Annotated in this window: 82 protein-coding genes (2 of these 82 running past the window's edge); 48 read left to right on the forward strand and 34 right to left on the reverse strand. The window is 69.3% G+C overall.

From position 1 onward, the window contains the following. Window positions 1-338, forward strand: partial view of a TPM domain-containing protein gene (locus OEB96_RS32225; RefSeq protein WP_266220662.1) — the 3' portion only. The gene continues 322 nt to the left of window position 1, outside the view; 338 of the gene's 660 nt are visible here — the last part of the coding sequence; the start codon falls outside the window, past its left edge; it ends in the stop codon at window positions 336-338. 28 nt (window positions 339-366) lie between these two features. On the opposite strand, the gene OEB96_RS32230 is transcribed toward OEB96_RS32225, so the two are convergent. Beyond that, on the reverse strand, window positions 367-540 hold the full coding sequence (locus OEB96_RS32230) for a hypothetical protein (protein WP_266220663.1): 174 nt from the start codon (window positions 538-540) through the stop codon (window positions 367-369). Between the two features lie 213 nt (window positions 541-753). Here OEB96_RS32230 and OEB96_RS32235 point away from each other — a divergent pair, with 213 nt between their 5' ends. Then, window positions 754-1,914, forward strand: a complete 1,161-nt coding sequence (locus OEB96_RS32235) for a formylglycine-generating enzyme family protein (protein ID WP_266220664.1) — start codon at window positions 754-756, stop codon at window positions 1,912-1,914. A gap of 24 nt (window positions 1,915-1,938) precedes the next feature. Here OEB96_RS32235 and OEB96_RS32240 read toward each other — a convergent pair whose 3' ends face one another. The 3 genes from OEB96_RS32240 to OEB96_RS32250 all read right to left on the reverse strand — a co-directional run bounded on the left by OEB96_RS32240 (window position 1,939) and on the right by OEB96_RS32250 (window position 6,283). Further along, a complete protein-coding gene (locus tag OEB96_RS32240) occupies window positions 1,939-2,253 on the reverse strand; it encodes a hypothetical protein (protein ID WP_266220665.1) in 315 nt (104 codons plus the stop codon). Between the two features lie 113 nt (window positions 2,254-2,366). After that, window positions 2,367-4,496 carry a neutral/alkaline non-lysosomal ceramidase N-terminal domain-containing protein gene (locus tag OEB96_RS32245; RefSeq protein WP_266220666.1) on the reverse strand — a complete coding sequence of 710 codons (2,130 nt, stop codon included), beginning with the start codon at window positions 4,494-4,496 and terminating at the stop codon, window positions 2,367-2,369. 89 nt (window positions 4,497-4,585) lie between these two features. After that, window positions 4,586-6,283 carry an ABC1 kinase family protein gene (locus OEB96_RS32250; protein ID WP_266220667.1) on the reverse strand — a complete coding sequence of 566 codons (1,698 nt, stop codon included), beginning with the start codon at window positions 6,281-6,283 and terminating at the stop codon, window positions 4,586-4,588. A gap of 176 nt (window positions 6,284-6,459) precedes the next feature. Here OEB96_RS32250 and OEB96_RS32255 point away from each other — a divergent pair, with 176 nt between their 5' ends. The 6 genes from OEB96_RS32255 (at window position 6,460) to OEB96_RS32280 (ending at window position 15,430) form a co-directional block, all read left to right on the forward strand. Further along, entirely contained in the window at window positions 6,460-7,659 is a 1,200-nt protein-coding gene (locus OEB96_RS32255) for a DUF2891 domain-containing protein (protein ID WP_266220668.1), read from the forward strand. Between the two features lie 122 nt (window positions 7,660-7,781). Beyond that, on the forward strand, window positions 7,782-9,449 hold the full coding sequence (locus tag OEB96_RS32260; RefSeq protein ID WP_266220669.1) for an OmpP1/FadL family transporter: 1,668 nt from the start codon (window positions 7,782-7,784) through the stop codon (window positions 9,447-9,449). A 701-nt stretch (window positions 9,450-10,150) separates the two neighbouring features. Continuing rightward, window positions 10,151-12,004 carry a hypothetical protein gene (locus tag OEB96_RS32265; protein WP_266220670.1) on the forward strand — a complete coding sequence of 618 codons (1,854 nt, stop codon included), beginning with the start codon at window positions 10,151-10,153 and terminating at the stop codon, window positions 12,002-12,004. Between the two features lie 74 nt (window positions 12,005-12,078). Further along, window positions 12,079-13,779 (forward strand): acetyltransferase, encoded by a 1,701-nt coding sequence (locus OEB96_RS32270; RefSeq protein WP_266220671.1) that lies wholly within the window; start codon window positions 12,079-12,081, stop codon window positions 13,777-13,779. Window positions 13,780-13,895: 116 nt separating this feature from the next. Next, a complete protein-coding gene (locus tag OEB96_RS32275) occupies window positions 13,896-14,174 on the forward strand; it encodes a hypothetical protein (protein ID WP_266220672.1) in 279 nt (92 codons plus the stop codon). Then, window positions 14,171-15,430, forward strand: coding sequence for a hypothetical protein (locus OEB96_RS32280; protein WP_266220673.1), 1,260 nt, complete (start codon window positions 14,171-14,173; stop codon window positions 15,428-15,430). Before OEB96_RS32275 ends, OEB96_RS32280 begins: the two co-directional genes overlap by 4 nt. Before the next feature lie 96 nt (window positions 15,431-15,526). Here OEB96_RS32280 and OEB96_RS32285 read toward each other — a convergent pair whose 3' ends face one another. The 3 genes from OEB96_RS32285 to OEB96_RS32295 form a co-directional block, all read right to left on the reverse strand. Next, window positions 15,527-17,485, reverse strand: a complete 1,959-nt coding sequence (locus tag OEB96_RS32285; protein WP_266220674.1) for a class II glutamine amidotransferase — start codon at window positions 17,483-17,485, stop codon at window positions 15,527-15,529. Between the two features lie 85 nt (window positions 17,486-17,570). Continuing rightward, complete coding sequence (locus OEB96_RS32290) at window positions 17,571-18,638, reverse strand: alpha-E domain-containing protein (RefSeq protein ID WP_266220675.1); 1,068 nt, start codon at window positions 18,636-18,638, stop codon at window positions 17,571-17,573. Beyond that, the gene (locus OEB96_RS32295) at window positions 18,638-20,110 is read right to left on the reverse strand and encodes a circularly permuted type 2 ATP-grasp protein (RefSeq protein WP_323137457.1); all 1,473 of its coding nucleotides are present in this window, start codon (window positions 20,108-20,110) and stop codon (window positions 18,638-18,640) included. Before OEB96_RS32295 ends, OEB96_RS32290 begins: the two co-directional genes overlap by 1 nt. 69 nt (window positions 20,111-20,179) lie before the next feature. Here OEB96_RS32295 and OEB96_RS32300 point away from each other — a divergent pair, with 69 nt between their 5' ends. After that, on the forward strand, window positions 20,180-23,494 hold the full coding sequence (locus tag OEB96_RS32300) for a transglutaminase family protein (protein WP_266220676.1): 3,315 nt from the start codon (window positions 20,180-20,182) through the stop codon (window positions 23,492-23,494). 71 nt (window positions 23,495-23,565) lie between these two features. Beyond that, a complete protein-coding gene (locus tag OEB96_RS32305; RefSeq protein ID WP_266220677.1) occupies window positions 23,566-24,528 on the forward strand; it encodes a hypothetical protein in 963 nt (320 codons plus the stop codon). A 10-nt stretch (window positions 24,529-24,538) separates the two neighbouring features. On the opposite strand, the gene OEB96_RS32310 is transcribed toward OEB96_RS32305, so the two are convergent. The 3 genes from OEB96_RS32310 to cas6 all read right to left on the reverse strand — a co-directional run bounded on the left by OEB96_RS32310 (window position 24,539) and on the right by cas6 (window position 29,603). Continuing rightward, window positions 24,539-26,284 (reverse strand): hypothetical protein, encoded by a 1,746-nt coding sequence (locus OEB96_RS32310; protein WP_266220678.1) that lies wholly within the window; start codon window positions 26,282-26,284, stop codon window positions 24,539-24,541. A 67-nt stretch (window positions 26,285-26,351) separates the two neighbouring features. After that, window positions 26,352-28,667 carry a PhoX family protein gene (locus OEB96_RS32315; protein WP_266220679.1) on the reverse strand — a complete coding sequence of 772 codons (2,316 nt, stop codon included), beginning with the start codon at window positions 28,665-28,667 and terminating at the stop codon, window positions 26,352-26,354. Between the two features lie 321 nt (window positions 28,668-28,988). Further along, window positions 28,989-29,603, reverse strand: a complete 615-nt coding sequence (gene cas6, locus OEB96_RS32320) for a type I-MYXAN CRISPR-associated protein Cas6/Cmx6 (RefSeq protein WP_266220680.1) — start codon at window positions 29,601-29,603, stop codon at window positions 28,989-28,991. Window positions 29,604-29,874: 271 nt separating this feature from the next. On the opposite strand from cas6, the gene OEB96_RS32325 reads away from it, so the two are divergent. Then, window positions 29,875-30,624 carry a PP2C family protein-serine/threonine phosphatase gene (locus OEB96_RS32325; protein WP_266220681.1) on the forward strand — a complete coding sequence of 250 codons (750 nt, stop codon included), beginning with the start codon at window positions 29,875-29,877 and terminating at the stop codon, window positions 30,622-30,624. Window positions 30,625-30,657: 33 nt separating this feature from the next. Here the strand turns inward: OEB96_RS32325 and OEB96_RS32330 are convergent, their stop codons facing one another. Then, the gene (locus OEB96_RS32330; protein ID WP_266220682.1) at window positions 30,658-31,989 is read right to left on the reverse strand and encodes a sigma 54-interacting transcriptional regulator; all 1,332 of its coding nucleotides are present in this window, start codon (window positions 31,987-31,989) and stop codon (window positions 30,658-30,660) included. A 58-nt stretch (window positions 31,990-32,047) separates the two neighbouring features. Between OEB96_RS32330 and OEB96_RS32335 the strand changes: the two genes are divergently transcribed. Further along, window positions 32,048-33,016, forward strand: coding sequence for a serine/threonine-protein kinase (locus tag OEB96_RS32335; protein ID WP_266220683.1), 969 nt, complete (start codon window positions 32,048-32,050; stop codon window positions 33,014-33,016). A gap of 61 nt (window positions 33,017-33,077) precedes the next feature. Continuing rightward, window positions 33,078-34,811, forward strand: coding sequence for a response regulator (locus OEB96_RS32340; protein WP_266220684.1), 1,734 nt, complete (start codon window positions 33,078-33,080; stop codon window positions 34,809-34,811). Window positions 34,812-34,854: 43 nt separating this feature from the next. Here the strand turns inward: OEB96_RS32340 and OEB96_RS32345 are convergent, their stop codons facing one another. From OEB96_RS32345 to OEB96_RS32370, 6 genes are all read right to left on the reverse strand, one after another. Beyond that, complete coding sequence (locus OEB96_RS32345; RefSeq protein WP_266220685.1) at window positions 34,855-37,692, reverse strand: tetratricopeptide repeat protein; 2,838 nt, start codon at window positions 37,690-37,692, stop codon at window positions 34,855-34,857. Between the two features lie 45 nt (window positions 37,693-37,737). Continuing rightward, window positions 37,738-38,706: a helix-turn-helix transcriptional regulator gene (locus tag OEB96_RS32350; protein WP_266220686.1), complete on the reverse strand. Its 969-nt coding sequence runs from the start codon at window positions 38,704-38,706 to the stop codon at window positions 37,738-37,740. Between the two features lie 15 nt (window positions 38,707-38,721). Then, complete coding sequence (locus OEB96_RS32355) at window positions 38,722-39,606, reverse strand: serine/threonine-protein kinase (protein ID WP_266220687.1); 885 nt, start codon at window positions 39,604-39,606, stop codon at window positions 38,722-38,724. Window positions 39,607-39,691: 85 nt separating this feature from the next. Further along, the gene (locus tag OEB96_RS32360; protein ID WP_266220688.1) at window positions 39,692-40,720 is read right to left on the reverse strand and encodes an alpha/beta hydrolase; all 1,029 of its coding nucleotides are present in this window, start codon (window positions 40,718-40,720) and stop codon (window positions 39,692-39,694) included. A gap of 19 nt (window positions 40,721-40,739) precedes the next feature. Next, window positions 40,740-41,960: a TolB family protein gene (locus OEB96_RS32365; RefSeq protein WP_266220689.1), complete on the reverse strand. Its 1,221-nt coding sequence runs from the start codon at window positions 41,958-41,960 to the stop codon at window positions 40,740-40,742. A 91-nt stretch (window positions 41,961-42,051) separates the two neighbouring features. Continuing rightward, window positions 42,052-42,501 carry a PTS sugar transporter subunit IIA gene (locus OEB96_RS32370; RefSeq protein ID WP_266220690.1) on the reverse strand — a complete coding sequence of 150 codons (450 nt, stop codon included), beginning with the start codon at window positions 42,499-42,501 and terminating at the stop codon, window positions 42,052-42,054. 274 nt (window positions 42,502-42,775) lie between these two features. On the opposite strand from OEB96_RS32370, the gene OEB96_RS32375 reads away from it, so the two are divergent. From OEB96_RS32375 to OEB96_RS32395, 5 genes are all read left to right on the forward strand, one after another. Beyond that, a complete protein-coding gene (locus OEB96_RS32375) occupies window positions 42,776-44,995 on the forward strand; it encodes a M3 family metallopeptidase (protein ID WP_266220691.1) in 2,220 nt (739 codons plus the stop codon). Window positions 44,996-45,004: 9 nt separating this feature from the next. Beyond that, window positions 45,005-45,292 carry a hypothetical protein gene (locus tag OEB96_RS32380; protein ID WP_266220692.1) on the forward strand — a complete coding sequence of 96 codons (288 nt, stop codon included), beginning with the start codon at window positions 45,005-45,007 and terminating at the stop codon, window positions 45,290-45,292. Further along, window positions 45,289-46,848 carry a sodium:solute symporter family protein gene (locus OEB96_RS32385; RefSeq protein ID WP_266220693.1) on the forward strand — a complete coding sequence of 520 codons (1,560 nt, stop codon included), beginning with the start codon at window positions 45,289-45,291 and terminating at the stop codon, window positions 46,846-46,848. The genes OEB96_RS32380 and OEB96_RS32385 overlap by 4 nt, the downstream gene beginning before the upstream one ends. A 182-nt stretch (window positions 46,849-47,030) precedes the next feature. Beyond that, on the forward strand, window positions 47,031-47,837 hold the full coding sequence (locus tag OEB96_RS32390) for a hypothetical protein (RefSeq protein WP_266220694.1): 807 nt from the start codon (window positions 47,031-47,033) through the stop codon (window positions 47,835-47,837). Between the two features lies 1 nt (window position 47,838). Further along, the gene (locus OEB96_RS32395; RefSeq protein WP_266220695.1) at window positions 47,839-50,304 is read left to right on the forward strand and encodes a serine/threonine-protein kinase; all 2,466 of its coding nucleotides are present in this window, start codon (window positions 47,839-47,841) and stop codon (window positions 50,302-50,304) included. A gap of 29 nt (window positions 50,305-50,333) precedes the next feature. Here the strand turns inward: OEB96_RS32395 and OEB96_RS32400 are convergent, their stop codons facing one another. After that, window positions 50,334-50,876, reverse strand: coding sequence for a GNAT family N-acetyltransferase (locus tag OEB96_RS32400; protein WP_266220696.1), 543 nt, complete (start codon window positions 50,874-50,876; stop codon window positions 50,334-50,336). 24 nt (window positions 50,877-50,900) lie between these two features. Here OEB96_RS32400 and OEB96_RS32405 point away from each other — a divergent pair, with 24 nt between their 5' ends. Further along, window positions 50,901-51,446, forward strand: coding sequence for an NUDIX hydrolase (locus OEB96_RS32405; protein WP_266220697.1), 546 nt, complete (start codon window positions 50,901-50,903; stop codon window positions 51,444-51,446). 55 nt (window positions 51,447-51,501) lie between these two features. Here the strand turns inward: OEB96_RS32405 and OEB96_RS32410 are convergent, their stop codons facing one another. Next, complete coding sequence (locus OEB96_RS32410; RefSeq protein WP_266220698.1) at window positions 51,502-52,218, reverse strand: hypothetical protein; 717 nt, start codon at window positions 52,216-52,218, stop codon at window positions 51,502-51,504. Between the two features lie 651 nt (window positions 52,219-52,869). Here OEB96_RS32410 and OEB96_RS32415 point away from each other — a divergent pair. Beyond that, entirely contained in the window at window positions 52,870-53,442 is a 573-nt protein-coding gene (locus tag OEB96_RS32415; protein ID WP_266220699.1) for an RNA polymerase sigma factor, read from the forward strand. Continuing rightward, a complete protein-coding gene (locus OEB96_RS32420; RefSeq protein ID WP_266220700.1) occupies window positions 53,435-54,118 on the forward strand; it encodes a hypothetical protein in 684 nt (227 codons plus the stop codon). The genes OEB96_RS32415 and OEB96_RS32420 overlap by 8 nt, the downstream gene beginning before the upstream one ends. Window positions 54,119-54,142: 24 nt before the next feature. On the opposite strand, the gene OEB96_RS32425 is transcribed toward OEB96_RS32420, so the two are convergent. Beyond that, window positions 54,143-54,901 (reverse strand): carbon-nitrogen family hydrolase, encoded by a 759-nt coding sequence (locus tag OEB96_RS32425; protein WP_266220701.1) that lies wholly within the window; start codon window positions 54,899-54,901, stop codon window positions 54,143-54,145. 764 nt (window positions 54,902-55,665) lie between these two features. Between OEB96_RS32425 and OEB96_RS32430 the strand changes: the two genes are divergently transcribed. Then, entirely contained in the window at window positions 55,666-56,460 is a 795-nt protein-coding gene (locus tag OEB96_RS32430; protein ID WP_266220702.1) for a hypothetical protein, read from the forward strand. Between the two features lie 193 nt (window positions 56,461-56,653). Next, window positions 56,654-58,294 carry a WD40 repeat domain-containing protein gene (locus tag OEB96_RS32435; RefSeq protein WP_266220703.1) on the forward strand — a complete coding sequence of 547 codons (1,641 nt, stop codon included), beginning with the start codon at window positions 56,654-56,656 and terminating at the stop codon, window positions 58,292-58,294. A gap of 34 nt (window positions 58,295-58,328) precedes the next feature. Here OEB96_RS32435 and OEB96_RS32440 read toward each other — a convergent pair whose 3' ends face one another. The 5 genes from OEB96_RS32440 to ribF form a co-directional block, all read right to left on the reverse strand. Continuing rightward, window positions 58,329-58,877 (reverse strand): hypothetical protein, encoded by a 549-nt coding sequence (locus tag OEB96_RS32440; protein ID WP_266220704.1) that lies wholly within the window; start codon window positions 58,875-58,877, stop codon window positions 58,329-58,331. Between the two features lie 70 nt (window positions 58,878-58,947). Continuing rightward, a complete protein-coding gene (locus OEB96_RS32445; RefSeq protein WP_266220705.1) occupies window positions 58,948-59,571 on the reverse strand; it encodes a cupin domain-containing protein in 624 nt (207 codons plus the stop codon). Between the two features lie 137 nt (window positions 59,572-59,708). Next, entirely contained in the window at window positions 59,709-62,627 is a 2,919-nt protein-coding gene (locus tag OEB96_RS32450; protein WP_266220706.1) for a serine/threonine-protein kinase, read from the reverse strand. 37 nt (window positions 62,628-62,664) lie between these two features. Further along, a complete protein-coding gene (locus OEB96_RS32455; RefSeq protein WP_266220707.1) occupies window positions 62,665-63,117 on the reverse strand; it encodes a tetratricopeptide repeat protein in 453 nt (150 codons plus the stop codon). Continuing rightward, entirely contained in the window at window positions 63,114-64,181 is a 1,068-nt protein-coding gene (gene ribF, locus OEB96_RS32460) for a riboflavin biosynthesis protein RibF (RefSeq protein WP_266220708.1), read from the reverse strand. The genes OEB96_RS32455 and ribF overlap by 4 nt, the downstream gene beginning before the upstream one ends. Before the next feature lie 106 nt (window positions 64,182-64,287). Between ribF and OEB96_RS32465 the strand changes: the two genes are divergently transcribed. The 5 genes from OEB96_RS32465 to OEB96_RS32485 all read left to right on the forward strand — a co-directional run bounded on the left by OEB96_RS32465 (window position 64,288) and on the right by OEB96_RS32485 (window position 71,538). After that, window positions 64,288-66,288: a protein O-mannosyl-transferase family gene (locus tag OEB96_RS32465; RefSeq protein ID WP_266220709.1), complete on the forward strand. Its 2,001-nt coding sequence runs from the start codon at window positions 64,288-64,290 to the stop codon at window positions 66,286-66,288. 29 nt (window positions 66,289-66,317) lie between these two features. Next, complete coding sequence (locus tag OEB96_RS32470; RefSeq protein ID WP_266220710.1) at window positions 66,318-66,707, forward strand: hypothetical protein; 390 nt, start codon at window positions 66,318-66,320, stop codon at window positions 66,705-66,707. A 325-nt stretch (window positions 66,708-67,032) separates the two neighbouring features. Then, window positions 67,033-68,676 (forward strand): vWA domain-containing protein, encoded by a 1,644-nt coding sequence (locus OEB96_RS32475; RefSeq protein ID WP_266220711.1) that lies wholly within the window; start codon window positions 67,033-67,035, stop codon window positions 68,674-68,676. Window positions 68,677-68,816: 140 nt separating this feature from the next. Further along, a complete protein-coding gene (locus OEB96_RS32480; protein ID WP_266220712.1) occupies window positions 68,817-69,974 on the forward strand; it encodes a vWA domain-containing protein in 1,158 nt (385 codons plus the stop codon). Then, window positions 69,964-71,538 (forward strand): OmpA family protein, encoded by a 1,575-nt coding sequence (locus OEB96_RS32485; RefSeq protein WP_266220713.1) that lies wholly within the window; start codon window positions 69,964-69,966, stop codon window positions 71,536-71,538. The genes OEB96_RS32480 and OEB96_RS32485 overlap by 11 nt, the downstream gene beginning before the upstream one ends. A gap of 46 nt (window positions 71,539-71,584) precedes the next feature. On the opposite strand, the gene OEB96_RS32490 is transcribed toward OEB96_RS32485, so the two are convergent. Then, entirely contained in the window at window positions 71,585-72,508 is a 924-nt protein-coding gene (locus OEB96_RS32490; protein ID WP_266220714.1) for a hypothetical protein, read from the reverse strand. Window positions 72,509-72,750: 242 nt separating this feature from the next. On the opposite strand from OEB96_RS32490, the gene OEB96_RS32495 reads away from it, so the two are divergent. From OEB96_RS32495 to OEB96_RS32505, 3 genes are read left to right on the forward strand one after another with little or no spacing between them, the layout of a single operon-like run. After that, on the forward strand, window positions 72,751-73,227 hold the full coding sequence (locus tag OEB96_RS32495; protein WP_266220715.1) for a DUF4398 domain-containing protein: 477 nt from the start codon (window positions 72,751-72,753) through the stop codon (window positions 73,225-73,227). 53 nt (window positions 73,228-73,280) lie between these two features. Continuing rightward, window positions 73,281-74,444, forward strand: coding sequence for an OmpA family protein (locus OEB96_RS32500; protein ID WP_266220716.1), 1,164 nt, complete (start codon window positions 73,281-73,283; stop codon window positions 74,442-74,444). Window positions 74,445-74,473: 29 nt separating this feature from the next. Further along, window positions 74,474-76,321, forward strand: coding sequence for a hypothetical protein (locus OEB96_RS32505; protein ID WP_266220717.1), 1,848 nt, complete (start codon window positions 74,474-74,476; stop codon window positions 76,319-76,321). 327 nt (window positions 76,322-76,648) lie between these two features. Here OEB96_RS32505 and OEB96_RS32510 read toward each other — a convergent pair whose 3' ends face one another. Then, window positions 76,649-77,605, reverse strand: a complete 957-nt coding sequence (locus tag OEB96_RS32510) for a YihY/virulence factor BrkB family protein (protein WP_266220718.1) — start codon at window positions 77,603-77,605, stop codon at window positions 76,649-76,651. Between the two features lie 109 nt (window positions 77,606-77,714). Between OEB96_RS32510 and OEB96_RS32515 the strand changes: the two genes are divergently transcribed. Together OEB96_RS32515 and OEB96_RS32520 are read left to right on the forward strand one after the other, a co-directional pair. Then, a complete protein-coding gene (locus tag OEB96_RS32515) occupies window positions 77,715-79,739 on the forward strand; it encodes a BamA/OMP85 family outer membrane protein (RefSeq protein ID WP_266220719.1) in 2,025 nt (674 codons plus the stop codon). Continuing rightward, the gene (locus tag OEB96_RS32520; RefSeq protein ID WP_266220720.1) at window positions 79,739-84,319 is read left to right on the forward strand and encodes a translocation/assembly module TamB domain-containing protein; all 4,581 of its coding nucleotides are present in this window, start codon (window positions 79,739-79,741) and stop codon (window positions 84,317-84,319) included. Before OEB96_RS32515 ends, OEB96_RS32520 begins: the two co-directional genes overlap by 1 nt. A gap of 7 nt (window positions 84,320-84,326) precedes the next feature. Here OEB96_RS32520 and OEB96_RS32525 read toward each other — a convergent pair whose 3' ends face one another. The 6 genes from OEB96_RS32525 to pilB all read right to left on the reverse strand — a co-directional run bounded on the left by OEB96_RS32525 (window position 84,327) and on the right by pilB (window position 91,019). Further along, window positions 84,327-84,584: a hypothetical protein gene (locus tag OEB96_RS32525; protein ID WP_266220721.1), complete on the reverse strand. Its 258-nt coding sequence runs from the start codon at window positions 84,582-84,584 to the stop codon at window positions 84,327-84,329. A 1-nt stretch (window position 84,585) separates the two neighbouring features. Beyond that, window positions 84,586-85,023: a phage holin family protein gene (locus tag OEB96_RS32530; RefSeq protein ID WP_266220722.1), complete on the reverse strand. Its 438-nt coding sequence runs from the start codon at window positions 85,021-85,023 to the stop codon at window positions 84,586-84,588. Window positions 85,024-85,077: 54 nt separating this feature from the next. Beyond that, window positions 85,078-86,868 (reverse strand): two-component system sensor histidine kinase NtrB, encoded by a 1,791-nt coding sequence (locus tag OEB96_RS32535; protein ID WP_266220723.1) that lies wholly within the window; start codon window positions 86,866-86,868, stop codon window positions 85,078-85,080. Between the two features lies 1 nt (window position 86,869). Next, entirely contained in the window at window positions 86,870-88,075 is a 1,206-nt protein-coding gene (locus OEB96_RS32540) for a type II secretion system F family protein (RefSeq protein ID WP_266220724.1), read from the reverse strand. A 19-nt stretch (window positions 88,076-88,094) separates the two neighbouring features. Beyond that, the gene (locus OEB96_RS32545) at window positions 88,095-89,192 is read right to left on the reverse strand and encodes a type IV pilus twitching motility protein PilT (RefSeq protein WP_266220725.1); all 1,098 of its coding nucleotides are present in this window, start codon (window positions 89,190-89,192) and stop codon (window positions 88,095-88,097) included. A gap of 114 nt (window positions 89,193-89,306) precedes the next feature. Further along, entirely contained in the window at window positions 89,307-91,019 is a 1,713-nt protein-coding gene (gene pilB, locus OEB96_RS32550; protein WP_266220726.1) for a type IV-A pilus assembly ATPase PilB, read from the reverse strand. Between the two features lie 282 nt (window positions 91,020-91,301). Here pilB and OEB96_RS32555 point away from each other — a divergent pair, with 282 nt between their 5' ends. The 11 genes from OEB96_RS32555 (at window position 91,302) to OEB96_RS32605 (ending at window position 110,691) form a co-directional block, all read left to right on the forward strand. Beyond that, window positions 91,302-92,495 (forward strand): class I SAM-dependent rRNA methyltransferase, encoded by a 1,194-nt coding sequence (locus OEB96_RS32555; RefSeq protein ID WP_266220727.1) that lies wholly within the window; start codon window positions 91,302-91,304, stop codon window positions 92,493-92,495. 27 nt (window positions 92,496-92,522) lie between these two features. Next, a complete protein-coding gene (locus tag OEB96_RS32560; protein WP_266220728.1) occupies window positions 92,523-93,383 on the forward strand; it encodes a Uma2 family endonuclease in 861 nt (286 codons plus the stop codon). A 103-nt stretch (window positions 93,384-93,486) separates the two neighbouring features. Further along, window positions 93,487-94,506: an SDR family NAD(P)-dependent oxidoreductase gene (locus OEB96_RS32565; protein ID WP_266220729.1), complete on the forward strand. Its 1,020-nt coding sequence runs from the start codon at window positions 93,487-93,489 to the stop codon at window positions 94,504-94,506. A gap of 278 nt (window positions 94,507-94,784) precedes the next feature. Continuing rightward, a complete protein-coding gene (locus OEB96_RS32570) occupies window positions 94,785-95,993 on the forward strand; it encodes an FG-GAP repeat domain-containing protein (RefSeq protein ID WP_266220730.1) in 1,209 nt (402 codons plus the stop codon). Between the two features lie 417 nt (window positions 95,994-96,410). After that, a complete protein-coding gene (locus OEB96_RS32575) occupies window positions 96,411-99,443 on the forward strand; it encodes an alpha/beta hydrolase (protein WP_266220731.1) in 3,033 nt (1,010 codons plus the stop codon). A gap of 94 nt (window positions 99,444-99,537) precedes the next feature. Beyond that, window positions 99,538-100,923 (forward strand): M14 family metallopeptidase, encoded by a 1,386-nt coding sequence (locus OEB96_RS32580; RefSeq protein WP_266220732.1) that lies wholly within the window; start codon window positions 99,538-99,540, stop codon window positions 100,921-100,923. A 313-nt stretch (window positions 100,924-101,236) separates the two neighbouring features. Beyond that, a complete protein-coding gene (locus OEB96_RS32585; RefSeq protein ID WP_266220733.1) occupies window positions 101,237-101,494 on the forward strand; it encodes a hypothetical protein in 258 nt (85 codons plus the stop codon). 136 nt (window positions 101,495-101,630) lie between these two features. Beyond that, window positions 101,631-102,749: a type IV pilus twitching motility protein PilT gene (locus OEB96_RS32590; protein ID WP_266220734.1), complete on the forward strand. Its 1,119-nt coding sequence runs from the start codon at window positions 101,631-101,633 to the stop codon at window positions 102,747-102,749. Continuing rightward, window positions 102,742-105,468 (forward strand): alanine--tRNA ligase, encoded by a 2,727-nt coding sequence (gene alaS, locus OEB96_RS32595; protein ID WP_266220735.1) that lies wholly within the window; start codon window positions 102,742-102,744, stop codon window positions 105,466-105,468. Before OEB96_RS32590 ends, alaS begins: the two co-directional genes overlap by 8 nt. A gap of 99 nt (window positions 105,469-105,567) precedes the next feature. After that, the gene (locus OEB96_RS32600; protein WP_266220736.1) at window positions 105,568-106,854 is read left to right on the forward strand and encodes a hypothetical protein; all 1,287 of its coding nucleotides are present in this window, start codon (window positions 105,568-105,570) and stop codon (window positions 106,852-106,854) included. 21 nt (window positions 106,855-106,875) lie between these two features. Beyond that, the gene (locus OEB96_RS32605) at window positions 106,876-110,691 is read left to right on the forward strand and encodes a serine/threonine-protein kinase (protein ID WP_266220737.1); all 3,816 of its coding nucleotides are present in this window, start codon (window positions 106,876-106,878) and stop codon (window positions 110,689-110,691) included. On the opposite strand, the gene OEB96_RS32610 is transcribed toward OEB96_RS32605, so the two are convergent. After that, window positions 110,688-112,091 (reverse strand): glutamate--cysteine ligase, encoded by a 1,404-nt coding sequence (locus tag OEB96_RS32610; protein ID WP_266220738.1) that lies wholly within the window; start codon window positions 112,089-112,091, stop codon window positions 110,688-110,690. The two genes, OEB96_RS32605 and OEB96_RS32610, sit on opposite strands and share 4 nt — an antisense overlap. A gap of 357 nt (window positions 112,092-112,448) precedes the next feature. On the opposite strand from OEB96_RS32610, the gene OEB96_RS32615 reads away from it, so the two are divergent. The 4 genes from OEB96_RS32615 to OEB96_RS32630 form a co-directional block, all read left to right on the forward strand. Beyond that, window positions 112,449-112,820: a bactofilin family protein gene (locus OEB96_RS32615; RefSeq protein WP_266220739.1), complete on the forward strand. Its 372-nt coding sequence runs from the start codon at window positions 112,449-112,451 to the stop codon at window positions 112,818-112,820. 129 nt (window positions 112,821-112,949) lie between these two features. Continuing rightward, window positions 112,950-113,264, forward strand: a complete 315-nt coding sequence (locus tag OEB96_RS32620; RefSeq protein ID WP_266220740.1) for a bactofilin family protein — start codon at window positions 112,950-112,952, stop codon at window positions 113,262-113,264. Between the two features lie 66 nt (window positions 113,265-113,330). Then, window positions 113,331-114,026 carry a bactofilin family protein gene (locus OEB96_RS32625; protein WP_266220741.1) on the forward strand — a complete coding sequence of 232 codons (696 nt, stop codon included), beginning with the start codon at window positions 113,331-113,333 and terminating at the stop codon, window positions 114,024-114,026. 136 nt (window positions 114,027-114,162) lie between these two features. Continuing rightward, window positions 114,163-115,343 carry the 5' portion of a HEAT repeat domain-containing protein gene (locus OEB96_RS32630; RefSeq protein WP_266220742.1) on the forward strand. 568 nt of this gene lie beyond the right edge of the window, so only the first 1,181 of its 1,749 coding nucleotides appear in the window; it begins with the start codon at window positions 114,163-114,165; the stop codon falls past the right edge of the window.

Here is a 115,343-nt window from a genome sequence, read left to right on the forward strand (position 1 = left end):
CCGACGCGCGGATGGCCGATGCCGTGCAGCGGAGGGCCAAGCAGGCGTTCTTCGATCAGCGCATCAGTCATACGCGCGATCGCAGCGGGGTGCTCTTGATGCTGTCGGAGCAGGAGCACTGCGTGGTGATCTTGGCCGACCGGGGGATCGACGAGCTGCTGGGCCCGCAGCCGTTCGAAGGCTGGGTCGCGGAGGTGAGCGAGGGGATGCGGGCCGGTGAGGGGACGGCGGCGCTGTGCCGGGTCATCGGGAAGATCGGCGACGCGCTGGCCGAGCGCTTTCCCCCGCGCGAGGACGACGTGGACGAGCTGTCGGATCGTGTGACGCGACGGGAGTAGGTGTTCGCCGCCTCGAACGTGGCGAGAATCAGCGGGCGATGGGCTCGCGGAGCCGCCCGATCGAGTAGCGAGCCATGAGCACCGACAGCTGGTACTCCTTGGGCGGGCGGCTGTCGCGTTCCTGCTCGAGGCGGTCGCTGAGCCACACGGCGCACCGAGGGCACCGTGCCCCCTGCATCACGTGGGCGGACAGCCAGGCCATTCGATACCATCGACACCATGCGAATGAGCGGTGGCTTGGGTGTGCTTGCGTGGCTTTGCGTGCTTGCGCTCGGTTGTGGTGACGACGTGACCCCTGGTGGCGGTGGCTCGGGAAGCTCGGGGACCACCGCTGGCAGCGCGACCGGGACGGTGTGCCCGGTGGGGCGCGGAGGGCTGTCCGTGTACCGACGGTGGATTCTGCGACGGAGGTCTGGTGTGCCTGTCGAACGTGTGCGTGGACCCGGGAAGCGGCAACACGGACACGGCGACCGGCGGGGGCTCGGCCACCGGTACGGGTACGACGGCCGCCGATACGACGGCCGGAGACTCGAGCAGCGGTTCGACCAGCGACGACACCACCGGCGGCAACTGGGATCAGGACCATCCGTCGTGCATGGGCATGGCGCCCGACGAGTGTGGCGGCGACCACTGCTGCGCGACCGATGCCGTGCCCGGTGGATGGTTCGCGATGGGTCGCGGCGAGACGAACTCGTGCCCGGGGGCGCCGGCGGCCGGCGATGCGTGCGGTCAGACCACGGCGACCTGCCAGGCGGGCACCGTCACCTGGGGATGCCCACAGGGCACATGGATCGATCTCGGAGGGCTCGACGCGGGGATGGGCGGTGGCGATGACGAGCTGCCCGAGCATGCCGCGTACGTCGGATCGTACGGGCTCGATCGCTACGAGGTGACCGTGGGCCGGATGCGGCGGTTCATCGAGGCCTACGACAAGGCCGGGCTGCTGGCCGTGCTCGATGGTGGCGCCGGGGCCCATCCGGTGATCGCCGGGACTCAGTGGCAAGCGAGCTGGGACATCCGGCTGCCGGACACGCCGGGCGAGCTCGAGACCGCACTCGACTGCGACCCGACGGCCACGTGGACCGCGATGCCCGCGAGCAACGAGACCTACCCGCTCACGTGCGCGAGCTGGTATCTGGCCTATGCATTCTGCGCCTGGGACGAAGGCCGGCTGCCCACCGAGGCCGAGTGGGAGCGAGCGGCGATCGGCGGCGACGACAATCGGCTCTACCCGTGGGGTGACGATGCACCGTCGGCCATGCTGGCCAACTACGATGCCACGGACGGCACGACCATGGTCGACGTGTTCGCCAAGCCGGCCGGGGCGGGACGCCATGGCCAGCAGGGGCTGGCGGGCTCGGCATGGGAGTGGGTGCTCGATCTGAGTGATCCGGGCTGGTACGCGGGCGCGGGCAACGATTGCCAGGACTGCGCCAACGTGAGCGGCGATGCGGCCCGCCTGATGCGAGGGGGCAACTGGGAGTACGGTGCGTCCAGCCTGCGAGGGGCGGAGCGATTCCCGGGAACCGCGGCTGCGTACTGGCGAGGCTCGGGGCTGCGCTGCGCCCGAGACTGAGGGACTTGGTCGAAGCCGCGGGGCTCAGCTCGCGTCGGGCTCGGCGACGTCGTCGGCCTCTTCCGGGGCTGCGGTGTCCTCGACGGGCTCCAGCGGCTCCTCGGGAGCTTCGAGGGTGGTCTCGACCTCGGTCGGCTGGGGCTCGGGCGGGGGCGGCCCACCGTACTTGGTCGCGGCACGAGGGCAGGCGGTCAGCGTCGAGATCGCGGCGGCACCGATCAGCAGTGCGCCCACGCGAGCACGGGCGGTGGGCACCGGCAGCGGATGATCGCAAAAGGGGCAGACCCCGGCGTCGACGCGGACGTGCCGGGCACATTCGGGGCAGGGGCTCAGGCGCACGAACTCACGGTATCAGGTTGGCAGGCCGAACGGGGAGCATGGCCAGTCGTGGTTGCCACTGCGGCTCGGTGGGGCTGCCGGTCTCGCCCTTGGGAGATGCCCCCGCTGAGCGATCACTCGAGTCCCGCCGCACACGCGCGCGGCTCCAGCCAGCCCGGCCCCTGCGGGCGGAACCAGTCTCCCAGCGCAAAGACCTCCGAGCACTCGGGGCCGCCGCCCACGGTCTCCACGCGAAAGCGCAGCGGTTGCCCCAGTGGAGCGCCGGGATCGAGCCACCATACGCCCCAGCGCCAGCGCTCGCCGTCGACGTGGGTGAGCATGGCGGCCAGCCCTCCGCTGCGATCGTCGACCGGCACGTCGCCGATCCTCAGCGGTTGCCAGCCCTGGCCGTGCACGAACGCCTCGATCCGTACCCGTGGGATCATGCGGGCGCGCGGGTCCTCGGTAGGCCACTCGGGCGCGCGATCCCACAAATAGAAGCGAGGCATTCCGGCTACGGGCCCCGTTTCCAGCTCACCCGACAGGCGAGGCTCGAGCTCCTCGAGCAAGCGCAGGCGTGCTGGATCCACGTGTTCTGGCCCCATGCGCCAGCGCCGAGGCCGACCGGCATGGTAGCGATACGCCTGCCGGCGCTCCACCGTACCCGTACGGGCGAGCTGCACCAGGTGGTGCTCGATCAATGCGCCCGCCTGCTCGCCGAACAGCATCGAGGCGCCCTCGTAGTGCTGCAGCGCATACTCCTCCGGGGTGGTGAGGTAGCCGAGGTAGCCCTCGGCGAGCCCCACTCGCAGCACGTCGGGATGGTCGGGAAGCGCGGCCGAGATGCTCGCGGAGATCCGCCGGCCGAGGATGGTGGTGTGCTCGCCGGGCAGCGTCGCGAGCACCACGCTGCCCAGCCGTATCACGGCCAGCGGGACCTCGCGCGGCGCCATGCCCGGGGGAGGAGTGAAGCGCGACGCCGGCCATGGGAGCGCTGATCGCTTGACGCCTTGCCCGTTCGACCGCGGACGTCGGCGCGCGATGCCCTCGGCGAAGCCGCGCTCGTGGTAGCGCGTGCGGCCGTCCTCGGCCCCGCCGAGCTGCGCCTTGCCCGACAGCGCGCGCCTCGAGGTACGCTGCTGCTCGCCGTGTGCGTCGGCGAAGCGTTGCCCGGCGATGGGGCGCCAGCCGAACGCGATCTCGATCTCCCCGCGGATCTCCTGGCCCGGCTCGTCGAGCGCGAGCACGATGGCGTCGCCGAGGGCCTGGCCCAGGCTCACCGTGGACACGCGCCCCTGCGGAGCCCAGTTGGGCGACACGTCCCCCTCGGCGCCGTTGAACAGCGCGACCACGGGCCCACGATCGTCCGCGGCGCGGGCATCGAGCAGGGCCTGGGCGCGGGCGGTGGCCACTCCGAACACGTCGGCGTGGTAGAGCTCGGTGCGGTTGGGCATCGCGGTGGGGTGCATGGCAAAGAACCCCGCGATCGCAATGGTGTGTGCGTCGGCCTCGGCGCCCGAGGGCGTTGGCTCGAGCACGTGCAGCACCTCGAGGACGGGGCTCACCGCGTGGCATGGATCGACCCCGGGTGCGGGGGCGAGGTCGGCCGGCAATCCGGGGCAGCCCGGCAGGCCGGCGTTGGCAGACAGCAGCTCGCTTGCCTCGGGGTTGCGCAGGAACGGCTCGATGCTGCGATTGCGGGCGAGGGCGGGCACGGCCACCGTGTGTCGAACGAGGCGTGCGGGGCGGCGCGAGGCCGCCGCGTCGGCGATCGCGGTGGCGATCCGAGCCGCGAGTGCTTCGAACAGGTCGTGGTCGTGGCCGCCTTCGGGGGCTGCGAACGCGCTGTAGAGGCGCGACGTGCCGTGGTTGCCCGGGCCGTGGTGGGTGTGGGTGGCCGCGATCACCAGGTGCTCGCGACCGAGGTGCGAGAGCCCCGGGTGCTCGTGCAGGCGCTGGGCCACGCGGTCGAGCAGGCCTGGCTCCACCGCCCACAGATCGCCCACCACCAGCACCAGCGGCACCCCTCGCGCATCCTCGAAGTAGAGCGCCCGGGCGTACAGCCGCGTCCATGCACCGAGGGCCACCACTCCTTCGATCGAGTGACCACCCATCGCATGGCCGGGTGGGGGAGTGATGTCGATCTCCGCTGCACCCGCGAGCCAGCCGCGCTCGGGCATGGCTCGATCGGGAGCGCGCGGCACCGGCACCGGGAGCGTGCCGTCGATGGTCGCGCAGGCCCCGGTCGCGAACGCAAGACACAACGCGGCCAAGTACCGGCGGAGCCGCCCCGCTTGGGGGGCACCCGGAGGCTTGCGCTCCGCTCGTTGACCGCGGCGGGGAATGGATGGCCTCACCGCCAAAGCGAGAACGCCCCGACCCCCGCCGCGAAGAAGAAGGCGGCCGAGAGGGCGGGGATGCCCACCAGCCCCCAGACGGGCAGGCCCAGGCCCAGCGAGTAGGTTCCGCATGCCAAGCAGGCGATGGTCAGGGCGGCTCGCACGGCGCGGCGCGAGCGAGCGTCGGTGGCCTCCTGCCAGGCTCGAAGGGTCTTGGGGGCCACGCCCAGGGCCACCTTGCCCGCGCGGATCTCCTCGATGAGGTCGGGCAGCGAGTTGGGCAGCGAGCGGAACATCCGCGAGAACACGCCGAAGTCGGTCATCAGCTGCTGCTTGAGCCGCTCGGGCGTGTAGCGCTGCGTGACCATCTGCTCGATGTAGGGGCGCGCGAGCTCCACCGGGTCGAGGTCGGGCGCGATCGCCTTGGCCATGCCCTCGGTGGTGATGATGGCCTTGAACATCATCGTGAAGTCCGTGGGCATGCGGACCTGGTGCTTGGTGGCGCCGGCGACGATCTCGCCGAACAGGGTGCCGATCTGGATCTCGGACAGGGGGAGCCCCACGATGTAGCGCTCGGCGATCTCGATCACGTCGGCCTCGAACGCCTGGTAGTCGACGTGGCCGTGGCGGATGGAGAGCGCCCAGAACGAGCGCGCCACCGCCTCGAGGTCCTCGTTGAGCACCGCCCACAGGATGTCGATGAGCTTGTCGCGCATGGCGGGCGACAAGCGGCCCACCATGCCGCAGTCGAGCACCCCCAGGCGCCCGTCGGGCAGCATCAGCACGTTGCCCGGGTGCAGATCGCCGTGGAAGAAGCCGTCGTGGAACAGCATCTTGTAGGCGGCGTCGAAGTAGACCTTGACGACCTCGTCGGTGCTCTCGCCGGCCGCGATCACCTCGCTGAACTTGCGGCCCGGCAGGAACTCCATGCACAGCACCTCGGTGCTCGACAGCTCGCTCCACACCTTGGGGAACACCACGTGCGGCAGCTCCGAGAAGTTCCGCTCGAAGCGCTCGAGGTTGCGAGCCTCGATCTTGAAGTCGAGCTCCTGCGAGATCGACTTGGTGAAGTCGGTGATGATGCCGCGCAGGTCCATCGCCTGCGCCTCGTCGATGGCCTCCTCCACCCAGCCCGCGATCGCGTAGAGGATGCCCAGGTCGCTCTCGATCTTGGGGCGAACGCCGGGGCGCTGGATCTTGAGCGCGACCATGGGGCCGTCCTCACCCTCGGCGGCTCCCTCGAGGGTCGCCCGGTGAACCTGAGCGATGCTGGCCGACGCCAGCGGTTCCTCCTCGAAAGTGGCGAAGAGCTCGCGGTAGTCCTTGCCGAGGGTCTTGATGAGCTGGCCCTCGATCTCGGAGAACGGCAGCGGCTCGACGTTGCTCTGCAGGGTGGTGAGCTCGGCGATGATGCTCTCGGGCAGCAGATCGGTACGCGTGGAGAGGATCTGCCCCAGCTTGACGAACGTGGGCCCGAGCTCGGTGAGCGCGGCCACCAGGCGCTTGCCGGTGTCGGGGCTGGCCAGCGCGGCCCGGGTGAGGTCGACGCCCTCGAGATCGGGCTGCAGCTCGCGCCGCAGCTTGAGCTGCGCGAACACCCAGCCAAAGCCATGCCGCACGAACACGCGGGCGATCTCGCGAAAGCGCGCGACCTCCTTGGCCCCGGTGATGAGGGCACGCGAAGAGCTGACCAGGGTCCTCAGGACCGACACGGCGGGGAGGATATACCGTCGCGGGCAGCGGTGGTGCCCGGGATCGTGTTCGGGCGCTGCCTCCCGTATGCTGGCGGCGTCATGAACTCATGGGTCGAGGCGTGTGCCCTGTCGTCGGTGCAGCGGCAGCGTGGCGGTGCTCGAGTGGTCTGGCACGAGACCTGGACCGAGCCGTCATGACCCGTCCGATCGCGTCGTTGCTCGCGCTGGTCGCGGCATGTGCTTCGCCCGCCGCGTCACCCGAGGCCGGCTCGGCGCAGGCTCGCATCGAGGCCGAGGCGCACGACCCTCCCCCCTCCGCGCGCCCCAGTGTGCCGCCGCATGTGCCCGCCTTCGGCCCCTCGCTCGACGAAGCCCAGGCCGAGCGCTTTGCGGCCATGGCTCTGGCCTGCGTGCACCGGGAGTACCCCAACAAGCTCGCCCACGTGCTCGCGGGTCCCGACGACGTGGGGACGCCGCGGCAGCTGACCCCGGTGTTCTACGGCTGTTTCGACTGGCACTCGGCGGTGCACGGACACTGGCTGCTCGTCCGCCTCGCCCGCCGGTTTCCCACGACACCGCTTGCGGCCAAGGCCCGGGACGCGCTCGGCCGCAGCTTTGCTCCCGAGGCGATCGCAGCCGAGGTCCGCTACCTCGATCGGGCCGATCACACCGGCTTCGAGCGCCCCTATGGCCTGGCGTGGTTGCTCCAGCTCGCCGCCGAGCTGCGAGGGTGGGACGATCCCGACGCGCGCCGCTGGTCGCAATCGCTCGCCCCGCTCGAGCGCGTGGCGGCCGAGCGCTTGCGGGCGTGGGTGCCCAAGCTCGGCCAGCCGATTCGCAGCGGCGAGCACGGCCAGACCGGCTTTGGCCTGGGCCTGGCCCTCGACTGGGCGGACCAGACGGGAAACGAGGGCATGGCAGAGCTGCTGCGTACTCACGCCCGACGCTTCCACGCCACCGATCGCGACTGTGCGCTGCATCTCGAGCCCTCGGGCCATGACTTCCTCTCGCCATGCCTCGGCGCGGCCGATCTGATGCGCCGGGTGCTGCCACCCGACGAACTGGCGCGCTGGCTCGACCAGGCATTGCCCCAGATCCCCACCGACGGCTCGGCGGACTGGCTGCCGGTGGCGGGCGCGACCGACCGGACCGATGGCAAGCTGGTGCACCTCGATGGCCTGAGCCTCTCACGGGCCTGGATGCTCGATGGTCTGGAGCACGGGCTGCCGCCTGAAGACCTCCGCCGGGCCTCGCTGCGCGCTGCGGCCCAGCGGCACGCCGAGGCGGGGCTGGCCGCGGTGAGCGACGAGCACTACGAGGGTGGGCACTGGCTGGCGAGCTTCGCCGTGTACCTGACCACCCGCCGTGGACGACCGGAAGGGGGCCAGTTCTGAATCCAGCACGGCCGATGTGGTGTCCAGCCGATGGGCGCTCTGGGTAGCGGTCGAGCCGGCCGAGGACCGTTCCGGGGATGGGGACCGCCCCTGTCGTGGGCCGTGTTATACGATGCGCAACCGTGACGAAGGCCTTTCGCGGACTCGACCTCCTCGCCACAGCCGTCCTGCTCGCGGCCGTCGCCCATGCGAGCCCAGCCGCGGCCTCGGGCTTCGACGCGCCCGCGCTCAGTCACGGTCAGTCGTCACCGGTCGTGCGCGATGCTGCCGCGGTGCACTACAACCCCGGCCAGCTCGGCTACATCGATCGCACCGAGCTCGACCTGGGCCTGGGCCTCATCTTCGGCTCGATCGGCTACCAGCGCGATCGCCGAGGGCAGTACCAGTACGCCGACAATTTCGCCTTCGCCGAGCCGATCGATCCAGCCGACATCGATCCCTCGCGCACGGGCGTGACTCAGCCGGTGCGGGCCACCCCGGTGGGCCCGATCCTCGACGGGTTCCTGGCGCTGCCGGTGGCCGATCGCGTCACCCTCGGCGCGGGCTTCTACATCCCCTACGCCGCGATCCTGAGCCTGCCGCACGACGGTGATCAGCGCTTCCAGGCGCAGTCGGTCACGCTGATCTCCACGCACACCACGATCTCGGCCGGGTTCCGGCTCCACGACGTGATCTCGATCGGTGGTGGCGTCAGCTACGTGCTGTCGATCCTGCAGCTGTCGAAGGTGCAAGACTTCGCGGCGGTGCAGTCGTTCGCCGATGGGTTGGCGTCGCCGCCGATCAGTCAGGCCAACGACCTCGGGCCCAGTGCGCCGTCCACCGTGCGCGAGCTCGATCTGCTCGCGCGTCAGGCCGACATCGGGCCTGCGCTCTCGCACGGGGTGTCGTTCAACGCCGGTATTGCCCTGCGACCCACCAAGAAGCTCGATGTGGCGCTGGTCTACCAGCATGGCTCGCGCATGCGACTGAACGGCGACTTCACCCTGAACATGGACGACGACTTCTTCACGCAGGACCTGGCCGCGCAGGGCCTGCAGTTCCCGCCCGTGGTCCAGGGCAAGGCCCACATCGAGCTGTCGCTGCCCAAGCGCCTCACCCTGGGCCTGGGATATCAGGTCGCGCCCAGGGTCTCGCTCGATGGCTCGGTGTCCTATGTGTTCTACTCGGACTTCGACGTCATCGACATCACGCTCAGCTCGCCCGATCTGGCCCAGCCTGCGCTGGGGATCGGGGAGAGCGTGCCGCAGGATCTGGTGCGGAACTGGAAGAACACGGTGCACGGGGATCTCAACGTTCGCGTGCAGGCGACCGACAAGCTGCGCCTGTCTGGAAGCTTCGGCTACCAGTCGGGGGCCTCACCCGACAGCACCGTCGACATGGCCTCACCCGATGGACATCGCCTGTTGGGCGGAGTGGGCATGGAGTACGCGCTGCGCGAGCGGGTGAGCCTGCTGGGGGACATCAGGGCGCAGGGCATCATCCCCCGGACGGTCACCGAGTCGGACTTCGACCTCGGCAACGGCACCTACAAGATGTTCCTCGGGGTGGCGGCGATCCACGCCAAGATCAAGTTCGGTGCCGGGCCCGGCAAGCGCAAGCGCAAGGTCTCCGTGGGAGGCGAGGGCGATGCGGAGGCGACGGAGACCGAGACGGCGGAGGCCGAGGGAACGACCGAGGAGCCGCCGGCCTCGACCGACGAGGTGGGCCCGGAACCTCTCGAGCCGCCGGCTCCCGAAGGTGCGGACGCAGAACCTCCCAGGCCGCCCGTTCCGCCACCTCCTCCCGCGTGAGCGGAGCCAACCCAGCCCTGCCAGTGGTTTCGCCGCATGGTGGAGGCTCGAGAGCGAAAGGTTCGCTTCAGCACTCGGAATCGAAGCGTCGAAGGCGAACGATCCGCCCTGAACCTTGGCAATCGGGGAGTGCAGAGCGAAAGGTCCGCCCCGTGGGCCTCGATGTGAGGGGTGCAGAGCGAAGGATTCGCCCCGTGGGCCTCGAAGTGAGGGGTGCAGAGCGAAAGGTTCGCCCCGTGGGCCTCGATGTGAGGGGTGCAGAGCGAAAGGTTCGCCCCGTGGGTCTCGATGTGAGGGCTGCAGAGCGAAGGATTCGCCCCGTGGGCCTCGACGTGAGGGAGTGCAGTGCGAAGGATTTCGCCCGTGGGCCTCGATGGGAGGAGTGCAGAGCGAAAGGTTCGCCCCCGCGAGCCTCGATCTGAGGGTGGAAGAGCGAAGGCTCGCCCCATGGCCGTCGATGAGGTTGGGGAAGAGCAAGGGTTCGCCCGGTGGGCTTCGAGTCGTCCTCTCATAGGTCGGGGGGCGGGACGGACGGAACGTAGTTCCGTGGGATCGAGCGTCGCGAGTCCAACGAGATCTCCACTTTGCGGGCGACACGGCGAGGAGCGCGCGCCGTCCGGTGGCGGCGGATGGCGCGGCCCGTAGGCCCGGCCCCCCACCAACCTCGACCTTCCCCGCGAATTCGCCGATGATCCTTCGTCATGCACCGGTGGATCGCGTTGGGAATGCTCGCCGTGCTCGGCTGCGGCTGTGGGCCGGGGTCGGGCCGTGGCAACAGCGATGGCGGGACCGACGGGATGTCCGACGGCACCGTTGGTGATTCCACCGATGGCGTCGACGAGACCGGTGGCCCCCCCGTGGGGCCCGAGGCGATGTTCGAGCTGCGTCTTTCCGAGACGACCCCGGCCCCGCTGACGCTGCAGATGAACAAGGAGGAGGTCGCCGAGTTGTTCGGCGATCGGGCCGACGAGATCCTGCTGCTCGAGCTCGACTCGACCCCGCTGCTGACCAACACCCTGACCGCGGTGCGCGACGCATGCGGCCTGGCGTGGCAATTCGACGACTCCGATCCCAACCATGATTGTTCGCTGACTCCGCTGGGGCAGACGTTCATGGGCCCCGATGGCACGTGGCAGAGCAGTGCCGAGTACGCGATGGTCCGGCTGCTCACCATGACGCCGGCCAATCTCGACGTCTCGGGCACCAGCAGCGAGGGCCTGCAGGAACTCGCCGATGTGCTGTCGGTCTTGACGTTCGGTCTCGTCGACGACTACAGCGACATCCTGGCGGACGCGCTGGCGATTCCTCGCACCCAGACCGTGATCACCACGGCGTCGCTGGTGGCGGCGTTCCGCGACAACTTCGTGGCCTCCCACCCGGCAGTGGGGCCGAGCGGGGCGCTGGGCTTCACGCTCGGCGACGCGCTGTCCAACCTCACCAGCCTCACCGATCGCTATGGGCCCCAGGACGGCCACCCCGGCATCGTCGATCCCAGCTTTCCCGTGCAGGGCGAGGTGTTCGGTCCCGACTTCAAGATGATCGCCGAGGCCGACTCCAACCTGCGGTTGGTGGAAGGCGTGGACGCCGACGGCGGCAGCGACGGCCCGGGCAAGGGCTATGCCTCGATCGTCGTCGACCAGACAGGACCCACCTACGAGGACGAACTCGAGTTCCACTTCGACGACCCCGAGAGGTTCCGGGTGGAGGGGCTCATCGAGGACCTCCTCATCGACATGCGGTTCAAGCTCGGCGAGTACCCGCAGTTCGTGCCCTCGTGTACGGGCACTACGGTGTGCCACGACAACCTGCCCGGGGCGCCCACTTCGCCTCAGTCGGTCTGGTCGCGCAACCGGTGGGACTTCGAGTACCTGGTGACCTATGCGGCCTACCTCGACTACCAGAGCCTCACCGCATCGATCGCCTACCTGCTGGGCTCGGCCGAGGTCAATATCGGGCAGGGCGGCAACCCGCCGGGCTGGGTGGAGTACTACGTGCTCCTCGACCTGGGCAACCCGCCCGAGGACCAGTACATCTGGGAGACGATCCTCGAGGTCGCCCAGGTGCGCCTGCACGACAGCGGCTTCTCCACCTTCCCCGAGGGCGTCGAGCTGGCCTTCACGGTCGAGGACATCCCCTGCGGCCTGACGGGCTCCGAGGCCGCCGAGGCGGTGCGTCCCTACCTGCAAGAGCAGGCGTCCGTCATCTCGGACTTCTTGCTGGGCAACTACAAGGAAGACAACGATCCGGTCGACTTCTACTACCGCCGGGCCGAGGATGGCGTGGCCTACGTGTACTTCACGGCGACCAACGATCGCGCCGAGGGCGTGCCCTACGCCTACGCCACGCCGGGCTTCTTCCACGACGCTTCTCTGACCGACAAGGCCTCGAGCACCTCGATCGCCGGGGTCGACGACGAGGACCACGAGAAGCTCGCGCTGCCCGCGGGAGAGAGCCACTTCTACTTCGAGGACGACCAGGGGGAACGCTACCGCGCCCGCTTCATGATGGGCAATGACGACTCCACCATCGAGGTGGCCGTGGCCCCCGTGCTCTAGGGCATCCCACTCCCGCAACCCCTGCGAACATCATGCGACGCTTCGCTTCCTTCCATTCGCTTCGCCTTCTCGTCTTGCTCGCTCTGGGTACCTCGCTCGTGGCCTGTAGCGACGACACGGTGCCGCTGCCCGACGACACCCCGCCTGCCGACATCGCGGTGGGGGAGAGCCGCGAGCTCAGGCTGCGCTATCTCGCGCTCGACGTGGAGGGCTTCGACAACCAGCTCTCACTCGAAGATCTTCAGGCGATGCCGCGCTCGATCCTGGCCGACGTGTGGCTGGCCGATCTCGACATCACCCCGCTGATGGTCAACTCGCTCCAGCAGCTGCGCATGCTGTCCGCCGAGGACGTGGACACGCTCGGCCCCGCAGCCCAGAACATGCGCCGGCTGCTGCTGATGACCCCCGACAACGCCAACCTCGAGGGCACCAACATGGAGGAGCTGATCGCGCTGGCGGCCACCGTGGGCATCCCGCCCGCCCGGCCCCTGGCGAACCTCCTGGGGGTGGGGGTCACCGACGACTTCATCCCGCCCGACATCGTGGCCGACGTGATGCTCGAGTACGTGGTCGGCTCGCACCCCAACGCCACGTATCGGCGCGGACCCGTCGACGACGAACATCCCGACGGGCTCTATCCGGTGGCCGAGAACTCGCTGCCGCTGACCCTCGTCGACGTGGTCACCAACTTCGAGGACATGGCCGAGCGCTTCGGGCCCGTGGGTGAACATCCGGGGTTCGTGTCCAAGGCACAGGGCCTGACCGTGGTCGCGGAAGACTTCGTGATGAGCACCAAGGTCAACGCCAACGCGCTGCCCTACAAGGGGGCCGATCTCGGCAACGTGAGCGTGGCCAGCGTCAACAGCATCGGCGGCCAGATCGAGACCGCGTTCGACTACTCCGATCCCAACTGGATGACGATCGAAGGCCTGGTGCCCGATCCACGGGTGGAGGAGCTGACCTTCACGGTGTTCGAAAACGACGCGTTCCTGCCCGGGGGCACCTCGATGGAGCCGCTGGGCATGGGCACTTCGCCCGCGTGGGACCTGCCCGACTGGGAGTTCGAGCGCTTGATCGTGGAGATGGCCCGGCGGGTCGCCGAGCAGGTGCCCGCCCACTGCGATTCCTACGAGCTCGGTACGGGGGCCGAGGCGTTCAGCGCTTGCGTGGACGAGAACGGCTGGGTGGTCATGGAGACGTTCAACGACCTGGGCAATCCGCCGCCGCCTGCCTATCTCAGTGACCTCATCCTCGAGATCGCCCAAGTGCGCCTGCACGACGGGGGCCTGGCCGAGGGCGAGGCCGACGTGGCGTTGTCGCTGCGCGACGTCGAGGTCGGCGTGGACACCGAGGAACTCATCGCCCAGACGCGCGAGAACCTGCGCCAGAATCCCGAGGCGATCCGCGAGTTCGCCGGGCTCATCACCGACAGCACCCGGGGCGACGCCGACTTCTACTACGTGCGGGTGGGAGCCGGTGACGACGAGGGGGACTGGCTGTTCTTCGTGACCGAGGAAGACCTGCGCCTCGACGAGCAGGGCAGCCCCGTGCGCGACTACGGCTACGCCAACCCCGGTTTCTATGCCGACCGGGAGCTCTCGATGAAGGTCTCGAGCGCGGAGTCGGTCGCTGGCGATGCCGACCACGAGAAGGTGCGGATCTCGACCGGCGACGTCCTGTACGTGCTCGACGACGACGATCAGCTCTATGAGGTGCGTGTGGGCGACAAGCCCAGCCGCTCGTGGATCTCGATCGAGGTCACGCGGCTGCAGTAGTCGCCTCCGCGGGCGATCGCGCGCTCGTTCACCCCGAGGCACGGACCAAGCGTCCCCGGGTCGCGACGTCCCGAGTCGATGTCGTATACTCCATGCCACCCAGGAGGATCGCCCCCATGGCACGCTCGTTGACCCTCAAGCTGGCGCCGATCGACGGAACGATCGAGCGCTTCTATGCCTTCGTCGACTGCAAGAAGCGCATCGCCCACGACGGCAACGAGGAACGCTGGTGGTCTGGCTCGATCGACGAGTCCGGCACGCGCGTCAAGGTGCGCGTGTTCGGGATTGGCAACGCCAAGTATCGCCTGACCATCGACCTCCCGGGGACCGCCGACGATCAGACCCTCGAGCTGCGTCTCGATGGTGGCTATGGCGAGCTGGAGCTGACCCTATGAGCGCGTGGTTGGCCTTCCTCATGGCCGGCACGCTGGTCGGCGCGGCGCCCGACCCCAACAATCCCAATCCCGATCCCGATCCGACGGATCCCGATCCGCCCGATCCCGATCCGACGGATCCCGATCCGTCCGATCCCGATCCGCCCGATCCCGATCCGACGGATCCCGATCCGCCGCCCGAGCCGACCGATCCCGACCCTCCGCCGGATCCAGAGCCCGAACCGGAGCCCGGCGATGGTGATGGCGATGGCGATGGCGATGGCGACGTGGAGCCTGGTGAGGAGGACGACGACGGCGGTCTGGCCCTCGAGGGCGGACCGCGACCCGGCGTTACGCCTTCGCCCTTTGCTCGGTTCGAGGTGGCCGACCGTGCCTCCGAGCTCGAACTCGGAGGCGATCTCACCGTAGGACCGGTGTGCAAGGACGACGAGTCGGCCGTGTGCAACAACTACCGGTTGGGTTTGCGAGCGCGGCTTCCCGTGACGCAGTCGAGCAGCAGCGGCAGCGGCCGCGCCGCGATCGACTCGCTGAACGGTGCCTCGGGGTCGTGGCGGGTGGGTGGAGTATTCGACTGGATCCGCGACTCCACTCCCGAGGACTCGGATGGCGCCGCGAGCTTCACCATGCTCTCGCTGGAGGCCGCGTGGGGGGTGCAGACGTTTCGGTACTCGCCCGACGGCGGGGTGATGGAGCCCAGCAAGGAGACTCGTCACAGTGTGCACACGTTGATGCGGTTCCTCTACTACCGCTATCCGCCCCGCGGAACGCGTGTGGCTCCGCAGGTGCTCATCCGCTACGATCGCCAGTGGTACGACTCCGATGCAGTGGGGATCCTGTTCGATGACGGTGATCCCTCGACGCCGGCCTTTACGGTGCCCACCATCATCGACGCGCCGGGCACCACTCCGGTGTTCGCGGTCACCGTGCCCGTGCTGGTGAGCATCCAGAGCGGCAAGGGACGGGCAGGCAAGGTGCTCTCCCAGCTGGGCCTGGGGCCCGCGCTCAGCTACGCCGCCGCCGGCACCAGCCGCGGCGCCAATCCGTTCGACGATGTGCACGTGATGCGCTTCGAGTCGTGGCTCTATTGGTATCCGGTGGGCAAGGCGGGGCAGCTCGCCACCAGCAAGCCCAACGTGCGCGTGGGGGTCTCCCCGTTCGTGGACGTGTTCCTTACCGGTCGCCAGCCCGGCGAGCCCACCACCGATTTCGGCGTACTCGCCGAGGTGAAGGTAGGCGTGCGCGGCTACGAGTACTGATCGGGTGGGCCGCGGAGCGGCCCGCCCGGGTGGTGCCGACGGCCTTGCTCGATGGGGCTCGACGAAGACGCCGTGGCTCGAGAGCACGCTCGGGCTTCAGGGCTTGGTCGGGTCGGATTCGCTGACCGACTGGGCTGCCTGCTGGGCCTGCTGCTCGGGCTTGAGGCCGCTCTCGAGGGGGGTCGCAATGCTCGCCTCTGCGGGGCCCGAGGCGGCCTTGGGGTCGAGGTCCGACGAGGACGCGCGGCTGCCGAGCACGATGATCGTCTTGCTGCAGCGCTCGTCCTCGAGCTCGGCCTCCTCGAGGCCGGGGAGCGGCTCGACCCTGACCTCGGCGTGGAGGGTCTCACCTCCACCGCCGACGTAGATGGTGCCCGACGTGGGCGTCGCATCGATGTAGTTGCGGCCAACGGCCACGCGCACGTGATCGGTCTGAGTGAGGATCCCGTTGGTGGGATCGAAGCCCTTCCAGCCCACCTCGGGCAGATAGACCTGTACCCACGCGTGCGAGGCCTCGGACTGGGGGTGCTCCTCGCCCTTGGGGCCCGTATACACGTAGCCGCACACGTAGCGCGCTGGCACGCCGAGCAATCGGGCCAGGCAGATGAACAGGTTGGAGAAGTCCTGGCAGACCCCACGGCGGCGCTCGTAGACCTCCCACGCGGTCGTCGACAGGCTGGTGGTGCCCTGCAAGTACTCGTAGTCGGAGAAGATCGTCGCGTTGATGTCGAGCAGGGTGTCGAGCAGGTCGTCGTCGTTGCGGCGCGCGAACCCGCGTGCGTACTCGATGAGCTCGAGCAGCTGGGTCTCGGGCAGCTCGGGCGGCAGCAGGTAGGGCATGAGCATGTGGCGCTGCCATGGCATCCAGTCGAGCGGGATGGTGGTGCGGGCATGCAGCGGGCGGTAGCTCAGTGGGTCGGTGTCGAGCACCCGTACCGTGGAGCGGGCGGTGATCCGCATCTCCGCGAACGGCGTCTCGACGAGCAGCTTGCGGACCGAGTTGCCGAATACGTCCTCGAACACCCGCTCGCGGCACTCGGTGGTGATCGCGATGCGGTGATCGAGCAGCCGCTGCAGTCGATCGTGGCAGGGCGTCAGCCGCAGCATGTGGGTGCTGTGCTCGACGGGACGCTCGTAGCGGTAGATGGTCTCGTGGAGCACCTCGAACGTGCGGACGGGGGCCTTGCGTGGCCGGTCCATCAGGCGGCCGCGCACCACGACCGTGGGGGCCGCGATCTCACCCTTGGTGGAGGGGGGGGCGGGGGCGGGCGTCACCTGATGGCGAATGGCACCCTCGCGGATCACCAGCAGCGTGCCCGGCTCGACCCGGGTGGCCTGGGCGGTGCAGTCCTCGCCCACCTCGAGCGGATCGGAGGCGATGATGATGCCTCTTTGCGCCTTGACCCCGCGCGCGGCGAGGTCGACCTCGAGGTGCCGTCCGCGGAATGACAGGGCTCCGTGCGGCGGAGCCAGGGTCCACATGGGCAGCGGGTTGTGGCGGTCGGCGTAGACCACCAGGTCGCGCCCGTCGCTGAGCACCGCGCTGAGCGTGCCGTAGTCGTTGAAGCCCGAGAACCACTGGTGCATCAGCGCGAAGTCGGCATAGCCGAGGTTGCGCCAGCGTCGCTCCGCAACGTGGTTCAGCAGCTCGCAGAACAGCAGCTCGCTGTCGGTCGAGCCCACCGGCTCGAACAAGCGCTCACCGGCCACCTCGATGCGATGCTCGAGGCTGCCCGCATGGGCGAACAGCCAGTCGCGGCCCCTGAAGCTGCGCAGGAACGGCTGGGTGTTGGCCAGGCGATCGGCGCTGCCCCAGCGGGCGCGTCGGACCTGCACCATGAACTGCGACGAGGCCAGCTGCTCCACCCCGGGGGCATAGACCGGTCGCCGCTCACCGTGCGGAGGCGTGGTCTCCTTGAAGACCGTGGCCGACTCCTCGCCGTGACCGTAGTACCCCACGCCCCAACCATCGGGTCGCCCCTCGGCATCGGTCTGGTAGAGAGTGAACGAGGGCGACAGCAGGCCCTCGAAGGACATCACGAGGAGGTTCGGCACGGCCGGTCGGGCCGCCTGCGGGGCGGCATCGGGCGAGTATCGCGTGAACCGATGTGTCGGTCCAAGCCGCTGGGCGGCGCCGAGCCTACCCCTGCGTCTGATGGTGGGCGTCGCCGGGCGCGGGGGGCGGTGCGTAGCCCAGCAGCTCGACGCCGATCTGGCTGGCGATGGTGTGGACCTCGTCGACGACGTGGGTGAGGACGTCGTGGATCGAGCTTCCGGCCAGCTGCTGGGGTGAGCGGGCATCGAGCCATGCGCCGAGCGTGGCAAGGCGCTGCTGTGAGCTTCCTCCAGCGGGCTCTGGGCCCTCCGTACGTCGATCGTTGGCGCGGATCGCTTCGAGGCGACCCTGCGCAGACTGGAGCGCGAAGCCAATCGATCGGGGAAAGCGAGGGTCCTGGATCAAGAACGCGGCGACCGCCGTACCCGAGACCCGGCCTCGATGCCGGCGCATGAACGGCTCGTAGCCGGCGCACGCTCGTAGCAACGCCAGCCACAGCGCCGTGTCGACGATTACGTGGGCCCGTGAGAGCTCGAGCGCGTGGTGCTGCACGTCGAGGACGCGCGCGGTCTGGCTGGCGCGCTCGATCATGGTGCCCAGGATGATGAAGTCGAAGGGGCCGTCGCGCAGCATCGTGGTGCGCAGCAGGCCGGCCGTGAGCGCGCTGGACTCGGCGATGTGCGCGTAGAAGGCATGACGATCGTCGAGCCAGACCTGGCGTGCGCAGTCGCTGCGGCCGTGGGGCACGGGCCCGGTGGCGCCGCCGCCGGCCAGGGGACGCTCGATCCACCAGTGGAGCTCGTTGATCTGTGACCAGACCTCGAGGCTCAGGTGGTCGCGGATCGAGCGGGCGTTGGCCCGCACCGCCGCGATGGAGGCGCGCAGACTGCTGGGATTGCGATCGTCCCAGACCATGTACTCCTGCACCCGCTCGCCGTCGTGCACCACGTTGGGGTCGGCGCGGACGAAGTGCTCCTCGAAGCGCTCCTGCTCGCCGCCGGCGATGACGATGGGCAGCCAGCTCTGGCGCTCCTCGAGGTCGGCACCCATCAGTGCCTCGCGCGTGGAGCCGAGCGAGCGCGCGGTGGCCTCGGCGCGCTCGAGGTAGCGGCCGAACCAAAAGCAGTGATCGGCGACGCGCGAGATCAACATCAGCTGCGCTCCTCGAGCACCCAGGTGTCCTTGGAGCCGCCTCCTTGGCTGGAGTTGACCACGTAGGAGCCCTCGACCAGGGCGGTGCGGGTGAGCCCGCCACGTAGCACCCAGGGGCCGTCCGGCGAGGTGATGACGTAGGGACGGAGGTCGACGCGGCGCGGCTCCAAGCGGTGCTTCTCCGGGATCCAGGTGGGGGTGGTCGACAGCTCGACGAGGGGCTGGGCGATGTAGCGTCGCGGCTCGGCCAGGATGCGGGCACGGAATTGGTCGCGCTCGTCTGCGGTGGACTGCGGGCCCATCAGCATGCCGTAGCCGCCGGCACCATCGACCAGCTTGACCACCAGCTCGTGGAGGTGCTCGAGCACGTAGGCGCGATCGTCCTGCCGTGCGCACATGTACGTGGGCACCTGCGCGAGCAGTGGCTCCTCGCCGAGGAAGTGGCGGATGATCTCGGGCACCAGCGGGTAGATGCCCTTGTCGTCGGCGATGCCGTTGCCCGGAGCATTGGCGAGGACGACGTTGCCGGCCGCGTAGGCGCGAATGATCCCGGGCACTCCCAGCAGACTGTCGGGGCGAAACACCTCGGGGTCGAGGAAGGTCTCGTCGGTGCGGCGATAGATCGAGTGCACTCTCTGCGGCCCTGCGGTGGTGCGCGCATAGACCCTGTCATCATCGACCAACAGATCGCTGGCCTCGACCAGCTCGATGCCCATGGTGCGGGCGAGGAACGTGTGCTCGAAGTAGGCCGAGTTGTACGAGCCGGGGGTCAGCACCACGGAGCAGCAATCCTCCTCGGCGCACGGAGCCACCGCGGTCAGGGCGGCGGCGAGGCGGGCGGGGTAGGTGTCGACCCTTCGGACGCGTGCGCGGCGAAACATCTCCGGGAACACGCGCTTGCTGACCACGCGGTTCTGCAGCACGTACGACACGCCCGAGGGGCAGCGCAGGTTGTCCTCGAGCACGGCGAAGCCGCCGTCGGCCCCGCGGATGAGGTCGATGCCGCCCACGTGTACTCGCACCCCGCCCGCGGGCTTGATGCCGTGTAGCTTGGCCATGTAGGCCGAGGACTCGAGCACCATGCCCGGGTCGATGCGGGGGTTGGTGAGGAAGGTCTGCGCGCCATAGACGTCGTCGAGGAACAGCTCGAGCGCTCGCAAGCGCTGCACGAGGCCGCGCTCGAGCCTGGCCCACGCGTCGTGGCGGAGCATGCGAGGCACGGGACAGAACGGAAACACCTTCTCGCTGCCGGCCGAGTCGGAGTAGACCGAGAACGTCACGCCTTGATTGATGAGCGACAGCGCGGCCAGATCGGCACGATGTGCGAGCTGGTCGGGATCCATGCGGACCAACGGCTCGAGCATCGTCCCCAGGTCGCCGCGCACGCGGTCATCGGGTCCCACGATTTCATCGTAGGCCCCCGGGATTCGCTGGTAGCTCGCAAACAGATCGGCCGAGGATGCCGCCTCCACTGGCTGATGATAGCGCATCACCACCGTTGCGATCACTCCGAGGTCGTGACAAGGTGCGAGCCAGCTACCGTGCGCCTGCTGATTCAGCATCGAAGCCGCTATCGCTACCCCAGGCCCGCTGGGCTCGACACACACACGTTACGGCTACATCCCGCTGCACATGCCAAGGCGCGGATCGAAACCTACCGCCTCTCGTGCGAGCAGGCCGAGCGGATCCGTTGGATCCTCGATCCCTTCGGCAATCGCGTGGCTCAGGTGACGTTTCCGGCGAAGACGAGGCTGTCCGAGCTGGAGGTGCTCGTGGAGATGGCGGTCGAGATCCGTCCCGTCAACCCCTTCGACTTCTTCGTCGATCCCCGGGTGGAGGCGCTGGGATTCTCGTATCCCGTCGAGTACCGCGGCGAGCTGGCGCCGTTCTTGGATCTACGGGAGCCGGCGCTGGCCACGGGGCCGCGCTTCGAGGCGTTGCTGGCCACGCTGCCCACCACTGGGCGCACGGTCGATGCACTGGTGGAAGCCAACCAGCGCGTCACCGCCGGGATCGAGTACGTCATTCGCGACGAGCCCGGGGTGTGGACGCCCGAGCAGACCCTCGAGCACGGGCGTGGGAGCTGTCGCGACTCGGCGATGCTGCTGGTGGCGCTGCTGCGTCGGCGTGGCATCGCCGCGCGCTTCGCCAGCGGCTACCTGGTGCAGGTGGCCGACGAGGGCATGCTACCCGACCTGCCGCGGGGACTCGACCACGACGTGGTCGATCTGCATGCGTGGGCCGAGGCCTTCGTGCCGGGCGCGGGATGGATCGGCCTCGATGCGACGTCGGGGTTGCTCGCGTCGGAGGGCCACATTCCGCTCGCGACCGGTGCGACACCAACCCTGGCGGCTCCTTTGCACGGCATGGCCGACGTGCAGGCCGATCGCGTGACGTTCGAGATCACGGTCGCCCGCCTCGGTCACGAGCCGCGCCCCACGGCGCCCTACACCGACGAGGTCTGGGCCGCGCTGATGGACGCCGGGCGGCGCACCGACGTCGCGCTCGACGAGCGCGGCCTGGTGTTGACCATGGGGGGCGAGCCCACCTTCACCTCGCGCGACGATGGGGCCGAGCCAGAGTGGAACGGGGCCGCGCTCGGGCCCAGCAAGTGGCGTGCGGGGCTACGCATGGCGCACGAGCTGCGCAGGCGGCTCTGCCCCGGCGGGGTGGTGATGACGCGCATGGGCAAGCTCTATCCGGGCGAGCCGCTGCCGCGATGGGCCTTGGATGCGATCGGCCGATGCGATGGCTTGGCGCTGTGGCGGTCGTCCGCGGTCGAGCACGAGCCCGCGTCCGAGCGACCTACGGCCGAGCGCTTGGCCCGAGAGCTCGTCGACGCGCTGGATCTATCGGATGGACCGCAGCCGGCCTACGAGGACCCGTGGCACTACGTGGCGCAGGAAGCTCGGGTCCCGCTCGATCGCGATCCACTGACCCTCACGCTGGAGGATGGCGCACAGCGGGCTCGACTGGCACGCGTGCTCGATCAGGGCCTGCGAGCGCCGAGCGCCTGGGTGATTCCGCTGGCGCGCGAGCTGGACACCGGCCGTTGGTGCACACAGGCGTGGAGCTTTCGCCGTGAGCACCTGTTCTTGATCCCGGGCGACAGCCCGGCGGGCCTGCGCTTGCCGCTCGACTCGCTCGAGGGGGCGCCCATGACCTGGGAGCCCGTGGAAGAGGCGTTCGAGCCGGCCGATCCACGTCGTATGGACCGTGTGGCCGACGACGAGGACGAAGGGGTGCACCAGCGCTCGACGGCGCAGGGGCGTCCCACCGCCTCACGGCCTGCCGCGGCGGTCCATACGGCGCTGTGCGTGGAGCAGCGGCTCGATGTCGATGGCCGGCCCGCGCTGTTCGTGTTCCTGCCGCCGCTGCGCACCCAGGCCGACTTCGTCGAGCTGATCGAGGTCGTCGACCGCGTCTGTGGCGAGCTCGGACTCTCGGTGATGCTCGAGGGCTACCCGCCGCCGTCGGGCTCGCTGCTGTCGCGCGTCACGGTGACGCCCGATCCGGGGGTGCTCGAGGTCAACATCCCGCCGTCCCGAACCTTCGAGGACTACGCGACGCTGCTGCAGACGATCTACGACGCGGGTCTGCACGCGGGCCTGCACACCGAGAAGTACCTGCTCGACGGGCGGCTCTCCGGCTCCGGAGGAGGGCACCACCTCACGCTGGGCGGTCCCACGCCGCTTCGGAGCCCGTTCCTGCGCCGGCCCGAGCTGCTCGCCAGCCTCATCACCTTCTTCCAGCACCATCCGTCGCTCAGCTACATGTTCACCGGGTTGTTCGTGGGCCCCACGTCGCAGGCGCCGCGCGTGGACGAGGCGCGCCACGATCAGCTCTACGAGCTGGAGATCGCGCTCGAGCACGCGCACGAGCAGGTGGGCAGGGATCCGCCGCCATGGCTACCCGATCTCTTGTTTCGCAACCTGCTGGTCGACGTGACCGGCAATGCGCACCGCGCCGAGATCTCGATCGACAAGCTGTTCGACCCTCGCTCGCCCGCGGGTCGTCAGGGGCTGGTGGAGCTGCGAGCGTTCGAGATGCCTCCGCACCCGCGGATGGCGGTGGCGCAGATGCTGCTGGCGCGGACGGTGGTCGCCGCACTGGCGAAGGCGCCGCTCCGCGCCGAGCTGGTGCGCTGGGGGCAGTCGCTGCACGATCGATTCTTGCTGCCCTACCATCTCTGGCGCGATTTCGAGGACGTGCTCGCGTTCCTCGATGGCCGTGGATTGCCGCTGGAGCCGGACGGCTACCGCCCGTTCGTCGATCTGCGGTGCCCGCTCGTGGGGCACCTCGACACGCGCGACGTGCGGATCGAGCTCCGCAACGCGATCGAGCCGTGGCACGTCCTGGGCGAGGAGCAGATCGCCGGGGGCACCGCACGCTACGTGGACTCTTCGATGGAACGCATCGAGATCCGAGCCGACGGGCTCGTGCCCGAGCGCCACGCGGTGATCGTCAATGGTCGCGCCCTCCCGCTGCGCGCGACCGATCGCGCGGGGTTGTTCGTCGGTGGGGTGCGGTTTCGGGCCTGGGCGCCGCCCCACAGCCTGCACGCGCACCTCGGCATCCATCACCCGCTGCACATCGACGTGCTCGATCGCTGGGCGAAGCGGTCGCTGGGCGCGTGTACGTACCATGTGTGGCATCCCGAGGGGCGGGCGTTCGACCGGCCACCGCTGACCCGCTTCGAGGCCGCAGCGCGTCGCAGCCAGCGCTTCACCCGGGGCGATCAGATGGCGCACCCCATTGCGTGGGATCGGCTCGAGCGACATCGCGAGGGGCCGTATACCGTCGATCTGCGCCGAACCGACCTCGACGTGCCCATGCCCGAGCCGGCGGAGGAGTGAGCGTGGCTCTCGAGACGTGTGCTCGCGGTGGGTGCTTGCCAAGCGGGCTCGTGTGAGACACCGTCGAGGCGGTGCTCCTCGACCTCGTCTACCTGTTCGTGGGCCTTGGCCTGGGGATGACCTTCGCCTGGAGCCTGGGTCGGCAGCGGCTCAAGGCGCTGCAGGCGGCCGAGCACCGCCTCTCGCTCGCGCACGCACGAGCCAATGCCGAAGCCCGTGGGATCGAGCGGCGGCTGAAGGTCCGGACCGAGCAGCTCGAGCGCGTCACTGCGCAGCGCGACGACTACGCCAAGATCGCCAGCACCCACGAGGTGCGGCCATTTCGATGGAAGGCACCGCAGTGGGTGCGCAAGGTGTGGAAGGATCGTCGCTACGCCGGGCACCCCTCGAGCAATCTCGAGGGACTGCGTCGCGACTTCGCCGACTTTCGCGACGAGCACGTGCTGGTCAGGCTCGACATCGAGCTCTTCGGGGGCTGGAAGAAGCTGTTCGGCGGCGAGCACGAGGCCGCTGCCGGTGACATCACGCGGCCGCTCTCCGCGGGCGATGGCCTGGTGTTCGAGGGACCGGCCGATCGGGTGCTCGAGCAGATCGTCACGTTCTTGCAGGACGACGACACCGGGTTCGTGGTGCCTCGCGAGGGCGAGGGCGAGGGCGAGGGAACCGAGGAAGCGACGACGGACAGGACCTGGCGCGATCCCGACTCGCCCATGACGTGGCGCCTGAACGTCGATGTCCTCGAAGGACGGGCCTCACCACCCGAGATCCAGTACGTCGAGGTGCTACGGGTGCAGCACGAGCTGGTGGAGCGGGTGGTGGAGCAGCCGGTGGTGCATCCCATGACGCCCGAGACGGCGGCCGTGCTGGGTGAGCGCGAGCCGGCCAAGGTGGTGGCGGTGGTCGACGTACGCAAGCTCGACCGCGAGCAGCGGTTGCACGTGGAGTCGGCGGCGATCGTGACGGCGCTCGAAGGTACGGCCACGGCCGAGGCGGAGCAACCGCAGGAGCGGGTGGCGGAGCTCGAAGGCGGATAGCCTCGCAGGGTCAAGAGGACGGGCCCGGACTCCACGCCTCCGTTGACGACCAGTCCAGTCGCACCGTGCCGTCCCGGTACACTCGCTCTGCCTCGCGTAGACCGGTCTGGTCGACGTCGATGCGGCGGTGCACGTTGGTCGGAGGCGAGACGATCGCGTCTCGTCCGCGCTCGAAGGCCTGCTCGCGGACCAACACCAGGTAGGCCTTGTCGAGCGCGAGCGCGCGCTCTGGACTGGGAATGATCAGATCGCCGAGGTCGCGATCCCCTCCGGGCGCGGCGCGAAGTAGCGCCGCGTCGTCGAGCACGCCGTCGGGCATGAAGCGGGTCAGGATCTCGTCGTTCGCCCGGAGCTCGTCACCGCCGCCCGCCCTTCGCAGGTAGGTGAGCACCTCGGGCTCGTCGTGTCCGAGCTGGGGAACGTCGGGGAGGCGGTCGATGCTCTGGTAACCCCACCCCGCGGCACCAGGCACCTTGCGGGGGAACGAGAACGTGCCGTCGGCGGTGACTCCGAGCCCGGAGTGACATCCCATGCACGCGAGGTGCTCCTCCTGCGTCTGCAGCCGCAGGCGGCCCCGTGCGTCCTCGATGTAGCCCTGCACGCGCCAGCCGAACGGGGTCAGCAAGCCGGTCTCGGCGTCGCCGTGGTAGCGGGGCAGCACGCCTTCCTCTCGCTCGTTGGCCTCTTGCTCGTAGAGCGAGAAGATCCGCCGTCGAGGTTCCTCGCGCTCCTTGTGGAGGTAGCGCAGCTCCTTCATGCGGGTGGCGATCATCCCCGGGGCGTCGGGGTCGAGGTAGCGCACCGAGTGCAGGAACTCGGTGCCCTCCGGGTAGAGCCCACGGTGCAGCGAGTGCTCGGCCGCGTCACCGAGGTAGTGGTCGGGTAGGCCGTGGAGCCACGTGACCGAGGACTCGAGCATGCCGTCGGCGTCGAGGTCCACCCCCAGCACTTGCTCGTCCAGTGGCTCGATGGGCCATCGCACGTCGGTGTCGTCCACCCGCGGATCGCTGGCCAGACTTGCTTCGAGCAGGGCGAGGTTCGCCTTGTAGACCGCGATCGAGGGCTGGCCCTCCCGCTGCCGAAACGCAGCGGGGAGGCGAATGAACACGTCATCGGTGCTGCCATTGGTGGGCCAGAAGGTGCCCACGAACGGCTTGTAGCGAAACGCCCGCCAGTGGCTCCCGTCGCGCGCAAAGCCCTCGTCGTCGAAGCCGCCGTGCACGTCGAGATCGAGCGGATAGGCCCACGGGGTCACGTGCCCCTGGAGGAGCTCGCGCAGGCGCGAGTAGTTGTCGTGTCGTACCCACTCGAGCATGGTCTCGTCATCGATGGCCGTGATGGCCTCGCGCCGATCGACGAACGCGTTGGTCCAGCGGTTCTCTCGCCCATGGTCGGAGAACGCATAGGCCTCCTGCAGATCGGTGTCCGAGCGCAGGTTGGGATAGGTGCTCTCGGTATGGCACGCCCAGCACGGGTTGTGCTGGCCGTCGGTCCGTGTGTAGCAGGGCAGGGGGATCGGCGCCTCGCGGTTGTCGACCCGGCCGTGGCGGCGTCGCGCGTGCTCGAGCGGGAAGTACCCGTCGGCGCCAGGCCCTGGGCCCTTCTGCGCGAGGCGGGTGGGGCTCGCGGGCTTGGGCTCCGTCACCGCGGCGACCGGGCCGGGTGCGGGCTCGGTGCTGGACACCGGCGCTTCGGCGGGCCGACAGCTCGATACGAGCAGCAGCAGGGGCATCGACGTGGACGGGATGCGCAGCATGGGTACGACGAGCGAAGTGGGCCTGGGCCCGCGACGGAGGGTGGTCGCGGGCCCAGGCACGGGATGGCTAGCGGGGCACGAGGGTGAGCGCGACCTGGCCCGAGCGAGGGCCGAGCGTCCCGAACACCGCGAAGTCCGAGTCGGGGGCGCCGGCGAAGTCTTCGCGGGGGTGCTGGACGCCGATGAACAGGGTCAGCTCGTCGGCGGCGAACATCGGGCCGGTGGCCTCGGCGTCCGATGGCACGCTGGCCACGCGCCAGGCGCGGCTCTGGGATGGATCATCGGCCTGCTCGAGGTAGTAGATCGCGTCCTGGGTGTCGGCCGAGTAGTTGCCGTCGGTTCCAAACCACATCCCACCCTCGCTGTCGATGACCAGGTTGTCGGGGTTGGCGGCGTCGAAGGTGCCGTTGCCGGCGGTGCCACGCCACGCGGTGTAGAACGTGAACTCCTGCGAGCTACCCGGGTCGTCGGGGTTGGCCTCGGTGAGCACGAAGATCGAGCCGGTCGTGTCGCTGCGTGCAAAGTCGTCGTGCTCGTTGGTCGGTGTACCGGGATCGTCGAGGTTGAGCGTGCCATCGTCGCGCAGGGCGTTGGGGCGGTTGTGGTTGGTGAACGCGATCCACAGCGTGCCGGTGGCTGCGTTCCACTCGAGATCCTCGGGGCGGTTGAGCTCGCGGATGCCCACCTTGTTGGAGGCGGTGTAGAGCCCCACCCGCACGGTCTGGTCGTCGGGGAAGCCGCCCAGGCCGTTCCAGGTCGGGCTCTGCAGTGCCTCGCCCACCGTGGTCATGCCGCCTGCGCCTCCGCCCGCGTTGGGGGCCACCTGGGCGTTGTTGTCGGGGGACATGCGGATCCACTGGCCACCGCCGGGGGCCGCGGCCGAGGCCAAGGTGCCGCCCACGGTCACGCCGCCGAGCTCACCGCCGTTGCCATCGGAGTTGTCGAGGTCGGCGAAGTGGGCCGCGTACACGGAGCCGTCGGCGAGCAGGTTGCGGATCTCGGCCTTGCTCATGCCGGCGGTGTAGTTGGCAGCCGACACCCACTTGTAGATTCGCCCGCCGCGCGTGTCGTCGGCGGCGTAGAACACGATCGGCTGATCGGGCACGAGGTTGGCGTCAGGGCCCACGTGAAAGGTGGCGTTCTCCCAGCGGGCGCGCCCCATCGAGCCGAGCTTTTGGTGGCCGTCGCCCGTGCCCGCGTCATACGGCGCGCTGGGTGGCGCCTCGGGGTCGATCTCGACGAGGTAGCCATAGTAGTCCGGCCGGGTGTTGGTCGCGGTGCCGCGATTGAAGTCCGAGCTCGGGCTCGGACTCACGTCCCACACGATGTCCGCGCCCGGATCGCACGGGCCGCCGCCGATGAGCGCATTGGAGCTGCTCCAGCACGACTCGACGTTGCCATAGGCGAACTGGGTGTTCTCCTCGGCGCTGATGATCGTGCCCCACGGTGTGATCCCGCCCGAGCAGTTGCTCGAGGTTCCGGGGACCACGTTCGGGGGAAGATCGCGTCCAGCATCGTCCTGGGCCACGCCCACGTCGATCGGCCCCGTGATCCGAATCAGGGTGTTGCTGGTCGCATCGAAGCGCACGTTGGCGGCGTCCGGGTCGATCGCCCAGCCGCCCGCACCTCGCTCGGCGCGGTAGAGCGCCCCCCCGAGCATGCGCTTGTGCCACAGGATGTAGGCGTCCACGGCCGCGGCATCCCACTGCGCCGAGTCGGTGACGTCGAACTGGAACTCGGCCACGCCCTGGTCGTGCAGCCACGTGGCCATCTGCAGGCCGACTCCGGTGGGGGCCGCGCCGACCGACGCGCGGTCGTTGCTGATGTATTCGAAGTTCGTCCACATCCATCCGGCGTCGCCCGAGCCCGAGAAGTACGGGGAGCCCACGTCGTCCTGCCAGCCGTCGCCGAGGTACGCGATGAAGTCGTTGTTGGAGCCCCAGGTGGGTGCGGTACGAGCGGTGTCGGTGGTGATGGAGTCGAGGAACGCCGCCATCAACACCGACTCGAGCTGTGGGATCACGCTCAGCGAGCTCGATCCAGGGCTGTACTCGAGCGGGAAGTCGGGAACGTCGGTGCCGTCGTGCTCGAGCGCCACGAGCTCCTTGACCGTGGAGGGGATCGTGGCCACCGGCTCGGGCTCGCCGGTGGTGCCCGACGAGCCGTCGCTTCCGGTGGCATCGGTGGTCGAGCCGGCGGTGGTGCCCTCGGTGGTGTCGGCCACCGTGGTCGGGTTGGTGGTGGGGCCGGCGCTGGGATCGGCACCAGTGCTCTCGCCCGTCGAACCCTCGGCCACCGGCGGGGTGGTGTCGTCGCCGCAGGCGAGCAGGGGAGCGAGGGCGAGCGAGGCCAGGGAGTGGATGATCCTGACGGGGAAGCGCATGTGTCGACTCCAGGCGGGGGCATGGGCCAGCCCTCCGCCGCGCGGAGTCTAGGTGCGTGATGCAACGAGATCTTCACGAGCGCGCAACGGGATCGCCGCGGTTGCGCGTCGAGTTGGACGCAGATCGAAAGAACGCCCCCACGCGGTGCCCGTGGCCACGCACCCGTACTGTCACGGGTCGACGTCGCGACGGTCGCGATGGCTGGAGTCACCCTCTCCGTGACCGCGACCCAGTCGGGGGTCGCCACGTCGTCGGGCGTTGGCGGCATCGAGCGCCGCGCGGGGGCGAGGTAGAGAATCGGCAACTACGACAAGGTCAAGCTAGGGGTCGGGAGCATCGGATAGGGGAAGGAACACGCCGGCGCCCATGTGCCGGCGGCCACCGAGGCCGTGGGCCTGGATGCACAGTGACGCGCGCGGGCGCAGGCCGGACAGCTCGACCTCGTGACCGACGACCGTCCGCACGCGGGCTCGCAAAAACCGCTGCTCGCCCACGCGAACGTCCATGGTGGCGGGATCTTGCCCGAGCGGCAGCGCCGCGAGCTCGCGCCGAAGGGCGGCGAGGAAGGCAGGCCCCGTGGCGCCCTGGATGGTCACCGCGGCCGAGCGCAGGCGGGGCGAGGAACTCAGGGGTCGCACGCGGGCCATGCCCAGGTGGACGCGCTCGGCACCGACGGCGAGGTCGCGGCCGGTCAGGGTCAACGCCTCGCCCAGCTCGCGCGCGGGCAGGCGAAGCTGCACCATCGATCGTGGACCCAGGAGGATGCGACGCCCGCCTTCGACCGTGCCGTCGACGGGGAGCAGCGCCCAGCCCGGCTCGTGGCTCAGGCGCGGGATCGCGTCGCACAGGGCCGAGAACAGCAGGTAGCCGTGATCGGCGGGGAGCTTGCCTCCCCGCACCGGGAACCCGACGTCGACCAGTTCGTGCGCCTCCATGGTACGCGAACAAGATACGGGGGGTGCGTCTCACCAGCATGAGACATGAAGGCGCCCGAAATCGATCATGACCCGGGGCGCTCGAGACGAGCGGGATCGAGCCCGGGCGGGCACGGCCTGCGCCGCGACCGGTCGGGCGGTGGAGGCGGCGGTGGGGTGCCGGCTCCCCACCGAGTCGAGCGATGGAGGGGTGGGTGGGGAGTCCAGTCCCCACTCGATCATGGGATGTCGCGGGGTTGAGGGCGGCACGGCGCTCGCTTGTCGAGGGAGCATGCAGATCCGTTGCAGTGCCATCACCCATGTTGGTCGTCGTCGCAACAACGAGGACTCCCACTCCGTTCGCCCCGATCTCGGGCTGGCCGTGGTCGCCGACGGCATGGGGGGGTACGAAGGGGGCGAGGTCGCGAGCCGCCTGGTGGTGGAGAGCCTGGTCGAGCTGTTCGATCGCACGTGTCGCGATGCCGACTCGACCTTGCCCCTCGCCCCGAGGCCGACGCGCGAGCCGCTGGCCGACCTGGTTGGCGTGGGCCTCGAGCACGCGCATCGAGTCGTGCAGTCACGCCGCGAGGGCGTGCTGGCGCGGATGGGCTCGACCGCGGCCGTGGTGGCGTGGAGCGGCGCTCGCCTGGTGGTCGGTCATGTGGGTGACAGTCGCGTGTATCGACTGCGTGATGGCGTGCTGCAAGGACTGACGGTCGACCACTCGGTGGCCGAGGAAGCTCGTCGCGCCGGCATGGAAGGCGAAGCGGTCGACATGGCGGGCTTTCGTCACATGCTCACGCGTGCGGTGGGCATGCCCGGCGAGCTGGGGGCCGACGTGGCGATGGGTTGGCTGCGTCCAGGCGACGTGCTCATGCTGTGCTCCGATGGTGTGTGGGAGCCACTGACGGAGCCGACGATCGCAGGCGAGCTGATGCGGACGTGTCCGGAGGAGGCCGCGCAGGCGCTGGTGGCCGCTGCCTACGAGGCCGGCAGTACCGACAACTTGACCGCGGTGGTGGTGCAGGTGCGCGGGGACTGAGCGTTCATGGGCCGCGGCAGCGGCACCCTCGGCTCAAGGATCGCCGGGGATCAGACCATGTCGGCGCAGCAGCGTGCGAAGGTGCTTGCGATCGAGACCGGCCTGGCGGGCGGCCGCCGAGAGGTTGCCGTCGTGCTGGGCCCACAGCTCGCCGAGGTAGCGCCGCTCGAATTCCTCGATCACCGCCGCCTTGGCCGCTGCGAACGGGACGTCGGTGTGAATTGCCAGCGAGGACGGCTCGGGCTCGCGCGCAGGTAGCCACAGCCGCAGGCCCTCGAAGCCCGTGACACCCGGCGACAGGGCCACTGCGCGATCGATCGCGTTGCGCAGCTCCCTGACGTTGCCGGGCCAGTCGTGGGCGCACAGCCGCTGCAGTCCCGGGCCTTCCACCCCCCCTGGCTCGAGCCCGCGGCGACGCAGCAGCTCGGCCACGATCGGGCCCACGTCCTCTCGACGCTCGCGTAGCGGAGGTAGCCGCAGGTGCAGCACGGCGATGCGATAGAATAGATCGGCCCGAAAGCGTCCCTCGGCCACACGGGCCGGCAGCGGGGTCTGGGTTGCCACCACCAGACGAACGTCGAGCGGGAGCTCGCGGTCCGAGCCGACCGGTCGGATCACCCGCTCCTCGAGCGCGCGTAGCAAGCGAGCCTGCACGGTCGCCGAGATCCCGTCGAGCTCGTCGAGGAACAGCGTGCCCCCGCTCGCACGCGCGAACGCTCCCTTGCGATCCGAGGTTGCGCCGGTGAACGCCCCGCGCACGTGGCCAAACAGCTCCGAGTCCACCAGCGTCTCGGGCAGCGCCCCGCAGTCGACGGCCACGAATGGTCCGCGCCGCCGCGCGCTGGCCTCGTGGAGCGCTCGCGCGGCCAACTCCTTGCCCGTGCCGGTCTCGCCCTCGAGCAGCACCGTCACGTCGGAGCGTGCGGCCAGCTCGAGCACCGCGAACGCCTGACGCAGCGCGAGGCTCTCACCGACCAGCTCGCCGAACCTTCGCGAGCGGCTGGGTGGTAGATCGAGCGCGGCCGCCTGTGGCTGCAGGCGCAGCACCGTGCGCCCGATCTTGAGCACGGCCCCCGCGGGGAGCCGGGCAGCATCGATGCGCGAGCCCTGGTAGTGCGTGCCATTGGTGCTGCCCTCGTCGTGGACGTGGAAGCCATCTCCGTCCGGGCGCACGCGCAGGTGGTGGCCGGAGACGCGCTCGTCGGTCAGCACCAGGTCGCAGTCACTCGCGGTGCCCACCCGCGTGTCGCGGCCCTCGACCAGGGCCACGGCGCGGCCGAGGTCGCGGCCCTCCACCACCTCGAGCTGGGACCGTCGCGGCCCGCCTTCCAGCGGCTCGCCGTAGAGGGTGGCGACGGTGGACACCCCAGCAGCCTAGCGCAGGCCGTCGCTGCGTGGGGCGTGCTACCGTTCGATGGATCCCGTGGCCGACGATCTCCCCGCTGCCATCGGTCCCTACCCGGTGCTTCGCCGCCTGGGCCACGGAGGCATGGCCGAGGTCCTCCTCGCTCGCTCGCTCGGAGCCAGCGGGTTCGAGCGCCTGGTGGCGATCAAGCGCCCGCTGCCGGCGTTCGCGGGCGATGGCGAGCTCGAGCGCTTGCTCATCGCCGAGGCGCGGGTGGGAGCCCGCATCGCGCACCGCAACCTCGTGGCCGTCCACGGGCTGGGGCTGCACGAGGGCACCTACTACGTGGTGATGGACTACGTGGAGGGCGCCGATCTCGATACCCTGCGCCGACGCCACGCCGCCGTGCCGGCGCTGGTCGTGCACCTGGTGGCCGAGGTGCTCCTGGGGCTGCACCACCTGCACGCGCTGCCCGACGATGCGGGGCGACCGCTGGGACTGGTGCACCGCGATGTGAGTCCCTCCAACGTGCTCGTGTCCCGCGGGGGCGAGGTCAAGCTGGCCGACTATGGGATCGCCAAGGCCACCTACCTCGCGGGTGACACCCAGGCCAACGTGCGGCGGGGCAAGTACGCATACATGTCTCCCGAGCAGGTCGCGGGACGGCCTCTCGATGGGCGCAGCGATCAATTCGGCGTCGGCGTGATGTTGGTCGAGTTGCTCACCGGACGGCGGCCCTTCGACGGCCAGGGGGACGGGCCCGCGGCCGTGCTCGACCGCATCCGTCGCGCCGAACCTCCGGATCTGAGCGCGTTGCCGCCCGCGCTGATTCCCGTGGCCGAGCGTTGCCTCCGCGCCCAACCCGAAGAGCGCCATCCCGATGCGTTGGCCATGCGAGAGGCGCTGCTCGATGCAATGCCGGCGGCGGCACGACTGGGGCCCCCCGAGGTGGCCGCGTGGGAGGCCGTGGCCATCGAGCCCGAAGGTGATGCCTCCGGTCGTCCGCGGACCTCGACCGTGCGGACGACGGCCGACGAGCCCGACTGACCGTGGTGCGTTGAGCCGATGATGGTGGTTTGCTACCGTGCTCGCGGATGATGCGAGCCTGATGGAGGCGCCCAATTCCGAGCACTTGCAGCTCGAGCGGCGAGCCTCCACCGCGGGCGCCGAAGCGTGGTCGACCTCGTCATGGGAGCGCGCGGCTCACGTACGGGTCCGGAGGGTTCTGTACACCGTGATCTTGGTCGCGGGGCTCGTCGCCACTCCAGTCGAGCTCATCGGTGGCTCATGGCTCTCGAGCTCGATCTGCTTCGCCACCGTCGTTCTGCTGGCCGTGGCGTTGCGGCTCGCCGATTCATCCCGCGGCAATGGCGTGGCGCTCTTGGTGCTCGTGTTCCTCAACGTGATGACGCTGGCGCTGAGCTTCGTGTTTCGCAACGCCATGGTGCCGCACCACCAGTTGGCGCTGGGGCTGGCGTTCGTGCTGCTCGAGCGCAATCAAAGGACCAAGCAGTGGGTCGCGGGCTTGCTCGCGCTCTCGTGCATCGTGATCGAGTCGGTGGCCTGGCCCCGCAACGGCGTCTCGGAGTGGTCGGCCGCGATCAACAGCGGTGTGTTCGGGCTGATGGCGGGGATGGGGACGCTGGCGATCATGGTGTGGTTGACGCGTACCCGCGACTCGATCGTCGAGATGGCCAATCGGGCCAATGCGACCAAGAGCGAGTTCCTGACCAACGTGAGCCACGAGATCCGCACCCCGATGAACGGCATCATGGGCATGCTGGGGCTCTTGCGGGACACGCCGATGACCAATGAGCAGCGCGACTACGTCGAGACCGCGGCCGTGTCGTCGCACGCGCTGCTGGGGCTCATCAACGACATCCTCGATCTCTCGCGGGTGGAACAGGGACGGCTGACGTTCGTGGTTGCGCCACTGGACCTTCGGGCGGTGCTCCAGAACGTGATCGATGCCGCGAGGCCCGCGGCGAGCCGCAAGGGCGTGGCGCTGCAGCTCCACTACTCCGAGCAAGCCCCGCGTCGGGTGCTGGGCGACGCGCGGCGCGTCATCCAGGTGTTCACCAACCTGGTGGGCAACGCGGTCAAGTTCACCGAGCGGGGACACGTACGAGTCCGTGTGAGGCACGACTCGACCCGTACCCCGGCGTGCTTCGTGATCGAGGTGGAGGACACGGGACCCGGAATTCCCGCCGAGCATAGGGCTGCCGTGTTTCGAAAGTTCCATCAAGTCGACGGATCATCGACGCGCGCGCACGAGGGGGCGGGGCTGGGGCTGGCGATCACGGCCGAGCTCGTCGAGGCGATGCACGGTGAGGTGGGCCTCGAGAGCACGGTGGGGGTCGGGAGCGTGTTCACCGTGCGCTTGCCGCTTCCGCTCGCGACACCCGAGCCCGAGTCCTCCACGGCCTCGCAGGTGGCGTTCGGTGCGTCGACCGAAGGGCGTCGGCGAGTGCTGGTGGTGGACGACAACCCCATCAACATGCGGGTTGCCGCTCGCAACCTCGAGAAGCTGGGCTGCGAGGTTCATACCGCCGTGGACGGGAGCGAGGCGGTGGCATTCGTCGCGGCGCACGAGGTCGACATGGTGTTCATGGACATCCAGATGCCGGTCATGGACGGATTCGAGGCCACGCGCATCATTCGGGAGCGTGAGCACGGGACCGGCGCTCGAGTGCCCATCGTTGCGGTCACGGCCCATGCCATGACGGGGTACCGCGAGCAGTGCCTGAGCGCTGGCATGGACGACTACCTGACCAAGCCGGTGCGCATGGGCGAGCTGGCGCGGATGCTGGGCTCGATGGGTGAGCCATCCAAAGCGACCTGAGCCGTCCGCATTTGCGCTCGGATGGGGCGGGCCTTGCCGCGTCTCACTCGGGATCCTCGAGCCATGCGGCGATGGTCGCGATCTCCTTGGGAGAGGGCCGCTCGGAGGCTTCGTAGCCCACCTTGGATTGCTTGGCGAACTCCATGGCTTCACGGCGGTCGCCGCCCGAGCGCCACACCGCACGCGCGGCCACGAACCGGGCCTTGGCGATTTCGACGGGATCGATCTCCCCCACCTCGGCCAGCTCGAGGGCGTGCAGGACGTGCTCGGCGGCCTCGGCGGGCTGGTTCAGGGCGAGGTAGGCCTCGCTCAAGCTCACCAGCCCGTAGATGGAGTTGGGGCTCTGCTCGCCCTGTGTACTGGTCCAGATCCGCAGCGCGTTCTCGAGGTAGGGGAGGGCCTCCTCGGGACGCCCGAGCTTGATGAGGGTGTCGCCGACGTTGTTGGACGAGAACGCCACGCTCATGTGGTCCGGACCGAGGCCGCGGCTCTTGATGTCGAGCGCCTTCTTGTAGCTCTCGTACGCGCTCTGGATCTCGCCGATGGCGGCCTGCACCACCCCCAGGTTGTGATGGCCGCGCCCGACCTCCGGATGATCGGGGCCCAGGCTCCTGGTGTAGACCTCGAGGGCGCGCTTGGAGTGGAAGATTGCCTTGTCGTAGTCCTCGAGGCGCGAGTAGGTCACGCCCAGGTTGTTGTGGTTGGTCCCAACGGTGGGATGCCATGGTCCCAGCCGGGCCTCGGTCAGCTCGAGCGAGCGGACGAGCGTCTGTGCCGCTTCGCGGTAGTGACCCTGCTGGCCATGGGTGGCGGCGAGGTTGTTGAGCGACGCGAGGTGAATCCGCTCGGTTGCAGGGCTGCCCCTGGATAGCTCCACGGCCAGCGTGAGCTGCTCGATCGCCAACTCGAACTTGTTGGCCGCCATGTAGGCGTTGCCGCGGTAGAGCGCGATCGTGGCCTGCATCTCGGGAGGCGTGTCGAGGCGTCGGACCATCGCCTCGGCTTGCTTGCCATAGCGCAGGGCGGTGTCGAGGTCGCTGAGGTGCATGCCCCATACCGAGAGCAGGCCGATGAGGGCGAGCGCCTCCACCCGCTCGTGTCCCGAGGCCTGCGCGGCGTAGAGCGCCTCCTCGTAGGCCGCGCGGGATTCCGGGGCCAGCATCTTGCGCTCGTGCAGCTCGCCCAGCCCGACCAACACCTCCGCGAGCGCGGGCTCGTAGCCGGCCTCGCGGGCGGCGGCGAGCGCCTCCTTGGCCGTGGCCCCCGCGTCGTCGTACTTGCCGGCGAGGCCCAGGGCCTTGGCCTGGGCCGACTGCTCCCGCACGTGCTCCACGGCGCTCGCCAGCGTGGGGTCGCTCGGCTGCAAGCGCTCCGACGCCTCGCGGTCGAGCTCGAGGCACTCATCGGGGCCGGGCAGGGCCCCGGTGGCCGTTGCGGCATTCTTGACCACGTCGGCGTCGGCATCGATGAGCACGGACGTCAGCGCCGTAAGGTCGCGGAGCTTGCCATCGAGGCAGCCGATCCTCAGGTCCATGAGCGCCTCGCTCTGATCGCCGCGCACCCGGGTGGCCTCGCAGACCTGCGTGCGCAGCTTCACCCAGTGCTCGGCGTAGTCGTCGAGCCGCTCGGTGGCGGCCAGGCGCGCGTCGGCGGCGTAGGCGACCCCGGTGTCCTCGAACGCGGCGCTGAGGGCCGAGCGCACGTCGTCGTCCCATACCCCGGCCAGCTTGCCCTCGGCGCCTCGACACGGGGGCTCGGCGTCGCCGGATGCCATCGTGATCGCACCCAGCCACGCCACGATCGCGACGCCACCGGCGATGCCCGCCACCGTCCGGAGCCGTCGTCGGCCCGCTCCCATGGCCCGCTCGAGCTCGTCGAGCAGCGCGTCCATGCTGGGGTGGCGAGCTTCGCGACCGACCGAGAGCCCACGCAGCAGGGCCTGCCGCACGCCACGCGGCACCGGGCTGGACTTGGGGATCTCGCGTAGCTCGCCCCGGGCGACGGCGCGGCCGAGCTCCGAGAACGTCTCGCCCACGAACGGTCGGATGCCGAACAGCACCCGGTAGAGCACGATGCAGAACGCGAACTGATCGGTACGCGCGTCGATGCTCCCGCCGAAGAACTGCTCGGGGGCCATGTAGGCCGGCGTACCCATGACCGTGCCCGCCTGGGTCAGCTCCATGCGCAGGGAGCTCCGCGAGCTGAGCGAGTGGGGGTCGCTGTCGAGCGAGTCCACCAGCGAGTCGCGGGGCGAGGAGTTGCTGACGTCGGCATCCTCGTCGCCGTAGCGTCGCGCGAGGCCGAAGTCGAGCACGCGAACGCGACCATCCTCGGCGTTGAACATGATGTTGGCCGGCTTGAAGTCGCGATGAACCAGTCCCTCGGCGTGTGCGGCCGCCAGGCCGCGCCCGGCCTGCATCATCAGCGCCAGCCCCTCCTGCCAGCGCTTGGCCGTCTCCTCCCTGGGCGCCTCGTCGATCCAGTCGCGGATCGTCTTGCCCTCCACGTACTCCATCGCGATGAACACCCGATCGGCGTGGGTTCCCACGTCGTAGACCGCAACCACATTGGGGTGCGAGAGCTTGGCCAGCGCCTGTGCCTCGCGCTCGAGGCGACCGATGGCCTGGGCGGTCTTCTCCTTTTGCTCGAGCTTGACCAGCTTGAGCGCGATTCGGCGGTCGAGCTTGGGATCGTACGCCGAGAACACCTCGCCCATGCCACCCGCACCGAGGGCTTCGAGGATGACGTAGCGGCCCACCACTGCGCCCCGGGTCAGCGACGGACCCCGCGAGGGGGTGACCGCTGGTGTCGACGGGTCATCACCGGGCTCGACCCGGGTCACGTCGACATCGGTGTCGGTCGGCTCACGAGTGTCGGTCACCGCCTCCATTGGAGCACGCCCAGCCGGTCGTTTTCCACTCTACCGTCAATGCGGGTCTTCGTCTTCGTACGGGGCGAGCGCCTCACGAAGCTCCTCGCGAAGCTCCTCGCGCAGCGACGGGGGGGCGAGCACCTCGGCGTGGACCCCCCAGTGCAGCACCCAGCGCAGCACCTCCTTGGTGCCCGCGACGCGAGCTCGCAGGATTGCGCCTCCGTCGGGCTGCGGCACTACCTCTTGCTCCCGTGACAGCGGGTACTCGGGCAGCAGGCGTGCGGCGTACGGGGACAGCCGGATCGCCACCTCCACCGGGGGACCGCTCCAGATCTTCACGGCGCCTCGGAACAGCTCGTCCTCGTCCACGTCGTGGACGGCGGCGTCCTGATCGAGGCGCTCGGTGTGGCTCATGCGGGCGACCTTGAAGGTGCGGTAGCCCACCTTGGGCTCGAACGCGATCAGGTAGACGTGCTCGTCGACCAGGCGCCACATCAGCGGATCGACCGTACGGGTCTTGTACTCCGTGTCACCCGCCGAGCGGTAGCGGAAGCGCACCTTCTTGCGCTGGGCGATGGCCGCGTCGAGCACCCGCAACGAGCGGGCGTGACGGGAGTCGGAGGTGTCGGTGCTCGACTGGGTCTCGGGCGCCTCGGCGACGGTCCCGGGCTTGCGGGGTCGGTTGCGCTCGAGCAGCGCATCGAGCTCGTCGAGCAGCGACGTCCCCTCGAGCGGGCCGAGGTAGCTCCGAGCCAGGCGCAGCGCGTCCCACTGCAACGGCGTGGCGGTGAGCTCGGGGAGCTTGTCGCCCAGCAGGTTGATGCGGGCCTCGCCGTTGATCGTCTCGCGCAGCAGCGGAACCCCGGCCTGCTCGAGCATGTCGAGGTCGCGGTAGAGCGTGGCCCGGCTGCTGCCGGTCTCTTCGAGCAGTCGCTTGGGCGAGAGCCCACGCCGACGCCCGTGCAGCAGCTGTAGGATCTGCCACTGTCGGATGAGCATGTTGCGGGCGCTGCGACTCGACATGGTGACCGACCCCTCTCAGGCCTGGGGCCACACGGCCTGCAGACGCTGGGCGAACGTGCGAGCGTCGGCGGGCCGGGCTCGAGGATCCTTGGCCAGGCCCTGCATCACCAGCTCGATCAGCCCGGGGTCGACGCGATCGCCCACGTGGCGGTTGAGCGGGATCGGCGGGGTGCGGGCGTGGGCTTGGAGCCACTGCATGGGGTTGTGCTGCCACTGCTCGACCACCACGCTCGACGGACGGTCGGGCACGAACGGCACGCATCCCGACACCAGCTCGTACATCAGCATGGCGAGGCTGTAGACGTCGGCCGCCGGGGTGAGCGCGGTGGTGACCAGTTGTTCCGGTTGAGCGTAGTGCGGGGTTCCGACCAGCATGTGCCCCACGGTCGCGCTGCGCCCGATGATCGAGTCGCCGCCCCACGAGCGCGCGAGCCCGAAGTCGAGCAGCCGCACGGTCACGTCGCCCGTGATGAAGATGTTGGCGGGCTTGAGATCGCGGTGGACGATCCCACGGTCGTGCGCCTCGCACAGCCCCAGACAACACTGATGGACGATGTGTGCGGCCCAGGCCGGTGACAGCGGGCGATCGAAGTCGTGCCACTCGTCGAGGGGTCGACCCGACAGCAGCTCCATCAGCACGTAGATGTGCCCGTCACGGCGCAGCCCTGCGTCGTAGACCCGCACCACATGGGGACTTTGCAGGGTGCGGAGCACGGCGACCTCGCGCAGCGCCCGTTGAGCCGTCTCGGGGGCGGTGATCGGCTCGCGCGAGAGCTTGAGCGCCATCGGGACGCCGAAGCGGGGATCGAGGACCCGATAGACACGCCCGAACCCTCCCTCGCCGAGCTCCTCGAGGATCTGGAAGGGACCATAGCGGTCTCCCGGTTGCAAGGCGGTCATGGGGCTCCCGATGATAGCAGTCCCGTGACGGCCGTCGATGCCCGTCGGGCATCCCCCCTCATCACGGCCGTCATCACGGCCGTCATCATGACAGCATGGCGCGATGGAGGAACGGCAGCGACACGTCGAGCCGGTGCTCGGTGCCCGAGTGGGTGCCGTCGAACTCCTCGTAGGTGTGGTCGATCCCGTGGTGCTGTAGCGCCTGCGAGAGCCGGCGGGCCCCGTAGTGGAGGAAGTACTGGTCGCGGCGTCCGCAGTCGAGGTAGAGGCCGCGCAGGCTGGCCAGTGATCGCTGGACCGGTGGATCCTCGACGAGGATCACCGGATCGTGGCGCAGCCACGCCTGCCAGCGCTCGGGCAGCAGCGCGCACGTGTGGGGGTCGACCGGCAGCCGCGCACCCGCCGGAGCTTCGGGATCGGGATCGTACGAGGCCCCCATGGCCAGGATCATCAGCGTGTGGAAGTCGTGGCCGGCCAGCGTGGGTACGGCGCGCACGCGCTCGAGGAACGCCGCGATGCCGCCGTGACGAGCGAGCGTGTCGAGCACGGCCGGGAACTCGCGCAGGTAGAGCAGGTCGAACCCCATGTCGCCCGAGTGGCAGGCCACCGCCGCCCACTGCTCGGCGTGGCGCATGCCCTGGACGAGGGCTCCGTAGCCCCCGCTGCTCTTGCCGTAGACGGCGCGGTGGGCCGGCCCGGGCAGCAGTCGAAAGTCGTGCTCGAGCCGGGGCAGCAGGTCCTCGATCAGGAATCGCTCCCAGTGCCCCATGGCGACCGAGTCGACGTATTGGTTGCCTCCCAGCGAGGTGAACGCATCGGGGAACGCCACCACCACCGGGCCCATGCGGCCCTCGGCGCGAAGCCGGTCGAGGCGCTGCGGTACGGCCTCGCCAAAGGCGGTCCACGCGAGGCGCTTGAGTCCGCTGCCGGTGAACGAGGCCAGATCCACCAGCAGCGGATAGCGAGTGGAGAGGTCGTCGTCGTAGCCCTCGGGCAGATAGACCGCCACCGTGCGGGTGGTGGGGTCGGACAGGAGGTTGCCGCGGAGGGCGGCGGAGTCGATGGTGAGCTCGACGATGCGGCCGCGGGGGCGGGTGAACGTGTGCAGGGGCATGGAAGATCGTTCACCAATTCTAGTCACGCCACTGTGCCACGAACACGTTGGTGTCCCCCTCCTTGGCGCTGTTGCGGTTGGAGGCGAACACCAGCTGCTGGCCGTCGCCGGTGAACATCGGGAAACCGTCGAATTGGTCGTGGACGGTCACCTGCTCGAGGCCGCTGCCATCGGCGTTGACGAGATAGAGGTCGAAGTCTCGACCGGTGTCCGAGTTGACGTTGGACGAGAAGATGATCCGACGGCCATCGGGGTGGAAGAACGGCGCGAAGTTGGCCTTGCCGTTCTTGGTGATCTGGGTCTGCTCGCTGCCGTCGGCGTTCATCACGAACAGCTCGAGCCGTGTGGGTCGGACCAGGCCCTCGTCGATGAGCTCCTTGTACTTGGCCTCTTCGTCGGGACCCTCGGGGTGGTTGGCGCGATAGACGATCTTGGTGCCATCGGGCGAGAAGAACGGACCTCCATCGTATCCGGGGGTGTTGGTCAGCCGAGTGACGCCGCTGCCGTCGAGGTTGGCGGTGTAGATCTCGGGGTCACCATCGCGAGTGGAGGTGAACACGATCTTGTCGCCCTGGGGCGAGACGGTGGCTTCCGCGTCATAGCCCGGACCGGCGAGCAGCGGCGTGGGCTCGCCTCCAGCCGCATCGACCAGGTAGATGTCGAACTCGTCGTAGAGCTTCCACACGTAGCCGTGGCTGCGATCGGGAGGGGGCAGGCACCCTGGGTCGGCCGCATGTGTCGAGGCGTAGAGGATCTTCTGGTCCCCGGTGAGGTAGTAGGCGCAGGTGGTGCGCCCCTTGCCCGTGCTCACCCGGGTGACGCTGCCTCCGTCCAGGCCCATGGTGAAGATCTGGTCGCACTCCATGCCGTCGCGGGTCGACTGGAACACCAGCTTGGTCTCGTCCTGGCTGAGGTAGGCCTCGGCGTTCTCTCCCCCAAAGGTCAACTGCCGCAGCGAGGTGAAGTGATTCTCGCCGGGGAGCGGCTCGAGCGTGGCCTTGGGGTCGCCAGCGGCGTCGGGGGCCTTGGCGTCGCCAGCGGCATCGGGGGCCTTGGCATCGGGGGCCTTGGCGTCGGGGGCCTTGGCGTCGGGGGCCTTGGCGTCGTTCGTTTGGCCAGCAATCGGCTTGGTTTGCGGCTTGGTCTCGGCCGGCTGGGCCGGCTTGCCCGGCTTGGGAGGATCCCCACCGCAGGCAAGGGTCAGCGGGAGTACGAGCAGGAGCGGGCGCAGGCGAGCCATTTGCGGCGCAATCTAGCAAGCTCGGCCCGGGCCGGGCCAGGCGCCAGACCGGGGGGCTGATGACGGCCTTCCGTGGCTCGTTCCTGGCCCCTCAGGGGATCACGAACACGGTGTCGCCCACGGTCACGCGGCCGGATCGCTTGACCGACTCGAGCGTGAACTCGTCGCAATCGAGCGCGACCACGATGACCATCGGGTTGACGCCCTTGGCCTCGAGCTCCGCCGGATCGTAGGTGACGACCGGATCGCCCGCATCGACCCGGTCGCCCTGCTCGACGTGGAGCTCGTAGCCCTCGCCGCGCAGACCGTCGGCCTCGATGCCGACCTGCACCATCACGCAGCCCCGCGGAAAGGCGATCGAGAACACGTGCGGCTCGAGGCGCTCGATCGTGCCGTCGACCGGTGCGATCACCGAGATGCGCTCGCGCGGCGGATCCAGGGCAACCCCCCACCCGAGGGTGCCCATCGAGAAGATCGGGTCGGGTGCGTGCTCCAGGTTGGATGCCTCACCGGAGACGGGGGCCATGGCACTGATGGGCATGGCAGCACCCTAGCCACCGACCAATCGAGCCGTCAACGGAGGACGAGAGGGCTGGCGCCGCTGACTTTGCGCAGGACCACGACGAGTGTTCAGTCTGGGCCACGAGTACCTTGGTCTACACGGGGATTCCTCGAGGACACCCACACCCGCACTCTGCTTCGGTGCCCGCCACGTCGCAGGGCAACCACTGCGTTGCCCAGGACTCGAGCATCACCGGCTCGGCGCGCCGGAAGCCGCTTTTTCCTCGGCGGGGATGCGAGCTAGAGTGCCGCCAATGCGGGCGATGAAGATCTTGCGACCACTCCTGCTGCTGTCGTTGGCCCTGGCCTCGTGCACCAAGACCTCCAAGGCGAGCGCCGAGCCGCCCGTGGTGATGGATCCGGTCTCCGCTCCGGCGGGCTCCGCCCAGTCCGAGCCCGAGCCCAATGCGTTGCTCGAGGAGTGGAAGGGTCCCTACGGCGGGGTGCCGGGGTTCGATCACATGGACCTCGATGATCTGGAGCCCGCGATGAAGCGGGCCATGGAGCTGCACCTGCGCGAGCTCGAAGACATCGCGAGCAACCCCGAGCCCGCCACGTTCGAGAACACCATCGTCGCCATCGAGCGGACGGGGGAGGTGATCGACCGTGTGGAGACCTACTACGGGATCTGGCGCAGCAACCTCTCGACCCCCGAGCTGCGGGAGATCGAGGGCCGGCTCGCGCCGCTGCAGTCGGAGTACTACTCGGCGATCGTGGGCAACCAGGCGCTGTTTCGGCGCGTCGAGGCGGTCCATCGCGCCACGCAGACCGAGTCGCGCACGCCCGCCGAGCAGCGGCTGGTGAAGCTCGTCTACGATCGCTTCGCCCGGCAAGGGGCCATGCTGCAAGGGGCGGAGCGCGAGCGCTACGTGGAGATCCAGCGGCGCCTGGCCGAGCTGCACACCCAGTTCGGCAACAACGTGCTGGCCGACGAGGAGGGCTACGTGCTCTACCTGAAGGAGGACCAGACGGCTGGCCTGCCCGACTCGTTCAAGGCCGCGGCGGCGGCAGCGGCCAAGGCCCGCGGGCACGAGGGTGAGTACGCCATCACCAACACGCGCTCGTCGATGGACCCGTTCCTCACCTACTGCCCGGAGCGGGGGCTTCGCGAGCAAGTGTGGCGCAGGTACTACGATCGGGGCGACAACGGCGACGAGCACGACAACAACGCCATCATCGCCGAGATCCTGAAGCTCCGGGACGAGCGCGTGGCGCTGCTGGGCTACGAGGACTATGCGTCGTGGCGGCTCGAGGATCGCATGGCCAAGTCCCCGGCGCGGGCCAGGGAGCTGATGATGGCCGTGTGGCCGGCCGCCCTGGCCCGGGCCAAGCAAGAGGTGGCCGACATGCAGGCCGTCGCGCGCAAGCAGGGGGCCAAGATCACCATCGCCCCCTGGGACTACCGCTTCTACGCCGACGTGGTCCGCAAGCAGAAGTACGCGCTCGACTCCGACGAGGTCAAGCAGTACCTGCAGCTCGATCGCCTGCGAGAGGCCATGTTCATGGTAGCTGGCGAGCTGTTCGAGTTCGGGTTCGAGCCGGTGCCCGAGGGCACGGTGCCCGTGTTCCATCCCGACGTGAAGGTGTGGGAGGTCAAGCGAAGGGATACCGGCGAGCTGGTGGGGCTTTGGTACCTCGACCCGTTCGCGCGTCCGGGCAAGCGCTCGGGGGCGTGGGCCAACACCTATCGCAGCCATGCCCATGCCGGGGGGACGGGCCTGGTGCTCGCGTCGAACAACTCCAACTTCATCAAGGGCGCACCGGGCCAGCCGGTGCTCGTGTCGTGGGACGACGCCGAGACCTTCTTTCACGAGTTCGGCCACGCCCTGCACTCGTTGTCGTCGAACGTGGAGTACTCCACGCTGGAGGGCGGCGTGCGCGACTACACCGAATTCCAGTCGCAGTTGCTCGAGCGCTGGCTGCTCACCGACGCGGTGGTCTCCAAGTACCTCGTGCACCACCAGACCGGAAAGCCGATGCCACCGGCGCTCGTGGCCAAGATCCGCAAGGCCGCGACCTTCAACCAGGGCTTCGCCACGGCGGAGTACCTGGCCTCGGCGATCATCGATCTCGAGCTGCACACGCTCGATCCGGAGGGACTCGATCCCGATGCGTTCGAACGCGAGACCCTCGCGCGGCTGGGCCTGCCTCCACAGATCGTGATGCGCCATCGCACGCCCCACTTCGGCCATGTGTTCTCGGGCGAGGGGTACGCTGCCGGGTACTACGGCTATCTCTGGGCCGACGTGCTCACGGCCGACGCCGCCGAGGCGTTCGAGGCAGCGCCGGGGGGCATGTATGATCGCGAGCTCGCGACCAAGCTCGTCGAGCGCCTGTTCGCCCCGCGCAACGCCGTCGATCCAGAGCAGGCCTACCGGGCCTTTCGGGGGCGCGACGCGACGATCGATGCCCTCATGCGCGATCGCGGGTTCCCGACGCCAAAGGCCAAGGCCAAGACCGCGCCCGGTCGGTAGGAGCGCGGCGTGTCGGGATCGTCGTCGAGCCCTCGCCGGTCGCTCGGCCCACGGCTCGCGGTGCTGTGGTTCCTGCTGACCACGGCCCTGCTGGTGTGGCCGATCTTTCCCTGGCTGGGCAACCACGTGCATCCGCGCGTGCTGGGCTTGCCGTGGTCGCTCGTGTGGGTGCTCGGAGTGATCGCGCTGAACTTCGGGGCGCTGCTCTTGCTCTACCGTCTTCGCGTGATCGATGACCGCGAGCACGACGAGGTCGCCGAGGCCGCCGATGTGCCACCACCGGGAGAGCCGCCGTGAGTCATCCGCTCGCGCTCGTCGTGGTGCTCGTCTACCTCGTGCTCACGGTGGTCATGGGAGTGGTCGCGGGGCGACGCGGACGCGGTGACGCCCAAGACTACGTGGCGGGGGAACGGGCCTTTGGTCCGGTCGTCATGTACTTCGTCGTCGGCGCCACCATCTTCTCGGCCTATGCCTTGCTGGGCACCCCCCAGCGCGTGGTCGCCAAGGGCTCCGATGCGTTCTACGTGCTGGCCTACGGCGCGGTGGGGTTGGTTCCTCTGTTCTTCTTTGGGGCCCGAGTGCGGCGGATCGGTGCGCGCGAGGGCTACCTGACCCAAGCCGAGCTGGTCGCGGCGCGCTACGAGAGCCCCCGCATGGCGGTGACCATGGGGCTGGCCTCGGTGGTGGCGTTCATTCCGTACCTGGTCATCCAGCTCAAGGGAGCGGGCCTGGTGATGGCGGCGGTCACGGGCTGGCCGCCGCTCGTGGGGGCCGCCGTCGTCTACGCAGCGGTGCTGATCTATGTGATCGCCGGGGGGGTCCGTGGCGTCGGCTGGACCAACGTCGTGCAGGGAATCGCGATGTTGGTGGTGGTCTGGATCCTCGGCCTGTGGATTCCGATCGCGACCTACGGGTCGATTCCCGCGATGTTCGATCGCGTGCTGGCCGAGCGGCCCGAGCTGCTGACCTTGCCCGGTCCCGGGGCCCAGACCTCGATGGCGCGCTATAGCTCGGAGATCCTGGTCTCGATCCTGGGGATGTCGATGTGGCCCCACGTGTTCATGAAGTGCTTCACCGCCCGTAGCGCGCGGCTGGTCCAGCAGTCGGTGGTCTGGTACCCGACGTTCTTGTTCTTCCTGGTGCCGCTGCTCTTGCTGGGCTACGTGGCGGCGCTTGGCGGCGGTCCCACCGACGATTCCGTGCTCCTGTGGCTCGTCGATCGGTTGGCCGGTCACGCGCTGCATCCCTTGCTGTTCGCGTTCGTGGCATTCGCGATCCTCGCCGCGTCGATGTCGACCGGTGATGCGCTGCTGCACGCGGGGGGCTCGATCCTCGTGCGCGACGTGATCTTGCCGATCGAGCGCAAGAGGTGGGTGCTCGCTTCGATCGGGCGGTTGCGCGCCTGGGGTGCACTGCCCCCTGTGTCTCGTCCGGATGTTCCGCTGCGTGAGGACGAGGCCGGCCAGACGCGTGCGATAAAGCTGCTGGTGGTGGGGCTCTTGGGACTGTGCCTTTGGATGCTGGAGGGGACCGGGGGCACGTCGATCGTCGACCTGCTGCTGCTGGCCTATGCGGTGCCCCTTCAATTCCTGCCGGCCGTGTTGCTGGGCCTCTACTGGCGTCGACCCGGCCGGGCTGCAGGCGAGTGGGGACTATGGGCCGGCCTGGGGACGATCGCGATCGTCTTCGGGCTTCAGTGGCTCGCGCCCGAGCTCGCGGCGACCGTCAATCCGTGGCAGCTCGAGCTCGGGGTGTTGGGGCTCGTGGCGAACCTCGTGGCGATGGTGCTGGGCTCGTGGATCGGCGCGCGACCCTGCGCTCGTACCCTCGCTCGGTTCGAACTCGCGACGTAGCCCTACGGCGTCGGATGCGGGGAGGTTGCTGCGGTGAAAACGGACCGCTGCGTTTCGGAACTCATTGCCGATTAACTCGCCAGGTGATGCTTGCGTCGTAAGGGTTTCACTTCAGACCGACTAGTGTAGTGGGCGGTTGGGGGACGCTCGGTGGGTGGAAATGCAGCGAGGAGGGCAGAGTCATGCGGCGACGAATCATCATGGTGGGGTTGGTGCTGGGGTTGGGTGACCTCGGTGCTTGCGATCTGGAGCGGGAAGACGACGAGCGCGAAGGATTCCGTGTGGGGTACGGAGGAACGCTTGCGTACGCCGAGCCGGGAACCGGGGGGACCTGGCTTGGCAATGGGCTTCAAAAGCCCGATGTCAGCGGGCTCGATCCATCTCACGGTCTCAATGCGGGCAACGGTCTGAAGGCCGACGGAGGCTTGCTCTCCACGCCCGAGGGACGCGACGTGGCACGCTATCTGGTGGAGTGTGCGCTACCGCTTGGGGACTCGATCTCCAAGAAGGTCGGCGAGGAGAAGCTGACCTTCCACGGGTTCTTGGGCCTGGCGCCCCAGTGGAAGGACGAGGGCTGCGACCAGAGCTGCCAGGAGTGGGTGAGCGCCTGTCTGCTCGCGCGAACCAACGCCTCGGGGCAGTCGGTCGACCTGTGGGTGAGCGCCGCTCACCCGAGCATCGGGCTGGGGCCATCGGACGACTACCCTCACTACGAGGCGACGTTCTACGGCAACCTGTTCGCCGACCCGCCCACGATGTTCTTCTGCCGCGGCACCGAGGAAGGCGAAGTGGCGGCGATGGCCAACGGGCGTACCTGCACCGGTCAGACCCCGGAGGACTGCGGGTTCACCACCCTCGGGAGCTGTTTCGAGCCCGATCGTTGCGAGCTCGTCGATGGCACGTATGCCGTTGAGTGCGCCGATGGCGATCCCGCGACTGGGGCGCGCCATCACTCCCTCTCCACGTATGTGAGCGCTCCGGAGCAATGACATGGCCAGCGATCGAAGCACCATCCAGCAAGTTCCGCCGACCCCGAGCGGCCGCTCCGACGAGGTCCTGCACGCGGCGTTTGCGCGGCATGGACTCGGCGACGAAGACCTTCCCGAGCCGGCCACCGGGGACGAGGTCGGCCGCTATACGGTGCTCGGGCACCTCGGGGAGGGGGGGATGGGAGTGGTCTACAAGGCCTACGACCCCCAGCTCGATCGCAACGTCGCGCTCAAGCTCCTGCGTCGCCTGATCGACGAGAACGACTCGGGCTCGGAGCTCCGGCTGCTCCGCGAGGCGCAGATGCTGGCCAAGCTCCAGCACCCCAACGTGGTCACGATCCACGATGCGGGTCTGACTCGCTACGGGATGTTCATCGCGATGGATCTGCTGTACGGCTGCACCCTTCGGGAGTGGCTCGGCCGGCGTCCGCGCAGCGTGAGCGAGGTGCTCGAGGTGTTCCGGGCGGCGGGGGAGGGCCTTGCGGCGGCGCACGATGCCGGCTTCGTACATCGCGACTTCAAGCCCTCCAACGTGATCGTGGGTGACGACGGCATGGTGCGAGTGCTCGACTTCGGAGTTGCGGCGCTCACGGACGCTCGGGTGGGGGCCCGCGATGCGACCGCACCCTCGCGGCATCGCGTCGCGAGGCCTCCGGGGACCGTCGAGCCGCTCTCCAGGACGGATCCACATCTGACCGACGAGGGGTGCGTGGTGGGCACGCCCGCGTACATGGCTCCCGAGCAGGTCGCCGGGGACAAGGCCGATCACCGCAGCGATCAGTTCACGTTCTGCGTGTGCCTGCACCTCGCGCTCTACGGGCGCTCACCGGTGATCGGTGAGCGCTTCGAGGAACGGCGTTGGAATCACATGCGGGGGCGCGTGCTCGACGAGCGGGGCATGCTCACCGGCCGGACGGCCGGGAGGGTGCCGGCCCGCGTACGCCGAGTGCTGCGGCGGGGCCTCTCGGTGAACCCGGACGAGCGGTTCCCCTCGATGCGTGACCTGCTCGACGAGCTTCGCGAGCCGCCCCGGCGCTGGCCGCTCCTGGTGGCAGGCCCGATGCTGGTGCTCGCGTTCTCGGCAGGGCTGCTGCTCGACCGCGACGAGAAGCCCTGTGTCGAGCCGCCGGGCTTCGAGGACGACTGGAGCGAGAGCGACCGCAAGGAGGTACGCGTTGCGTTCGACCGCAGTGGTCACCCACAGGCCCGGGAGCTGAGCGACCGGGTCGAGCGGCAGCTCGATGGATATGCCGCCGCATGGTCCGAGATGTACCTCGAGTCCTGCCGTGAGACCTTCGTGACGCGGCAGCAGAGCGAGGCGCTCTTCGTCCAACGCCGGCTGTGCCTGGAGCGGCGGCGCAATCGCATGCGCTCGGCCGTCGATGCGCTCACCAACATCGAGGACCGCCAGCAGGCGATCGATCGCACTCTCTTGCCCTTCCGGCTCCCGATGATCGACGACTGCAAGGACTTCGAGGCGGTGAGCGCCACGCTTCCGCTGCCCGAGGATTCCGAGCTGCGCTCGACCGTCGCGACGCTGCGCAGCTCGATCGACGAGGTCGAGACCCTGAGGATGGCGAGGGACTCGAAACGCGGCTTGGAGCTGGCCCACTCCGTGGTCCAGGAGGCACGCAGGACTCAATTCTCGCCGATCATCGCCGAGGCGCTCGCAAGCCTGGGAGCCATGCAGGCGATGGGGGCCTCGGCGCGGGAGGCCCGGGCCACGCTCGAGGCCTCGATCCTCGAGGCGGCCAAGGCAGGCGACGACGTCACGGCGGCGGAGTCGTGGACCTGGCTCGTCTTCGTACTGACGATGCAAAAACAGCTCGACGAGGGCAAGACGCTTGTGTTTGCCGCCCAGGCCGCGGTGGAGCGGGCCGACGACGACGAGGTGCGCGGATGGTTGCTCAACAACCTCGGGATGCTCCACGGCGAGGCTGGCGAATTCGAGCGCTCGCTCGATCTGTTCTCCGAAGCGTTGGAGGTCAAGCAGGGCAGGCTCGGCGAGGAGCACGTCGACGTGGGGATCTCGTGGCACGACCTCGGAATTGCGCAGCTCAAGCAGGAGCGCGTGGCGGAGGCCGAGAACTCGCTGCAGCGCGCTCGCTCGATCTTCGAGGCAACGGTGGGCGGGGCCCATCCGCTCACCTACCACGCGCTGGGGGGCCTTTGTCAGATCGAGCACTTTCGGGGCAACCACGAGGCTGCGATCGGGCTGTGCAGTCGCGTTCTGGCCCACTATGAGGTGTCGCCGGTGTCAGACATCATCATGGGGCGCACGAGCTTCGTCATGGCCAGGGCCCTGCACGGGGCGGGACGGGTCGAGGAGGCGCAGGCCCTGGCTCGCCGGGCGCTCCAGCTCTCCGAGGACGAGGATCCAGACCAGGTGCGAGAGATCCGCCGGTGGCTGAGACTGGTCGAGGGAGCACCAAACTCGGACCCGGGTCAGGGAGCCGGCGGTCGCTGATTCCAGACCCCAACGCGCCTTCGCGCGGCTCAGCGCCGGGGAGACGGCGCCAGGGCGTCGCGCTCGATCACGTAGCGAACCACCTCGATGGGGACCCTGGGGTGGATGAAGGTCCCCACGCGCCACATGCCGCACTTCTCCAGCACGCGGATGCTGGCCGCGTTGCGCGGATCGACGCAGGCATCCACGGCGGGTTGGTCGAGATCCTCGAACGCGTAGCGGATGAGGGCGCGCCCACCCTCGGTGGCCAGGCCCCGGCCCCAGACCGCGTGGCGCAGGCGATAGCCGAGCTCGAGCATCGACTCGTCTGGTGCGACGGTGGGGCGCAGATGGAACCAACCCACGAAGCTGCGGTCTTCGTAGGCCGCGAGGAAGCCGTAGGGCTCGTCGTCCCAGGCCGTCATGCGAGGCAGGAGCTCGCTCTCATAGCGCTCGCGCGAGTTGGGCTGGGTCACGCCGATGTAGCGCATCACCTCGGGATCCGAGTCCAGCTCGACCAGATCGTCGAGGTGCTCGGAGGTCAGGCGTCGCAGGACCAAGCGTTCGGTTCCAAGCTCGAGGGGCAGGGGCACGCGGGCAGTGTATCCTCTCGCGCGATGACCGGCCCCAAGCCCTGGAACGTGGTTCACACCGAGTGCGTGGCCGACTGCAGAGTGTTCGACGTGCTGGCGCGACACTCCCAGCGGGGGGAGGGCGGGCCGTGCTTCACGTTCTTCAGCATCGACAGCGCATCGTGGGTCAACGTGGTGGCGCGAACCGCCGCGGGAGAGCTGGTGATGATCCGGCAGTTTCGCCATGGCAAGGGAGGGGACGTGCTGGAGATCCCTGGCGGGATGATCGACCCCGGGGAGGAACCCGAGGTTGCGGCGGCGCGAGAGCTCCTCGAGGAGACCGGCTATCGCGGCCGGCTGCGGCTCATCGGGGAGGTCAACCCCAACCCGGCGCTGTTCACCAACCGGCTCTATACGTTCGTTGCCGAAGAGTGCGAGCGCGTGGCCGAGGTCGCCAACGACGCGGTGGAGGAGACGCAGGTCGAGCTGGTGGATCCGCGGGCGCTACCCGAGCGGATCCGCGCGGGCGAGGTGGATCACGCATTGGTGCTCACGGCGCTCTACTGGCTGCAGCTGCATGAGCAGCGGTAGCGACGCTCAGGGGACCAGCTCGAGCGTCACGGCGGATGACCCTGGGGCTGCAGCCCTAGAAGCGTCCGGAGACCGACAACCCGCCGCCGCCCGGGAGCCATGCCGTGCCTACCGACAATGCGCGGTCGCGCTGCGTTCGATCGTAGGCCCGGCGATGGGCAAGTGCGTAGGCCAGCATGCCCGAGCCGGCCGCGATGAGCACGGCTCCTGTGTCGCGGGTGGTGAACGCGACCAACCTCGCCCGTGTGGCGCACTTGGTATCCCGGCAGGTGGCGAGCAATCCCCAAGAGAGCGCACCGGTGGTGAGCCACGTGACCACGCCCGTGCCGATGAGTCCCACGCCTGCGATCCGCAGCCCCTTCATGTCACGCACGGGGCGATTGCCAAACACGTCGTCGTAGGCGCGTCGCCGGGCACGAAGGGCCGAGCCCGCGGAAGCCAGGCCGATGGTGGCGAGCAGCCCGATGTCGGAGTGGATGCGAAGCACCAGCGCAGGCAGTACTCCGGGGGCACACTCCAGCAGAGTGTTGCCGATGTCCTCTGCTTCGGATAGCGGCGGAGCCATGGGATCGACCGGTTCGTCGAACGGATCGATGCAGCGTCGCTTGACTAGGACGTGTGCCACGATCTGCTCGGAGAGCGCGGCCGAGAACGTGAGCCCGGCGCCTACGAACATGCCCACGCCGGAGTACGGCGGGCGCTGCGGAGGCGGAAAGTGGAAGGTGGGGCGCTCGTCGTCTTCGTCGCCGCCGGGTAGTGGCTCGGCGCCCATCAACGGAGCAGCGCCGGGTCCTCGGCGTGGACGCCCTCCTTCCTCCTTGGGTGGGGTGGCACCAGTTGGTTCGGGTTGGGGGGGCTCGGCCACCTCGGGTCGGCCGGGGCTGGCCTCTGGGACCGCCGGGCTTGCCCCGGGCTCTGGCTGAGTGGGCTCGACCACCTCGGGCCGACCGGGGCTGGACGACGGAACCGGAGCGCCCAGCGGCGGGGTCGCGTGGGCCTCCGCGGGCACGGTCGAGGTCGCGGTGGGGCGAGTCGGTGGCGGGGTTGGTGGAGGTGGTGGCGGACGCTGCGTCGCGGGCCCCTGGGGGGGCGCGGCCGGCTTGACCGGAGTGTCCGGCTTGACCGGCGTGTCCGGCTTGGCCGGAGCCGCTTCTTCGGGCGGAGGCTCCTGTCGTTCTCCGGGGAGTGGGGGGAGCTTGGGGGGGCCGAACAAAGCGAACGCCACGCCCAAAGCCAACGAAGCTGTGCCGAGCACCGGCGCACTGTAGCAGTCTCCCTGAATCTTGGGCGCGACGGACCGGTGCGACCCCGATCATGACCTTCGGCGGAAGTCGCGCTGAGTGGGGCGAGACCCGCGGGCGATCTCGTGCCGACCGCCTGGAACCTTGGGCCCCGGGGCTGGGTGTATGGTCCCGTCGCGACGATGACGGAACGCCACCAGCCCTACGAGATCGACGATCTCGAGCTTCGACGGGCCCAGCAGGGAGACGCGGCAGCGTGTCGTGCGCTGGTGATGCGTCACCAGCGGCGTGTGCTCGGGCAGCTGCGGGCCATGCTCATTCCAGCGGGTCGGGGTGGGCTGGTGGAGGATCTCGCGCAAGAGACCTTCCTGCGTGCCTTTCGGGCGCTGCCTCGCTTTCGCGGGGATGGGCGCGCCAGCCTTGCCACCTGGTTGGTCACCATCGCGACGCGCGTGGCCCTCAACGAGCTGCGGCGTCGACCGCCGCGCGTCGAGGCCCTCGACACCGTCACCGAGTCGGTCAAGGCCGGCGAGACGGCGGTGATCGAGCGCCACGCATCGGGCCGGGCGATCGAGCAAGCCATCGCCGATCTGCCTCCAGCCTATCGCGGTGCGTTCTTGCTACGCGAGCTCCATGGCCTCGACTACGGCGAGATCGCCAAGGTCTTGGAGATCGACGTGGGCACGGTCAAATCTCGGTTGTCTCGAGCTCGGGCCCGGCTGCGGCAGGCCCTGGCGGAGGTGCAGGATGGATAGTCCCCTTGGCGCCGACGAAGGATCGAACGGCGCGTTGAACGACGACGAGCGCGCGGCGTTGGCCGCCTGGGCGGACGACGACGATCCGTCGGATGCCTTTACCGAGAAGGTCCTCTGCGCCTGGTTCGCCGAGCAGGCAGGGTCCACCGAGGAGGGCGTGGTCGAAGAGCCCGCGCTCACCTCCGAGCCGCGCGCTGCGGCCTCTCGACGCCGCGCGGTGGGATGGGTGGGAGCGCTCGCGACCGCGGCGGTGGTGATGCTGATGGTGAGGGTGCTGCCGCGTGCCTCCGAGGTCGAGCGCGAGACCGCCGGGCATGCGTGTGCTCCTGCGATGGCCCAGGAGCGAGGGCCCGCGGACGAGCGAGGTCGACACGAACCGATGACACCGGGCGCCGTTTCGGCCGAGCCGGAGTCCACCGTGCTCGGGGCGCAGGCGGGACAGGTGCTCGCGCACCACTGCAACCCGTGCCACGACTCGACCCTGCCGGACGCGAAGACCGGTGCGCTGGAGGTCTTCGATCTGGACAAGCCCTATTGGTGGTCGACGATGTCCGACGCCCAGCTCGAGGATGCGAGCCTGCGAGTGCGCGAGCTGGCGGGGAGCACCGACGACGAGCGCGAGCGCGTGGGGACGTTCGTGCAGGCCGAGCTGCAGCGACGTGCGCGGGCCGGCTGAGACGGGGTCTGGGCGGGCATCTCCCTACCGCCGATCCTGCAGCACCGGGAATCGCGTCCGTGCATCACTCACCACCGCGGGATCCACCTCCGCCAGCAGCAGCGTCTCCTTCCCGGCCGCGGTGGCCAGGAACTCTCCCCACGGGTCGACGATCCGGGAGTCTCCGCTGTACGCGATCCCGCCGCCCTCGCCCACGCGGTTGACCCCGACCACATAGGCCTGGTTCTCGATCGCCCGCGCGAGCAGCAGCGCCATCCAGTGGTGCCGTCGCTTCTCGGGCCAGTTGGCCACGAACAGGTAGCAGTCGGTGTCCCTGGCGGTGGTCCACATCTCGTCGGCGAAGCGCAGATCGTAGCAGACGAACAACGTGCACCGTACGCCCTCCACGTCGACGGTCACGTGGCGATCGCCCGCGCCGTAGTGCAGGTGCTCGTCGGCGAAGGTGAAGGGGTGGATCTTGCGATAGCGATGAAGTTCCCCGCGGGGTCCGGCGAGCACGAAGGTGTTGAACGGCTGCGGTGCCCCTTCCGGCTGCACGGGCACGCTGCCACCGATCCACAGGTCATGCGCCCGGGCCTGTTCCACCAGGAACGTGGTGCTCGGTCCGTTCTCGGGCTCGGCCACCGCCTCGGCCTGCATCGAGAACCCACAGGCGTACATCTCGGGCAGCACCAGCAGCCGCGCGCCCGCAGCCACGGCGGTGCGGATCCACGGCAGCACCCGCTCGTAGTTCTCGGCGGGAGACTCCCAGGCGATGTCGAGCTGCAGCGCGGCGACCTTCATGCGCGATCGGCATAGCCGATCGCACGAGTGAACGAAAGGGGGCGCCCCCGCCCATGGCGGGGTCGAGCCCAACGACCGCGATATCTCCACTTTGCGGTGTGATGGATCTCGGCGACCGCCCCTCTTCCACCGATTGCGGTGAGGATCCATCCCCGCGACCGCTCCTCCGGCACCGTCTGCGGTGTGATGGATCTCGGCGACCGCTTCGCCGGCACCGCCCGCGGTAGGGAGCAAGCACAGCGACCGCCCCTCCGCGACCGTTTGCGGTGAGGACCGAGCACAGCGACCGCCCTTCGCGACCGTTTGCGGTGAGGACCGAGCACAGCGACCGCCCTCCGCGACCGCTTGCGGTGAGGACCGAGCACAGCGACCGCCTTTCCACTACCGTTTGCGGTGAGGACCGAGCACAGCAACCGCTCGTTCCTCACCGCCCGCGGTGGGGAACGAGCCCAGGGAAGGCCTTCCACTACCGCGATCGGTGCCGCCCGAGCACGTGGGGATGCTCTTCACCACCAGAAGCGGAGGTACGCCCCACCGTGGCCTACCTCTGCCCACGACACCGGAGCCTTTTTCGACCCTCGTGCACTTTTCTTTCGGATTGCCTGCAACGATGGCTGCTGGTGGCCGAGATCAGGGGTATGAGCAAGAAGCCAAAGGCGCTCCGCCTTTCGACCCCCATCCCCATCCCAACCCCCACCCTCCAGGACCTGATCGCACGTGGTGCGCCTGACGCGTTCGAGTCGATCCGAGAGGAGATCCTTGCGGTGGCCCCCACCGATCTACGCCCCGTCAATCTCGATGTCCCGCGAGCGGCCCGACGCGGGCTCACGGTGGCGAAGCGGATCGAGCCGCTTCTACCCGCGCTGTCGGCCATCCCCGACCTCGACGTACCCAGGATCCGCAAGCTACCCACCTACGCGCTGGCGCTCCTGTTTGCGCACGAGCAGGCGATCGCACCCACCCCCAGCGAAGTGCACCTGTCCATGTTGCTCGACGAGGCCGTCCCGCTGCGGCTCGACCTGTTGGTCACGGCCGAGATGCTGGCCCACTTCGGCCTGGTCTCCCCCGAGCGGGTGGCGGCGATCCGCAGCGGTCAGGGGCACGCTGACACCGCGGCCGATCTGCTCGCCCTGGGTGTACTGCTCGACGAGGTCTGGGACGAGGTCGAGGACGGGGTGGTGGTGACGCGGGCCCAGGTCGATCGTGCTACCCCGCTGAGCGCCCAGCTCCAGCAGGCGATCGGGGTGCGGGAGTCCGACGCCGATCCGCTCGCGAAGCCCACCAACGACCGTCACGTGCGCGCACAGGCCTACACGCTGTTCGTAGCCGCGTACGACGAGTGTCGCCGCGGCGTGACCCACTTGCGCTGGCACCATGGCGATGCGGCACGGATCGTGCCCTCGCTCTACGTGGGACGGCGCTCACGGGCCCCGAGCGAGGACGGCGGGGACGAGCAAGCCGACGAGGCGATGGATCCGAGCCGTGGGTTCGAGGACGGGGGACACGGCGAGCCCACGCTGGTCGCCGAGCCCACTGCCGACGCGATCGCGTTCGGTTGACCATCCAGGCTGCGCTCGATCCAGTCGGTCCAACGAGGGGCGTCGCGAGCTGCTCGCGGCGTCCCTCGCTGGTGAGCGGGGGCGGTGTCTACCACGACGACGAGCGCGTGGCCGAGGTGGAGCCATGGCTGGTGCAGGCGAGCGCAACACACTGAGCAGGCCCGTGGACGACCGACGGTGATATGGTCGCGTCATGGTGCCGTCACTGCTCGAGGTCGAGGCGCTGGTCGGACGTACGAAGCACCAGTGGGCCCTCGATGGCGGGACGGCAGGCGCGTTGCTCGGCCACATCCTCGAGCGCAATCGCTCGGTGTTGGAGCGTTACCCCGACCTGGTGCTGCCGTGCGTCGTGCGGCTCGGTGGCTGGGAGGAACCGCTGCGGGACACCATCGAGGCCTGGTGCGCTCAATGGCGGCAGCAGGGCCGTGGCGCCTGGCTGCGGTCGTTGCGACCTCCCGTCCTCGGCCTCGATGCCCCAGTCCTCGCCGAGTTTGCGGTCGAGCACGCCAAGGGGCGTCCTTGGTTCTCCGATGACGAGCGCCTCGTGGGCCTGCGGCTGCCGGAGCACGTGGCCGCCTGGGATCGGGCAAGCGGGGCGAGGGTGCCCGACATTCGACCTCCGCCGCAGCCGCAGGCTCGCTATTCGATCGATCAACAGAAGACGAGCTTTGGCCGACTGGTGCTCCTCGATGCACGATCGGGGAGGACGCTGACGCTGACCCCCGGCCCCGAGGATCAGCTCCGGCGGCTGGCCGAGCTTCCCTCGGGAGACGTGCTCGCGGGCGGATGGTTCGACGACGACGACGGGGTGGTGCTGCGGCTCGACCCCGGCACCGGGACCATTCGCTGGCGGGCCGAGACGGAATCCTCGGTCGACCACCTCGAGCCCTCGACCGATGGCTCGAGGATCTTCGTGCACGCGGGAACCCACTACATCCTCGATGGCGTGACCGGTCGGATCCTCGCGCATTTGCCCAACGAGCGAGGACCCGCTGCGTTGTCGCCCAGCGGGCACGCCATGGCCGCCCTGGACGGACCCATCCTGCGGGTGTGGGACGTCACGGATCCGCGAAGCCAGGAGCGGCGCCAGGGCAGGGGAACGGCCGGTCTGGTCGATGCCCGTTTCTCGGCGCGAGGATCGTTGCTCCTTTGCGGCCATACTCTCTGCAACGGTCGCTCTGGTGAGGTCATCGCCGTGTTGCCGCTGGAGTCGACGGGCTACCTCGAGGGAGGTCCGGCTCCGGGCTGCACCGAGGTGCTCGAGGACGGGGTGATCGAAGCGCAGGTGTTTCGCGGTCTGTCGCGTTGGAACGCTCGCGGTGAGCACCAGTGGAGCAATCCCAAGCGCCGCTACGGCCTCCACAGCCACTGCTCGCTGGCGTTTGCTCCCGATGGGGAGTGCTACGCCGTGCTCGACCACCGGTCGCCGTCGATTGCGGTCCTCCGCGTGGACGATGGAGGTGTGCTGCGCGAGCTGAAGCCAGCGACGGTCAAGTGGGGCGACCGCATCGCGTTCTCACTCGACGGCGCTCGACTGGCCTGGTGCTCGCGCGAGCTCGAGATGGTGTGGGACGTGGCCTCGGGCGAGTGCCTGGGGCAGCGGCCAGTGGTCGGGGTCGATGACGGCCGTCGCGGGTTCCCGCACGGCTGGCAGGGGTTTCGCGAGCGCGAGCACGAGCTGAGCGGTCGATTCCAGGCGGGCGTCTTCGAGGTGCTCGGTCCGGGAGGCGCCGACGTCCTTGCTCGCATTCCCTGCGAGGAGCCCTTGGTGGCGTCACCCGATGGGACGCGCTGGGCGAGCCGGCGCAATCACTTCGCGCTCGAAGGCCACTGATGATCGCTTGGCTCTGGCGCGCGGCGTCGGCGAGCTACCAGCGCTGCTGGGCCCAGCCTTCGCGGCCGCAAGGGTCGAGGGCCTGGACCTGCACGACCACGTCCTCGCCGCCCATGAACACCGGGATCCCGTACTCCTCGACCCGACCGTCGACCACGCGCCACGGCGGGCTTCCACCGAGCACCAGGGTCTGGCTGTAGGAGCCGGCGCCGCAGGGCTCTCCGTCGTCCGGGCACTCACCGGGGAGGTAGGCGTCGACCTGGAGCTCGAGCCGGTCGTAGCGGCCGGAGTCCGCGTTGCCCACACGGACGGCCACGTAGTGGTGACGGCCGCCCTGGGGCCCGGAGTAGACTTCGGGGGACTCACCGTCGGCCAGGGGCAGGAACTCGCTCGCACCGTCGCCGATCTCGACCGAGAGCGTGCCCGGAAGCTCGCAAGTGGGGTCCAGCTCGAAGTCGACCTCGCTAGAGCAGCTGGCGCAATCCTCCTCGGGCAGCTCCTCGGGCCCGGGCGGCGGCAAGAACCAGCAGTTGCAGGCCCAGAGACAACCCAGCGCGGCGGTTCGGTGCAGTCCCTTGCCCATCTCCATCGGGTAGTGCCCGTCGGCCCGCCTTCGATCACGATCGGTGAGCCGAGCGGTCTCCGCCCCCCGACTACGGCAGCAGCCTCGCGAACGCTTCCTTGACCTTCACCCCTGCCATGTAGAGGAAGAACTCCCGTCCTTCCTCGCTGTGGAGCAACTCGCGAAACGCGGGGTCCTGGAGCAACTCGCGCGGCGGCGGGAGGTTGGCCCCCGCCAGGCCCGTGAGGCCGAACTCCTTCATCACCTCGAGCGTTCGGTCGGTCTCGAAGCTCATGCCCAGCTCGCGGGTGGCACCGCCGACCATCGAGCCCAGGCCCTGCTGGCGGCTGTCGACGAAGCGCTCGAAGCCGTCCTCGGTCGAGGTCTCGATGTAGCGCACGGTCTGGGTGCCGAGGTTCCAAAACCCGTGCGAGCTGCCGCGGGGTTTGAGCACGTGGCTGCCCGCCCTCGCCTCGAAGCGAATGCCGCCCGCTCCGCCCACCTCGAAGCACAGCTCCCCGCTGATGATGTACATGTGCTGGTCTTCATTGTGGTGGGTATGGAAGGAGAGGATCTCCTTGGGACGTACCTCGCCCTCCATGATCGAGAAGTGACCCGACAGCTTGGCCGTGCGTGCGATGATGACCATGTCGGAGGCGGTCTTCTCGCCCTGGCTGGGCGCGATCACCAGATCGGATGCGGAATACGTGCTCATCGTCGTTGCTCCCGGAGAGGTGTTGGGGCTCGTCGACGCCCACGAAGCAGCGTCGGTCGCTCTCACCTTGAGGCGTTCTCGACCGATTCTCCAGGACCGTGCGCGACGAAGACCGGACAGTTCGCGACGGGTCTCGGTCACCGCGGGACGTGACCCTCGAACAATTTTCGGACGTCCTCGCGTTCCATCGCTTGCCGGCGCTCGTCGGCGTAGGCCCCACCCGCATCGGCATACGCGGCGTCGGCGATCCTCGCCAGCTCGAGCGCCTGCTTGCGATCGCGGCCCGACTGCATCAACGCTCGCGCGAGCGCGAGGGCGGTGCGCGCACGCTCGCTGGGAGGCGAGCCCTCGGCGCTCCGCACCGCCCACGCCTGTCGTAGCGGCTCGACCGCCAGCCCCGGCTTGCCTTGGTCGAGCAGCACGTTTCCGAGGTTGTTGCGGGCCCGCGCGGTGTTTGGATCGTCTGGGCCCTTGAGGCGCTCCCACACCGCGACTGCGGCTCGCAGCTCGGCTTCGGCCTCGGACAGCTGCCCGCCGGCCTGGAGCGCAGCACCCAGGTTGTTGTGCGAGCGGGCCACCTCGACGTGATCGCGTCCGAGCGCAGCGGTCAAGATCCGCAGCGCGGCCCGGTGCTCGGCGACCGCGTGTTCGAGCCGCCCCTGCGAGCGCAGCACGTGCGCGAGGTTGTCGCGGGCAGTGCCCACGTCCTCGCTGGCCGGACCCGCCAGCAGCGTGCGGCGCTCCACCACCGTGCGCAGCTCGGCTTCCGCCTCCTGCAAGCGCTGCTGGGAGATCAGCATCACGGCCAGATTGTTGCGCGCGCCCAGCACCTCGGGGTGGAGCTTGCCCAGCGTGCCCTCGAGCGAGGTGACGACGGCTCGGATCTCCTCGATCGCCTCGTCGCGGTGCCCCTGCAGGTGCAGCACCGTCGCCAGCAGGCCTCGCGTCCGCACGATCTCGGGGTGATCGGGCGGCAGCCCGGCCTCGAGCACGGTGAGCGCGGCCCGGTACTCGGCCTCTGCCTCGGCGTTGCGGCCCCCGAAGCGATGCACCACCCCCACCGCTGCGTGGGACTTGCCGAGCCTCGCGGGGTCGTTGCTGCGTTCGGCCAGGCCGATCGCAAGCTCGCCGTAGCGCAGAGCCTCGGCGTCGAGCCCTCGCGAGTGCCCGACCACCAGCACCAGTTCGAAGGCCGACTCCTGCAGCAGCTCCCACTGGCCCTGCGCGGCGGCTCGATGCAAGGCATCGCGGAGCGTCTGCTCGGCATCTTCGTGTGCCCCCGCCTGTTCGAGGACGACCCCCCGCGTCAGCTGGAGCTCGGTGTGGATCGGCTCGTAGGTGGTGTCGACCAGCGCCGCGTCGGCGCGCGCGAGCGCGACCTGGGCGTCCCTGACCTTGCCCAGATCGACCAGCGCGCGTGCCTCGGCCAGCGCCTGCTCGGACTCGTGCACCGCCGCCGCTTCTTCGGCGGAGGGCTGCTCCACACCGGTGCGAAGCGCGTCCACGTCGGCGCAGCGCGACAGCGGCAGGAGCTGGTCGACCAGACCGTGTGCGCGTTCGATCACCTCGGCGTCGGCGCGGACGAGCGGCTCGGTGGCGGCACGCAGGCGGATCCGTGCACGCTCGAGGCAGGCCATGCGCATGTCGAGCACCTCGGCCGATTGCTCGCCCCGCACCGACGTGGCCTCGCAGGCCTGCCGGTGCATCTCGATCCACGCCTCGGCATAGCCATCGAGTCGAGGGGCCAGGTGCTCCCATGTGTCGTCGGCGTAGGCCACGCCGATTCCGGCGATGGCCGTGCGAGCGGCATCGCGGCGGCCTTCGTCCCAGGTCCCCTGCAAGGCTGCCCGTGCCCCGGTGCAGCGCTCGGCCCGGTCGCCGTGTGCGGTCACCAGCGCGATGCTCGAAGCGGTCGCCGTGACCACGATGGCGCCCGCGGTGAGCCAACGTCGTCGACGTGCCCGTGAGTCCCAGTGCAGCTGCTCGAGCAGCTCGTCCATGCTGGACCAGCGATCCTCGGGGCGCGGGGCCATGCCGCGGGTGATCGCCTGCGCCAGCCGTCTGGGGAGGGGCTGGTCGCGGGGCCACGGCGGGGGCCCGTGCTCCTTGGCGGAGATGATGCTGGTCAGGTCGCTGCCCATCGAGCCGAACGGCAGCCGGCCCGTGATTGCGTGCCACAGCGACGAGCAGAATGCGTATTGATCGGCCCGTGCATCGATCGCCCGCTTGCCGGACTGCTCGGGTGCCATGTAGGCCGGCGTCCCGAGCACTGCGCCCGCCGAGGTCAGGGGGTCGGCGTCGTCGGCGGTGCTGCGCTCGAGCGAGGAGGGCTCGGTCTGCAGCGGGTGCATGCTGCGTTGCACGACCTCGGAGCTGCCCTCGAGCTTGGCCAGCCCGAAGTCGGTCACGCGTGGGCGACCGTCCTCGCCCACCAGCACGTTGCTGGGCTTGAAGTCACGATGCAGCAGTCCCTGCGCATGGGCGGCGGCCAGACCACGCCCGGCTGCCACCAGCATGGGCAGCACGTCCTCCCACGGGCGAACCCGCTGCCCGAGCCAGCGCCGCAGGTTCACTCCCGGCACGTACTCCATGGCCAGCACCACCTCGCCCGGCGCGGGCTCGAGTACGTCGAACACCGAGACCACGTTGGGATGGTTGAGCTTGGCCATTGCCTGTGCCTCGCGGACCAGGCGATTGCGCAGCTCGGCCTGCATCTCACGCGAGCGCAGGCACTTGAGCGCGACCTCGCGCCCCAGTCTGGGGTCGTAGGCGCGGTACACCACACCCATGCCCCCGGCACCGATCTTCTCGATCACGCTGAAGCGGCCGATGCGGAGGCTCTCCTCGAGGCGCTCGACCACCGAAGGCAGCCGGGGCGAAGGGAGTCGAGGCGAGGGCAGCGGACTCATTGGCACGTCGTCATCGGCGAGCCGCTTGGTCTCGTCGCCCCAACGGTCCACCGGGAGCCCGCCGGTCGACTCGTTGGCGCTCATCGGCTCGCTCGAGCCCACGGTTGCGCGAGTCTCTTCGTCGGCATCACTGCTCGGGAGCTGCACGTGCGGCGTCCTCGGCGTGCCGTTGGGGGACGGCACCCTATCCCCAACCAAGCGGCTCGGAGACCGCCAGTGGTGCGAAGCCGTGGTCCGCGACCGTGCCCAAGGTGGCCACCAGGAATCCACGAGGCCATGGCTGCGGCAGCAGGTGACGACCGAAGGCGCCGGTGCAGGGCCGCGAGGTGACCGTCTGCAGGGGATGCGCGCCGACGGCAGGAGAGGCCGCGTCGTGGCCGCCCCACAGCGACACCACCACGTGGACGCGGCCGGGATCGGTCACCCCCTGCCAGCGCAGACACAGGGCGGCGTCTTCCACCGTCGCGGTGAGTCGGGGTCGGGCAGGCTCGAAGCGGGCCCGCAACGCCAGCGCATCCCCGTCGAACGGCGCGTGTGCCAGCACCTCGTCGAGGATCGCCCGCGCCCGCACCCAGTGTCCCTGGGTCATGTACAGGCGCGCCAAGGTGGCGCTGGCGATGGGATCGGGCGGTCTCATGGCGTGGGGGGGACGATGGCGCGGGCCAGGGCGTCGGGCGTGAGGACGACCCGTGCGGCCTCGACGTCGCGGCGGATCTGGTCGACCAGGGCCTGCGGCCCGTCGAAGCGCAGCTCGTCGCGCAGGCGTGCGACGAACGACAGCTCGACCTGCCGCCCGTAGAGTCGCTCGCCCAGGTCTCGGTCGAGCACGTGAACCTCGAGGCGTAGCGGGATGCCACCGGGCTCGAAGGTGGGGTTGCGGCCGAGGTTGGCCACGGCCGGCCACGCGCGCCCGAAGTCTGCATCGGCTTCGTCTCCCGGGGCACCACCGTCGCTCCACACCACCAGCACCCCCGCGTAGACGCCCGGCGCGGGCAGGAACCCGTCGGGGGCGTGGATGTTGGCGGTGGGAAAGCCGATGGTGCGGCCGCGCTTGGCCCCGTGGACCACGGTGCCGGCCACTGCGTGCCAGCGACCGAGCATGGCGCCCGCGCGCTCGACGTGACCGGCCTGCACCGCACGTCGCACCGCGGTGGCCCCGAGCTTGAACTCGGGATCGGTCCCGGGCTCGCGGGCGCCTTCGGGTACGGGCACCGCAGGCACGCGCCACACGTCGATGCCGGCCGGAGCCAGTAGCGAGCGTAGCCGCTCACCGTCGCCCTCACGGCCGCGCCCGAAGCGGAAGTCCTCGCCCACCACCACGGTGGAGGGCCGCAGGCCGTCGACCAGCACCTGCCGAGCGAATTGCTCCGCGCTCATGTCGGCCACGTCGCGGTCGAAGGGCAGGAGCACCAGGTGCTCGATGCCCAGCGCCTCGCAAACGCGCCGCCGCTGGACCGCGGTCTGCAACAGCTTGGGGGCCCGCTCGGGAGCGAGCACCTGCTGTGGGTGCGGATCGAAGGTCACCAGTCCGACGTGCGGGGCGCTGTGACGGGCGCGATCGATGAGCGCCTGGTGCCCTCGATGCAGCCCATCGAACGCGCCCAGGCACACGGCGGTACCGGGTGGGAGCGGGGTGATGTCTCGTTGCTCGACCAGGCGGGCCATGAACGATGGTCCCCGCACGGTAGCAGCATGGCTCATGGGGTGGCCAAGGGTCTGCACGCGGCATGTGCGCTGCGTGTTCCGTGGTGCTGGCATGCGAAGGCCCGGCTTGCCGCGCGGGCGACCCGGTGGAACGATGCTCGGCGTGCGCGCCCCGTGGCTGGCGGCCTGGTTGGCGTTCGTGGTCCTGGCGATCGGAGCCTCGCCCGCGAGCTTCTGGCTCGATGCCGGGGAAATCGGGGCCGCGGGCTTCGACCTCGGCGTGGCTCACCCACCCGGTGCGCCGGGCTTGTTGATGCTGCTACGACTGACCACGCTGGTGCCGCTGGGCAGCCTCGGCTTTCGCATGGCGCTTTGCTCGTGTGCCCTGGGAGCGGTGGCGGTGGGCCTGGTGGTGGCGGTGCTCCAACGCCGAGGCGCCGGGCCGGCGCTGGCTTCGATCGCAGGCCTGTGGGTGCTGGCCGGGCTCACGTTCGTGCGCCAGGGACGGGTGGTCGAGGTCTATGCATTGGCCGTGGCGCTGCTCATGGTCACCCTCTGGGGGCTCGATCCGGCCGTGCCCGCGCCGGCACGCACCGGTCGGCGCCTGCTCGCGGTCGGGGCCGCCACCTGGGCCGCGTGGTGCTTTGGTGATCTGCGGCTGGCCCTGGCACCGCTGGTCATCGTGGTGTGGATCGGCGCCCTTCGCCGCGGCGTGGCCTGGGCTCGCTGGGCGCCGCTGGTGGTTGCCATGGCCAGCCTCGTGGTCCTGACCCTGCCGTTCGCGTCGGTGGGGGCACCCACGCTCGACTGGGGTGATCCCGACACCCTGCCCGCGATGGTCGACCAGCTCGCGGCGCGCTCGATCCGCAACGCCTTTGCCGATGAGATCCTCCCCGCATCGGCCTCTCTATGGTTGCTCCACACCAGCGAGGCGCTCACGCGGATCTCCGAGGATCTGGGAGCACCGGGAGCCGTGGTTGCCGCGGTGTGCTTGGGCTTGGCGTGGCGCCGCGATCCCGCCGAGCCCACGGCCGCAACGGGGGCCACGGCCGCGGCGATCACCTGGCTGGTCGGCGTGGAAGCGTTCTATGCGATCGGCATCAATCCCATGGGGGGGGCCGATCGCCAGACCGGGCTGCCCTTGGCGCTGCTGGCTGCGCTGGCCGTGGGCGATGTGGCTCGTCGCTGGTTGCGGGATCGCGGGCGCTTGCGCTGGGCCGTGCTGCCGCTACTGGGCACCGTGCTGCTGTTGCCCCCTGCGTTGCTCAGTGGACCGGACCTTGCCGTGACCCGCTCATGGGCGCCACATGCGTGGAGCCGCGCGGCGTTGGCCCAGCTGCCGCCGGGGTCGCTGCTGCTGACGCAGTCGGACGACCTCGCGGCGGGAGTGAGCTCGGCCCGCTTGCTCGAGGGGGCGCGGCCCGACGTGGTGTCGATCCCGGCCCAGCATCTCCATCGGCCCACGCCCGAGGTCGCATCGCCGCAGGAGGCGGCGATCTGGGGGGCGGCTCACGACATGACCGACGAGACCGGGCGGATCGTGGCAGCGGTTGGCGCCCATGCGGGTCCCGTGGCGCTCGAGTCTCCGCGCGCAGGGCTGTTCGTCACCGTGCCATGGTGGTCGGAGCACGGACGGCTGCCGCTTCGCATCGCCGGCCCTGGGGCCGAAACGATGCGAACGGCGACGCCCCCCGAGGAGATCGAGGCGTGGTTGCCGCGGCTGCCGAGCGCCGAGGATCGACGCCGCCTCGCCGTGGGCTTGGCCGACTGGGCTCGGGCTCTGGTGCGGCAAGGGGCTCCGATCGCCATGGCCGGGGCCACCCTCGAGCTGTCGCTGTCGCAGGTCGACGAGCGGCACCCGAGTGCGCTGGTGACCCTGGCTGCGCTACGCGAGCGCGCGGGCGATCGCGCAGGGGCCATTGCGCTCACCCGCCGGGCGCTCGAGCTCGAGCCCGGCCGTCATGCGGCTCTGCTCAATTTGGCGCTCTACCTCTCGCTGGAGGCCGAGACCCGAGCCGAAGCGGTGGCGCTGGCCGAGCGCGCGGTGGCGCTGCGCCCGTGGAAGGCCGATGGCTGGGCGCGTCTCCAGCAGGTGCGGGCTGCGGCCGGGGATGAGGCCGGTGCGGCCGAGGCAGCCGTCCGCGCTCGAACCACCCGAGACTGATTCCCCCTCCCGATGCAATACTGGCGCACGTGAGCGCCCTTGCCCCCACTCGGAACTCCGCCCGTCGACGCACCACCGCCCTCGGCCTGCTCGTCGGCCTGTCGGTCACGGCGTCGTGCCAGCAAGGCCCCAACAAGCACGACGTGTACATGGAAGGGCTGCAGATCGAGGGGGATGCGGAGCGAGGTCCGTGCAAGGTGCACTACGCCGAGGGACAGCCGGCCGCCCAGCTCAGCGGGGATCAGCTCGCGGCCTGTCTGGTCCGCACCCAGGATGCGCTGGCCAAGTATGCAGAGGCGGCCAAGCTCGGACTCGACGACCCCGACTTCATCAAGGTGCACCAGCGGTGCAAGGAGCGGATCGAGCGGCTCGAAGGCATGATCGCGCAGGTGCGCAAGATGGAGCGAGGGATCGAGTAGGAAGTCGAGCGGCCGAAATCGGCCGCAGAGCCAGACGGCGTGGCCGATGGACCGCCAGGACGGTCCTCGGTGTGCCAGTTCGCGCGTGACGACGTCCTGGATGGGTCACCAACGCGCAGGTGGGGCTCGCCATCGCCCGATCCATTCAGAAATTCCGCACTTCGGGTTCGACAGGCCCCCACGTCGGGGTAGCACTGCGATACGGTAGTGCGGAAAACCGACCATGAAGAGCAAACGACGAGGCCTCGGGCGTTGGACGGCATCGGCCGTCGTGGTGAGTGTGGGCTGGTTGCTGGGGGGGTGTGGCGATGATGGCCCGGGCGCCATGTCGGCGACCGAGACCGAGACGGGCATCGACAGCATCGGCACGGGCACGATGTCGGCCGACGGGACCGCCACCGAGAGCGAGTCCATGGGGCAGGCGGCGGTGCTCTACCTGTTGGTCGAGCCGCCCGAGGCGATCCTCGAGCTCGACATCGGCGCCTCCGCCTCGCTCCCCTATACGGTCACCGCAGTCTACGCCGACGGGTCCACGAGCGACGTGACGGCACAGGCCTCGTGGTCGGTGAGCGCTCCGGAGCTCGGGGCCATGAATGGCTCGACGTTCGAATCGGCCGTGTTCCCCGACTCGACGTTCGCCTCCACCATCCTGACTGCCACGGTGGGCGGTGACGAGGGCCAGGCGCAGGTGACGGTCGCCGCCTATCGCCTCGACTCCGACTTCTTCTTCGTGCTGCCGTGGGAGGACGAGGCCGGCGAGCAGGCCAAGCCGCTGACCTTCAGCACCGACGTCAAGAGCATGGACGTGTTCGTGAACATGGACACGACCGCATCGATGGACGGTGCCATCGCCAACCTTCAGAACGCGATGGTCACCAACATCATCCCGGCCATTCAGGACCTGGTGCCCGACACCCAGTTCGGGGTGGGAGGCTTCGAGGACTTCCCGGTCATGCCGCACGGGATCGCGGCCACCGATCAGCCGTTCGAGCTGTTCCAGCCGATCACCGACGACAGCGATGCGGTCGATGAGGCGCTGCTGTCGCTCGAGGTCGGCGATGGCAACGACCCGCCCGAGGCCAACTTCGAGGCGCTCTATCAGATCGCGACCGGCGAGGGTCTGTCCGGGCCTGGGGCCACCATGGTGGCCGAGAACCACGACGGCATCGGTGGGGTCGGCTTTCGCGAGGGCTCGCTGCCGGTGATCGTCTCGATCACCAACGCGGTCAGCCACGACACCGTCGACAGCACCTGCGACCGACTCTACTCGCCCGAGGTGGCGGCGGTGGCCCACAGCCGCGAGCAGACGGTGGCGGCCCTCGATGCGATCTGTGCCCGCGTGGTGCAGATCGCGTTGTCGGGCGGGAGCTGCAGCGCGATGAGCGATGGCCGCGTGCTGGCCGAGGCGACCGGCGCGGTGATCCCCCCCGAGGCTTGGGACATCGGCGGGCGGCCCGACAACTGCGCCGACGGCGAGTGCTGCACGGGCCCCAACAGCCTGGGCGTGGCGCCCAATACCGATGGCATGTGTCCGATGTCCTATCAGGCCCAGTTCAATGGGGTCGGCGTCGGATCGTCGTTCAGCTCCGCGATCCAGCTGGTGGCGGCCTACGGGCAGTTCGGCGTGACCAGCCTGGTCACGGGGGTCGATGCGGACATCGATGGCCAGCCGCTCCCACCCGGAACTTCGACTGCCGACTTCATCAAGGCGGTGACGCCCCTGGACCACGGACCGGTGCCGCTACCAGGGGCGCCCGAGCCTTCGCTGGGGCCTACGGCGTTCGAGAACGTGATTCCCAACACCGATGTGATCTTCGAGATCCGGGCCTTCAACGACTTCGTCGAGCAGGGTGACCAACCGCGGGTGTTCGAGGCCAACATCGAAGTGCTCGCCGATGACTGCGGTGAGCTCGACCAACGTGCCGTGTACATCCTGGTGCCTCCCATGACGCTCGCGCCGCCAGCGTAACGGGAGCGAGACGACGGGTCGTTGCGCGATTCCGCGCATTCGCGAAATTGCGCAGCCTCACGAGGTCTTCGGCGGACCCCATCGATTCACGCGCGCATTACTATTGGCGAAAGGTGGTCGCCTCGTCCACCCTTCGCCGCATGAGGCCACAAGGACGGCTGCCCGGTTCCGGCGCGCTCGCGCTCGCTGGGCTCTTCACGCTCGGGGTCACGGTGGGCTCGGTCGGTTGCGCGCCCGAGTGCTGGGACGACGGGCTGTTCCAGGGCGGGTGCCCGCAGCTCGACTCCGAGTCCGCTTCGGGCACCAGCGGCGCCGACAGCTCGAGCACGGCGACGACCGAGCTGATGACCGGGAGCGGCGGAAACGACGACAGCGTGATGACGGCCGATGGATCCTCGGGCGGTTCTTCGGGGGGCCCGGTCGAGTGTCCCGGTCTCGACGAGGATCTGCAGCTCCCCCTGCGCACGTTCCACTTCGCGGTCGAGCAGAGCGACGCGATGACCGTGGCGTTCGACGGCAGCCCGCGCTGGGACGCGGTGGAGGATGCGCTGGTGCACCCGGTCCTCGGCGCGGTCACGCAGCAGCAGTCGACCGCGCGCTTTGGGCTCTCGTCGTACCGCGGCGCGCAGGTGGGATGCCCTCAGCTGATCACGGTGCCGCCTCAGCTCGACGCGGCCGACGAGATCACGGTGGCGATGGGGATGGCCGTGGTCGGCGGGAGCAATCCGGTGGCCGATGCGATCGACGACGTGGTGGTCGAGCTCGACGGCGATGCATGGATGGGTGACAAGGTCATCGTGCTGCTGACGGGCGGCGAGCCGACCACGTGCGCAATCCCGGCGCCGGCCAACGCGATCCAGCTGAGCCAGACCCGCGACGCCGCCGTGGCGGCGGTGGGGGATGCGTTCGACGCGGGCTACCCCACGGTGGTGGTGAGCGTGGGCGACGACATCGGCGAAGACTACCTGCAAGAGCTCGCCAACGCGGGGGGAGGGCACCAGGTGGGGGATCCCGATGTTCCCTTCTTCGTGGTCCACGACGATCCCGAGCTGGACATGGCGATCGAAGAGATCCTCGACCTCGACCGCCCGTGCAGCTTCACGCTCGGCGCGGCGCTTCCCGACGACTTGCTCCCGGGGTGTACGGTGGAGGTCAACGGGATGGCCGTCGCGTACGACGATCCAGATGGATGGACGCGGCCCGACGAGCAGACCCTGGAGCTCCAGGGCGGAGCCTGCGACGCGATCCAGGTGGGTGACGCAACCGTCGAGATGGTGTGCAGCTGTGATGATCTCTAGCGTTTCGATCGAGCTGTTGCTGGCGGCTTCGCTGCTGGCTCCTGCGGGGCAACCGGCCGCCCCTTCGCCCAAGCCCGCGGAGGCCAAGCCGGCGGAGGCCAAGCCGGTCAAGCCGGCGGAGGCCAAGCCGGCAGAGGCCAAGCCGGCGGAGGCCAAGCCCGCACAACCCAAGCCCGGCGAGCCCAAGACCTCGCCGGCCACGGGTCCCGAGGCTCCGGCGGAGCCCGTCGGCGCGCCTGGTCCCGGCCCGGAGGAGCCGACGTCTGCGACGGCCGAGCCGAAGGCTCCGGGGGCTGCGGCCGGTTCCTCCGCATCGACCTCGGGACGGCGCTACTCCGCGCGAGGCCCCGAGCCCTCGGCCGAGAAGACGACGGGCGAGGAGCAGCCCGCCGCCGACGCCAAGCAAGACGAGTGGATCCACCGCTGGAAGCCCCAGGCCAATACCTTCGAGGTGGGTGCCTACGGCGGAGTTTGGTTTCCCAGCCGGCGTCTCGAGCTGTTCCATCCCGAGCCCGATCTCGATCGCTATGGCAACCAGCACCTGCGCCGGGCTGCGCCCCACGTGGGCCTGCGCGCCGGCTACTACCCGCTGGCCTACGTGGGCGTCGAGGTGGAGGGCGGGGTGATCCCCACCCGTACGCTGGGCACCGACGGGCGGGCGACGGCCTGGGCGCTGCGGGCCAACGTCATCGGTCAGCTCGGGCTGTGGAGCGTGACCCCGTTCCTGCTCGTTGGCACCGGCCTCATGGGCATGTCGAGCCCAGGTGCTCCCGTGGGGATCGGCAACGATCAAGACGTCGCGATCCAGATCGGCGGCGGCGTCAAGGTGTTCGTCAATCGCAACATCCAGCTGCGGCTCGACATCCGCGACGTCATCACCAATCGCTTCGGGATCGGCGAGGGTCTCACGTCGAGTCCGGAGATCCTGCTCGGCTTCACGTGGATGCTCGGCCGCCGCACGCCCAAGAAGGCCGAGCCCCCCGTCGAGACCGAGCCACCGCCGCCCGCCAACGATCGCGACCGCGACACCGTGATCGACGAGGAGGACTTCTGTCCCGACACGTTCGGTATGCCTCCGCGCGGCTGCCCGCAGGTGTGCGTCGACGACAACGACGCCGACGGCCTGCCCAACCCCGAGGACAAGTGCGTCGATGAGCCCGAGACCCGCAACGGCTTCGAGGACGGCGATGGCTGCCCCGACGAGATCCCGCGCGAGCTCGAGGAGATCGCCGGTGTGATCGAGGGGATCTTCTTCGACAACGACAAGGACGTGATCAAGCCGATCTCCAAGCCCGTGCTCGATCGCGCCGTGACCACCTTGAAGCGCTACTCGGACATCCGGGTGCGGATCGTGGGCCACACCTCGTCGACCGGTGGCTACCGCCACAACATCGACCTGTCGCAGCGCCGCGCGGCGTCGGTCAAGCGCTACCTGGTCGAGCAAGGCATCGAGGAGTCGCGCCTGGAGACCGATGGGGTGGGCCCCGATCAGCCGATCGACACCAACGAGACCCCGGAGGGGCAGGCCCGCAACCGCCGGATCGAGTTCACGATCCTCGAGTAGGCCCTTGGGGGGCCATGAGGGCGGCGATCGCGGTGACGAGCCGCCGCTACGGCTCGGCTCCGTCGGCGATCCATTGGAGGATCGGGAGCAGGTCGGCGTAGCGCAGCGGCTCGTCTGGGGGCATGGGGTCGCCGAGGACCCCGTAGAGCGCCTCTCCCTGGCCCTGCTCGTGATCGTCGCGCAGCAGCTTTTGCACGAGGAAGCTCTGTGACGGATCGCGAGGGGCGACCATCGCAAAGCCAGTGTCGCGGGGCTGGGCAGAGCCGAGCAAGCCCACGGTCGCCACGGCGGGATCCCGCAGATCGAGGCGAGCCAGCGCCAGGTCGTCGGGGTCTCGATGGCAGCGGCAGGTGTCGGTGCTCGGATCGAAGACCCGGCCGTCGGTGAACAGGTCGCGCAGGGTCACCGGTGGGGTGGGATCATCCTCGGGAAAGGGCTCGAGGCTCGGGGTGGGATCCACGGTGAACTCGACCACGTAGCGCGGCTCGTCGGCTCCCTCGTCGGTGACCCACTGGGGTCCGTCGGTCGAGAGTTCCTCGCCGGCCCAGCCCACCGCGCTCGGGAACAGGCGCAGGCGGAACTGGGCGCCGGGCAACAGCGAAGCCTTGGGCTCGATCGACAGCACGCTGCCGCCGCACCAGGGCGCCCGTCGATCATCGGGAGGCCTGTCCTCGCCTGGAGAGAGCCACGGTACGAGCTGGACCGAGAACTCGGAGTCGGTGATCGCCCCGCCCGAGCTGACCGTGGCGTCGATTTCGTCGAGGGATCGCGGATCGATGCGGCCGGACAGGCAGAGGTCGATGCGGATCTCGGGATCCACCCCCCGCTCCCCGGGAGCGGGCGCACTGAGGAGGATCTCGAGCTGCTCTTGCGGTCCCTCGAAGCGCGAGCGATCCGAGACCCGGGTACATCCGGTCAGGGCGATCAGGGCCGCTGCCCACGCTGCGCTGTACCCACCGCGATGCCGCACGAGGCCGCAGGGTAGCAGCCAGGGAGGTGCGACGGTCACGCTGGCCGCGTTGTTGACCCGCAACGCGCGCCCCTGCTAACCTCCGACCCGAAATTCGCCAAGGATCCCAGGCAGGCGAGGCCTGCCGCCAAGGCCCCGCGGCGCCGCCCGGCGACGCTTCCAAGGGGTCGCCACGAGCAGCGTTTGGCCGGTACGACCCGAAGGCCGGTCCCTTGGCCCTCCTCACCATCACGGAGCACCCGGTGTCCACGTCCTCCCGTCGCCTCCTCCAGCTCCTGTCGATCGCCGCGCTGGTGGCGGGGGCCGGCTGCGGCCCCTTTGGCTACCTCAAGAAGGTTGCCAAGGATGCGAGCAAGGCCGTGGCCGACGCCAAGGCCGCCGAGGCCGAGCTCTATGCCCCCTACGAGTACTGGGGCGCGGTTTCCTACCTCGAGCAAGCCAAGGTCTTGATGGCCTACAGCGAGTACGAGCGCTCGTTCGACTACGGCGTGCGGGCCAAGCAGCTCGCCGAGGAGGCCAAGACCAAGGCCGAGAAGCGAGAGTCGGGCGCCATCAAGGAGGCGGTCTCCCTTCCCGGATCCGAGGATGCCGGGGGTGGCGGGGGCCAGGCCGACGGAGCCGCCAGCGGCCAGGCCGAAGGTGGGGCCAGCAAGTCCAAGGGCGGTGCCAAGGCCAAGGGCAAGGTCGAGGTCGGCGGCAGCGTGGGAGGTGGCAAGTGAGCGCTGCGACGAGCCCCGCTGCAAGGCCGTCCCCGTGGCCTCTGGTCTTGTTCGTGGCGCTCGTGCCCGGGTGCCTGGGCCAGAAGCTGCTCGGCGAGGTCGAGGGCACCCAGACCACGCTTCAGCGCGCCATCCGCGACGGCTCCAAGGCGATCCACTGCGCGCCCAAGGAGACCGCGATCGCCGAGGCCAACATCAAGTTCGCCCAGGATGCGCTCGCGGTGGGCGAGTACTACCGCGGCAAGCAGTACGCCGAGGACGCGGCCTACTACACCGCCCGGGCGCGCGAGCTGACCACCCCCGAGCGCTGCCGCACCAAGGCGGTGGGAGTCGTGGGCGACCGCGACGGCGACGGCTACGACGACGAGGTCGACAAGTGCGCCGACGATCCCGAGGACTTCGACAGCTTCGAGGACGACGACGGCTGTCCCGACCCGGACAACGACGGTGACCAGGTGCTCGACGCCGCGCAGCTGGTCGACGGCCAGTGGGTCAACGACGACAAGAAGGGCGATCGCGACTGTCGCAACGAGCCCGAGGACATGGACGGGTTCGAGGACGAGGACGGCTGTCCTGATCCGGACAACGACGCGGACGGCATCCTCGACGAGAAGGACGCCTGCAAGAACGAGCCCGAGGACGTCGACAACTTCCAGGACGAGGACGGCTGCCCCGAGCCCGACAACGACGGGGACAAGATCTGCGATCCGTGGGTCGAGGGCTCGACCAACGCCGCCAAGTACGCGGACGTCTGCAAGGCCAAGGACAAGTGCCCCGACGATCCCGAGGACTACGACGGTGATCAGGACGAGGACGGCTGCCCCGATCTCAAGGCGCAGTTCGATGGCTGCTCGGTCAAGATCAGCGACAAGGTGTTCTTCAAGTTCAACAAGTGGGACATCGATCCGCGCAGCTTCGAGCTGCTCGACGACGTGGCCACGGTCATGAACCAGGTACCCAAGGAGCTGCACTTCCGCATCGAGGGCCACACCGACTCCAAGGGCAGCAACAAGTCCAACCTCAAGCTGTCGCAGCGGCGCACCGACTCGGTCAAGAAGTACCTCGTCGCCAAGGGGGTCGAACCCGAGCGCCTCGAGGGCGTTGGCTACGGCGAGGAGCGGCCGATCGATTCCAACCGGACGGCCGAGGGCCGCGCCAACAACCGGCGCGTGGAGTTCAACGTCTCCAACGCCGACTGCAAGCCCAAGACGCCTTGACCTAGGGGTGTCGCGGTATGCTCGCTTCGATGCATCGCAAGTCCCACTCTCGGGGATGGCACACCGCGCTGGTGCTCGCGCTGGGATTGTTCGTGGCGGGGGCCGTGGGAGCGCCCACCGAGGCCCATGCCGGGCCGCGGGACGACATGAAGTCGGCCTACGAGCTGGCCAAGACGCAGTTCAACGAGCTCGAGCTCGATGCGGCGCAGGCCACCCTCGAGGCCGCGGTGGCGCGTGCCCAGGGGGCGGGCATGGCCGCCGACCCGGGTCTGGCCCCGCTGCTCGTGCTACGGGGCGGCATCATCTACTCCAACACGGGTGATCGCTCGCGGACGGTGGCGGCCTTTCAGGAGGCCGTTCGGGCCGACTACAACGTCGCGCTGCCGATCGAGCTGCGCTCGGACGACCTTCAGCAGCTGCTCGACGAGGCGCGGGCCGGGGTACCGGCGCCGGGCACCGGCCCCATTGCCCACACCACCCCGGCCGTCGCGGCCGGCCAAGACATCGTGATCGATGCGCTGTCCTCGGTACCCGTCTCCGAGGGCGTGACCATGGTGATCTACTGGCGCAAGAAGGGCAGCGACGGCGAGTTCGAGTCGGCCTACCTCGAGACCTTCGGCAACCTCGGCTCGGTGACCATCCCCGCCAGCGCGCATGGGGATGCGGGCATCGAGTACTTCTTCTACGTCTACAACGGCAACCAGCAGGCGCTCGCCAACCTCGGTGACAAGGACAAGCCGCTGGTGCTCGAGATGGGCGCCGGAGGTGGCGGCGAGGGCGAGGGCGAGGGCGAGGGCGAGGGCGACGGTGAGGAGGGTGGCCGCAAGAAGAAGCCCTCGGGTCCGTCGAGCTGGCCGCGGGTCTACATCAACATTGGCGTGGGCACCGGGTTCGGCATCGCGCGCGGGGTCGCCGAGATGACGTACCAGCAGTTCACGCCGGGGACGCCCGGGACCTACGGCTTGTCCGAGCAGGCCTGCGCCATCGAGCGCTGGTTCGCGGGCAACAAGCCGCTGGCCTCCTCGCCGATCGAGTTCTCCCAGGACCTCATCCAGATCACCAACCCGGCGGTTCGACCCTCTGGGGTCACCGACGACCAGCTCGCCACCGCCTACAACGCCCAGCAGTGCTCGCGTCGTCACCCGGTGACCACCGGCTTCGCCAGCGCACCGTTCCACCTCGCGCCCGAGGTCTCGTTTCGTGTGCTCGATCGCGACATCGGCGAGCAACGCTCGATGGCGATCCTCCTCGGTGTCTACTCGCGGCTGCAGGTGGTCACGGGCTCCAAGGTCTTCACCGACGATCCCAACCTCTCGCTCGATCAGTCGTTCACGCAGCAGGTGCTGTCGGGTAACCCGTCCGGATTCCAGCGCAAGCCGCCCTTCACCTGGGCGGTGGGCATCAAGGCCAAGGCCCTCATCGCCAAGAAGGGCGGCAAGTTCCAGGGCATGCTGGGGCTGTTCGGCGGCTACGGCAACGCGCGCCTGCGTGTCAACATGGGCTTCTCCAACGATCGCAACGGCAACAGCGTGCCCGATGCGGTCGAGGCCGCGCTCTCGGGCCCGGTCGATGCCAGCGGCCAGGTCCCCGTCGATCAATGCACGCCCGTGTGGCCCTACAACAACGGCTGCTCGACCGATGACTTGGGCAACGTCGAGCGTGGGCTGGCGGCGTCCGTGCAGGCCAGCAACCCGAGCAACGAGAACCGCATCGACACCGTGCGCATGGGGCCGGGGTTCGCGGGGGTGCTGTTCGGGTTCAACTACCAGCTCCACAAGAACTTCGCCGTATTCGGCGAGGTCGACGTGGGCGGGTGGTTTCCGGACATCGGAAGTCTGTTGATCGACGTGACGGCTGGGCCTTCGATTACCTTTTAGGCCCCCCGCAGACGGTTGCGGGCAAGCATGCGGCGAGCTTGCCCCCCAGAGGGGGGCGTGGGTGAGGCCTTTCGAAGCACCGTGCGGGCTCGCCCGGCAGACGGTTGCGGGCAAGCATGCGGCGAGCTTGCCCCCCAGAGGGGGCGTGGGTGGGGCCTTTCGAAGCACCGTGTCGGGTTCGCCCGCAGCCGGTTGCGGGCAAGCATGCGGCGAGCTTGCCGCACGGCAGGGGGCGTGGTTGGCACCGTGCAGGGTTCGCCCCGCAGAGGGTTGTGGGCAAGCATGCGGCGAGCTTGCCGCCCGGCAGGGGGGCGTAGGTCGGGGCGCTCAGCTCGACACTCGGCGCTCGAGCTCGGCGTTGAGCTCGGCTCCGACCAGCACGACGAACGAGGCGATGTACAGCCACAGCATGAACACGGCCACCGCGCCAATCGAGCCGTAGATCTCGTTGTACGAGCCGAAGTTGGAGACGTACAGCGAGAACGACCCCGACGCCACCAGCAACCCCGCGGTGGCCAGCACCGAGCCGGGGGTGATCCAGCGCCACCGCAGCGGCTTGCGATTCGGAGCGATGACGTAGACCACCGCGGTGAACGACAGCATCACCAGCAAGAGGAGCGGCCAGCGCCCGTAGCTCACGGCCGCGTTGGCGACCGCGTCGAGCCCGAGCCGATCGAGCATCGCCGGTACTCCGGCGGCGAGCGCGATGATGACGATGAAGACGACGATGCTGCCCATGGTGAGGACCAACGAGATCAGGTAGAGGCGCACCATGCCCCGCGTCTCTTGCCGGTCGTAGGCCAGGTTGATGGCCTGGATGATTCCTCGGCTACCCTTGGTCGCGCTCCAGATCGCCACCCCGAGCGCGACGATCGCCCCCAGGCTCAGCGAGTCGGGGGTGGCCGCCGCCAGCCGCTCGAGCTGCTCGGTCACCAGGGCGTGAGCCGAGGTCGGGACCAACCCCTCGAGCTGCTTCATCTGTAGCTGCACGTGGACCGGATCGAACAGCAAGCCATAGAGGGCGACGGTGGCGGCGAGGGCGGGAAACAGCGCGAGGAAGGCGAAGAACGCCACTCCAGCCGCCACGAGCACGAGCTGATCCTTGGTCAACTCGCGGACCACCGCGCGCAGCGTGTCCTTCCAGACCGAGCCGCCCAGCGACCACGGCCAGTCGCCGGGTTCGACCCGGCGGGCGCTCGGCTCCACGCAGGCCTGCGAGCCCAAGTCGGAGTCGGAGCGTGCGGCCGGCCGGGAGGGAGCAGGGAAGGGCGAACGCGCCGTCATCGTGGACGGCCTGAGCCACTTTGGGAGCCCGGCAAGCGGTCGCTCGGCTCCGCGTCATGGTGCGCTGGCGTTCGTCTCCGGTCGCGGGCGGCGTAGACCGACCTCCTCGATGTTCGACCTCCTCGATGTTCGATCCTCGGCATCGGCGTGCGAGGCCGATCGGCTCCGCGCCCGGCTCGCAGCCGCGACGAGGATGCTGCGCGCAGCGGTCGTGGCGTGCTGGGCGGTGATGGAAGGGCTGGTCCCAGCCGGCTGCGCGAGTCGTCGCACGGCCCAGGAGCTGACCGGCGCGCAGTACCGGCTGCGCGACATCGAGATCGTCGGCAACACGGCCCTGAGCGACCAGGAGATCGAGCAATACCTCGAGCTCAAGGAGACGCGCTGGCTTCCGCTGCCGGACCGTCGCTACCTGATCGAGGGGATGATGCCGGTCGATGCCGATCGGATCGAGGCGCTCCATGCCGCCCATGGCTACCACGACGCCAAGGTCACCGACGTTCGGGTGGTGCCCAAGAACGACGAGGTGGCCGACGTGGTGTTCGTGGTCGAGGAGGGCGAGCCCACCCTCGTGACCGACCTCGGCTTCGACTGGCCGCAGGGACCGCCCCGCGGGCCGCCCGATCGCCGCGCGCGGGTGAGCCACGTGGAGTCGTACTGCGGGCTCGAGGTCGGTGAGCCGTTCGACGCCGAGGAGCTGCACGCGTCGGAGGACGCCATGCGCGAGGCGCTGCGCGATCGCGGCCATGCGTTTGCAACGGTCGAGGGCCGGGCCCGCATCGATCGGGTGGGTCGGCAGGCGAGTGTCTCCTTCGCGCTGGTTCCCGGACCCTTCGTGCGGATCGGCAAGATCGAGCTCGATGGCCTGCAGACCGTGCCCGAGCACCCGGTGCGGGTGGAGCTCGAGCGCTACCCGGGCAAGCCGTTCTCTCCCCGCCGGCTGCAGCAGATCCAGGACTCGGTGGACGCGCTGGGGGTGTTCGCCTCGGTTACCGTCACCCACGCCGAAGAGCCCCGCGATGGCGTGCTGGATCTGGTGGTCCACGTGCAGGAGAGCAAGCCCCAGTCGATCTCGCTGGGGGTCGTGCTGGGTGTCGATCCCAACCGGTGGGAGCAGTACGGCGAGGCCCGCTACGAGCACCGCAACCTCGGCCATACCCTCACCGAGCTGCGCCTTCGGGCGCGCGCAGGCTATGCGGAACTCCCGGCGATCTACCAACCCCGGGAACACGGGCCGATCGGGCGGTTCGAGCCCCGCGTGCGCAAGAAGGGCCTGCTCGAGGACCACCTGGTGTGGACGCTCGAACCCGGCGTCGAGCTGGGGCTACAGGAGGGCTACCAGTTCTACGCACTCGCCAATCGGGTGGGGGTGTCACGCTTCTTCACGCGCTACGTGGAGGTGGGGCTGTCGCACAACGTCCGCTTCGTGGACTTCTTCGCCATCTCGCCGACCCTCGATGGCAACCGCTCGCTCCTCGGGCTGGACTTTCGCGACCCCTATCGATTGAGCTTCGTGCAGGTCGAGCTGAACCTGCGCTTCACCGACCGCCTCGTCGATCCCAACGACGGCGTCGCGCTGTCGGTCACCTACGACCTCGCCGGCGGGATCTTCGGCGGGCAGTTCGACTACCACAAGATCGTCCCGGAGGTGCGTGCCTACTGGACGCCGATCGCTCGACGCCTGCAGCTCGCGGTGCGGGGCCAAGTGGGCTTCATCGTGCCGTTCGGGGACGAGCCGGGCGCTCCCTTCGATCTCAAGCTGTATCTCGGTGGCGCGAGCACGGTGCGTGGCTGGGGTCAGCGACGGCTCTCGCCCTACATGACGGATTGCGCGTCCGATGGCTCGTGCAGTCGCGTCCCGGTGGGTGGCAACACCTCGGTGCTGGGCAACGTCGAGATCCGCACTCGCCTGTGGCGCGAGCTATGGGGCGTGGCGTTCCTCGACATGGGCGACGTGCAGGCCGAGGTCGGTACGTTCCATCCGCGGCAGTGGAGCTACTCGGCGGGGCCGGGGCTGCGCTATGCCAGTCGAATCGGCACGTTCCGCCTCGACGTGGGGGGACGCCTCAACAATCCGGTGGCCTACCAGCACCAGCCGCGTTGGGCGGTGCACTTCGGGCTCGGGGGGATGTTCTGATGGCCCGGCGCTTCGCTCGTGCCCGCCGCTTCGGACGGCGCATGGGAGTCGCCCTGGTGATCGGGGTGGCCCTGGCGGCAGGGCTCTTGGCATGGGTGCTGGGCACCGAGCGCGGCACCGCATGGACCGTAGAGCAGGCCATCACGCGCTACTCGGCGTCGATCCCCGGCACGATCACGATCGACGGACTCCACGGCCACCTCGGGGACCGAGTGTGCCTGGTGGGCGTGGCGGTCTCCGACGCCGAGGAGCGACCGCTCGTTGCGATGCGCGAGCTGTGCGTGAAGGCGCGACCGTGGGCGTTGCTCGGAGGCACGCTGGAGGTCGAGCGCCTGGATGCCACGGGCGTGCGTGTGCACCTGTGGCCCGACTCGAGCTGGGGTGACCTCGCACCGCCTTCTGCTCCATCCCCTTCGGCTGCCCCTGGACCCGACCTGCCGCTGGCGATCGAAGCGTACGTCGAGGTCTTCGACGTGACGGTGGAGGAGCACCCGCCGGGTCCTTCGTTGTCGGAGCTGCTGATCCGCGATGCGGAGCTACGGGCTCGGCTCACCGGTCGGGGGCGCCACGCGGCGTTGGAGATCGAGAGGGTCGCGGGGGAGATCGGTCCAGTCGACGATCTTCGGGTGACCTCGGGTCGTGGGCGGATCACATGGCGGTCCCCGGTGGTGTCGGTGGACGACCTGTGGCTGGAATCGGAGGCTGGCGAGGTCTTGCTGCCCAAGGGGCGGCTCGATGTGCTGGCCCGGCGCTACGCCGCGGCGCTGTTGGTCCGGCTGTTCGAGTCGCCGCTGGAGGAGGTGGCGCTGCCCTCGGCCGAGCTCGAGCTGCGCGGCGAGGGCACGTGGACCGGAGCGACTGCGACGCTGCAGGCCGACGTGCCCGCCTACGGAAGCGCACGGATCCACGCGGCGGCCGAGTTCCGGGCCGGAAGGCCGCTTCGAGCCCGCGTGCGCGGCGACGTGGATCCCTCGCTGGACCTGGGCCTGCCCGATGCTCACGTGGAGGCCAGCGCTCGCCTGGAGGACGGTCGGCTGGAGGCGCACGCGCGGGTGAACGTGCCCGATGCCGATGCTTCTGCGTGGTTGCACGGCGACGCGGAGGGCATGCGAGCGCGGGCCGAGGCACGGGTGCCCGGCGCTCGGCTCGAGGTCTCGGCCGAGCTGCCCGATCGCGCGCTCTCCCGGGTCGAGGCCCACGTGGTCGTGCGCTCCGCCGAGGCCGCCACGGCCTACGTGGACCGCCTGTCGTCGCGTGACGTGCCGCGATTGGCCGGGGTAGGTCGAATCGATGCTCGCTGCCGTCGCTCGGGTGACTGGCGGTGCCACGTATCGGCACGGGCTCGTCACGAGGATGATCGCCTGAGCCTCGAGGGCGAGGTCGCCACGGGGGAGGTCTTGGCCGTCACCCTGCGACGGCTCGAGGGCGAGTTGCGCGACCAGCCGGTGTTGCTGCGCGGCTTGGCGTCGATGACGATCGACGATGACGGGGCGACGGTGGACGAGCTTGGCTTGGCGGTGGCCGGCGGGCATCTGGGCGTGAAGGGACGCGTTGCCTGGAAGGGGCGCTCGAACCTCGAGGTGGACGTCGATCACATCGACCTCGGTGTGGTGGAGCACCTCGTTCCATCGTTGCCGATCCGGGGGCGCCTGGACGGGCGGATGCGCCTCCGTGGCACGGCGGGCCGCCCCACGCTGCGCGTCGACCTCGGAGCCTCTTCGCTGGGCTGGGCCGACGAGCCGCTGGGTCGCGTGCGGCTCGACGCACGCTACGATCAAGAGCTCGCCGAGGCCGAGGTGCGCTGGTCCCATCGTCGGGCGAGGGCCAGGGTGTTTGGGCGGGTGCCGATGCACGTGGCCTTGGATGGCTCGCCGTTCGGCCTCGTTGCGTCGCGTCCTCTGCTCGCCAGTGTGGACGTCGAGGGGTTCGAACTCCGTCGGCTCGCCCCTTGGCTACCCATCGACGAGGCGCCACGAGGCCGAGCCGACGCCACCGTGCGGCTCGCCGGTCGCCTCGACGATCCCGTGATGCTGGCGAGGATCTCGGTCGACGGCGCCGGCATGGGCGAACGACCGTGGGGCGATGCGCGGCTCACCATGCTGTACGAGGACGAGCGAGCCCGGGTCGACCTGAGGCTCGCGGGTCCTCGCATCGGTCGTGGTCACGTGGCGATGCTGGTGCCGCTGCGGGTCGATCCGCTGGCCGGTCGCGTGGTCCCTCGGCTGGATGCTCCTCATCGGCTGGTGGCGGAGCTCCACGGCTTCGAGCTGGCCGTGGTCGATCCGTGGGTGCCCGGGCTCGAGCTCGACGGCATCGCGGGCGCTCGGCTCGACCTGGCCGCCCATCAGGGCGTACTACGCGGCGAGGGGCTCGTACGAGGCCGACGGCTTCGGTGGGCGGGCGTGGAGCTGGGCGCGGCGGAGGTACGCCTCCATCTGCTCGAGGACGACGCGCGGGCTCGCGTCCACCTCAGCGGACCGTGGGCGCGGCTGGTGGAGGTGTCGGGGCGGCTGCCGATCCGGTCGCGGAGGTCGCGGGGACCTGGGGCGACGTGGGCCGCGCCCGAGTGGGACCCGCAGCGGCCGATCGAGGCGACGCTCGAGCTGGAGGACGTACGCCTGGCCGGGCTGCGCCACGTGCTTCCCGAGCTCGCGATGGCCGGCACGTTGGCCGGCTCGGTACGGCTCGACGGGACGGGGGCTGCACCCCGTCTGAGCGCCGCATTGACGGCCGACCACCTGAGCGTGCAGTCGAGCCCGCTGGGCCGGGTCCGGCTGCGGGCCCGCTACGACGGCGCGGATGGGCTTCGGGCCCGCCTCGAGCAGCGTCATGGTGCGCAGCGCATCGAGGCCTCGGCTCGCGTGCCCCTGCACGTGGACGGATCGTCGGCGGCGGTGCAGTGGCACCGCGAGCAGGAGCACGCGCTGAGCGTACGCGCGGCGGGGGTCGACCAGCGCATGCTGGCTGGCCTCTTGGCGCTGCCCCGCGGGCTGGAGCTGATGGCGAACGCAGCGCTCGAGCTGCGGGGGCCCGCGCTGTCTCCCTCCGGTGTACTGCGGGCTCGCATGAGCGCGTGGAAGCAGGAACTGGCCCCCGTATCGGTGTCGTTGCAGGCCAGCATCGCGCCCGAGCAACAGCACGCCCGGCTGCTGATCGACGGCGGGCCCCGCGGGCTGACGGTGACCGCCCGACTCGACGCCGCGCTTCGCGAGTTGCTGACCGGGACGCTCGAACCCTCCGAGGTGGTGATCGACGCCAAGGCCGATGTCGAGGGGCTGGCCCTCGCTCGGCTCGCGCCGCTGCTGCCGTCGTCGGTCGACCGTCCCGAAGGCTCGATGAGCCTGCACGCCTCGGTCGAGGGCAGGCTGTCCAATCCCCGGCTCGAGGGGCGGCTCCAGATCGAGCGGGCCGCCGTCACCATCGTGCCGCTGCAGCAGCGCCTGACGGAGCTGAACGTGGAGGCGGCCCTGAGCGGACCCGATGTGGCGCTCGAGATGTCGGCCCGCAGCGGCGATGGCTCGACCCGTGCCTCCGGATCGCTGCACGTGGCGCGTGGCGAGTCCCGGGGCTCGATGCAGCTCGTGGCCGACGCGCTGCCGATCGTGCGACCCGGTCTGCCCATGATGACCCTCGGCGCTCGCGTCGACGTGGACATGGATGCCACCGGTGAGCTCACTCGGATCGACGTCGTGGCGCGCAATGGCTTCGTGGATGTGCTGGAGACCACGGGAGGGCGCACGGCCAAGCAGATCCCCGACGACGAGGGGATCGTCTTCACCGATCGAGCGGGCCGCGAGGCCCAGCAGGAGGCGCACGACCAGCAGACCTGGATCCCTCGCGATCTGGAGGTGACCCTGACCTTGGCCGATCCCCTGCGGATCCGCGCGAGCCAAGCCGACATGGACTGGCGCGGGCGGGTGACCGTGCGCAACGAGCAGGGGCAGCCGCCCCGCGTGCACGGCTCGTTCCAGACCGTGGGCGGGCGGGTGTCGCTGCTGGGCAACGACTTCGACATTCAGCGGGCGGTCGTGCGCATGCCGGTCCAGGGCGATCTGGATCCGTTCATCGACCTCGTGGCCACCACTCGGATCGAGGACATCGGGGTCACCATGGCCATCGACGGTCCGCTCAGCCGTCCGAGGCTCGAGCTGCGATCCGATCCCTCGATGCCCGAGTCCGACGTGTTCGCCTTGCTCATCACCGGACGAGCCGATGCCAACGAGACCGACGACGCCGAGTACGGGGCCAAGGTGGCCTCGGTGCTCGCCGCCTTCGAGAACAGCGCCCTCCAGCGACAGCTGCGGCAGACCGTGGGGATCGACCGGGTGGCCGTGGGCTTCGGTGAGACGGTCGATCAACCGATCCTCACCGTGGGCAAGCGGATCAACCGCAGGCTCTATGTGGAGGGCACGTACCACCACAACGCGCCCGCGGGGACCAACCGGGCCGAGCTGTCGCTCGACTACCGATTCGCTCCCCCTCACTGGAGCGTGGAGACGTTCTTCGGCGATGCGGGGCAGGGCGGGGCGGGGCTGTGGTGGAGCCGCAGGTTCGGAGGAACGCAGGGCAAGCCGCGCTGAGCCGACTTCAGCAAGGGCCCAGCGAGCGCGTGGTCGCGATCAGCACGATCGGCCGACGGTGGCTCGCTCGCATCCCCCACCAAAGCCCCACCAAGAACCCCACGAGCAGCACCGGCGTGTAGTGCTCGACCAGGTGTTGCCGCAGGTCGAGCTTCGCCCGTGTCACACGGCTCAGCTCCTGCAGCGCCAACCGCAGCTCTCGTCCGTCGCGGTCGAGCGACGACCGCACGTCGACCCTGGGGTCGTGCTCGTGCTCGACCTCCACCTCAGGCGCTTCCTCCTCCTCGGGTGCGCTCGGCCAGCGCGGTCGACCCCATGGCGGGGCCGAGGGCGTGCGGTCGAGCCTCCCGCTGCGGGCTCCGTTCCCGCGCAATCCGGCGAGCCACCAGGCCCACGCCCACGCCCGTCACGCCCGACGCCGCCGCCACTGCCCCCAGCGCAAACCCGACCGACATGACCTGCGACAATCCCCAGATCACGGCGGCCATGCCCAGGCCCACCGCGCACGTCCACGCCGCCAGCATCGCCGCCCGCAGTCTCCCGACGCGCAGCCCGTGCTCGACGCTGCGGCGCGCCTCGAGGCGTAGCAGCGCGAGGCGGTCCTCCAGCACGCGGCCGGCCGCGCTCACCACGTGGGCCAGCGCATCGGCCATGTCGGGGTCGTCAGCGGAGCGGCCAGCGCCTCGGTCGAGCGGTGGGATCATGCCGGAGTCCACCCTAGCCAGGACCCTCCGAAGAGCAAGGATGGACCGGATGTTTCACGAATGGGGCGGGAGCGCTCGCGGCTCGTCGGCGCCCTCGATGGCAGGGAAGCGCAGCCGGAAGCTGGTCCCGTGGCCGGGGATCGACGACAGCTCGATGGCACCGCCGTTGTCCTGCACGATGCGGTACACGATCGCCAGGCCGAAGCCGGTGCCGCGCTCCTTGGTGGTGAAGAAGGGGTCGAAGATGCGATCGCGCCGGTCCTCGGGGATGCCGGGGCCGTGGTCGATCACCGCGACCTCCACCTCGCGGTCCTCGGGTCGGGATCGAACCTCCAGGAGCATCGGGCCGCGACCGTCCATCGCCTCCGCCGCGTTGCGCAGCAGGTTCCACAGCACCTGGGTGAGCTGGGCCGCATCGACCTCCACATCGGGGATCGCGTCGTCACCACGCAGCTCGAGCTGCATGCCCGCGTTGGCCGGATCGGCCTTGAAGTGCTCGGCGGTCTCCTGCGCGACGCGTCGCAGCGCGACCCGGCCCCGGTTGGGCGGCCGCGGACGCGTGAAGGCCAGCATGTCGGTCACCAGGGCCGACAGCCGCTTGGATTCTCGACGGATGATCGACAGCAGCCGGGTATCCTCGTCCCCGAGCGAAGCGGTGGCCAGCAGATCCGCGCTGCCGCTGATCGCCGCGAGCGGGTTGCGGATCTCGTGGGCGACGGAAGCGGCCAGGCTGCCCACTGCCGCCAGCCGCTCGTTGCGCCGCACCTGCTCGGCCAGCTCGCGAATCCGGGTCAGATCCTGGAAGCTGATGAGCTGCCCGATGAGCTGCCCCCGTCCGTCGTGAAGGGGCCCGAAGCCCAGGCCCAGGTGGAGCGAGGATCCCGCGCGCGTTCGCACCTCGAGCTCCGTGCGAGCGAGCACCTCGTTGGTCTGCAACAGCGGCGCGGCCTCGGGCATCAGCGCCGTCATCGGCCGCAGCCGATCGTCGTCGCGAAGCCCCAGGATCGCCTCGGCGGCGGGATTCCAGTAGATCACCCGCGCCTCGTCGTCGACGCCGATGAGCCCCGAGGTCAGCGAGCGCAGGATGTTCTCGTTCATCGCCCGCAGGTCGCCGACCTGCAGCGTGGAGGAGGCCAGCTGCTTGTTGAGGAACGAGCTGAGCACGGTCACCCCCAGCAGCGCCGCCAGGGTGCGCGCGCTGCTGGTGGCCACGTCGATGGGATCCAGCAGAGGAGCCGAGTGGCCCAGCGACTGCGGCTCGATCGTACCCGTGCCTTGCAGGAGGCTGGTGGTCCCGTAGATGAGCGCGCAGGCCCCCGCTGCCGCCCAGGTCTGTCGCGTGCCCCCCATGGTCGATGCCCCCAGCACCGCGATGAGATAGAGCGACACGAACCCCGAGTCGGCTCCTCCGCTCATCTGCACGACCACCGCCGCCAGGAGGATGTCGGTGGTGGTCTGGAGCCACGCGAAGCGGTCGAGGTCTCGCACCCGTGGCAACCATCGAGCGAATACGATGGTCAGCACGTAGCCAACGACCAGCGTGCCCCACACGAAGCGGTGGGTGACCACGTCGAAGTCCTCGTCGCGCTGCCAGGCCAGGAACGTGGCAACGGCGGTGAACAGCGCCAGCATCACCAGCCGCACCAGCATGAAGTAGCTGATGCGGCGGCGGCGGGGGTCGAGGGTCGCCGTTGCGGCTCCACCCAGGAGGACGCTCTCGGGACCTGCGGACTTCGGCTCGGGGTGGGCCGCGTCGACCAGCGACCGCGAGGGGTCCGACCGTGAGGGGTCCGGCCGCGAGGGGTCCGGCCGTGAGGGACTCGGGGGCGGGGAGTCGGTGTCCACGCTACTTGATGTTGCCCGCGACCTCGAAGATGGGCAGGTACATGGCGATGAGCAGGCCGCCCACCACCCCGCCGAGGAGCACGAGCATGAGCGGCTCGAGCAGCGCGGTCATGCCCGCGACGGCTGCGTCCACCTCGTCCTCGTAGAAGTCGGCGATCTTCTGCAGCATGTCGTCCATGGCGCCGGTTTGCTCGCCCACGCCGATCATCTGCACCACCATGGGTGGAAACACGCCGGTCTCGAGCAGCGGCGTCGCGATGTCCTTGCCCTCGGCGATCTTGTTGCGCGCGTGCATGATGCCCTGGGCGACCACCCGGTTGCCCGCCGACCTCGCCACGATCTCGAGCGCATCGAGGATGGGCACCCCGGAGCTGAGCAGAGTGCCCAGGGTGCGGGTGAAGCGGGCCACTGCGATCTTGCGCATGACGTTGCCGATCACGGGGGCCTTGAGGATCACCACGTCGAAGCCGTAGCGTCCCCGGTCGGTCCTCATGGTCGCGATGAACCCGGCCACGAGCGCCCCCACCACGAGGGTGAAGACCACGATGTTGTCGGTGATGCCGTGGCTCAGCCCCAGCACCATGCGGGTGGGGGCGGGCAGCGAGCCCGCGCCCAGGTCGACGAACATCTTCTCGAATACCGGCAGCACCTTGGTCAGCATCACGAAGACCACCAGCACGCCCACGCCCATGATCACGGACGGATAGACCAGGGCGCCGCGGACCTGTCGGCGCAGCTTGGCTGCCTTCTCGAGGTAGACGGCCAGGCGTCGGAAGATCACGTCGAGGATGCCGCCCGCCTCGCCCGCCGCCACCAGGTTGCGGAACAGGTCGTCGAACACCCGAGGATGGGTCCCCATGGCCTCCGACAGCGACTTGCCGGCCTCGACCTCCGCCTTGACCGACGCGAGGATCTTGCCGAAGCGAGGGTTCTCGGCCTGGTTGGAGAGCATCTCCAGGCCCGACACGATCGGCAGGCCCGCATCCACCATGGTGGAGAACGTGCGGGTGAACACCACCATGTCCTTGAGGGCCACGCCGCTGCCGATCGTGGGCAGCTGGAAGTCGAGTGGCTTGCGCTTGACCTTGGTGTTGGTCATCCCCTGCGCCCGGAGGCGCTCGAGGACGGCGTCCTCCGAGTCGGCGGTGAACGTGCCGTTGCGGAGCTCTCCCCCCTTGGTCCTGCCTTCCCAGATGTACGTCGGCATGGTGCGGCTGTCCTCGAGACTAGACGCGTCGGCGGACCTGACCCAGGCCCTGGCCGCGCTCGAGCATGTTGCGGAGCTCGTCGGGATCGCTCGATCGCTTGAGCGCGATCTCGGGCGTGACGAGGTTGCGCTGGACGAGGTCGGCCAGCGACTGATTGAAGGTCTGCATCTCGTTGGTGCCCTGGCCCAGCTGCATCTGCGAGTAGATCTGGTGCAGCTTGCCGTCGCGCACGAGCGCCCGGATCGCGTCGTTGGGCACCATCACCTCGACCGCCAGCGCCCGACCGCCCCCGATCTTGGGCAGCAGCGACTGGCACAGCACCGCCTCGAGCACGAACGACAGCTGGGTCCGCACCTGGGATTGCTGCGCCATCGGGAACATGTCGATCACGCGGTTGATGGTCTGCACCGCGGAGTTGGTGTGCAGGGTCCCGAACGTCAGGTGCCCGGTCTCGGCCAGCGTGAGCGCGGCCTCCATGGTCTCGTGGTCGCGCATCTCGCCCAGCAGCACCACGTCTGGGTCCTGGCGCAGCACGTACTTGAGGGCGTTCTTGAAGCTCTTGGTGTCCTGGCCGACCTCGCGCTGGTTGACGATGCAGCTGCCATGCTGGTGCAGGTACTCGATCGGATCCTCGATCGTCATGATGTGCCCGCGCAGCGTTTGGTTGATCTGGCTGATGATCGACGCGAGCGTGGTGCTCTTGCCCGAGCCGGTGGGGCCGGTCACCAGCACCAGCCCGCGGGGCTTGTGGGCGATGCGGTGCACCACCGGCGGCAGCCCCAGCTGCTCCAGCGCTGGAATCTCGTAGGGGATCAGGCGGAACGCGGCGCAGGTGGCCCCTCGCTGCACGAACATGTTGCCGCGGAAGCGCGCCAGGCCCTTGACCCCGAACGAGAAATCGAGCTCGAGATCCTCCTCGAAGCGCTGCTTCTGCTTGTCGCTCAGCACCGAGTAGCAGAGGTTGCGGGTCTCCACCTGGGTCAGCTTGTTGGTCTTGAGCGGCACCAGGTCGCCGTCGATGCGCAGCTGCGGTGCCGTGCCGGTGGTGACGTGCAGGTCGGTCGCACCCGAATCGACCATGGCCTTGAGGAGCTGATGCAGGTTCGGCGTCGTCATCGGCGGCGGGGGAGTGGAGCAAGGATAGCAACAAAGCCACGGGCGCCGCGAACCGCTGGCACTTTCGCCCGGTCCGATGCGGGCCCCTGGGGTGGGCGGATGTGGGGGCCAAGGCTAGTCGCTGGCCGTCACCCGCAGGATCTCCTCGAGCGTGGTCATGCCCTCGTTGATCTTGTTGAGCCCGCTGCGGCGCAGGGTCGACATGCCCAGGCGAATGGCCTCGGACTTGAGCTCCGCGGTCGAAGCCCCTTGCAGCACCAGGTCCTTGAGCGGGTCGGTCATCACCATGACCTCGTAGAGCGCCACGCGGCCCTTGTAGCCCGTGTTCCCGCAGGTCTTGCAGCCGCGGCCCTTTCGGGGGCGGCACGTCTTGGCCTCGGCGGGCTTCATGCCCGCGTCGAGGAGCGCCTGCGGCTTGATCTCGGCGTCGTCGACCACGCAGTCGCGGCACACGCGGCGGGCCAGGCGCTGGGCCACGATCATGTTGACCGACGCGGTCACCAGGAACGGCTCGACGCCCATGTTCAGCATGCGGTTGATGGTGGAGGGGGCGTCGTTGGTGTGCAGGGTCGACAGCACCAGGTGCCCGGTGAGCGCCGCCTTGACCCCGATCTCCGCGGTTTCGAAGTCGCGGATCTCCCCCACCATGATGATGTCGGGATCCTGGCGCAGGAACGAGCGCAGCGACGCCGCGAAGTTCAGCCCGATGTCGTCGTGCATCTGCACTTGATTGATCCCCGGCAGGTTGTACTCCACGGGATCCTCGGCGGTGGAGATGTTGACCTCCTCGCTGTTGAGCTCGGACAGGGCCGAGTAGAGCGTGGTGGTCTTGCCCGACCCGGTGGGGCCGGTCACCAGGCACATGCCGTAGGGGCGGTGGATGCACTCCTTGAACGCGGCGAGCGGAGCGGTCTCGAAGCCCAGCTTGGTCATGTCGAGCTCGAGCTTGTCCTTGTCGAGCAGGCGCATGACGATCTTCTCGCCATAGAGCGTGGGCAAGGTCGACACGCGGAAGTCCATCTCGCGGTTCTTGCCGATCCGCAGCTTGATGCGGCCGTCCTGGGGCAGGCGGCGCTCGGCGATGTCGAGCGTCGCCATGATCTTCATGCGGCTGGTGATCGCGTTCTTGAGCTTGAGCGGGGGCGACATCTCCTGGTGGAGCACGCCGTCGATGCGGTACCGGACGCGGTAGGCCTTCTCGTAGGGCTCGATGTGGATGTCGGACGCGCCCTTGTTGATGGCGTTCAGCAGGATGAGGTTGCAGAGCTTGACGACCGGGGCCTGCTCGGCCTCGGCCTGCGAGTCGAGCACGTTGAATTCGTCGTCGCTCTCGTCGCCGAAGTCGATGTCCTCGAACTCCAGGCCCCCCATCACCTCGTCGTAGGACTCGAGCTCGGCCGGCTGCTCGTAGTAGCGGGTGATCGCCTCCTCGATGGCCGCGTCGGTGGTGACCACCGGCTCGATGTTGAGGCCGGTGAGGAACTTGAGATCGTCGATGGCGTAGATGTTGGAGGGATCGCTCATCGCCACGATGAGCGTGGAGCCGGCGCGCTGCACGGGCAGCACGGTGTGCTTGACGGCCACGTCCTTGGGGATGAGCTCGATCACCTCGAGGTCGATCTCGAATTCACCGAGGCTGATGGAGGGAACGCCGTACTGCCGCGAGAGGAAGTCGGTCAGCTCCTTCTCCCCGAGGATGCCGAGCTTGGCGAGGCTGAAGGCCAGGCGCTTGCCGGTGCGGTGCTGGTCGACCTGTGCTTCGCGAAGCTGCTGCGTCGAGATGATGCTCTCGCGGACGAGGAGTTCTCCGATCCTGTCGCTGGCCATGGGGATTGTCCTTCGGCTTGGGCTTCGATTGCGCCGGTGGTGGCGCGAGCCCCGACCAGAGTAGCGGGGCGGGGATGGGTCGGCCAAGCGTGCGGCCGCGGTTCGGCCGTGGGTCCAGCCGTGGGTCTGGCTGCGCTCCTAGGTGGTGCCGCTGCGCCGGCTTTTCCGCTATGGTCCGCCGCCATGGCACAGCGACCCTCAGGGCGGGATTCGGGCGGCCGTGACCAGCGGCAGCCTCCACGGGGCCCCCGGCGGGGGCGAGGTCGCCCCGAGGCTCCGGTGGTGCGTGGCCGAGGTGTGAAGGTCTCCCACCGTGCGGCCCGAGGCCTCACCGCGGGGCATCCGTGGGTGTTTCGCGACTCGCTGCTGCGCCCGCTCGAGGGCAAGGAGGCCGGCGACACGATCCAGATCTGCGACGAGGACGGCCGCCCTCTGGGGTGGGGCCTTTGCGAGCCCGAGGGCGCGATCGCGGTACGGATCGTCGAGCGCGGACCCACGCTGCGCTGGGACGACGCGGAGCTGGCCCGTCGGGTGGAGGTCGCGGTGGCGCTGCGCAGGGCGACGCTCTCCCCCGGGGTGCTCCACGCATGTCGGCTGGTGCACGGCGAGGGCGACGGTCTACCGGGGCTCGCGGTCGATCGGCTCGGCGAGTTCCTGCTCGTCTACAAGTATTCGCGCGCCGCCGAGGCCTACCTCGAGCGCCTCGTCCCGATCCTCGCCGAGCAGCTCTCGCCGGCCGGGATCTACATGCAGGATCGCGTGCGAGGGGTGGTGGCGGACGAGCGCAAGCCGCCGGCGTTCCACCTGCACGGCAAGACCGCGCCGCCCGAGCTGGAGATCGAGGAGGATGGGCTGCGCTTCGTGGTCGACGTGAGCGCGCCCGTGTCGCCGGGGTTGTTCCTGGACCTGCGGGAGGGGCGGCGCCTGGCCGAGCGGCTGTCGGCGGGGCGGCGCGTGCTCAACCTGTTCTCGTTCACCGGCTCGTTCGGCGTTCGGGCGGTGCGCGGCGGTGCCACCAAGGTGGTCAACGTCGATGCCGCCGCGCGCTCGCATGCGCGCTGCCGCCAGAACCTCGTGGCCTCGGGGATGGATCCGGAGGCCTGCGAGGCGTTCACCGGCGATGCATTCGCGTTCCTCGAGCGCATGCGTCAGCGAGGCGAGCGCTTCGACCTGGTGGTCGTGGATCCCCCGCCGTTCTCCCGGGTCAAGGGCAAGGTGTTCTCGGCCATGCGCGACTGGGAGGAGCTCTTGCAGGCCACCGCCCACGTGGTGGCACCGGGCGGCGAGATCCTGGCCATCAGCAACGCCGCCAAGCTCGACGACGGCGAGCTGCTGTCCTCCGTGGGTCGCGGGGCGCTCATGGCCGAGCGCGAGGCCAAGCTGCTGTCGGAGCTGGGTCTGCCGGAGGACTTCCCGGTACCCCCTGCGTTCGGTGAGGGGCGGTACCTGCAGATCAAGCGGCTGTGGCTGGGGTGAGGGGAAGGGTGCTACCCTCGCCAGTGCATGTCATCGGCGGCCACCGAGCACGCGACTCCGCCCGGGCGACCCCCGCGGGCCCTCAACGTGGTTCGCGACCCGCGGCCGGAGGACGTCGGTGCGGCCGTCGATTGGTCGTCGTGGTATCTCAGCGACGAAGACGACATGGGAGAGGGTACCGAGCAGGGCGAGATCATCGACATCCTCAAGTCGGTGCTTCGCGAGCTGGCCGCCGAGCGCGGGTGGAGCCGCGTGTTCATCGGCTCCGATCAGTTCTTCGCATGGGTGCCCGAGGAGCCGATGGTACGGGTCTCGCCCGACGTGTACCTGCTCGATGATCCGCCGCCGCCGCCGCTGCCTGCATCGTGGCAGACCTGGCGCGAGGGGCATCGGGCGCCTCGCTTCGCGGTCGAGATCGTCTCGGGGGACGAGCAGCACCCCGATCGCTGGCGCAAGGACTACGACCAGGGGCCGCAGAAGTATGCGCAGCTCGGTACGCGAGAGCTGATGATCTTCGATCCCCAAGCGGCGCTCGGCCAGGCTCGTGATCCGCAGCGGGTGGCGCTTCAGTGCTATCGCCGTGAGGCCGATGGCGGCTTCGTGCGCGTCTACGCGGGCAAGGGGCCCTGTGCGTCGGCCGAACTCGCGGCGTTCCTGGTGGTGGTGAGCGATGGCACGGTGGCCAGGCTTCGCATCGCTCGGGATCCCCAGGGGCAGGACTGGGTGCCCACCGCCCGTGAGGCCCGGGACTCCGAGCGTCGTGCCCTGGAGACCGAGCGCGAGGCCCGGGAGCGAGCCGAGCGAGAGCTGGCCGAGCTACGGGCGCGGCTCTCCCGACTCGAGGGCCCAGCTCTGGGCCCAGCTCTGGGCCCACCTCTGGGGAAGTAAGCACATCGGGCAACCGAGTGCCTGCGCGGCCTCGACGATCGCGTGCGGGGTGGTCGACGCATCGAGCCGCCGGAGGGCTCGCGGCGCCTGCTACAGTCCCGGCGTGTCGCACGGTCGCTTCCAGAATCCGTTCCAGGCCACGCTCACGGGGCTGCGGGACCTCTTTGGGCGCCAGCAGCTCGCCGACCGACTCACCGATGACCTTCGCGTCGACGGCCGGACCTGCCTGGTCACGGGGGCGAGCTCGGGGTTGGGGCTGGCCATCGCGACGGAACTGGCGCGACGCGGTGGGCGGGTGCGGATGGTCTCGCGCAGCCGGATCCCCGCGGCCGGCGAGGCGGTGCGCCGGGCCACGGGGTCGACCGAGGTCGAGCAGCTTCGGGCGGACCTGAGCGATCTACGGCAGGTGCACGGGCTCGCCGACGAGCTGCGCGATCGGGGCGAGACGATCGACGTGCTGGTCGACAATGCCGGGGTGGCGACGCCGAGGGCGCGTCGCACCGCGCAGGGGCTCGACGCGATGTTCGTGACCAACATGCTGTCCAAGGTGCTCCTGGCGCACCGGCTGCTTCGCGATGGCACGATCCCCAACGCAACCTTCGCGGGAAACGCTCGTCCCGGGGAGCCGAAGCCTCGCATGCTCTACGTGTCGTCCGATTCTCACCGTGGTGCGTCGGCGATCGACTGGGAGGAGCTCGGCACCTACTACGACTACGGGGTGAACAAGGGAATCCACAACTATAGCTACTTCAAGCTGGTGCTCAACACTTTCGCGGTGGAGCTGTCGCGGCGATTGGCCTGCGGCGGCGAGGTCGACGTGGCGGTGCACGTGATGTGTCCCGGGCCCGTCGACAGCGAGATCGCCCGCGATGCACCGCCGGGACTGGCATTGTTCATGAAAGCGATGTTCAAGGTGTTCTTCCGCAAGCCCGAGGTGGCGGCCGGGCCCGCGGTGTACATGAGCGTGGCGCCGGGGTATGGCGAGCGCACGGGGGAGTACTTGCACATGTGGAATCCCAAGCGGATGGACGAGAAGTGTTACGACGCGGAGGAGGGGGTGCGGCTCTGGGAGCATACGGAGGGGCTGTTGCGGGAGCACGGTGCATGGTCGTGGGGGGAGTGATTGGGCCAATCGGACGCATCACCAGCCCACTCGGCAACGGATGCGCGGATTGCTCAATGGCGTTCATTTTGCGCCATTTCGTCGAACGTACGTTCGGCGTGGTGAATTACTCGTAGACGTCAAGGGGGGGGATTATGGTAGCATTTGGATGAATGAGGCCCTCGCACGGAAGCCGGCCCGATGGCCATGCCCGACGAGGGGCGTGGCTCCGTGCGCGCGAGTGGGGTTTGGTGGCGTCGCTTGGCATGCTTGCCAGCTGCGGTCCGCGCGACCCGGTCGTGACGGGCGATGGGAGCGGTAGCGGCGACGATGGGCAGACATCGACGACGGGCCACCCGCTCGGTTGGTCGTGCGGCGACGGGATCGTGGTCACGGGGGAGTACTGCTTTCGGGAACTACGGCTCGAGGGTGTCGACGTGGTCGCTGTCGTGCTGGGCGACCTCAATGGTGATGGTCGCGCCGACGTGGTGGTACAGACCCCCGATGAGCTTCGTAGTTACATGATACGGGACGATGGAAGCTTCGAGCTACTCGCTGTGTGGGGGGACGGACGGGACTCTGGTGTCACACTGTTCGTTGGCGATTTCAGTGGCGATGGTCGTCGCGATGTCGTGCGTCTCCATCACACGGAGATCGCGTTGTTCGTGCAAGGCGCTGGAGGTTCGATTGTGGAGCCGCCATTGATCGCGACCACCAATGATGTTGGCTATCCATACGGGGTATTGGACATCGACCGTGACGGGACCGACGAGTTGCTCGTGCTGGGACAAGAGGTCTTTGCGCGGACCCCTCCTCGGGTCACGGGCATCGAAGTGCATGATGGCGCGTGGGCCCACATCGAGCTGGGATTCGAGTTCTGGCTCCCGACTCCCGAATGGGCATTCGGAGATATCGACGGTGATGGAATCATCGACCCGGCCACAGTCATGGAACCGGAGGGGGCGATTGATCTCCCCCCGTACATACCTGAGACGTTCGACACCAAGTCCGCCCACCTAGGGTGGCTGCAACCAGACGGGTCAGGAGTTGCTCTCGGGGCCACCTTGACCCCGGGTTTCCATGCATCAAGGATCGACTTGGGGGACCTCGATGGTGATGGCCGAGTCGATGTCGTCCTGTTGGCAGAAGATCCAAGATACGACTACGACGAACCGTCGCCATTGAAGATCATATACTGGGGGCGTGGTGACTGGCAATTCGACGGCCCCCATGAGCTTGGTGATATCTGGGGCAAGGTCGTAGATCTCGAAGGTGATGGTGTCGAAGAGATCGCGAACAAGGATACCAGCACCGATCGATATGAGGTTTGGTTCTATTCCGGATCTGCATTCACGTTCACGCCAGTAGAGACGCCTATCTGTACGACGTCCAAGGGGGCTGCGGACATCAATGAAGACGGCGTAATGGACTGCGCAGAAGCACATCATGGATCGTTGCCTACTTCGGCCGGTAGCGGCAGTCTGGTGGTGCTCCTCTCGGACCCATAGATCAGAAGCTGTCAGAAACCGACAGTTCAGCATTGAGCAACTCCATCCGCGGTCTCCGTCGCGCCTGATCGTGTCCAAGGGATCGAGAGCAAGTCAGGGGAAACCATGTGTAGACTCGTTCGATTGCGATTCTTGTTTGTTGCTGTCGTTGGAGTGTGTGCCCTGGGTTGCACCTACGACTCGTCCGGTTTGGGACTTGTCAGTTCGACGAGCGGTTCGATTGGCGATGATTCGACTGGGAGTGCCGATACTACGGCTGATGGAGGCGATGATGGTGATTGTGAGGTATTGCCCGGAGGTGGATATCATGTGGCGGAAGATCAGGGGGTGCTCGTACCCGTTCTCGATCGCCTTCACGATACAGTGAGTGGGGGTGTATTCGATGAACTCGAGATATGTGGGGATCTTGCGCCTGAGGTGCCGGTGCCGCTCGACCTTCGCATCTACCGTCCCCAGACATCTGTGGGGGTGAGTCCTGGGGAATGGCCGGAAGGCCGATTTCCCATCTTGGTGTTTCATCACGGGATCGGCCAGGATGCGACACAGTACGACCATGTATTCAGGCCGATTGTCGAGGATGGCTTCATCGTAGCCAATATCGATATCGATCCCAATTCGAACACCAGTTTCAACGCTCAATCCGCCGCGAACGCCATGGCATGTGCGGTTCGCTACCTGACTCAGGCATGGGAGGATAGCGAGCACGTCGGGTGCGGCGTTTCGTTGATGGGGCACTCCCGAGGAGGCGAATCGGCGATCCTGGCGATCGGTCCGATTCTGTTCGACGGACTGCTCGAGATTGACACGATTGTGGCCATGGGCGGGCGCTACAACATCGGCGTTGTGACGCCGGAGGCTACGCGCCCGTTCTTGGCGATCGCCTCCGCAGTGGACGAGCAGGTCATAGGAGACCCCGTCACAGCGTACGATAGGATGGGGTCTGAGATGCCTGCCGGGGCGCCCAAGGTGATCCTGCGAGCCTACGACGTTCCCCACAATGCCTTTGGTGGTGTGTCAGCGATGACGCTTTCGGACGAGCAGGAGGCACGTTCGATGTTGACTGACGCGGATTATCTGGACAAGGGCCACGCAGTTGCCAGTAGTTATACCCGTGCGTTCTTGCGATATCACGTGCTTGAGCGCGATTCTGAAGAGTATGCAGATTTTTTCTCGTTTCGGAGATTTCCAGAGGATGTGGTAGAACCTTCGTGGTGGGATTATCTCGATGGCTACGACCAACTTTCACACGGGCTCGATTGCTCCTCGCTTTCTGAGGACGAGTGCAGGGCCACGCAGGGGTGTGTGTTCGTCGACCCCGATTGCGACGATGTCGACTGCTTGGGGCTATCGGAGCCTGCCTGCGATCTGACACGTGGGTGTGCGTGGGATGGGGACGATTGTTACAACCAACCCGTGATCCTCGGGGCGTGGATAGATCCTCTTTTGCCTCCAGAGGATCGTGCGATCGTCGACGCGTTCGAGGACGGTCAGCAGTTCATCGAGACGAGCCTCCAAGGTTCTGGGTCGTTTGATGAATGGGAGCTAGGTGAGATTCTGGATCTCAACGGTGGTGCGTGCGATCCGGATGTGGGGCAGGTGATGGAATGTGAAAACGAAGATACGCGGAGCTTCTTCCCCACCGGGCACGCTACGAACGGACTTCGTCTATATGGCGATGGCGTCTCAGATGGCCACGTGCGCTGGTCACTCGAGGGACTTCCCAATCATGAGGTGGGTCCTCTGGACAGCACTGGATTTACGCATGCGCGTATGCGGGTAGGCGTACGTTCGCGGTTGGTGGGCAATCCCTTCAATACGCCTGAGAATTGCGACATTGCCGAGACCGCACCCTGGTCTTTGGCGGTCCAGCTCACCAGCATGGGTGACGCCACGCGAACTGTCAACGTTCGGCCCCTGGTTCAACAGGACGCCGTTTGGTCAGTCGTGCAAGGGATCGGGCCAGCCACCGAGACCTGTGCTGCCGACTTCTTCATGCAAACCATCGAAGTCTCCTTCGCCGAGTTCGCGAACGGTCTGGGTACCGGCACCTTCACCCCCGAAGCTCTGACCTCCCTCGAGGTCCAGCTCCCTGCCGCCAACGGCCCCGGCGAGATCATCCTCGACACCATCGAGTTGGTCCGCGAGCCCAACGCGTTCATGTCGAGCTATACCGTGCGGAGCGGAACGTTCGGCTGCGAAGCGGCCGAGGACCTCGTCGTGACGCTGACCACGTGCACCGAGGAGCCCCAGAGCGGGCTCTGCCCCACGCTAGCAATCGTCGACACTCCGCTCGATCCTCCCGAGGTCCCTTCGGAGTGGGGCGGCCCGTTCGATGGCTTCGTGGTCCACGGATGGGCGGAGGACGTCGAGGACCCCACCGACGCAGAACTCGACGAGATCGCCGCCAGCTGTGTCGTCGCCTGCGAGCAGTACTACGCCGACGACCCGCACGTCTCCGCGACCTGCTCGGCTTCCGGGGCCTTCGAGACACCGACGCTGCTGTCGGAGACGTCGACGCCCTCGATCCCGCGGATCCCCACCGAGCACGAGGACGGCGATGGCATCTGGTACGAGCCGCACGCATTGACCTGCAACCTGGAGTCGGACTGCTGCGACGCGTTCGCGGAAGACGTCTGCCGGGCCGCGCCGTCGCGGCCGACGCCCGCACAGCTCCCGCTCGGTACGGGACAGAAATGGCTGATCGAGCTCGAGGGCACGCTCACGGTGATGTCGCTCGACGACGAAGACCCGCAGAGCGTCTCCGTGGTTGGCTCGATGGGGTCCTCGACGTGCACCGAGGGCAACGCCGAGGACCCCTGTCCATTCTACCTCGGCTCGCTGCACATCGAGCAGGTCCAGTCACTCGGCGTGGAGATCGACTGCGACGGTACGCCCATCGAGCTGCCGCTCGACGCGCTCGAGGTCGACCTCGTCCAGCCGGCAATGGGGATCGACATCGAAGGCAACTACTGGAAGGGCTTCCCACCGGGCGCGCTGCACCTGCGGACGCACCTCGATGTGGGGCCGTTCGCGTTCGAGCACGTCGAGGCCAATCAAGAGAAGGTCTTCGTGCTGACGAGCGGCGAGTGGATGAGCGCTGGGCCGGCCAACGGGGTCGAGTTCTACTTCGATGTGCCCTGCAACGGTCAGAGAGAGCCGATGAAGGCGTGGTTCGAGTTGATGGAGAGCACCACGATCGGCACTCCACCCGCGGCGAGCATCGACATGCCGAGCTCGGTCACGTGCGGCACGACCGTGGACCTCGACGTCGATGCGTCGGATGTCGAGAACGACATCGCGTCGATCCGCTGGGAGCTCGACGGCGTGTTGCTCGATGGGTCGCTCGATGAGATCGAGGTGAACGCCCCGCACCAGGTCCGCGTCGTCGTTCGCGACGCCCGCGGTGCCACGACCGTCGACGCCCATGTGATCGACTGCACCCCGCCGTGAGCGCCTACCAGGCCAGGGCCTTCGTGGCCCTCGGGGCGCTCATTGGCCCGGCGGGCGACCGCGGCCGGGAGATTTCCGCTACTGTCGTCCATGAATGATGCGCCGAGCGCCCGAAGATCCCACCCGTACCCGCCGCGATGCTCCACCCTGGCGCTGGCTCGGCACGCCGTCGCCGCCGCGCTACGGGCGCTGGACCGCTCTATTCGGGCTGGTGATGCTCGCCGGCCTGCTCGTCCTCATCGGCGGTCGTGTGCCCACCCCGGCGCTGTCCACCGAAGACGGGATGGCCACCCATGCCCCCGTGCTGGCGGCCGTTCGCGTCACGCCGCGCTCCGAGGCCGAGCGCGAGACGGTGCTGACGCGAGCCATCGACGTGTGGAGCGAGCACGTCGCCGAGCCCACGCTCGACGTGGTGCTCGACCCGGAAGGCCTCGCCTGGCTGCACACCCAGGGCCTTGCGTGGCAGGTGCTCGTCCCCGACGTGGAGGCGGTGGCCGCGGCCGAGCGCGAGCGGCTCGAGGCGGTTGCGGTTGCCGAGGCCCAGCGTCCGCCCACCCCGGATCAATGGTTCTCCGAGTACCGCGACCTGCCCGCCATCCACGCCTACCTCGAAGACCTCGCCGCCCTGCGCCCCGATCTCGCCACCGTGCAGACCCTCGGGACCTCGCTGCAGGGCCGCCCGCTCCTCGCCCTCCGGATCCACGGCCAGGGTGGGGGCCAGGCCGGGGGCCAGGGCGAGAGCCAGCACCAGCCCCGCCGCCGCATGCTGATCGACTCCGGCCTGCACGCCCGCGAGTGGATCTCGATGATGGTCACCACCTGCGTGGCCGATCGCCTCGTGCGCGGCTATGCCGACGACCCTCGCCTGCGCCGCTTCGTCGACGAGGTGGAGCTCGTGGTGCTCCCCGTGTCCAATCCCGATGGCTACGAGCACAGCTGGCACCGCGATCGCTACTGGCGAAAGAACCGCCGCGATGAGCACGGCGTGGATCTCAACCGCAACTTCGGGCTCGCATGGGGCGGCGAGGGCAGCAGCGACAAGCCGGCCTCGCAGGTCTACCGCGGCTCGGCGCCGTTCTCCGAGCCCGAGTCGCAGGCGATCGCCTCGGCGATGGAAGCGGAGCGCTTCGATGCCCACGTGGACTTCCACAGCTACGGGCAGCTGCTGCTCCACCCGTGGAGCCACACCAAGAAGCCCGCGGCGGACCACGCCTACCTCCACGCGCTGGCCAAGGACATGGGCGACGCCATCCGTGCGCAGCACGGCGAGCGCTATCGCTTGATCGCCGGGGCCTCGCTCTATCCGGCGGCGGGGACCTTGATGGACTGGGCCTACGGCACCCGCGGCACGCCGTCGTTCGTGATCGAGCTTCGCCCACGCGGCGGGACCGGCTTCGTCTTGCCACCCGAGCAGATCCGACCCACGTGCGACGAGGGCCTGGCCGCCGTGCTCGCGCTCGCGGAGGGCCTGGCGCCGTGAGATCCACCGGCACCGGCAGCTCGGTGAGCGGCAAGGAATCGTCCGGAAGCGAGATGGCCGCGTTCGGGACGGCTTTGCGGGGAAGCCTTACGAACGTGTCGGGAATGTCGCGCGGTTGACGGGCGGATTTCGCAAGCTCTGCGAAGATCGCGGTCAGGAACCTCTTTTTGATCCGTCGGGATGTCCCTGAATCGTGAGCCGACGCCGCCGTTTTCCACAGCCTGTTTTGGGACACCCCGACAACAATCGTCCGAGAAGCGACTATGCTGTGGGTCGACGCGTACCTGTGTCCCCCCAACGAGGACGTTCGATCATGGTCAGCAAGCAAGCGTTCGAGGACGCCATCGATCTGCTGCGTCGCAACCGGGCCTCTCTGCTGCTCGATGCCGAGGTCGATCCTCGGTCGTTGGTCGCGGTGGCCGATGACATCGCCGCCCAGACCGGCCTCACCCGCGAGGTCGCACTGCGGGTGGTGGAAGACGAGCTGGGAGTCAAGCCCTTGGCCCCGAGGTCGCCGCTCCGCAAGGGGGTCACGGTGATGGACATCTCGGCCCAGCTCAAGCAGGCGTAGCGGCTCGGTCCCACCCCGCCTCGGCAGCCCCGCAAGGGCCCAGGAACGTCGAAATAGGCCGCCGCCGACGCCCGTGCGTTGGCGCGCGGCCTTCAGCGTGTTCGGGCCCCGCGTCGATCCGCTACCTTCGGGACCCATGAACGAGATCTTCGACCGAGTCCTGGGGGCGGCGCGCAAGCTCGGCGCGTCCGACGTCCATCTCAAGGTCGGGCTGCCGCCGGTGTTCCGCATCCGTGGGGCGCTGCGGACGCTCAAGGACGTGCCGCCGATGACCTCGGACGTGATCATGACGTTCGCGATGAACATCATGAGCGAGCACACCCACGAGAAGTTCATGACGCAGCACGAGGTCGATCTGGCGTACGCGACGCCCGACGGCCTGCGCTACCGCGTGAACGTGTTCCGACAGCGTGGGGAGTGCGGCATGGTGATGCGCATCATCGGCGCCGACATCCCGCCGTTCGAGCGGCTGAACCTGCCCGCTCGCGTCAAGGAGCTGGCCCGCGAGCACCGCGGGCTCATCCTGGTGACCGGCATCACCGGCTCGGGCAAGTCGACCACGCTGGCCTCGCTGCTGAACGTGATCAACATCGAGCGCGCCAGCCACATCATCACCATCGAGGATCCCATCGAGTACGTGTTCCAGGACCGGCGCTCGGTGGTCAACCAGCGCGAGATCGGCTTCGACACGCTGAACTTCTCCAACGCCCTGCGCGCCGCGCTGCGTCAGGACCCCGACGTGGTGCTGGTGGGCGAGATGCGTGATCACGAGACGATCCAGACCGCGATGCTGGCGGCGGAGACCGGGCACCTGGTGTTCTCCACCCTGCACACGCTCGATGCCACGGAGACCATCGGGCGGATCGTGCAGATCTTTCCTCCGCACCAGCAGCACGCGATTCGCCTGCAGCTGGCGCAGATCCTGGCGGGGGTCGTGTCGCAGCGCCTCCTGCCGCGAGCGGATGGGCGCGGGATGATCCCGGCCGTCGAGGTCATGATCAACACCCCGCGCATCCGCGACATGATCATCGACGAGTCGCGCACGGTGGAGGTGGTCGATGCCATCAAGGACGGCGCCCACCCCTATGGGATGATCTCGTTCGACCAGTCGCTGACCGAGCTGGTGCAGCGCGACCTGGTCACCTACGAGATGGCGCTCGCCGCGTCGACCAACCCCGACGACTTTGCCCTGTACTTCCGAGGCGTGGCCTCGGGCGGGGGAGGCTCCCCCGGCATGGAGATCGAGTATGGCTGATTCCAACCGCCGCTTGCTCACCGCGGCCCACACTGCGGCTGGAATCCGCCAGCGCTTCGTGGACTACTTCGTGGCCCGCGGCCACACCCACGTGCCCAGCTCGTCGCTGGTCCCGCAGGACGACCCCACGCTCTTGTTCGTGAACGCGGGGATGAACCAGTTCAAGGACGTGTTCACCGGCCGCGAGCAGCGACCCTACTCGCGCGCGGTGACGGTGCAGCGCTGCGTGCGGGCCGGCGGCAAGCACAACGACCTCGACAACGTGGGCTTCACGCCGCGCCACCAGACGCTGTTCGAGATGCTCGGCAACTTCTCGTTCGGCGACTACTTCAAGCGCGAGGCCATCGAGTGGGCCTGGAAGTTCCTGACCGAGGACCTGGGGCTGCCCTCCGAGCGGCTGGTGGTGACGATCTATGACGGGCAGGGCGAGGACGCGCCGCCGGACGAGGAGGCGGCGGAGCTGTGGGCCGCCTACGTGCCGCGCGGACGGATCTACCGCTGCTCTGCCAAGGACAACTTCTGGCAGATGGGCGACACGGGCCCCTGCGGGCCGTGTTCGGAGATCCACATCTACAAGGGCGACGTGGCGCCGGCCACCGCGGCTGAGCCCGGCACCGGCCCTGCGTATGCGGACTCGGACTTCGTCGAGCTGTGGAACCTGGTGTTCATGCAGTACGAGAAGCCGGGCGACGGGACCATGCGGCCGCTGCCCAAGCCGAGCATCGACACCGGGTCGGGGCTCGAGCGCGTGGCGGCGGCCGTGCTGGGCGCGGGGAGCAACTACGAGACCGATCTGCTGTCCCCGATGGTCGAGGAGGCCAAGCGCTTGGCGGGGGACTCGGTGCCCTCGGGCGTGGGCGAGGCGCCGTTCCGGGTGATCGCCGACCACGCCCGTGCGACCGCGTTCCTGGTGGCCGACGGGGTGTTCCCCGACAAGGGGGGGCGCAACTACGTGCTGCGCCGGATCATGCGTCGGGCGATTCGGCACGGGGCCGACGTGGGGCTCGCGGAGCCGTTCATGCACGAGGTCTGCCGCAAGGTGATCGAGGTGTTCGGCGACGTGTACCCGGAGCTGCACGAGCGCGCAGCGGTGATCGAGGAGGTGGTGCGCGGCGAGGAGGAGAGCTTCCGCCGCACGCTCGATCGCGGGCTTCGAAGGCTGCGCAAGTCCATCGACAAGCACGAGAGTGGGCGGCCGAGCTTCGATCCTGCGGTGGCGGCCGACCTCTACAACACGTATGGATTCCCCATCGATCTGACGGCGGTGATCCTGCGCGAGCATGGGCTGTCGCTGGACGAGAAGGCCGCCGAAGCGGAACTCAAGGCTCAGCAGGGCGAAGGCGGTGGTCGCGGGTCGGACCTCGGAGCGGGCGAGGCGGTGGCCGACGTGTACTTCGAGGTCCACGGCGAGGTGGGTGACACCGAGTTCCTGGGCTACGCCTCGGAGGAGGCGCGAGGGGTGGTCACGGCGATCGTGGTCGACGGAGCGAGCGTCGAGCGTGCCGAGGCCGGCCAAGCGGTGGAGCTGGTGCTCGATCGCACTCCGTTCTACGCCGAGAGCGGCGGTCAGGTGGGTGACACCGGTCTGGCGTTCCACACCGAGCCCAGCGCCAAGGGGGGAGCCACCGTGAAGGTGGAGATCGAGGACACCCTCAAGCCGCGGGCCGGGATGCACGTGCACCGCGGGCGGGTGCTCCATGGTGAGGTGCGCGTGGGCACGACGCTGACGCTGCAGGTCGACCGTGCGCGGCGACAGGCGATCCGTCGCAACCACAGCGCGACGCACCTGCTGCACCATGCGCTGCGCGCCGAACTCGGTGAGCACGTGGTGCAGAAGGGATCGCTGGTCTCACCCGAGCGCCTGCGCTTCGACTTCAGTCACAATCGGGCGATCACGGTCGAGCAGCGGCGTGCGCTCGAGCAGCGGGTCAACGCGATGGTGCTGTCGAACACGGCCAGCGTGACCAAGGAGCTGTCGATGCTGGAGGCCAAGGCCGAGGGAGCCATTGGCCTGTTCGGTGAGAAGTACGGCGAGCGCGTGCGAGTGGTGCGGCTGGCCGATGACAGCGTGGAGCTGTGCGGCGGGACCCATGTGGAGCGGGCCGGAGACATCGGCTTGTTCTCGATCGTGGGCGAGAGCAGCATCGCGCAGGGGGTGCGACGCATCGAGGCGGTCACCGGGGAGGGGGCGCTGGCCTACGTGCAGTCGTTGGCCGAGGTCACGGCCGAGGCGTCGGCGCAGCTCCATGCCGGCTCGCCCCAGGAGCTGCCGGAGCGAATCGGTCGGCTGCAGGCCGAGCTGAAGCAGCGCGATCGCGAGATCGCCACGCTCAAGCAGAAGCTGGCCACCGGCGGCGGCACGGCCACCGACGAGGTCACCGAGGTGGAGGGGATCAAGCTGCTCACGCGGCGGCTCTCGGGGACCGACGTCAAGACGCTGCGCTCGGCCGCCGATGCCCTGCGCGATCGACTGGGCTCGGGCGTGGTGGTGCTGGCGGCGGAGACCGACGGCAAGGCGACCCTGCTCGTGGCGATCACCAAGGATCTGCAGGCGCGCGTGCACGCGGGCAAGCTCGTCGGTGAGCTGGCTCGTCACGTGGATGGTCGGGGGGGGGGTCGACCAGACCTGGCCCAGGCGGGAGGCCCGAAGCTGACTGGCCTCGACGAGGCCCTCGGGGCAGCGGAGCCTGCCCTGCGAGCGCTGCTCGGGGCGGCGTAGGGCGCAAGAGCCCGAGCATGGGCCGGTTGGGGGGCTCGTGAGGGCCCGGGAGGACCGTGCTCGTGTTACGGTGCGGTCCGCTCACCGGGTGCAGGCCGCATGGAGCTCGATGATCTGCTGAGAGGAGAGGGGCTCGATGCTGCGAGCCTCGATGACGCGCTGGCGTGGGCCCGGCAGCGGGCCGAGGAGCTCGTGCGTGACGTTGGAGAGGATCCCGAGCTGGGTCCGCTGCTCGATGGTCACGGGACGCCGACCGGATCGGTGCCGCGCACGCCAACGCCCGCTCCTTCGCGCAAGTCGGGGGCGAGCACGTGGACCCCGGCGCCCGCTGCGAGGCGCCCGACGCCGCCTCCGGCCGCGGACCCCGTGCCGAGCGTGGCGGCCGAGCCCGCGGTCGAAGCGGCCGAGCCCGCGGTCGAAGCGGCCGAGCCCGCGGTCGAAGCGGCCGAGCCTGCGGTCGAAGCGACCGAGCCCGCGGTCGAGCCCGCGCCGATGTTCGCGGATCTGCGGATGCTCCAGCAGGCGCTGATGGCCGCAGCCGCGGCCGAGCCAGCCGAGGGCGAGACGGGCGACGGGCCTTCGATCGCGATCGCATCGCGCGAGGGGGCGCAGGCGGCCCTCGACGACGATGCGGAGCGCGACGCCGAGCTGCTTGCGCGGCTGGGGGGCGCTGGAGTCGAGGAGCCCGGCGCGGAAACCTCGCCGACCGAGGGTGACGATCCGGCGAGCACGGCGTCGGTCGGTGCTCCCGCCGCGGTCGAGCTCGATCCGCTGGCGGGCATCGACTTCGACGATCTTCCCGGGATCGACGAGGACGAGGAGGACGAGGACGAGGACGACGAGCCCGCGCCCGCGGAGGCCGCGTCCGACCGCTCGCAGACCTCGCTCGAGCTGCAGGTCACGGCGGTGCCCATCGAATCGCCCGACGCAACGCTCACGGCCATGCCGGTCCTGTCGGACGAGACGCTGGCGATGGAGCGCCTCGAGGACGATCCTTCGCTGCCACCGGGCGACATGACCGAGCGCGTCCCCAACCCGTTGCTCGCGGCCGAGGCCGCAGCGGTGGATGCTCCGGTCGGAGTCGACGAGACCGCGCTGGTCTCCACCCCTCCGACGGCCACGCAAGAGACCGTGGTGTCCGGCGATGTGTCGACCGAGGCGGGGACGCCGACGGCCGCGGCCGAGCCGGCGGCCGAGGAGGCGGACGAGGTCGACGAGATCGAGATGCTCGATGACGACGACTTCCTCATCATGGATGACGAGGAGCCGCAGCAGGTTCCGGAGTGGAAGCAGGCGCTGGCCAGCGCCCAGGACGATGCCGGTGATGCCAAGCCAGCCCCGCTGCCGGACGAGCACAGCGAGGAAGTGGACCTCGGCGATTTCTGATCGAAACGGTGCTCCCTTCCCATGACGCGGTCGCCCGACGCACCCGAGCCCGATGATCGCGTCGATTGGCACATGGAGCGGCTCATCGCCTCCATGCGGGACCGTGCGGCGTCGCCGATGCTGGAAGACCCCTCGCGCTCCACGATGCCGGGGCTGCCCCCCGAAGGACCCACCACGGGGGTGCTCGCGGGGGATCGGCTGGGTGAATTCCTCATCGAGCGGCGGCTGGGCTCGGGAGCGATGGGGGAGGTCTTTTGTGCGATCCGCGACGGCTCGGGCGAGCGGGTGGCGCTCAAGGTCCTCCATACCACCAGCCCCACGCGCTTCTATCGCTTCAAGCGCGAGTTCCGTGCGCTCGCCGACATCACCCACGAGAACCTGGTCGAGCTGCGGGAGCTGTTCGTCCCGGCCGACGGACGAGCGTTCTTCAGCATGGAGCTGGTCGAGGGCGCGCAGTTCACCGACCACGTGCGGCGCGACGTGGCCGAGGGACGCCTGCCGGACATCGGGCGCCTCGAGGATGCGCTGGTGCAGCTCGTCCGCGGGGTGCATCACCTGCACCGGGCTCGGTGCATCCATCGCGATCTCAAGCCCTCGAACGTGCTGGTCACCGCTCGCGGTCGCGTGGTGATCCTCGACTTCGGCCTGGTGTCCGAGCAGATCGGCTTCGAGGGCGGGATCACCCGTGACGGACAGCTCCTGGGAACGCCGGCCTACATGGCGCCGGAGCAGGCCGATGCGGAGACCGGCCCGGCCGTCGACTACTACGCGATCGGGGTGATGCTGTACGAGTGCCTGACGGGCTCGTTGCCGTTCTCGGGCGCTCCGATGAAGATCATCCTGCTCAAGCAGGATCGCGATCCACCCGATCCCGCGGCCGCGGGCTTCGAGGTGCCCCCGCACCTGCGGGAGCTGTGCCTGCGGCTGCTGCAGCGCGACCCGGCCCTGCGACCCACGGGTCGCGAGCTGCTCGAGCTGCTCGAGGGGCGAGTCGAGCGCTCGCCGGGCGGGGCACGTCGCTCGGTGGGGGATACGCGGGTGGTGCGGCGAGTTCCGTTCGTGGGGCGGGACGCCGAGCTACGGGGGCTCGAGGACGCGCTGCGCGACGTGACCGAGCGGGGGGCGTCGGTGACGGTGCACGTGCACGGGCGGAGCGGGCACGGCAAGTCGGCCGTCGTTGCGCGCTTGCTCGCGCATGCGCGCAACGACGAGCGCACGCTGGTCCTGGCGGGGCGCTGCTACGAGCGGGTGTGGGTGTCGTACAAGGGCGTGGACACGGTGGTCGATGCGCTGTCGGTGCACCTGCGTCGCGGGTCGTCGGAGCAGCGGGCCGAGGCCCGGCCCAGGCACATCCGCCCGATGACCCGCTTGTTTCCGGTGCTGGCCGATCTGTGGGAGGTCGGCCACGACGAGGATCTCCCTGCGGTGCGAGAGCCGGCCGACCAGCGGCGCCTGGGGCTGGCGGCGCTGCGCGAGGTCTTGGCCCGCCTGGGCTCGCGACGGCCGCTGGTCGTGGTGATCGACGATCTCCAGTGGGGCAACCTCGATGGCGTGAACCTGCTGACGTCGCTCATGCGACCGCCCGATGCTCCCTCGCTGCTGCTGATCCTGGCGTTTCGCGACGAGCAGGCCGACAACGCGGTGCTGCGGGCGCTGACCGATCCGGTGGCGCTGGAGGGCCGCGACGTGCGAGCGCTGGAGGTGGGGCCGCTGCCGGAGGCGGCGGCGCTCGAGCTGGCGCAGGCGTTCGCTCGCGGCCCCGGGCACGATGCGGAGCGCCTGCAGGAGGTCGTTCGCGGCGCGGGTGGCAGCCCGTTCGTGATCGCCCAGGCGCTGGCCGACGAGCCGCCGCAGGGGCCGGGCCGGCGGGCCAGCATCGAGCGCATCGTGGTCGATCGGCTCGCCGAGCTCGCGGCCGACACCCGGCGAGTGCTGGCGTGCATGGCGGTGGCCGGTGGACCGGTCTCCTTGACGGCGCTGGCCGAGATCCTGAGCATCGACGCGGTTCGGTCCGCGGTCGACGACGCGTCGGCGATGGGCTTGGTCTCGCTCAGGGCTCGCGAGCTGGGCGGCGGCGAGACGCAGATGCTGGTCGAGATCTCGCACAACCGCATCGCGGAGGTGCTGCTCGGCGAGCTGCCCGACCAGGAGCGACGGGAGCTGCACCGAGGCCTGGCCCACGTGCTCGAGCAGCATGGCGCCGATCCGGAGACGCTGGCCGGGCACTACGCCCAAGGGGGCGCGCCCGAGCGCGCTGCCTCGCTCACCGAGCGGGCCGCGGAGCGGGCGGCGGAGGCCCTGGCATTCGCGCGGGCGGTGGAGCTCTATCGCCGAGCGCTCGAGCTATTGCCCGCCGATGTCGCGGCAACGCGGCGGCATGGGATCCGCCGGGCGCTGGCGCGACAGCTCGCCAACCTCGGCCACGGGTCCGAGGCGGCGACGCTGCTGCTCGAGCTCGCCGGTACGGCCGAGCCCGAGGACGCTCGAGCGCTGCGCCGTGAGGCGTCGAACGAGCTGGCGCGCAGCGGGCACATCGACGAGTCGATCGCGCTGACCACCGCGTTGTTGCACGACCTCGGCGAGCCCGCACCGGCCACGCGACGGGCAGCGCTCGTGCTGCTGCTGCGGGAGCGGCTGCGCCTGTGGCTGCGTGGATGGAGCTACCAGGCCCGCACCGAGGCCGAGGTCCCGCGCGATCGGCTCGAGCGACTGGACACCTTGCTGGCGGCGACCGACGGTACGCAAGGGCTGCTGCCATCCACGGCTCTGCATGCGCGCGCGCTGTCCCTGGCCCTCGACGCGGGCGAGCCGCGGCGGCTGGGCAAGGCGCTCCGCCACGAGATCACGATCCTGGCCGGCAAGGGACGCCACGCGCGGGCGCGTACGCTGGCCATCGAGGCCCAGGAGCTCGCCGCGATCGCGGCCGATCCCGAGCTCGACCTCGAGCTCGACCTCGCGAGCGTCGAGCTCGACTGGCTCTCGTATCGCTACGAGCGCGCATGCGAGCGGCTCGAGGCCATGCAGGCGCGCCTCGAGGAGGTTCCCTCGGCCGGCTGGATGCGGCCCCGGCTCACCGTGCGCCGCGTGGAGGTTCGGCTGCTCCGCGGGGATCTGGCCGAGCTGCGGCGCGAGCTTCCCGGGCTCGTCGCGATCGCGCGCGATCAGGGCAATCTGCAGGAGCTGGCGTCGCTCGAGGCCCGCGCGGTCACGGTCGCGCTGCGGTACGACGAGCTCGCGGAGGCTCGCCGGCACCTCGCGGCCGGCCGCGCCGCGTGGGCACCCGCCCGGTACTCGCAGGTCACCTCGGTCCTCGACTGCGTCGAGGTGGAGGTGCTGCTCCAGTCCGGCGAGGTCGAGCAGGCGCTGCAGCGCATCGATGCCTTGCGCACCGAGCTGCGCGGGGCTGGCCTGGAGCACGTGCGTCGTGCGATGGGCGTCGTCGATCGCCTTGCCGGCCGCTGCCTCGTCCAGCTGGCGCTGCGAGACCCGAGCGACCGTGCCCTCGCAGCCCGGACGCGGGCGCTGGTGCGCCGGTGGCATCGCTCGCCGGATCCCGCCGCGCGGGGACGGGCGCTGCTGAGCGAGGCCGCCCTGTTGTCGCTCGAGGGGGATGTCGCGGCCGCGCGCCGGAGCTGGCGGCGGGCCCAGGCGCTGTTCGAGCGCCACGGCATGCGAGGGCACCTCGCGGCCACGCGGCTGCGGCTGGCCGCGCTGACCACCGAGCACGAGTACGGACGGCTCGCTGGCCAGGCCGACGCGTACTTGACCGAGCAGGGCATCGAAGCACGCGAGCGCTTCGTCGACGTGCTCGCGCCCTCGGCCACCCTCCAGCGTTAGTCGGGCCCGGCGACCCCGGCGAAGTGGAACGCGCGCACGAAGGCTCGTCGAGCGTCGGCGTCGCGTCCGGGTGCCTCGCCGAGCGCATCGAGCACCTCGTGGGCGGGGCTGTGGCCCTGGTCGACCAGGGGCTCGAGGCGGTCGATGAAGCGAGCCTCGGTCCGGCCCTTGTCGTCGCGGATGTCGGCCGCATCGAGGGCACGGCGCGCGAGATCGAGCAGCGCGCGGGCGAGCTCGCGCAGGCGGGGCGAGCGGAGTCCGTGCTCGATCGCCTCCTTCCATAGATCGAGCCGCTCCTCGTAGCGGAAGCCCGACAGGCGCTCCCAGGCCTCGCCGCCGGCGTCGTCGTCGTAGAGCAGGGCCTTGCCCAGGGCGGGCAGGGCACACACGTAGCGCGATCCCACCGCGTCGGCCGAGCGCAGCTCGAGGTGGGGCTTGAGCCGGACCTCGGGGAACACGGTGGACAGGTGCAGGAACCAGTCGCGGTGGGTGGCGTGGTGTTGCTCACCGTCCGGGGCCGAGAAGCCGTGCTCGAGGAAGTGGCGGAACGTCTGGTGGTGCGGATGGAAGCGGCCGCTGCGCTTGACGAAGAACATCGGCACGTCGAGCGCCCAGTCCACGTAGCGCTCGTACGAGAAGTCCTCGAACGCGAAGCGGGGCACGCCACAGCGATCGGGATCGACGTCGAGCCACACCTGCGAGCGCACCGAGGCCACGCCAGCCGAGCGCCCCTCCACGTAGGGCGAGTTGGCGAACAGGGCGGTGAGCACCGGCGCCATCGCATTGGCCAGGCGAAAGCGCTCGGCACACTGGGACTCGGAGGCGTAGTCGAAGTTGGCCTGCACGGTGCAGGTGCGCAGCATCATGTCCAGGCCTCGGCTCCCGCGCGTGGGCAGGTAGGCGCGCATCACCTGGTAGCGCCCCTTGGGCATCCAGTGGATCTCGTCGCGGGTGGCCCACGGATGGTGACCGGCCGTCATCCAGGCCAGCGACAGCGGCCCCGAGACCGCATGCAGCTCGTCGTAGTGCTGCGAGAACTCGGCGCAGGTCTGGTGGACGTTGCGCAAGGGAGCGCCCGACAGCTCGAGCTGGCCGCCGGGCTCGAGGGTGATCGATGCCCCGTCGCGCACGAGGTCGATGATCTCGTCGTTGGGCCCGCGATCGGCTCCGTGGGCCCAGCCGAATTGCTTCACGAGCGCCTGTAGCGTGGGCAGCACGTGCTCGTCGTAGCTCACCGGCCGTGGCGGGCTGCCGTCGCTGGGCATGTACACGCCGGCCTTCTCGAGCTCGGTCCCGATGAGGTGTGAAGAAGGGTCGCTGCGCTCCGCGTTCACGAACGCATCGCAGAGCTCGTCACGGGTGATCGGCTCGTCGGGGAACCTGTGTCGCTTGGGGCTCACGGCGCGCTCACGGTGGCGGCGCGAGGGCGCCGGCGAAGGGGGTCGGGAGCCGGTCTCCCGGTGTGGATTCGGGCGACGTGTACCACCCGGGCATGGGGTTGGGACCCGCCATGGCGAGGGATCGGCGCGGTCGCGACGTGGGTTACCGAACGCGCCAATGCTCACTCCGCCGGCCCGCTTCACCGGCCCACTCCGCTGGCCCGCTTCGCCGGCTCACTCCGCCGGCCGGCTCGGTCCCCGAAGCGTCGCTTGACCCGCTCAATTGGGGTTGTTAGCCTGCGCCGGCTTTCCTGGGCCACCGGAGCAACCCGGCGCCTGGGCGGCATTCGAGGCCTTCCCAGGGAAAGTCACGCGCTCATGGCGTCTACTGCTCCGCGTCCGCCGGCCTGTGTGCTGGGCCAACAGATCACCGTCCGCGGCACCCTGACCGGCGAGGAGGATCTCGTCGTCGAGGGTCGCATCGAGGGCAGCGTCGCGCTGGCCGGCCACCTCATCGTGGCCACCGGCGGCGTGCTCGAGGCCGACCTCGACGTGGAGAGCATCGAGGTCCATGGCGAGGTGCGGGGCGACATCGTGGCCTCGCAATCCATCACCATCGACAAGGGTGCTCACGTCTCGGGCAACGTGCGCGCTCCCCGGGTCATCATCCACGACGGCGCGCACTTCCAGGGCGCCGTCGAGATGGACGTCGACCTCCCCGAGGATCTCGCGCGCGGCCTCAAGCGCTGAGACCGTGCCATCCTAGCCCCCGCATCCACCTTCTGCCGACCCCCACCGCGGCGCCCCCCAGGGGGCATTCCTCTGCTGGCCCATCCCGCGGCCCACGCCAACCCGCAGCATCCAACCCGAGCGTTCCCAATGGCCAATACCGTCATAGGCAGCACCATCGTCATCGACGGCGAGATCACCGGGGACGAGGACCTCGTCGTGCAGGGCACCGTCAAGGGACGGGTCAGTCTGCGCGAGAACATCCTCGTCGAGGAGAGCGGTGTCCTCGAAGCCAACGTCGAGACCGCCACCATCACCATTCACGGCACGGTGACCGGCGACATCCAGGCCAGCGAGCGTGCCGAGCTCAAGAGCAACTGTCGCGTGGTTGGAGACATCCGCGCGCCTCGCATCCTCATTGCCGACGGCGCCTCGTTCAAGGGCAACGTCGACATGGACGGCTAGCCCATGGCGTCCCGTCAGCATGGTGGCCAGCACGGAGGCTCGACTCCGGTGATGGGAAGTGAAGGCATGACCGTCATCGGCGAAGGCATCCACGTCCACGGGCGCGTCCACGGCGAGGAAGACCTCCGCATCGAGGGCCGCATCGAAGGCAGCATCTCCCTCACGGAGACGGTCCACGTGGCCCAGAGCGGCGTGGTGGTCGCCACGATCGAGGCGCGCGACGTGGTGGTGAGCGGGGTCGTGGTGGGCAACGTCAGCGCCACCAACTCGGTGCACCTCGAGCGGGGAGCCAAGCTCGTGGGCGACATCGACGCGCCTCGGCTCATCATCGCCGACGGGGCTGCCTTCCGCGGCAACGTGGTCATGGGCGAAGGCGCGGACGCCACGGCGGCGTCGACGGCCAAGGCGCGTCCGGTGGCCACGCCGCGCGCTCGGCCGGCGGCAAGCCGCCCCATGGGCACCGCGAGCAAGCCCGCTGCGAGCAAGCCCGCCGCGGGCCGACCCGGCGGCCGCCCCGAGCGGGTGGAGGCTCGTGCGGCCCGGCCCGAGCGACCGGCCCCCGCCCCGCGGGTGGCCGCCATTCGTCCCCCGCAGGCGACCGGCGGGCCCGACGAGGAGGTCACGGTGGTCGTCCGCCACGCGGCACTGGCGGAGGACGACGAGGCCAACGAGGCCGTCGAGTCGCGCAAGAAGCCCGGCAAGAAGGCGCCGCCGCGAGGGCGCGTGCCCAAGCCGGGCAAGCGCCGCGTCAATCGCCGTTAGGCCCCTCGATCCACGGATTCGTCGCAGGGGGCTTGGCGCAGGCTGCGCGGGAGCGTTACCATACGGCGCCCTTCGTTGCGTGGTGCCCCCTGGCGCCACGGAAGAGAACCGACGAAACGAGGCAGGGAGTAGTCCAATGCGAAAGCTCTTGGTTGCATCGATGCTCGCGCTCACGGTCATGGCGTCCGCGTGCAAGGAGCCCGATCCCAACAAGTTCGAGACCCACATCGAGCGCATCAAGGATGCCGACAAGCGCCCGCAGGGCTTCTCGGGCCTCGAGACCCTGGTCAAGACGGTCTCCACCGCGCAGGACAACGCCGATCTCCTGCAGGAGTTCGCCGACAAGGTCGTGCCGGTGTTCGAGGAGGTCTGGGACGAGGCCAAGGAGCAGCAGCCCAAGATGCTGCAGATGTGCCTCGACATCGGGCACCCCGGCTGCGCCCCGGTGTGGAACAAGGCCATCATGCTCGACGGCAGCGCCGAGGCTCGCGATGCGACCCTCCTCGCGCTCGAGGGCGTCAAGAAGGCCAAGGCGGACGGCTCGCTCGACACCGTGATCGCCCAGCTCGAGAAGCTCATCGCCGATCCCAAGAACGACGACGGCGAGCGGGCCGGCGAGGTGCGAGGCCTGCTCGTCGACACGCTGGGCGCGATCGGCAGCCCGAAGGCGCTGCCCGTGCTGATCTCGTCGCTCGAGCAGTCCGAGGACAAGCAGCCGGTCGGCGTGCACCGCAAGGTGGCCGAGGCCCTGGGGGTGATCGGAGACGCGTCGGCCACCGATGCCCTGCTCACCGCGACCTATCGGGTGCCCGATGCCTTCACCTCCACCAACATCGGCGAGAAGGTGAAGATCGCCCTGGCCTCCATCGGCGAGCCCGCCGTGCCGCGGGTGGTGGCGATGCTCAAGGCCGAGCACGACGAGGTGCAAAAGCTCGCGGCCAAGGCCGGGCTCGACCAGGTCAACGTGCAGAACGCGGCGGCCTCGTTCCTGGGCGTGATCGGCTCCAAGGCCGCCACCGCCGATCTCGTGGCGTACTTCCCCAACAAGGAGTGCGCCACGCCGCAGGAGGACGACAAGAAGAAGAAGGACGAGGAAGAGGAGACCGAGGAGGGTGACGAGGAGGCGCCGGTGATCGACACCGGGGGCATCCGAGCGGTCACCGCCAACGCACTCGGGCTCATCGGCGACGAGGCGGCCGTGGATGCGCTGTGCAGCTGCTCGACGTGGTCCAAGAACCCCGGCGACATGTTCCCCATCGGTGAGGCGCTCGGTCGCATCGGCGGGCCCAAGGCCACCGCGTGCCTCGAGAACATGAT

Source organism: Paraliomyxa miuraensis, assembly GCF_026337845.1.
GTDB lineage: Bacteria > Myxococcota_A > Polyangia > Nannocystales > Nannocystaceae > Paraliomyxa > Paraliomyxa miuraensis.

Coding starts and splice junctions, on each gene's coding strand:
- OEB96_RS32230 (WP_266220663.1), bottom strand. CDS start 540: ATGGCCTGGCTGTCCGCCCACGTGATGCAGGGGGCACGGTGCCCTCGG.
- OEB96_RS32255 (WP_266220668.1), top strand. CDS start 6,460: ATGACCCGTCCGATCGCGTCGTTGCTCGCGCTGGTCGCGGCATGTGCT.
- OEB96_RS32265 (WP_266220670.1), top strand. CDS start 10,151: ATGCACCGGTGGATCGCGTTGGGAATGCTCGCCGTGCTCGGCTGCGGC.
- OEB96_RS32275 (WP_266220672.1), top strand. CDS start 13,896: ATGGCACGCTCGTTGACCCTCAAGCTGGCGCCGATCGACGGAACGATC.
- OEB96_RS32280 (WP_266220673.1), top strand. CDS start 14,171: ATGAGCGCGTGGTTGGCCTTCCTCATGGCCGGCACGCTGGTCGGCGCG.
- OEB96_RS32290 (WP_266220675.1), bottom strand. CDS start 18,638: ATGTTGATCTCGCGCGTCGCCGATCACTGCTTTTGGTTCGGCCGCTAC.
- OEB96_RS32310 (WP_266220678.1), bottom strand. CDS start 26,284: ATGCTGCGCATCCCGTCCACGTCGATGCCCCTGCTGCTGCTCGTATCG.
- OEB96_RS32315 (WP_266220679.1), bottom strand. CDS start 28,667: ATGCGCTTCCCCGTCAGGATCATCCACTCCCTGGCCTCGCTCGCCCTC.
- cas6 (WP_266220680.1), bottom strand. CDS start 29,603: ATGGAGGCGCACGAACTGGTCGACGTCGGGTTCCCGGTGCGGGGAGGC.
- OEB96_RS32325 (WP_266220681.1), top strand. CDS start 29,875: ATGCAGATCCGTTGCAGTGCCATCACCCATGTTGGTCGTCGTCGCAAC.
- OEB96_RS32340 (WP_266220684.1), top strand. CDS start 33,078: ATGGAGGCGCCCAATTCCGAGCACTTGCAGCTCGAGCGGCGAGCCTCC.
- OEB96_RS32350 (WP_266220686.1), bottom strand. CDS start 38,706: ATGTCGAGTCGCAGCGCCCGCAACATGCTCATCCGACAGTGGCAGATC.
- OEB96_RS32355 (WP_266220687.1), bottom strand. CDS start 39,606: ATGACCGCCTTGCAACCGGGAGACCGCTATGGTCCCTTCCAGATCCTC.
- OEB96_RS32360 (WP_266220688.1), bottom strand. CDS start 40,720: ATGCCCCTGCACACGTTCACCCGCCCCCGCGGCCGCATCGTCGAGCTC.
- OEB96_RS32365 (WP_266220689.1), bottom strand. CDS start 41,960: ATGGCTCGCCTGCGCCCGCTCCTGCTCGTACTCCCGCTGACCCTTGCC.
- OEB96_RS32370 (WP_266220690.1), bottom strand. CDS start 42,501: ATGCCCATCAGTGCCATGGCCCCCGTCTCCGGTGAGGCATCCAACCTG.
- OEB96_RS32375 (WP_266220691.1), top strand. CDS start 42,776: ATGCGGGCGATGAAGATCTTGCGACCACTCCTGCTGCTGTCGTTGGCC.
- OEB96_RS32390 (WP_266220694.1), top strand. CDS start 47,031: ATGCGGCGACGAATCATCATGGTGGGGTTGGTGCTGGGGTTGGGTGAC.
- OEB96_RS32395 (WP_266220695.1), top strand. CDS start 47,839: ATGGCCAGCGATCGAAGCACCATCCAGCAAGTTCCGCCGACCCCGAGC.
- OEB96_RS32405 (WP_266220697.1), top strand. CDS start 50,901: ATGACCGGCCCCAAGCCCTGGAACGTGGTTCACACCGAGTGCGTGGCC.
- OEB96_RS32410 (WP_266220698.1), bottom strand. CDS start 52,218: ATGGGCGCCGAGCCACTACCCGGCGGCGACGAAGACGACGAGCGCCCC.
- OEB96_RS32415 (WP_266220699.1), top strand. CDS start 52,870: ATGACGGAACGCCACCAGCCCTACGAGATCGACGATCTCGAGCTTCGA.
- OEB96_RS32420 (WP_266220700.1), top strand. CDS start 53,435: ATGGATAGTCCCCTTGGCGCCGACGAAGGATCGAACGGCGCGTTGAAC.
- OEB96_RS32425 (WP_266220701.1), bottom strand. CDS start 54,901: ATGAAGGTCGCCGCGCTGCAGCTCGACATCGCCTGGGAGTCTCCCGCC.
- OEB96_RS32435 (WP_266220703.1), top strand. CDS start 56,654: ATGGTGCCGTCACTGCTCGAGGTCGAGGCGCTGGTCGGACGTACGAAG.
- OEB96_RS32440 (WP_266220704.1), bottom strand. CDS start 58,877: ATGGGCAAGGGACTGCACCGAACCGCCGCGCTGGGTTGTCTCTGGGCC.
- OEB96_RS32445 (WP_266220705.1), bottom strand. CDS start 59,571: ATGAGCACGTATTCCGCATCCGATCTGGTGATCGCGCCCAGCCAGGGC.
- OEB96_RS32455 (WP_266220707.1), bottom strand. CDS start 63,117: ATGAGACCGCCCGATCCCATCGCCAGCGCCACCTTGGCGCGCCTGTAC.
- ribF (WP_266220708.1), bottom strand. CDS start 64,181: ATGAGCCATGCTGCTACCGTGCGGGGACCATCGTTCATGGCCCGCCTG.
- OEB96_RS32475 (WP_266220711.1), top strand. CDS start 67,033: ATGTCGGCGACCGAGACCGAGACGGGCATCGACAGCATCGGCACGGGC.
- OEB96_RS32480 (WP_266220712.1), top strand. CDS start 68,817: ATGAGGCCACAAGGACGGCTGCCCGGTTCCGGCGCGCTCGCGCTCGCT.
- OEB96_RS32485 (WP_266220713.1), top strand. CDS start 69,964: ATGATCTCTAGCGTTTCGATCGAGCTGTTGCTGGCGGCTTCGCTGCTG.
- OEB96_RS32505 (WP_266220717.1), top strand. CDS start 74,474: ATGCATCGCAAGTCCCACTCTCGGGGATGGCACACCGCGCTGGTGCTC.
- OEB96_RS32510 (WP_266220718.1), bottom strand. CDS start 77,605: ATGACGGCGCGTTCGCCCTTCCCTGCTCCCTCCCGGCCGGCCGCACGC.
- OEB96_RS32515 (WP_266220719.1), top strand. CDS start 77,715: ATGTTCGACCTCCTCGATGTTCGATCCTCGGCATCGGCGTGCGAGGCC.
- OEB96_RS32520 (WP_266220720.1), top strand. CDS start 79,739: ATGGCCCGGCGCTTCGCTCGTGCCCGCCGCTTCGGACGGCGCATGGGA.
- OEB96_RS32530 (WP_266220722.1), bottom strand. CDS start 85,023: ATGATCCCACCGCTCGACCGAGGCGCTGGCCGCTCCGCTGACGACCCC.
- OEB96_RS32540 (WP_266220724.1), bottom strand. CDS start 88,075: ATGCCGACGTACATCTGGGAAGGCAGGACCAAGGGGGGAGAGCTCCGC.
- OEB96_RS32545 (WP_266220725.1), bottom strand. CDS start 89,192: ATGACGACGCCGAACCTGCATCAGCTCCTCAAGGCCATGGTCGATTCG.
- pilB (WP_266220726.1), bottom strand. CDS start 91,019: ATGGCCAGCGACAGGATCGGAGAACTCCTCGTCCGCGAGAGCATCATC.
- OEB96_RS32560 (WP_266220728.1), top strand. CDS start 92,523: ATGTCATCGGCGGCCACCGAGCACGCGACTCCGCCCGGGCGACCCCCG.
- OEB96_RS32580 (WP_266220732.1), top strand. CDS start 99,538: ATGATGCGCCGAGCGCCCGAAGATCCCACCCGTACCCGCCGCGATGCT.
- OEB96_RS32585 (WP_266220733.1), top strand. CDS start 101,237: ATGGTCAGCAAGCAAGCGTTCGAGGACGCCATCGATCTGCTGCGTCGC.
- OEB96_RS32590 (WP_266220734.1), top strand. CDS start 101,631: ATGAACGAGATCTTCGACCGAGTCCTGGGGGCGGCGCGCAAGCTCGGC.
- alaS (WP_266220735.1), top strand. CDS start 102,742: ATGGCTGATTCCAACCGCCGCTTGCTCACCGCGGCCCACACTGCGGCT.
- OEB96_RS32600 (WP_266220736.1), top strand. CDS start 105,568: ATGGAGCTCGATGATCTGCTGAGAGGAGAGGGGCTCGATGCTGCGAGC.
- OEB96_RS32605 (WP_266220737.1), top strand. CDS start 106,876: ATGACGCGGTCGCCCGACGCACCCGAGCCCGATGATCGCGTCGATTGG.
- OEB96_RS32615 (WP_266220739.1), top strand. CDS start 112,449: ATGGCGTCTACTGCTCCGCGTCCGCCGGCCTGTGTGCTGGGCCAACAG.
- OEB96_RS32620 (WP_266220740.1), top strand. CDS start 112,950: ATGGCCAATACCGTCATAGGCAGCACCATCGTCATCGACGGCGAGATC.
- OEB96_RS32625 (WP_266220741.1), top strand. CDS start 113,331: ATGACCGTCATCGGCGAAGGCATCCACGTCCACGGGCGCGTCCACGGC.